This window comes from Mycobacterium sp. 663a-19 (assembly GCF_035616495.1).
GTDB lineage: Bacteria > Actinomycetota > Actinomycetes > Mycobacteriales > Mycobacteriaceae > Mycobacterium.
Genome location: NZ_JAPJAV010000004.1, coordinates 57,672 through 166,517 on the forward strand (window position 1 = coordinate 57,672; position 108,846 = coordinate 166,517).

The 108,846-nt window shown below is 68.5% G+C and carries 124 protein-coding genes (2 of these 124 running past the window's edge); 56 read left to right on the top strand and 68 right to left on the bottom strand.

The window, feature by feature from the left end:
• Positions 1–1,309: the 3' portion of an NAD-dependent epimerase/dehydratase family protein gene (locus tag OQ968_RS08875; RefSeq protein ID WP_324676794.1), read on the top strand. 797 nt of this gene lie to the left of the window's left edge; only the last 1,309 of its 2,106 coding nucleotides appear in the window; its start codon lies beyond the left edge, outside the window; its stop codon occupies positions 1,307–1,309.
• Here the strand turns inward: OQ968_RS08875 and OQ968_RS08880 are convergent.
• The 7 genes from OQ968_RS08880 to OQ968_RS08910 form a co-directional block, all read right to left on the bottom strand.
• Complete coding sequence (locus tag OQ968_RS08880) at positions 1,298–2,530, bottom strand: NAD(P)/FAD-dependent oxidoreductase (protein ID WP_324676796.1); 1,233 nt, start codon at positions 2,528–2,530, stop codon at positions 1,298–1,300. The two genes, OQ968_RS08875 and OQ968_RS08880, sit on opposite strands and share 12 nt — an antisense overlap.
• Before the next feature lie 60 nt (positions 2,531–2,590).
• Positions 2,591–3,316, bottom strand: a complete 726-nt coding sequence (locus OQ968_RS08885) for a DUF72 domain-containing protein (protein ID WP_324676798.1) — start codon at positions 3,314–3,316, stop codon at positions 2,591–2,593.
• Between the two features lie 7 nt (positions 3,317–3,323).
• Complete coding sequence (locus OQ968_RS08890; RefSeq protein ID WP_324676800.1) at positions 3,324–3,953, bottom strand: endonuclease; 630 nt, start codon at positions 3,951–3,953, stop codon at positions 3,324–3,326.
• A 52-nt stretch (positions 3,954–4,005) separates the two neighbouring features.
• Positions 4,006–4,338, bottom strand: a complete 333-nt coding sequence (locus OQ968_RS08895) for a TfoX/Sxy family protein (protein WP_324676802.1) — start codon at positions 4,336–4,338, stop codon at positions 4,006–4,008.
• Positions 4,339–4,346: 8 nt separating this feature from the next.
• Positions 4,347–4,736 (bottom strand): nitroreductase family deazaflavin-dependent oxidoreductase, encoded by a 390-nt coding sequence (locus OQ968_RS08900; protein ID WP_324676804.1) that lies wholly within the window; start codon positions 4,734–4,736, stop codon positions 4,347–4,349.
• 755 nt (positions 4,737–5,491) lie between these two features.
• Complete coding sequence (gene lon, locus OQ968_RS08905; protein ID WP_324676806.1) at positions 5,492–7,822, bottom strand: endopeptidase La; 2,331 nt, start codon at positions 7,820–7,822, stop codon at positions 5,492–5,494.
• An 88-nt stretch (positions 7,823–7,910) separates the two neighbouring features.
• Positions 7,911–9,155, bottom strand: a complete 1,245-nt coding sequence (locus OQ968_RS08910) for an alpha-hydroxy acid oxidase (protein WP_324676808.1) — start codon at positions 9,153–9,155, stop codon at positions 7,911–7,913.
• Positions 9,156–9,173: 18 nt separating this feature from the next.
• On the opposite strand from OQ968_RS08910, the gene OQ968_RS08915 reads away from it, so the two are divergent.
• Positions 9,174–9,608 carry a DUF1810 domain-containing protein gene (locus tag OQ968_RS08915; protein WP_324676810.1) on the top strand — a complete coding sequence of 145 codons (435 nt, stop codon included), beginning with the start codon at positions 9,174–9,176 and terminating at the stop codon, positions 9,606–9,608.
• Here OQ968_RS08915 and OQ968_RS08920 read toward each other — a convergent pair.
• Genes OQ968_RS08920 through OQ968_RS08930 form a run of 3 tightly spaced genes read right to left on the bottom strand, consistent with a single transcriptional unit; the run spans position 9,605 to position 12,065 of the window.
• Positions 9,605–10,888, bottom strand: a complete 1,284-nt coding sequence (locus tag OQ968_RS08920; RefSeq protein ID WP_324676812.1) for an alpha-amylase family glycosyl hydrolase — start codon at positions 10,886–10,888, stop codon at positions 9,605–9,607. The genes OQ968_RS08915 and OQ968_RS08920 overlap by 4 nt on opposite strands.
• Positions 10,889–10,909: 21 nt before the next feature.
• Positions 10,910–11,446, bottom strand: a complete 537-nt coding sequence (locus tag OQ968_RS08925) for an alkyl hydroperoxide reductase (RefSeq protein ID WP_324676814.1) — start codon at positions 11,444–11,446, stop codon at positions 10,910–10,912.
• Between the two features lie 31 nt (positions 11,447–11,477).
• Positions 11,478–12,065, bottom strand: coding sequence for a peroxiredoxin (locus OQ968_RS08930; protein WP_324676816.1), 588 nt, complete (start codon positions 12,063–12,065; stop codon positions 11,478–11,480).
• 102 nt (positions 12,066–12,167) lie between these two features.
• Here OQ968_RS08930 and OQ968_RS08935 point away from each other — a divergent pair, with 102 nt between their 5' ends.
• From OQ968_RS08935 to OQ968_RS08950, 4 genes are all read left to right on the top strand, one after another.
• A complete protein-coding gene (locus tag OQ968_RS08935; protein ID WP_324676818.1) occupies positions 12,168–13,103 on the top strand; it encodes a hydrogen peroxide-inducible genes activator in 936 nt (311 codons plus the stop codon).
• Positions 13,104–13,317: 214 nt separating this feature from the next.
• Positions 13,318–14,031 (top strand): hypothetical protein, encoded by a 714-nt coding sequence (locus OQ968_RS08940; protein WP_324676820.1) that lies wholly within the window; start codon positions 13,318–13,320, stop codon positions 14,029–14,031.
• Positions 14,028–14,471: a PPOX class F420-dependent oxidoreductase gene (locus OQ968_RS08945; RefSeq protein WP_324676822.1), complete on the top strand. Its 444-nt coding sequence runs from the start codon at positions 14,028–14,030 to the stop codon at positions 14,469–14,471. The genes OQ968_RS08940 and OQ968_RS08945 overlap by 4 nt, the downstream gene beginning before the upstream one ends.
• A gap of 20 nt (positions 14,472–14,491) precedes the next feature.
• The gene (locus tag OQ968_RS08950) at positions 14,492–15,244 is read left to right on the top strand and encodes an enoyl-CoA hydratase/isomerase family protein (RefSeq protein WP_324676824.1); all 753 of its coding nucleotides are present in this window, start codon (positions 14,492–14,494) and stop codon (positions 15,242–15,244) included.
• Positions 15,245–15,255: 11 nt separating this feature from the next.
• On the opposite strand, the gene OQ968_RS08955 is transcribed toward OQ968_RS08950, so the two are convergent.
• Complete coding sequence (locus tag OQ968_RS08955) at positions 15,256–15,435, bottom strand: (2Fe-2S)-binding protein (protein ID WP_324676826.1); 180 nt, start codon at positions 15,433–15,435, stop codon at positions 15,256–15,258.
• A 275-nt stretch (positions 15,436–15,710) separates the two neighbouring features.
• Between OQ968_RS08955 and bfr the strand changes: the two genes are divergently transcribed.
• From bfr to OQ968_RS08980, 5 genes are all read left to right on the top strand, one after another.
• Positions 15,711–16,190, top strand: coding sequence for a bacterioferritin (gene bfr, locus OQ968_RS08960; RefSeq protein WP_324676828.1), 480 nt, complete (start codon positions 15,711–15,713; stop codon positions 16,188–16,190).
• A gap of 68 nt (positions 16,191–16,258) precedes the next feature.
• Entirely contained in the window at positions 16,259–18,355 is a 2,097-nt protein-coding gene (locus OQ968_RS08965) for an MDR family MFS transporter (RefSeq protein WP_324676830.1), read from the top strand.
• Positions 18,352–18,846: a carboxymuconolactone decarboxylase family protein gene (locus OQ968_RS08970; protein ID WP_324676832.1), complete on the top strand. Its 495-nt coding sequence runs from the start codon at positions 18,352–18,354 to the stop codon at positions 18,844–18,846. Before OQ968_RS08965 ends, OQ968_RS08970 begins: the two co-directional genes overlap by 4 nt.
• A 22-nt stretch (positions 18,847–18,868) precedes the next feature.
• On the top strand, positions 18,869–20,221 hold the full coding sequence (locus tag OQ968_RS08975; RefSeq protein ID WP_324676834.1) for a glutamine synthetase family protein: 1,353 nt from the start codon (positions 18,869–18,871) through the stop codon (positions 20,219–20,221).
• The gene (locus OQ968_RS08980; RefSeq protein ID WP_324676836.1) at positions 20,218–21,342 is read left to right on the top strand and encodes an amidohydrolase family protein; all 1,125 of its coding nucleotides are present in this window, start codon (positions 20,218–20,220) and stop codon (positions 21,340–21,342) included. The genes OQ968_RS08975 and OQ968_RS08980 overlap by 4 nt, the downstream gene beginning before the upstream one ends.
• A 12-nt stretch (positions 21,343–21,354) precedes the next feature.
• Here the strand turns inward: OQ968_RS08980 and OQ968_RS08985 are convergent, their stop codons facing one another.
• The 9 genes from OQ968_RS08985 to ag85B all read right to left on the bottom strand — a co-directional run bounded on the left by OQ968_RS08985 (position 21,355) and on the right by ag85B (position 27,788).
• Entirely contained in the window at positions 21,355–21,651 is a 297-nt protein-coding gene (locus OQ968_RS08985; protein ID WP_324676838.1) for a DUF732 domain-containing protein, read from the bottom strand.
• Positions 21,652–21,896: 245 nt separating this feature from the next.
• On the bottom strand, positions 21,897–22,346 hold the full coding sequence (locus tag OQ968_RS08990; protein ID WP_324676840.1) for a nuclear transport factor 2 family protein: 450 nt from the start codon (positions 22,344–22,346) through the stop codon (positions 21,897–21,899).
• Between the two features lie 124 nt (positions 22,347–22,470).
• Positions 22,471–23,790, bottom strand: a complete 1,320-nt coding sequence (locus tag OQ968_RS08995) for a cytochrome P450 (protein WP_324676841.1) — start codon at positions 23,788–23,790, stop codon at positions 22,471–22,473.
• A 21-nt stretch (positions 23,791–23,811) separates the two neighbouring features.
• Positions 23,812–24,222: a lipoprotein LpqH gene (locus OQ968_RS09000; protein ID WP_420715875.1), complete on the bottom strand. Its 411-nt coding sequence runs from the start codon at positions 24,220–24,222 to the stop codon at positions 23,812–23,814.
• Positions 24,223–24,238: 16 nt separating this feature from the next.
• Positions 24,239–25,093: an SDR family oxidoreductase gene (locus OQ968_RS09005; RefSeq protein WP_324676844.1), complete on the bottom strand. Its 855-nt coding sequence runs from the start codon at positions 25,091–25,093 to the stop codon at positions 24,239–24,241.
• Positions 25,090–25,581, bottom strand: a complete 492-nt coding sequence (locus OQ968_RS09010) for an SRPBCC family protein (RefSeq protein ID WP_324677382.1) — start codon at positions 25,579–25,581, stop codon at positions 25,090–25,092. The genes OQ968_RS09005 and OQ968_RS09010 overlap by 4 nt, the downstream gene beginning before the upstream one ends.
• A 45-nt stretch (positions 25,582–25,626) precedes the next feature.
• On the bottom strand, positions 25,627–26,040 hold the full coding sequence (rpfC, locus tag OQ968_RS09015; protein ID WP_324676846.1) for a resuscitation-promoting factor RpfC: 414 nt from the start codon (positions 26,038–26,040) through the stop codon (positions 25,627–25,629).
• A gap of 143 nt (positions 26,041–26,183) precedes the next feature.
• On the bottom strand, positions 26,184–26,714 hold the full coding sequence (locus tag OQ968_RS09020) for a chorismate mutase (RefSeq protein WP_420715876.1): 531 nt from the start codon (positions 26,712–26,714) through the stop codon (positions 26,184–26,186).
• An 84-nt stretch (positions 26,715–26,798) separates the two neighbouring features.
• Positions 26,799–27,788, bottom strand: a complete 990-nt coding sequence (gene ag85B, locus OQ968_RS09025) for a diacylglycerol acyltransferase/mycolyltransferase Ag85B (protein ID WP_324676848.1) — start codon at positions 27,786–27,788, stop codon at positions 26,799–26,801.
• Between the two features lie 593 nt (positions 27,789–28,381).
• Here ag85B and OQ968_RS09030 point away from each other — a divergent pair.
• Positions 28,382–29,494 (top strand): DUF7159 family protein, encoded by a 1,113-nt coding sequence (locus tag OQ968_RS09030; protein ID WP_324676850.1) that lies wholly within the window; start codon positions 28,382–28,384, stop codon positions 29,492–29,494.
• A 19-nt stretch (positions 29,495–29,513) separates the two neighbouring features.
• Here OQ968_RS09030 and OQ968_RS09035 read toward each other — a convergent pair whose 3' ends face one another.
• From OQ968_RS09035 to OQ968_RS09045, 3 genes are read right to left on the bottom strand one after another with little or no spacing between them, the layout of a single operon-like run.
• Entirely contained in the window at positions 29,514–30,062 is a 549-nt protein-coding gene (locus OQ968_RS09035; RefSeq protein WP_324676852.1) for a YceI family protein, read from the bottom strand.
• A 12-nt stretch (positions 30,063–30,074) separates the two neighbouring features.
• Entirely contained in the window at positions 30,075–31,088 is a 1,014-nt protein-coding gene (locus OQ968_RS09040; RefSeq protein WP_324676854.1) for an alcohol dehydrogenase catalytic domain-containing protein, read from the bottom strand.
• Between the two features lie 9 nt (positions 31,089–31,097).
• Positions 31,098–32,360: a cytochrome P450 gene (locus tag OQ968_RS09045; protein ID WP_324676856.1), complete on the bottom strand. Its 1,263-nt coding sequence runs from the start codon at positions 32,358–32,360 to the stop codon at positions 31,098–31,100.
• A gap of 242 nt (positions 32,361–32,602) precedes the next feature.
• Between OQ968_RS09045 and OQ968_RS09050 the strand changes: the two genes are divergently transcribed.
• The 3 genes from OQ968_RS09050 to OQ968_RS09060 all read left to right on the top strand — a co-directional run bounded on the left by OQ968_RS09050 (position 32,603) and on the right by OQ968_RS09060 (position 33,650).
• Positions 32,603–33,001, top strand: coding sequence for a hypothetical protein (locus OQ968_RS09050; protein ID WP_324676858.1), 399 nt, complete (start codon positions 32,603–32,605; stop codon positions 32,999–33,001).
• A gap of 65 nt (positions 33,002–33,066) precedes the next feature.
• A complete protein-coding gene (locus OQ968_RS09055; protein ID WP_324676860.1) occupies positions 33,067–33,357 on the top strand; it encodes a hypothetical protein in 291 nt (96 codons plus the stop codon).
• A gap of 65 nt (positions 33,358–33,422) precedes the next feature.
• The gene (locus OQ968_RS09060; protein ID WP_324676861.1) at positions 33,423–33,650 is read left to right on the top strand and encodes a hypothetical protein; all 228 of its coding nucleotides are present in this window, start codon (positions 33,423–33,425) and stop codon (positions 33,648–33,650) included.
• 6 nt (positions 33,651–33,656) lie between these two features.
• Here OQ968_RS09060 and OQ968_RS09065 read toward each other — a convergent pair whose 3' ends face one another.
• Entirely contained in the window at positions 33,657–34,787 is a 1,131-nt protein-coding gene (locus tag OQ968_RS09065) for a nitronate monooxygenase family protein (RefSeq protein ID WP_324676863.1), read from the bottom strand.
• A 120-nt stretch (positions 34,788–34,907) separates the two neighbouring features.
• A complete protein-coding gene (locus tag OQ968_RS09070) occupies positions 34,908–35,372 on the bottom strand; it encodes a hypothetical protein (RefSeq protein ID WP_324676865.1) in 465 nt (154 codons plus the stop codon).
• A 187-nt stretch (positions 35,373–35,559) separates the two neighbouring features.
• Between OQ968_RS09070 and OQ968_RS09075 the strand changes: the two genes are divergently transcribed.
• Together OQ968_RS09075 and OQ968_RS09080 are read left to right on the top strand one after the other, a co-directional pair.
• Positions 35,560–37,491: a flavin-containing monooxygenase gene (locus OQ968_RS09075; protein ID WP_324676867.1), complete on the top strand. Its 1,932-nt coding sequence runs from the start codon at positions 35,560–35,562 to the stop codon at positions 37,489–37,491.
• Positions 37,492–37,501: 10 nt separating this feature from the next.
• Entirely contained in the window at positions 37,502–38,527 is a 1,026-nt protein-coding gene (locus OQ968_RS09080) for an alcohol dehydrogenase family protein (RefSeq protein WP_324676869.1), read from the top strand.
• 1 nt (position 38,528) lies between these two features.
• On the opposite strand, the gene OQ968_RS09085 is transcribed toward OQ968_RS09080, so the two are convergent.
• Positions 38,529–39,437 (bottom strand): class I SAM-dependent methyltransferase, encoded by a 909-nt coding sequence (locus OQ968_RS09085; protein ID WP_324676871.1) that lies wholly within the window; start codon positions 39,435–39,437, stop codon positions 38,529–38,531.
• 30 nt (positions 39,438–39,467) lie between these two features.
• On the bottom strand, positions 39,468–39,899 hold the full coding sequence (gene dtd, locus OQ968_RS09090) for a D-aminoacyl-tRNA deacylase (RefSeq protein ID WP_324676873.1): 432 nt from the start codon (positions 39,897–39,899) through the stop codon (positions 39,468–39,470).
• A 57-nt stretch (positions 39,900–39,956) separates the two neighbouring features.
• Between dtd and OQ968_RS09095 the strand changes: the two genes are divergently transcribed.
• Entirely contained in the window at positions 39,957–40,271 is a 315-nt protein-coding gene (locus OQ968_RS09095) for an MTH1187 family thiamine-binding protein (protein WP_324676875.1), read from the top strand.
• A 4-nt stretch (positions 40,272–40,275) separates the two neighbouring features.
• Here OQ968_RS09095 and OQ968_RS09100 read toward each other — a convergent pair whose 3' ends face one another.
• Positions 40,276–40,770, bottom strand: a complete 495-nt coding sequence (locus OQ968_RS09100) for a macro domain-containing protein (protein ID WP_324676876.1) — start codon at positions 40,768–40,770, stop codon at positions 40,276–40,278.
• A 34-nt stretch (positions 40,771–40,804) separates the two neighbouring features.
• On the opposite strand from OQ968_RS09100, the gene OQ968_RS09105 reads away from it, so the two are divergent.
• Entirely contained in the window at positions 40,805–42,082 is a 1,278-nt protein-coding gene (locus OQ968_RS09105) for a competence/damage-inducible protein A (RefSeq protein WP_324676878.1), read from the top strand.
• 9 nt (positions 42,083–42,091) lie between these two features.
• On the opposite strand, the gene OQ968_RS09110 is transcribed toward OQ968_RS09105, so the two are convergent.
• A complete protein-coding gene (locus OQ968_RS09110) occupies positions 42,092–43,426 on the bottom strand; it encodes a sialate:H+ symport family MFS transporter (protein WP_420715863.1) in 1,335 nt (444 codons plus the stop codon).
• Between OQ968_RS09110 and OQ968_RS09115 the strand changes: the two genes are divergently transcribed.
• A complete protein-coding gene (locus OQ968_RS09115) occupies positions 43,416–44,483 on the top strand; it encodes an amidohydrolase family protein (RefSeq protein WP_324676880.1) in 1,068 nt (355 codons plus the stop codon). The genes OQ968_RS09110 and OQ968_RS09115 overlap by 11 nt on opposite strands.
• A gap of 35 nt (positions 44,484–44,518) precedes the next feature.
• Positions 44,519–44,920 (top strand): phage holin family protein, encoded by a 402-nt coding sequence (locus tag OQ968_RS09120; RefSeq protein ID WP_324676882.1) that lies wholly within the window; start codon positions 44,519–44,521, stop codon positions 44,918–44,920.
• A gap of 3 nt (positions 44,921–44,923) precedes the next feature.
• On the opposite strand, the gene OQ968_RS09125 is transcribed toward OQ968_RS09120, so the two are convergent.
• The 6 genes from OQ968_RS09125 to OQ968_RS09150 form a co-directional block, all read right to left on the bottom strand.
• A complete protein-coding gene (locus tag OQ968_RS09125) occupies positions 44,924–45,706 on the bottom strand; it encodes an enoyl-CoA hydratase/isomerase family protein (RefSeq protein WP_324676884.1) in 783 nt (260 codons plus the stop codon).
• Positions 45,703–46,671, bottom strand: a complete 969-nt coding sequence (locus tag OQ968_RS09130) for an FAD-dependent oxidoreductase (protein WP_324676886.1) — start codon at positions 46,669–46,671, stop codon at positions 45,703–45,705. The genes OQ968_RS09125 and OQ968_RS09130 overlap by 4 nt, the downstream gene beginning before the upstream one ends.
• A gap of 69 nt (positions 46,672–46,740) precedes the next feature.
• Positions 46,741–47,277, bottom strand: a complete 537-nt coding sequence (locus OQ968_RS09135) for a hypothetical protein (protein WP_420715877.1) — start codon at positions 47,275–47,277, stop codon at positions 46,741–46,743.
• A gap of 32 nt (positions 47,278–47,309) precedes the next feature.
• A complete protein-coding gene (locus OQ968_RS09140) occupies positions 47,310–47,804 on the bottom strand; it encodes an SRPBCC family protein (RefSeq protein WP_324676890.1) in 495 nt (164 codons plus the stop codon).
• Positions 47,804–48,433 carry a nitroreductase family protein gene (locus OQ968_RS09145; RefSeq protein WP_324677388.1) on the bottom strand — a complete coding sequence of 210 codons (630 nt, stop codon included), beginning with the start codon at positions 48,431–48,433 and terminating at the stop codon, positions 47,804–47,806. The genes OQ968_RS09140 and OQ968_RS09145 overlap by 1 nt, the downstream gene beginning before the upstream one ends.
• Positions 48,434–48,464: 31 nt before the next feature.
• Positions 48,465–48,947: a carboxymuconolactone decarboxylase family protein gene (locus OQ968_RS09150; RefSeq protein WP_324676892.1), complete on the bottom strand. Its 483-nt coding sequence runs from the start codon at positions 48,945–48,947 to the stop codon at positions 48,465–48,467.
• 135 nt (positions 48,948–49,082) lie between these two features.
• Here OQ968_RS09150 and OQ968_RS09155 point away from each other — a divergent pair, with 135 nt between their 5' ends.
• From OQ968_RS09155 to OQ968_RS09165, 3 genes are read left to right on the top strand one after another with little or no spacing between them, the layout of a single operon-like run.
• Complete coding sequence (locus tag OQ968_RS09155; RefSeq protein WP_324676894.1) at positions 49,083–49,781, top strand: hypothetical protein; 699 nt, start codon at positions 49,083–49,085, stop codon at positions 49,779–49,781.
• A 7-nt stretch (positions 49,782–49,788) separates the two neighbouring features.
• Positions 49,789–51,234: a class I adenylate-forming enzyme family protein gene (locus OQ968_RS09160; protein ID WP_324676896.1), complete on the top strand. Its 1,446-nt coding sequence runs from the start codon at positions 49,789–49,791 to the stop codon at positions 51,232–51,234.
• Positions 51,235–51,249: 15 nt separating this feature from the next.
• On the top strand, positions 51,250–51,963 hold the full coding sequence (locus OQ968_RS09165) for a hypothetical protein (RefSeq protein ID WP_324676898.1): 714 nt from the start codon (positions 51,250–51,252) through the stop codon (positions 51,961–51,963).
• On the opposite strand, the gene OQ968_RS09170 is transcribed toward OQ968_RS09165, so the two are convergent.
• Positions 51,912–52,550 (bottom strand): TetR/AcrR family transcriptional regulator, encoded by a 639-nt coding sequence (locus tag OQ968_RS09170; RefSeq protein WP_324676900.1) that lies wholly within the window; start codon positions 52,548–52,550, stop codon positions 51,912–51,914. The genes OQ968_RS09165 and OQ968_RS09170 overlap by 52 nt on opposite strands.
• Before the next feature lie 97 nt (positions 52,551–52,647).
• Between OQ968_RS09170 and OQ968_RS09175 the strand changes: the two genes are divergently transcribed.
• On the top strand, positions 52,648–54,210 hold the full coding sequence (locus OQ968_RS09175) for an NAD(P)/FAD-dependent oxidoreductase (RefSeq protein ID WP_324676902.1): 1,563 nt from the start codon (positions 52,648–52,650) through the stop codon (positions 54,208–54,210).
• A gap of 1 nt (position 54,211) precedes the next feature.
• On the opposite strand, the gene OQ968_RS09180 is transcribed toward OQ968_RS09175, so the two are convergent.
• The 3 genes from OQ968_RS09180 to OQ968_RS09190 are packed head-to-tail and all read right to left on the bottom strand — an operon-like array spanning position 54,212 to position 56,165.
• On the bottom strand, positions 54,212–55,012 hold the full coding sequence (locus OQ968_RS09180; protein WP_324676904.1) for a lipase family protein: 801 nt from the start codon (positions 55,010–55,012) through the stop codon (positions 54,212–54,214).
• Between the two features lie 56 nt (positions 55,013–55,068).
• Positions 55,069–55,674 carry a YbhB/YbcL family Raf kinase inhibitor-like protein gene (locus OQ968_RS09185; protein ID WP_324676906.1) on the bottom strand — a complete coding sequence of 202 codons (606 nt, stop codon included), beginning with the start codon at positions 55,672–55,674 and terminating at the stop codon, positions 55,069–55,071.
• Positions 55,675–55,718: 44 nt separating this feature from the next.
• Positions 55,719–56,165 (bottom strand): SRPBCC family protein, encoded by a 447-nt coding sequence (locus OQ968_RS09190; RefSeq protein WP_324676908.1) that lies wholly within the window; start codon positions 56,163–56,165, stop codon positions 55,719–55,721.
• A 139-nt stretch (positions 56,166–56,304) separates the two neighbouring features.
• Here OQ968_RS09190 and OQ968_RS09195 point away from each other — a divergent pair, with 139 nt between their 5' ends.
• The 6 genes from OQ968_RS09195 (at position 56,305) to OQ968_RS09220 (ending at position 63,237) form a co-directional block, all read left to right on the top strand.
• A complete protein-coding gene (locus OQ968_RS09195; protein ID WP_324676910.1) occupies positions 56,305–57,501 on the top strand; it encodes a PucR family transcriptional regulator in 1,197 nt (398 codons plus the stop codon).
• 6 nt (positions 57,502–57,507) lie between these two features.
• Positions 57,508–58,230: an MBL fold metallo-hydrolase gene (locus tag OQ968_RS09200; protein ID WP_324676912.1), complete on the top strand. Its 723-nt coding sequence runs from the start codon at positions 57,508–57,510 to the stop codon at positions 58,228–58,230.
• A 10-nt stretch (positions 58,231–58,240) separates the two neighbouring features.
• Positions 58,241–58,852 carry a DUF5134 domain-containing protein gene (locus OQ968_RS09205; RefSeq protein WP_324676914.1) on the top strand — a complete coding sequence of 204 codons (612 nt, stop codon included), beginning with the start codon at positions 58,241–58,243 and terminating at the stop codon, positions 58,850–58,852.
• A gap of 135 nt (positions 58,853–58,987) precedes the next feature.
• The gene (gene aceA / locus OQ968_RS09210) at positions 58,988–61,276 is read left to right on the top strand and encodes an isocitrate lyase ICL2 (protein WP_324676916.1); all 2,289 of its coding nucleotides are present in this window, start codon (positions 58,988–58,990) and stop codon (positions 61,274–61,276) included.
• A gap of 262 nt (positions 61,277–61,538) precedes the next feature.
• The gene (locus OQ968_RS09215; protein ID WP_324676918.1) at positions 61,539–61,967 is read left to right on the top strand and encodes a hypothetical protein; all 429 of its coding nucleotides are present in this window, start codon (positions 61,539–61,541) and stop codon (positions 61,965–61,967) included.
• 106 nt (positions 61,968–62,073) lie between these two features.
• On the top strand, positions 62,074–63,237 hold the full coding sequence (locus tag OQ968_RS09220; protein WP_324676920.1) for an LLM class flavin-dependent oxidoreductase: 1,164 nt from the start codon (positions 62,074–62,076) through the stop codon (positions 63,235–63,237).
• 108 nt (positions 63,238–63,345) lie between these two features.
• Here the strand turns inward: OQ968_RS09220 and OQ968_RS09225 are convergent, their stop codons facing one another.
• Positions 63,346–63,549 carry an excalibur calcium-binding domain-containing protein gene (locus OQ968_RS09225; protein ID WP_420715878.1) on the bottom strand — a complete coding sequence of 68 codons (204 nt, stop codon included), beginning with the start codon at positions 63,547–63,549 and terminating at the stop codon, positions 63,346–63,348.
• A 414-nt stretch (positions 63,550–63,963) separates the two neighbouring features.
• On the opposite strand from OQ968_RS09225, the gene OQ968_RS09230 reads away from it, so the two are divergent.
• Entirely contained in the window at positions 63,964–64,401 is a 438-nt protein-coding gene (locus tag OQ968_RS09230; protein ID WP_324676922.1) for a hypothetical protein, read from the top strand.
• An 80-nt stretch (positions 64,402–64,481) separates the two neighbouring features.
• Here OQ968_RS09230 and OQ968_RS09235 read toward each other — a convergent pair whose 3' ends face one another.
• On the bottom strand, positions 64,482–64,745 hold the full coding sequence (locus tag OQ968_RS09235) for a hypothetical protein (RefSeq protein ID WP_324676924.1): 264 nt from the start codon (positions 64,743–64,745) through the stop codon (positions 64,482–64,484).
• A gap of 1 nt (position 64,746) precedes the next feature.
• On the opposite strand from OQ968_RS09235, the gene OQ968_RS24885 reads away from it, so the two are divergent.
• On the top strand, positions 64,747–65,028 hold the full coding sequence (locus tag OQ968_RS24885; RefSeq protein WP_420715864.1) for a class I SAM-dependent methyltransferase: 282 nt from the start codon (positions 64,747–64,749) through the stop codon (positions 65,026–65,028).
• Entirely contained in the window at positions 65,009–65,212 is a 204-nt protein-coding gene (locus OQ968_RS09240) for a hypothetical protein (RefSeq protein WP_324676926.1), read from the top strand. The genes OQ968_RS24885 and OQ968_RS09240 overlap by 20 nt, the downstream gene beginning before the upstream one ends.
• 16 nt (positions 65,213–65,228) lie before the next feature.
• Here the strand turns inward: OQ968_RS09240 and OQ968_RS09245 are convergent, their stop codons facing one another.
• Positions 65,229–65,696 (bottom strand): SRPBCC family protein, encoded by a 468-nt coding sequence (locus OQ968_RS09245; protein WP_324676928.1) that lies wholly within the window; start codon positions 65,694–65,696, stop codon positions 65,229–65,231.
• Between the two features lie 197 nt (positions 65,697–65,893).
• Between OQ968_RS09245 and OQ968_RS09250 the strand changes: the two genes are divergently transcribed.
• From OQ968_RS09250 to OQ968_RS09265, 4 genes are read left to right on the top strand one after another with little or no spacing between them, the layout of a single operon-like run.
• Positions 65,894–66,973, top strand: coding sequence for a serine hydrolase domain-containing protein (locus OQ968_RS09250; RefSeq protein WP_324676930.1), 1,080 nt, complete (start codon positions 65,894–65,896; stop codon positions 66,971–66,973).
• 52 nt (positions 66,974–67,025) lie between these two features.
• Positions 67,026–68,876, top strand: coding sequence for a fatty acyl-AMP ligase (locus OQ968_RS09255; RefSeq protein ID WP_324676932.1), 1,851 nt, complete (start codon positions 67,026–67,028; stop codon positions 68,874–68,876).
• Between the two features lie 50 nt (positions 68,877–68,926).
• On the top strand, positions 68,927–69,598 hold the full coding sequence (locus OQ968_RS09260) for a hypothetical protein (RefSeq protein WP_324676934.1): 672 nt from the start codon (positions 68,927–68,929) through the stop codon (positions 69,596–69,598).
• Between the two features lie 22 nt (positions 69,599–69,620).
• Positions 69,621–70,373: a YqjF family protein gene (locus tag OQ968_RS09265; RefSeq protein ID WP_324676936.1), complete on the top strand. Its 753-nt coding sequence runs from the start codon at positions 69,621–69,623 to the stop codon at positions 70,371–70,373.
• Here the strand turns inward: OQ968_RS09265 and OQ968_RS09270 are convergent, their stop codons facing one another.
• Positions 70,374–71,144, bottom strand: a complete 771-nt coding sequence (locus tag OQ968_RS09270; protein ID WP_324677391.1) for an SDR family oxidoreductase — start codon at positions 71,142–71,144, stop codon at positions 70,374–70,376.
• 56 nt (positions 71,145–71,200) lie between these two features.
• On the opposite strand from OQ968_RS09270, the gene OQ968_RS09275 reads away from it, so the two are divergent.
• Positions 71,201–71,677, top strand: coding sequence for a nuclear transport factor 2 family protein (locus OQ968_RS09275; protein WP_324676938.1), 477 nt, complete (start codon positions 71,201–71,203; stop codon positions 71,675–71,677).
• Here OQ968_RS09275 and OQ968_RS09280 read toward each other — a convergent pair.
• Both OQ968_RS09280 and OQ968_RS09285 read right to left on the bottom strand, forming a co-directional pair.
• On the bottom strand, positions 71,674–72,420 hold the full coding sequence (locus OQ968_RS09280) for a DJ-1/PfpI family protein (protein ID WP_324676940.1): 747 nt from the start codon (positions 72,418–72,420) through the stop codon (positions 71,674–71,676). The two genes, OQ968_RS09275 and OQ968_RS09280, sit on opposite strands and share 4 nt — an antisense overlap.
• A gap of 34 nt (positions 72,421–72,454) precedes the next feature.
• A complete protein-coding gene (locus OQ968_RS09285) occupies positions 72,455–73,405 on the bottom strand; it encodes a GlxA family transcriptional regulator (protein WP_324676942.1) in 951 nt (316 codons plus the stop codon).
• Between the two features lie 110 nt (positions 73,406–73,515).
• Between OQ968_RS09285 and tpx the strand changes: the two genes are divergently transcribed.
• Complete coding sequence (gene tpx / locus OQ968_RS09290) at positions 73,516–74,010, top strand: thiol peroxidase (RefSeq protein WP_324676944.1); 495 nt, start codon at positions 73,516–73,518, stop codon at positions 74,008–74,010.
• A gap of 80 nt (positions 74,011–74,090) precedes the next feature.
• Here the strand turns inward: tpx and OQ968_RS09295 are convergent, their stop codons facing one another.
• The gene (locus tag OQ968_RS09295) at positions 74,091–74,480 is read right to left on the bottom strand and encodes a nitronate monooxygenase (protein ID WP_324676945.1); all 390 of its coding nucleotides are present in this window, start codon (positions 74,478–74,480) and stop codon (positions 74,091–74,093) included.
• Positions 74,477–74,857: an NYN domain-containing protein gene (locus OQ968_RS09300; protein ID WP_324676947.1), complete on the bottom strand. Its 381-nt coding sequence runs from the start codon at positions 74,855–74,857 to the stop codon at positions 74,477–74,479. The genes OQ968_RS09295 and OQ968_RS09300 overlap by 4 nt, the downstream gene beginning before the upstream one ends.
• 44 nt (positions 74,858–74,901) lie before the next feature.
• On the opposite strand from OQ968_RS09300, the gene OQ968_RS09305 reads away from it, so the two are divergent.
• The gene (locus tag OQ968_RS09305; RefSeq protein WP_324676949.1) at positions 74,902–76,086 is read left to right on the top strand and encodes an acyl-CoA dehydrogenase family protein; all 1,185 of its coding nucleotides are present in this window, start codon (positions 74,902–74,904) and stop codon (positions 76,084–76,086) included.
• Positions 76,087–76,168: 82 nt separating this feature from the next.
• On the opposite strand, the gene OQ968_RS09310 is transcribed toward OQ968_RS09305, so the two are convergent.
• Positions 76,169–76,990 (bottom strand): alpha/beta hydrolase, encoded by an 822-nt coding sequence (locus OQ968_RS09310; RefSeq protein WP_324676951.1) that lies wholly within the window; start codon positions 76,988–76,990, stop codon positions 76,169–76,171.
• A 21-nt stretch (positions 76,991–77,011) separates the two neighbouring features.
• A complete protein-coding gene (locus tag OQ968_RS09315; protein WP_324676953.1) occupies positions 77,012–77,998 on the bottom strand; it encodes a cation diffusion facilitator family transporter in 987 nt (328 codons plus the stop codon).
• 61 nt (positions 77,999–78,059) lie between these two features.
• Here OQ968_RS09315 and OQ968_RS09320 point away from each other — a divergent pair, with 61 nt between their 5' ends.
• The 3 genes from OQ968_RS09320 (at position 78,060) to OQ968_RS09330 (ending at position 81,362) form a co-directional block, all read left to right on the top strand.
• Complete coding sequence (locus OQ968_RS09320; RefSeq protein ID WP_324676955.1) at positions 78,060–78,959, top strand: NAD(P)-dependent oxidoreductase; 900 nt, start codon at positions 78,060–78,062, stop codon at positions 78,957–78,959.
• 101 nt (positions 78,960–79,060) lie between these two features.
• Positions 79,061–80,515, top strand: coding sequence for an aldehyde dehydrogenase family protein (locus OQ968_RS09325; protein WP_324676957.1), 1,455 nt, complete (start codon positions 79,061–79,063; stop codon positions 80,513–80,515).
• Positions 80,516–80,570: 55 nt separating this feature from the next.
• Positions 80,571–81,362: an alpha/beta hydrolase gene (locus tag OQ968_RS09330; RefSeq protein ID WP_324676959.1), complete on the top strand. Its 792-nt coding sequence runs from the start codon at positions 80,571–80,573 to the stop codon at positions 81,360–81,362.
• 57 nt (positions 81,363–81,419) lie between these two features.
• Here the strand turns inward: OQ968_RS09330 and OQ968_RS09335 are convergent, their stop codons facing one another.
• Entirely contained in the window at positions 81,420–81,674 is a 255-nt protein-coding gene (locus OQ968_RS09335) for a hypothetical protein (protein ID WP_324676961.1), read from the bottom strand.
• Between the two features lie 177 nt (positions 81,675–81,851).
• Between OQ968_RS09335 and OQ968_RS09340 the strand changes: the two genes are divergently transcribed.
• Positions 81,852–82,208, top strand: coding sequence for a limonene-1,2-epoxide hydrolase family protein (locus OQ968_RS09340; RefSeq protein ID WP_324676963.1), 357 nt, complete (start codon positions 81,852–81,854; stop codon positions 82,206–82,208).
• 3 nt (positions 82,209–82,211) lie between these two features.
• Here the strand turns inward: OQ968_RS09340 and OQ968_RS09345 are convergent, their stop codons facing one another.
• Both OQ968_RS09345 and OQ968_RS09350 read right to left on the bottom strand, forming a co-directional pair.
• Entirely contained in the window at positions 82,212–83,615 is a 1,404-nt protein-coding gene (locus OQ968_RS09345) for an amino acid permease (RefSeq protein WP_324676965.1), read from the bottom strand.
• A 30-nt stretch (positions 83,616–83,645) separates the two neighbouring features.
• Positions 83,646–84,659 carry an NADP-dependent oxidoreductase gene (locus OQ968_RS09350; protein WP_324676967.1) on the bottom strand — a complete coding sequence of 338 codons (1,014 nt, stop codon included), beginning with the start codon at positions 84,657–84,659 and terminating at the stop codon, positions 83,646–83,648.
• Positions 84,660–84,730: 71 nt separating this feature from the next.
• On the opposite strand from OQ968_RS09350, the gene OQ968_RS09355 reads away from it, so the two are divergent.
• On the top strand, positions 84,731–85,579 hold the full coding sequence (locus tag OQ968_RS09355; RefSeq protein WP_324676969.1) for an SAM-dependent methyltransferase: 849 nt from the start codon (positions 84,731–84,733) through the stop codon (positions 85,577–85,579).
• Between the two features lie 18 nt (positions 85,580–85,597).
• On the opposite strand, the gene OQ968_RS09360 is transcribed toward OQ968_RS09355, so the two are convergent.
• Positions 85,598–86,095 carry an RICIN domain-containing protein gene (locus OQ968_RS09360; protein ID WP_420715865.1) on the bottom strand — a complete coding sequence of 166 codons (498 nt, stop codon included), beginning with the start codon at positions 86,093–86,095 and terminating at the stop codon, positions 85,598–85,600.
• A 52-nt stretch (positions 86,096–86,147) separates the two neighbouring features.
• On the opposite strand from OQ968_RS09360, the gene OQ968_RS09365 reads away from it, so the two are divergent.
• The gene (locus OQ968_RS09365; protein ID WP_420715879.1) at positions 86,148–86,804 is read left to right on the top strand and encodes a hypothetical protein; all 657 of its coding nucleotides are present in this window, start codon (positions 86,148–86,150) and stop codon (positions 86,802–86,804) included.
• A 4-nt stretch (positions 86,805–86,808) separates the two neighbouring features.
• Here OQ968_RS09365 and OQ968_RS09370 read toward each other — a convergent pair whose 3' ends face one another.
• Complete coding sequence (locus OQ968_RS09370) at positions 86,809–87,627, bottom strand: glycoside hydrolase family 16 protein (RefSeq protein ID WP_324676972.1); 819 nt, start codon at positions 87,625–87,627, stop codon at positions 86,809–86,811.
• A gap of 53 nt (positions 87,628–87,680) precedes the next feature.
• Here OQ968_RS09370 and OQ968_RS09375 point away from each other — a divergent pair, with 53 nt between their 5' ends.
• The 3 genes from OQ968_RS09375 (at position 87,681) to OQ968_RS09385 (ending at position 88,969) form a co-directional block, all read left to right on the top strand.
• Positions 87,681–88,082 carry a hypothetical protein gene (locus tag OQ968_RS09375; protein ID WP_324676974.1) on the top strand — a complete coding sequence of 134 codons (402 nt, stop codon included), beginning with the start codon at positions 87,681–87,683 and terminating at the stop codon, positions 88,080–88,082.
• Positions 88,083–88,286: 204 nt separating this feature from the next.
• Entirely contained in the window at positions 88,287–88,724 is a 438-nt protein-coding gene (locus OQ968_RS09380; RefSeq protein WP_324676976.1) for a hypothetical protein, read from the top strand.
• Between the two features lie 5 nt (positions 88,725–88,729).
• Complete coding sequence (locus OQ968_RS09385) at positions 88,730–88,969, top strand: hypothetical protein (protein ID WP_324676978.1); 240 nt, start codon at positions 88,730–88,732, stop codon at positions 88,967–88,969.
• A gap of 3 nt (positions 88,970–88,972) precedes the next feature.
• Here the strand turns inward: OQ968_RS09385 and OQ968_RS09390 are convergent, their stop codons facing one another.
• Entirely contained in the window at positions 88,973–89,638 is a 666-nt protein-coding gene (locus OQ968_RS09390) for a helix-turn-helix domain-containing protein (RefSeq protein ID WP_324676980.1), read from the bottom strand.
• A 124-nt stretch (positions 89,639–89,762) separates the two neighbouring features.
• Here OQ968_RS09390 and OQ968_RS09395 point away from each other — a divergent pair, with 124 nt between their 5' ends.
• Entirely contained in the window at positions 89,763–91,067 is a 1,305-nt protein-coding gene (locus OQ968_RS09395) for a cytochrome P450 (protein ID WP_324676982.1), read from the top strand.
• Here OQ968_RS09395 and OQ968_RS09400 read toward each other — a convergent pair.
• Complete coding sequence (locus OQ968_RS09400; RefSeq protein WP_324677395.1) at positions 91,064–91,687, bottom strand: cutinase family protein; 624 nt, start codon at positions 91,685–91,687, stop codon at positions 91,064–91,066. The two genes, OQ968_RS09395 and OQ968_RS09400, sit on opposite strands and share 4 nt — an antisense overlap.
• Positions 91,688–91,804: 117 nt before the next feature.
• Between OQ968_RS09400 and OQ968_RS09405 the strand changes: the two genes are divergently transcribed.
• Positions 91,805–92,452 carry a class I SAM-dependent methyltransferase gene (locus OQ968_RS09405; RefSeq protein ID WP_324676984.1) on the top strand — a complete coding sequence of 216 codons (648 nt, stop codon included), beginning with the start codon at positions 91,805–91,807 and terminating at the stop codon, positions 92,450–92,452.
• On the opposite strand, the gene OQ968_RS09410 is transcribed toward OQ968_RS09405, so the two are convergent.
• From OQ968_RS09410 to OQ968_RS09420, 3 genes are read right to left on the bottom strand one after another with little or no spacing between them, the layout of a single operon-like run.
• Positions 92,439–93,509, bottom strand: a complete 1,071-nt coding sequence (locus tag OQ968_RS09410) for a prenyltransferase (RefSeq protein ID WP_324676986.1) — start codon at positions 93,507–93,509, stop codon at positions 92,439–92,441. The two genes, OQ968_RS09405 and OQ968_RS09410, sit on opposite strands and share 14 nt — an antisense overlap.
• Complete coding sequence (locus tag OQ968_RS09415; RefSeq protein WP_324676988.1) at positions 93,496–94,254, bottom strand: class I SAM-dependent methyltransferase; 759 nt, start codon at positions 94,252–94,254, stop codon at positions 93,496–93,498. Before OQ968_RS09415 ends, OQ968_RS09410 begins: the two co-directional genes overlap by 14 nt.
• On the bottom strand, positions 94,248–95,477 hold the full coding sequence (locus tag OQ968_RS09420) for a glycosyltransferase family 4 protein (RefSeq protein ID WP_324676990.1): 1,230 nt from the start codon (positions 95,475–95,477) through the stop codon (positions 94,248–94,250). The genes OQ968_RS09415 and OQ968_RS09420 overlap by 7 nt, the downstream gene beginning before the upstream one ends.
• Positions 95,478–95,650: 173 nt before the next feature.
• Between OQ968_RS09420 and OQ968_RS09425 the strand changes: the two genes are divergently transcribed.
• Entirely contained in the window at positions 95,651–96,451 is an 801-nt protein-coding gene (locus tag OQ968_RS09425; protein ID WP_324676992.1) for a DUF1906 domain-containing protein, read from the top strand.
• A 134-nt stretch (positions 96,452–96,585) separates the two neighbouring features.
• Here OQ968_RS09425 and katG read toward each other — a convergent pair whose 3' ends face one another.
• The 3 genes from katG to OQ968_RS09440 form a co-directional block, all read right to left on the bottom strand.
• Complete coding sequence (katG, locus tag OQ968_RS09430; RefSeq protein WP_324676994.1) at positions 96,586–98,829, bottom strand: catalase/peroxidase HPI; 2,244 nt, start codon at positions 98,827–98,829, stop codon at positions 96,586–96,588.
• A 49-nt stretch (positions 98,830–98,878) separates the two neighbouring features.
• Positions 98,879–99,319, bottom strand: a complete 441-nt coding sequence (locus tag OQ968_RS09435; protein WP_324676996.1) for a Fur family transcriptional regulator — start codon at positions 99,317–99,319, stop codon at positions 98,879–98,881.
• Positions 99,320–99,386: 67 nt separating this feature from the next.
• Positions 99,387–100,640, bottom strand: a complete 1,254-nt coding sequence (locus tag OQ968_RS09440) for a L,D-transpeptidase (protein ID WP_324676998.1) — start codon at positions 100,638–100,640, stop codon at positions 99,387–99,389.
• 116 nt (positions 100,641–100,756) lie between these two features.
• Here OQ968_RS09440 and OQ968_RS09445 point away from each other — a divergent pair, with 116 nt between their 5' ends.
• On the top strand, positions 100,757–102,268 hold the full coding sequence (locus OQ968_RS09445) for an FAD-dependent oxidoreductase (protein ID WP_324677000.1): 1,512 nt from the start codon (positions 100,757–100,759) through the stop codon (positions 102,266–102,268).
• Positions 102,269–102,288: 20 nt separating this feature from the next.
• Here the strand turns inward: OQ968_RS09445 and OQ968_RS09450 are convergent, their stop codons facing one another.
• Together OQ968_RS09450 and OQ968_RS09455 are read right to left on the bottom strand one after the other, a co-directional pair.
• The gene (locus OQ968_RS09450; protein WP_420715866.1) at positions 102,289–103,332 is read right to left on the bottom strand and encodes a class I SAM-dependent methyltransferase; all 1,044 of its coding nucleotides are present in this window, start codon (positions 103,330–103,332) and stop codon (positions 102,289–102,291) included.
• 66 nt (positions 103,333–103,398) lie between these two features.
• The gene (locus OQ968_RS09455; RefSeq protein WP_324677002.1) at positions 103,399–104,583 is read right to left on the bottom strand and encodes a glycosyltransferase; all 1,185 of its coding nucleotides are present in this window, start codon (positions 104,581–104,583) and stop codon (positions 103,399–103,401) included.
• Between the two features lie 128 nt (positions 104,584–104,711).
• Here OQ968_RS09455 and OQ968_RS09460 point away from each other — a divergent pair, with 128 nt between their 5' ends.
• Both OQ968_RS09460 and OQ968_RS09465 read left to right on the top strand, forming a co-directional pair.
• Positions 104,712–105,527, top strand: coding sequence for an MOSC domain-containing protein (locus tag OQ968_RS09460; protein ID WP_324677004.1), 816 nt, complete (start codon positions 104,712–104,714; stop codon positions 105,525–105,527).
• A 135-nt stretch (positions 105,528–105,662) separates the two neighbouring features.
• Positions 105,663–105,944 (top strand): DUF732 domain-containing protein, encoded by a 282-nt coding sequence (locus OQ968_RS09465; RefSeq protein ID WP_420715867.1) that lies wholly within the window; start codon positions 105,663–105,665, stop codon positions 105,942–105,944.
• A gap of 19 nt (positions 105,945–105,963) precedes the next feature.
• Here the strand turns inward: OQ968_RS09465 and OQ968_RS09470 are convergent, their stop codons facing one another.
• The 4 genes in view from OQ968_RS09470 to OQ968_RS09485 are tightly spaced (at most 35 nt apart) and all read right to left on the bottom strand, a layout consistent with a single transcriptional unit that may run on beyond the window.
• Positions 105,964–106,989 (bottom strand): D-2-hydroxyacid dehydrogenase family protein, encoded by a 1,026-nt coding sequence (locus OQ968_RS09470; RefSeq protein ID WP_324677007.1) that lies wholly within the window; start codon positions 106,987–106,989, stop codon positions 105,964–105,966.
• On the bottom strand, positions 106,980–107,528 hold the full coding sequence (locus tag OQ968_RS09475) for a thioredoxin family protein (RefSeq protein WP_324677008.1): 549 nt from the start codon (positions 107,526–107,528) through the stop codon (positions 106,980–106,982). Before OQ968_RS09475 ends, OQ968_RS09470 begins: the two co-directional genes overlap by 10 nt.
• A 35-nt stretch (positions 107,529–107,563) precedes the next feature.
• On the bottom strand, positions 107,564–108,223 hold the full coding sequence (locus OQ968_RS09480; protein ID WP_324677010.1) for a DUF1345 domain-containing protein: 660 nt from the start codon (positions 108,221–108,223) through the stop codon (positions 107,564–107,566).
• A 12-nt stretch (positions 108,224–108,235) separates the two neighbouring features.
• On the bottom strand, positions 108,236–108,846 hold the 3' portion of the coding sequence (locus OQ968_RS09485; RefSeq protein WP_324677012.1) for a cutinase family protein. The gene runs 49 nt beyond the window's last position; the window shows 611 of its 660 coding nt (coding positions 50–660); its start codon lies beyond the right edge, outside the window — the gene reads right to left on this strand; it ends in the stop codon at positions 108,236–108,238.

Consider the following 108,846-nt stretch of genomic DNA (forward strand, 5'->3'; position numbering starts at 1 on the left):
GGCACTGCCGGTGGAGGTGCTGCCGCGGCACGTGCCGCCCGGCGAGCTGCGCAACGCCGCGCCGGAGGGCGTGGAGGGCGAGTTCGACGACCTGATCGATCCGCGGTTCCCGGTTTTCAGCGCGACCGGCCTCGCCGAGGCGCTGCCCGGGCCGCTCACCCCGATCACGCTGGACGTCCAGCTGAGCGGGCTGCGCACCGCCGGCCGGGTGCTGGGTCGGGTGCTCGCGCTCGGTGGCGTGGTGGCCGACGAATGGGGCAGCAGGGCCATCGCGGTTTTCGGTCACCGCCCCTACCTCGGGGTGTCCTCCAACGTCGTGGCCGCCGCCCAGCTGCCCGGCTGGGACTCCGACGCCGTCGTCCGGCGCGCCCTGGTCGGCCAGCCGCAGGTCGGTGACCTGCTGCCGCTCGGTCCGCCCCTGCTGGCCGGCGGCGCGGTCGGGTCGGTCGCCAAAGCGGTCGCCACGGCACGCTCGCTGGCCGTGCTGCGCCACCTCAGGACCAACACCCGGGCCTACGCCGCGGCCGCCGCCGCGGAACACCTCGATCCCGGGCAGCTGAGCCTGCTGCCCGACGCGGGCCTCGGGGTGCGGGCGCGGCTGCTGCGGGACCGGATTCACCAGGGCTGGATCCTGACGGCGCTGTCGTTGATCGACACCGGCCTCACCGCGGCCGCGCTGGAGCCCACCGGGGCGGGAACCAGGGTGCCGGGGCTGGACATGATCATGGAAGGCAGCGCCATTTCGACCGAGATCGCCGACCTGGCAACGGTTTTGCGCGACGACCCCCCGCTGCGCGCCATGGCCCGGGAGGGCAACCTGGACAGCATCCGTGCGCTGTCGCCCCGCACCGCCGCCGCGCTCGACGCCGCCATCGCCCGGATCGGGCACCGCGGGCCGGGGGAGGCGGAGCTGGCCGGCACGGTGTTCGCCGACGATCCGGCGATGCTGCTGGCGGCGGCCGCCGAAGCCGCCGCCGCACCCGCCGAGCCGGCCCCGCCCGCGACGCTGCCCCGGCGGCTGGCATCCGGCGCCCGCGTCTCGCGCGAGCTGGCCCACGACACCGCCATCCGGTTCACGCATGAGCTGCGAATGACGTTGCGCGAATTGGGGTCTCGGCGGGCCGCCGCGGAGCTGATCGACGTGGCGGCCGACGTGTACTACCTGACGTGTGACGAGCTGGTCACCATGCCGGCCGACGCCCGGCTGCGGATCAAGCGGCGGCGCGCCGAGCGGGAGCGCCTGCAGGCGCAACGCCCGCCCGACGTCATCGACGGGGCGTGGACGCCCGTCGAGGCGTCAGCTCGATAGCTCGGCAAGCGGCGAACCTGCATCGGCCAGCCGGTCGGGGTCGACGGAAGCGCCGGACCGGATCAGGGCCTTGACGTCGTCGAGCACGTCCCAGATGTTGACGTTCATCCCGGCCAGCACCCGGTTGTCGCCGTCGAGCCAGAACGCGACGAATTCGCGTCCGGCGACGTCGCCGCGGAACACCACCCGCTGGAAGCTGGGGGCGTGCCCGGCGTATTCCATTCCGAGGTCGTACTGGTCGGTGAAGAAGTAGGGCAGCTCGGCATATTCTCCTGGCTTGCCCAGCATCCCGGCCGCGGCCACGGCGGGTTGCTTGAGCGCGTTGGCCCAGTGCTCGGTGCGGATCCGGCAGCCGAACAGCGGGTGTTGCGCGGCGGCGATGTCGCCGACGGCGTAGATGTCGGGGTCGCTGGTGCGCAGCGACGCGTCGACCAGCACGCCGCCGTCACCCATCGACAGCCCGGCCGTTTCGGCGAGCTCGACGTTCGGCTTGGCGCCGACGGCCACCAGCACCGCGTCGGCGGCAACGGTCGACCCGTCGCGCATTTTCAGCCCGGTGGCCCTGCCGTCGGCCGTGGTGATCTCGTCGACCTGCGCCTCGAGTCGCAGGTCGACCCCGTGATCGCGATGCAGCCGGGCGAACACCTCGCCCACGGTTTCGCCGAGCGCGGCCGCCAGCGGTTGCTTGGCGGTCTCGACGACGGTCACGTCGACGCCGCGTTGCCGCGCGCCGGCGGCCACCTCCAGGCCGATCCAGCCGGCGCCCACGACGGCCAGCGAAGACCCTTCGGTGAGGACGGAATTCAGCGCCACGGCATCGTCGTAGGTGCGCAGATAGTGGACGCCCTCGGCGTCGGATCCGGGGATCGGCGGGCGCCGGGACGCCGATCCCGTCGCCAGCAGCAGCTTCGCGTACCGCACCGTGGTGCCGTCGGGCAGGGCGACGCTGTGTTCGCCCGCGTTGAGGGCGGACACCCGCGAACCGAGCCGCAGATCGACGTCGTGCTCGCGGTACCAGTCGGAGTTCTGCACCGTGAAGTCGGTCAGCGACTTCTTGCCGGCCAGGAACTCCTTGGACAGCGGCGGTCGCTCGTAGGGCAGGTGTTCCTCTTCCGCGAACAAGACGATCTGGCCGTCAAAGCCGTTGTCGCGCAACGCTTCTGCCGCCTTGGCTCCGGCGAGGCCGCCCCCGACGATGACGAATACGGTCGAGCTGGCCATGATTGCTGCTCCATTCTTTCGTCATTCTTTTGTCGCTGTTCCCAGCCTACTCGCGCCGGCTCACCGCAAATGTTCTTGCAGCGTCACGGCATTGCGCACCGCGTGCCCACCCAGGTCGTTGTTGAAATACACCCACACGTCCCTGTTGTCGCGGTCCCACCCGGCGATCCTGTCGGCCCAGCGCCGCAGCTCGTCGTCGGAATAGCTGCCGGCGTAGATCGCGTCCCGATCCGGGCCGTGCAGCCGGACGTACACGAAATCGGTGGTGGCGCGCGGAACGCACGCCAATCCGGCGCCGCTCATCACGACGTAGGCCGCGCGGCGGCGTTCCAGCAGTTGGTACACGGCCGGATCGTTCCACGACGGATGCCGCAACTCCATGGCCACCCGGATCGACGCCGGCACCTGCCGCAGGAACGAGTCGAGCCGCTCGTCGTCACGCTGCTGCTCGGGGTGCAGCTGGACAAGCAGCACGCCGTGCCGCTCGCCCAGCAGGTCCCAGCAGCGGATGAACCGTTCGATCCAGGGCTCGGGGGAGGCCAGCCGGCGGTAGTGGGTCAGCCCGCGATGGGCCTTGACCGACATGGTGAAGCCGGCCGGCAGCTGCTCGCGCCACGCCGCGAACGTCGAATCCCTGGGCCAGCGGTAGAAGCTGCCGTTGAGCTCGACGGTGTCGAACACCTCGGCGTAGCGGGCCAGCCGCTTGGCGGGCGCCAGCCCCTTCGGGTAGAGGACGTTGGTCCAGTGCTGATAGGACCAGCCCGACGTGCCGATCCGCACCGTCACCGGCCGCTCAACCGGTCACCCGCCGGCGCAGGTCGTCGTCCAGGCCCACCCGCACCAGCGCGGCGGCCAGGCGCGCGTTGGCGCGCGGCGCCAGCGCTGCCAGCTTCGCGGCGTCGGCCGGCAAGCCCAGTTGCTTCGCCGCGGCGGTGGCGCGGTCGTCGAAGTACGGGCGCACCCAGGTCCAGGCGTCCTGCACCTCGCGCAGGTAGATGTCGGCGCCGGTGTCGCCGATTCCCTTGAACTTCTTGAGCATGCGCTTCGCCTCGCCGGCGTCGTGCCCGCTGCGGGCGGCGAGTTCGCGCAGATCCCCGCCGTACTCGTCGCGCACCCGCTCGGCCATGCCGGTGAGCCGGGTGGCCGAGCTCTCGTCGTAGCGCACGTAGTGGGCGCGGCCGAACGCGCTGATCATGGTGCGCCGGTCGGAGGCCAGGACGGCCTTCGGGGTCCGCGGGCCGGCCTTGAAAAGCTCGCGGGCCGCGCGCATGGCGGTGGTGGCGTCGATCGGCTTGCTGGCCAGCATGCACAGCACCAGCAACTGGAACAGCGGCATCGGTTTGTCGTTGACCCGGATGCCGGCCTCGGCGGCGTACGTCGTCCCGGCGACGTCGAGAAGCCGCCGCGCCAGCCGCTTGTCCATACCGGCCCGCGTACCCGCGCCGTTCCCGGGCAAACCGGGCTGCCCGCCGCGGCTATTTGGGGGGCAGGCCGCGCGCGTAGCCGACTCCGCGGGCCACCCAACCCTGAAGCTGGCGCTTGGTTTTCACGCCTTCGCTGTCGACGCGCAACCAGCCGCGGGCCGGTCGGCCCGCCATCACCATCGGGCTGACGTGGGCGCGGTCGGCCAGCTTGTCGCCGTCGTCCGGCGGCACCCGCACCAGCAGGCCGCCCTGCCCGCTGGCGGCCACCGACATGTTGCCGTTGATCAGGAAGGCGAGGCCGCCGAACATGCGTTTTTCCTCGACGCCGCGCTCGGAGCCGAGCAGTTCGCGAATCCGGTTGGCCAGATCCTCGTCGTAGGCCATGATCCGCGTCAGTCCAGGTCGACGCGGATGGTGAGCAGGTCGGTGCCCATCGTCCGCACCCCGACGCCGTTGAGCCGCGGCAGGCTGCGCAGCCGCTGCCGTGGGTCGTCGTCGGGCAGCAGGTGCGCGGTTCCGGTTCGCCACTGGCCGTCGATGCGCACCCGCACCGCGGGGTTGGCCTTGATGTTGTAGACGTAGTCCGAATGCTCGCCGTGCTCGGAGACCATCCAGAACTGGTTGTCCACCACGCTTCCGCCGACCGCGGTGCGCCGTGGTTGTCCGGACTTGCGGCCGGTGGTCTCGAGCATGGTGACCGGCAATTGCCGGCCGATCGGATTGACCACCAGCCGCTGCATGCGATGCACTATCTGCCGTTTCAGATCCCGAATGTCAGCCATACCTGCCGATTCTGCCGCAGACGAGAACGGCCACCCCCATGGCTTGGGGGTGGCCGTCAACGTCAGCCTTTAGCTGCCCGGTCCTGCTCCGGTACCTGTTCCGGCCCCTGCCCCGGTTCCGAACCCGGCCCCGGCTCCCTCGGGGCCCGTGTACACGTGGAATTGACCGTCGGTCGTGAAGACACCCCACGCGTTTACCGCGGGGTTGTACACGACCGGAAGGTTGTTCTCACCGTTGTACGTCCAGGTCGCCGGAAGCCCGTAGCCGACCGGGTCGTTGTAGTGCCCCGGCGGTGGCGCGCCGCGCTGACCCGGCGGAAGGGGAGTGCCCGGATTGTTGCAGTTCACGCCCGGTCCACCGTTACAAATCGGCTGCCCCGGGAAATTCGGCCCCGGCACATTCGGGCCCTGGCCCGGCACATTCGGGCCGGGCACGTTCGGGCCCGGCACCGGCCCCGGCACATTCGGCCCATTCGGGCCGGCCTGCGCCAGCCCGGCACCGATTCCGAGCGCCGCAGATCCCAGAGACCCTGCAATAGCGGCACTAGCAGCAATTCTGTTCAACCTCATGAATGAACTCCTTATCGAGCCGTTCGGCCGCCGTCCGGCGGCCTCACGGCGCTGATTTGTTGTTCGTCACCCGCGTCTTTGCTGACACGGGCAGAGGTGAAACCCCCCGGCCGGTCCTCCCTCTGCACCGGGGCGTACCCGGGCCCGGGGGAAGCTGAAACATGTTCGCTGTGAGCCGGGCGGCGTCAGGCCGCGACGGTCGCCGCCTCGGCCGCGGGCTCCAGCGCCTGCGCGACGATCTCACCGACGTCGGTCATCGGCTTCACGGTCAGCGCCTCGAGCACCTCGGCGGGCACGTCATCCAGGTCGGGCTCGTTGCGCGCCGGGATGAAAACCGTTGACAGGCCGGCCCTTTGGGCGGCCAGCAGCTTCTGCTTCACCCCGCCGATCGGCAGCACCCGGCCGTTCAGCGTGACCTCCCCGGTCATGCCGACGTCGGAGCGGACGTGGCGCCCGGTGGCCATCGACACCAGCGCGGTGACCATGGTCACACCGGCCGACGGGCCGTCCTTGGGCACCGCTCCGGCCGGCACGTGCACGTGGATGCGCCGGTCCAGCGCCTTGGGGTCGACGCCCAGCTCAGACGCGTGCGAGCGCACGTAGGACAGCGCGATCTGCGCCGACTCCTTCATCACGTCACCCAGCTGACCGGTGAGCTGGAGGCCCGGCTCACCGTCGGTCGCGCCCGCTTCGATGTAGAGCACGTCGCCGCCCAGGCCGGTGACGGCCAGGCCGGTGGCCACGCCGGGCACCGCGGTGCGTTCGGCCGACTCGGGCGTGAACCGCGGCCGGCCCAGGTAGCCGACGAGGTCGGCCTCGTCGACGACGATGCGGGCCCTCGGCTCGCCGTCCTCGGCGAGCTTGGTCGCCACCTTGCGCAGCGCCTTGGCCAGCAGCCGCTCGAACTGCCGGACCCCGGGCTCGCGGGTGTAGTCGGCGGCGATCCTGCGCAGCGCGGCGTCGGTGACCGTGACCTCGTCGTCGCTCAGCGCGGCCCGCTCGCGCTGCCGGGGCAGCAGGTAGTCGCGGGCGATGGCGACCTTGTCGTCCTCGGTGTAGCCGTCCAGCTCCACCAGCTCCATCCGGTCCAGCAGCGCCGACGGGATGTTCTCGATGACGTTGGCGGTGGCCAGGAACACCACATCGGACAGGTCGAGGTCCAGATCCAGGTAGTGGTCGCGGAACGTGTGGTTTTGCGCCGGGTCGAGCACCTCTAGCAGCGCCGCGCTCGGGTCGCCGCGGTAGTCGGAGCCGACCTTATCGATTTCGTCAAGCAGCACAACGGGATTCATCGATCCCGCCTCGCCGATCGCGCGCACGATCCGGCCGGGCAGCGCCCCGACGTAGGTGCGCCGGTGCCCGCGGATCTCGGCCTCGTCGCGCACGCCGCCCAGCGCGACGCGCACGAACTTGCGACCCAGCGCCCGGGCCACGCTCTCGCCCAGCGACGTCTTGCCGACGCCGGGGGGACCGGCCAGCACCATCACCGCGCCGGAGCCGCGGCCCCCGACGACCTGCAGCCCGCGCTGCGCGCGGCGGGTCCGCACGGCCAGGTATTCGACGATGCGGTCCTTGACGTCGTCCAGGCCGTGGTGGTCGGCGTCCAGGATGTCCCGCGCCGCCCTCAGGTCGGTCGAGTCCTCGGTCCTGACGTTCCAGGGCAGGTCCAGCACGGTGTCCAGCCAGGTGCGGATCCAGCCGCTTTCCGGGCTCTGGTCGCTGGCGCGTTCCAGCTTGCCGACCTCGCGCAGCGCGGCCTCGCGCACCTTCTCGGGCAGGTCGGCGGCCTCGACGCGGGCCCGGTAGTCGTCGGACCCGTCCGGCTCGCCCTCACCGAGCTCCTTGCGGATCGCGGCCAGCTGCTGGCGCAGCAGGAACTCCTTCTGCGTCTTCTCCATGCCCTCGCGGACGTCCTCGGCGATCTTGTCGTTGACCTCGACCTCGGCCAGGTGGTCGCCGGTCCAGTCGATCAGCACGCGCAGCCGCTCGGCGACATCCACCGTCTCCAGCAGTTGCCGCTTCTGCACCTCGGTCAAATACGACGCGTAGCCGGACGTGTCCGCCAGCGCCGACGGGTCGGTCAGGCTGTTGACGTAGTCGACGATCTGCCAGGCCTCGCGGCGTTGCAGCATGGCCAGCAGCAGCTTCTTGTACTCGGCGGCCAGCGCCCTGACCTCGTCGGTCGGCTCGCCCTCGGTGACCTCGGTCACCTCGACCCACAGCGCCGGGCCCGGTCCGCTTGCCCCGGCCCCGATCTGGGCCCTGCGCTCACCCCGCACCACCGCGGCGGTGCCGCCACCGGCGATGCGTCCCACCTGCAGGATCTTGGCGATCACGCCGTGCGACGGGTACCGGTCCTCGAGCCGGGGGGCGATCAGCAGCTGCCCCGACTCGCTGGCCCGGGCGGCGTCGATGGCAGCCCGCGCGGCGTCGTCCAGGGCGATCGGCACGACCATGCCGGGTAAAACGATGGTGTCGGTGACGAACAGCACCGGCACCGATTTGGCTTGGGACACTCATCCTCCAAAGATTTAGTCTGTTGCGCTCAACCTTTGGGGGACGTGGTTTGTTCCCGCCGGGGACTGCGGGCCGGCTTTCCCGGCGTCAGTCCGGCAGCTCGACGGGGCCCAGCCGCCGCAGCTGCGTGACGTGCGCGGGCGAAAGCTCTTCCAGGCAGGTGACGCCCAGCAGCTGCATCGTCCGGATCAGCCCGGTCTGCAGGATTTCGATGGCGCGGGCCACGCCCGCCTCGCCGCCGGCCATCAGCCCGTACAGGTAGGCCCGCCCGACCAGCGTGCAGCGCGCCCCCAGCGCGATCGCCGCGACGATGTCGGCGCCCGACATGATGCCGGTGTCCAGCAGGATCTCGGTGTCCTTGCGGAGCTCGCGCGCGACCGTGGGCAGCAGGTGGAACGGCACCGGGGCCCGATCCAGTTGGCGGCCACCGTGATTGGACAACACGATGCCGTCGACGCCACGCTCGACGACGGCGCGGGCGTCGTCGAGGGTCTGGATGCCCTTCACGACGAGCTTTCCGGGCCACCGGGCCTTGATCCAGTCCAGGTCGTCGAAGGTGAGGCTGGGGTCGAACATCGTGCTCAGATACTCGCCGACGGTGCCGGACCAGCGATCCAGCGACGCGAACGCCAGCGGCTCGGTGGTCAGCAGGTCAAACCACCACTTCGGGTGCGGCACCGCGTCGAGCACGGTTCGCAGGGTCAGCGTCGGCGGGATCGTCATCCCGTTGCGGTTGTCGCGCAACCGCGCCCCGGAGACCGGCACGTCGACGGTGACCAGCAGGGTGTCGAAGCCCGCGTCGGCCGCGCGCCGCACCAGCGCCATCGAGCGCTCGCGGTCGCGCCACATGTACAGCTGAAACCATTTCCGCCCCTGGGGAACCGCGGTCACCAGGTCCTCGATCGCGCAGGTGCCCAGCGTGGACAGGGAGAACGGGATCCCGGCCCGGGCCGCCGCCCGCGCCCCGGCGATCTCGCCCTCGGTGTGCATCAGGCGGGTGAATCCGGTCGGCGCGATCCCGAACGGCAGGACAACGGGCTGGCCCAGCACGTTCCAGCCGGCGGTCACGTTGCTGACGTCGCGCAGGATCGTCGGGTGAAACTCGATGTCGCGGAACGCTTGTCGGGCACGCCGCAGCGACAGCTCGTCCTCGGCGGCGCCGTCGGCGTAGTCGAACGCCGCCTTGGGGGTGCGCCGCTTGGCGATCCGTCGCAGGTCCTCGACGGTGAACGCGGCGTCGAGGCGGCGCTCGGTCGAATCGAGCCGAGGTCGCTTGAATTTGAGCAACGGTGCCAGATCGCGCACTTTGGGCACTCGCCGCTTGACCGCCATCTGTGCAACCGTAGTGGAATGACGTCGGCGGCCGACCCCTTCGACCTGAAGCGTTTCGTCGACGCGCAGGCCCCGGTCTACCGCGGCGTCGTCGACGAGTTGCGCGACGGCCGCAAGCGCGCTCATTGGATGTGGTTCGTGTTCCCGCAACTGCGCGGGCTGGGCAGCAGCCCGATGGCGGCTCACTACGGCATCGGCTCCCTCGAGGAGGCCCGCGCCTACCTGCGCCACGAGGTGCTCGGGCCGCGACTGCACGAGTGCACCCAACTGGTCAACGGGGTGCGGGGCCGTTCGATCGGGGAGATCTTCGGCTCGCCCGACGACCTCAAGCTGCGTTCGTCGATGACGCTGTTCGTCCGCGCCACCGACGACAACGGGGACTTTGTCGCGCTGCTCGAGAAGTACTACGACGGCGAGCAGGATCCGCTGACCGTGGCGCGGCTGACCCGTTAGGCGGGGCGCAGGATGCGCCAGCCGTTGGGCTCGACGACCACCGTCTCGACGACGTCCTGGGGCGGGGCCGCCGAGCCGGCGACCACCTCGGCCGGCGCCGGGCCCAGCTCGGACAGGGTCAGCCGCAGCGGGTCGTCGTCGATGTTGAGCGCGACCAGCAGCGCGTCGTCGCCGCTGCGGGTCGCGTAGACGTAGCGCCGGTTTTCCAGCCGCAGCGCGGTGGTCGTCGCCGAATGCAGCCACGGGTGCCGGCGCCGCAGCCCGACGAGGTAGCGGTGCAGCTCCCACACTTCGGCCCCGAATGCGTCCAATGGCGCTGGGGGAGAGCCGAACTCGGGGCGCACCGCGTCGTCCCCGCCGTATCGCTCTTCCTTGACACCGCGAAAGCCGAACTCGTCGCCGGCGTAGATGCTCGGCACGCCGCCGACCGTCAGCAGCAGCACCAGCGCGTGGGCCAGGTGGGCGGGGTTTTCCAGCCGGCTGGCGATGCGGGTGACGTCGTGATTGCCGATGAAGGTCAGCGGGGCGAAGCCGGCGAGAAAGGTGTTGTGCCGCTGCAACGCCCAGTCCAGCTCGAAGAAGTTGGCGTCGTTGAGGCTGCTCCAGATCGCCTTCCACAGCTCGTACTGGGTGGCCGAATCGAACCCGGCCGCGTCGACCACCGCCGCGTAGTCGCCATGGATGAGCTCGCCGACGAACCAGGCGTCCGGATGCTGTTCGCGGACCCTCGGCAATACCGCGGCCCAAAATTCCTGCGGCACAATGTAAGCGGCGTCCAGTCGCCAGCCGTCGGCGCCGCGGCGCAGCCAGTGCGCCATGACGTCCGCGGTGTAGGCGACGACCTCGGGGTTGGCGTGGTTGAGGGTGACGAGCTCGGAGTGGCCCTCGAAGGTATCCCCGCTGAACCAACCGGGTGTGGCCTCTCGGTAGCGGGGGAAGTCCACGCCGACGTGGTTGAACACGCCGTCGAGCAGGATCCGCAACCCGCGGCGGCGCGCCTCGGTGACGAGATGGTCGAAGTCGGAATCGTCGCCGAGGCGCGGGTCGATGCGGTAGTGATCGGTGGTGTCGTAACCGTGTGTGCGCGAGGCGAAGATGGGGCCCAGCGCGATCCCCGATGCCCCCAGCGCGATGGCGTGGTCGAACCAATCGACGAGACGGCGCAGCCGGTGCTCGCCGGGACCCGGCGGCCCCGATCCCTCAGGCGCCGGGAACGCGCCGACGAAACCCAGGGGATAGACCTGCCACCAGATCGCGTGTGCGACCCAAGCCGGGGTCATGAACGAGTCACGTCGCGGCGATCAGCCGACCGCGGCCAGCGTCTGCGACGCGGTAATCGCTTGTGCCACACCGGCGACGATCGCCGCGGCCTTCAACGCCTCCAGGATGGTCTCCCGGCTCACCCCGGCCTCCCGCAGCGTGTGCTCGTGGGCGACCACGCAGTGCGAGCACCCGTTGATCGATGACACCGCGAAGCACCAGAGTTCGAAATTAGCCTTGTCCACACCCGGATTGGCGACGACGTTCATCCGCAGCCCGGCGCGCAGGTCGTCGTAGGCGCCGTCGAGGAAGCCGCGACCGCGGTAGAAGACGTTGTTCATGCCCATGATCGACGCGGCCGCCAGCGCCGCCTGGTACGCCTCGGCGGACAGGTTCTCGGCGGCGTCGGCGCCAATCTCGGTCAGCACCTGGGTGTTTCGCGTCGCCGCCGCGCTGGCCAGCAGGGTGCCCCAGAGCTGCTCGGCGTCCAGGACGGTGCTGCGGGTGATCGAGGAGAGGTTGAGCCTGAGATCCTTCGCGTACTCCGGCAGCGCGGCCTTGAGAGTCTCTATAGTCATCTCGCTTCTTTCAGTCGGGTCGCGACCGGGCCTAAGCAGAAGCCTTGAGCAGCTCGCCGGCGTCCAGCGTCGGGTCGCCCTTGCGCCAGTTGCAGGCGCACAGCTCGTCGGACTGCAGGGCGTCCAGCACCCGCAGCACCTCGTCCACGTTACGCCCCACGGATCCCGCGGTCGCCGATACGAATTGGATCTCGTTGTTCGGGTCGACGAGGAAGGTCACCCGGTCCGCGACGCCCTCGTCGTTGAGCACACCCGTGGCCTGGACCAGTTCCCGCTTGATGTCGGAGAGCATCGGGAAGGGCAACCGCTTGAGGTCCTCGTGCTGCGCGCGCCACTGGAAGTGCACGAACTCGCTGTCGATCGAGACGCCCAGGATTTGCGCGTCGCGATCCTCGAACTCGTCGTTCAGCTTGCCGAACGCCGCGATCTCGGTGGGGCACACGAAGGTGAAGTCCTTGGGCCAGAAGAAGACCACGCGCCACTTGCCGGGGTGGTCGTCGCTGGTGATCGTGGTGAAGTAGTCGCCCGGTTGCTTGGCGTCCACCTTCGACAGGTCGCCGCCGATCAGCGCGGTGAGCCGGTACGCGGGGAATTGGTCGCCGATTGTCAGCAGTGCCATGTCCATTCCTTATCTGGATCTACTCAAGATTAGCCTTCTGCACCCATGATGCCGGGAATCCAGTCAGAAGTAAAAGTGATATTTCGCACTATACTTATTGGCATGCCCAATAAGAGTTATCAGCCCACCATCGCCGGGCTGCGCGCCTTCGTCGCGGTCGCCGAGAAGCAGCACTTCGGCAGCGCCGCAACGACTCTCGGCGTGAGCCAGTCGACGCTGTCGCAGGCGTTGGCGGCGCTGGAGGCCGGCGTCGGCACCCGCCTCATCGAGCGATCGACGCGGCGGGTCCGCGTCACGACCGAGGGCATGCAACTCCTGCCGTTCGCCCAAGCCGTCGCCGAGGCGGTGGAGGCCTTCGCCGGCGCCGCGGCGGGGGCAGCGGACCCGCTGCACGGCACCATGCGACTGGGGATGATCCCCACCGTGGCGCCCTACGTGCTGCCGGCGGTGCTGGCCGGCCTGGCGCGTCGCCTGCCCGCGCTCACGCTGCGCGTGGTGGAGGACCAGACCGAACGACTGCTGGCGGCGCTGCGCGACGGGGCACTGGACGCGGCGCTGATCGCGCTGCCCGCCGATGCCCCCGGGGTCACCGAGATACCGATCTACGAAGAGGATTTCCTGCTCGCGGTCCCGCCGGGGCATCCGCTTTCCGGCCGGCACCGGGTGCCGGCCGCGGCGTTGGCGCGGCTGCCGTTGCTCCTGCTGGACGAGGGGCACTGCCTGCGCGATCAGGCCCTCGACGTCTGCAAGAAGGCGGGCGTGCGCGCCGAGCTCGCCGACACCCGGGCCGCATCGCTGGCGACCGCCGTGCAGTGCGTGACCGGCGGGCTGGGCGTGACCCTGATCCCGCAGAGCGCGGTGGCGGTGGAGGCCGCGCGCGGCGGGCTCGGGCTCGCGCGGTTCGCGACTCCCCGCCCCGGCCGGCGGATCGGCCTGGTGTTCCGCTCCTCGAGCGGGCGCGACGAACCCTATCGGCGGCTCGCCGGCATCATCGGCGAGTCGGTCGGCGGCGAGCACAAGGTCCGCCTGGTCACGTAGGGGTTGATCACCTAGCGGCGCTGTGCAGGTTGGGTGTGAATCGTTGGCTTTGGGTGTGAATCGTTGGCTTTGGGTGTGAGCTGAGGGCGTCGAAATCGCGAAATCCCCGCTGTGGGCTCACTCTCAAAGCCGTAGCTTCACGCCGAAAGCCCTAACGTCACACTCAATTAGTAGGCGGCGGCCTGATCGCCCAGCGGCCCTGTAGGTTCAGCCCATGGAGAAGGTCATCGCGGTACTCATGCGCGCCGACGCCGACGACGAGTGGTGCGCCCGGCAACGGGGCCCGGTCGCCGATGCGCTGCTGGGGCTGGGCGTGCCGGGGCTGGCCGTCAACGTCCGTGACGGCGCGGTGCGGCACTCGTTGATGACGCTGACGACGCTGGACCCGCCGGTCGCCGCGGTCGTCAGCCTGTGGACCCAGCAGTGCTACGGCGAGCAGACGGCGGCGGCGCTGGACCTGCTCGCCAGGGAATGTGAGCTGCTGGGCGCCTACCTGGTGACGGAGTCGGTCCCGCTGCCCGGACCGGCCGTCCAATCCGGCGCTCGCACACCGGGTTTGGCCAACATTGCGCTGCTGCGCCGGCCGGCCACCCTCGACCAGGAGACCTGGCTGACCCGCTGGCAGCGCGACCACACGTCGGTGGCCATCGAGACCCAGTCGACGTTCGGCTACACCCAGAACTGGGTGGTACGCACGCTCACCGAAGGCGCGCCGGGAATCGCCGGCATCGTCGAGGAGTTGTTCCCCGCGGAGGCAATCACCGACCTGAAGGCGTTCTTCGGCGCCGCGGACGACGCCGACCTGCAGGACCGCCTGAGCCGGATGGTCGCCAGCACAACCGCATTTGGCGCCAACGAGAACATCGACACCGTGCCGACCAGCCGGTACGTGTTCCGGTCGCCCTTCACAGGACAGGACAGCGCATGACGACACTCGACGACGCGGTGGCGCTGGCGGCGGCCGAAAGCGGCCTGGCGGTGGTGTCCACCGTTCGTGCCGACGGCACCGTGCAGGCTTCGTTGGTCAACGTCGGCCTGTTGCCGCACCCGGCCACCGGCCGGCCGTCGCTCGGCTTCACCACGTACGGCAAGGTCAAACTCGCCAACCTCCGGGCCCGGCCGCAGCTGGCGGTCACGTTTCGCAACGGTTGGCAGTGGGCCACCGTCGAGGGCCGCGCCGAGTTGGCCGGGCAAGACGACGCGCAGCCCTGGCTGACGGACGCCGACCGGTTGCGGTTGCTGCTGCGCGAGGTCTTCACCGCGGCGGGCGGCACGCACGACAACTGGGACGAGTACGACCGGGTGATGGCCGACGAGCGGCGCGCCGTGGTGCTGATCGAACCGACCCGCGTCTACAGCAACGGGTAATCCACCAATAGGCTGCAGCCGTGATTCTGCGGATCGACGACGACAAACGGGTGCGCACCCTGACCCTGAACCGGCCCGAGGCGCTCAACGCGTTCAACGAAGCCCTCTACGACACCACGGCCGACGCCCTGTTGGCCGCCGCCGACGATCCCGACGTCGCCGTCGTGTTGTTGACCGGTGCCGGGCGCGGCTTCAGCGCCGGCACCGACCTCGCCGAGATGCAGGCGCGGATCACCGACCCCGGTTTCACCCCGGGAAAGCACGGCTTCACCGGGTTGATCGACGCGCTCAGCGCGTTTCCGAAGCCACTGATCTGCGCGGTGAACGGCGTCGGGGTGGGGATCGGCGCCACGATCCTCGGCTACGCCGACCTGGCGTTCATGTCCTCCACCGCGCGGCTGAAATGCCCGTTCACCAGCCTGGGCGTCGCCCCCGAGGCGGCTTCGTCATACCTGCTGCCGCAGCTGGTGGGCCGGCAGAACGCCGCCTGGCTGCTGATGTCGTCGGAATGGGTCGACGCCGACGAGGCGTTGCGGATGGGCCTGGTCTGGCGGGTGTGCGAGCCGGACGACCTGCTGCCCGAGGCCCGTCGGCACGCCGAAATCCTTGCCGCCAAGCCGATTTCGAGCCTGATGGCCGTCAAGCACACGATGGTCGAACCCGTCCGCCCGGACATCGCGGCGGCCAGCGCGCGGGAAAACGCTCACTTTGCCGAGCTGATGGGCGCGCAAGCCAACGCGGCGGCGCTGGCCGATTTCAACAAAAGAGGCTGAGCGGCAACTCGCTACGGCGCGGGCTCCAATTGGCGCGCCGCGGCGATGATCGCGCGCAGCGTCTGCCTGCAGCGCCCGCAGTCGGCGCCGGCCCCGCACGCGGCGGCGACCTCCTTCGACGTGCACGCGCCCCGCGCTACCGCGTCGGACACCATGTGATTGGTGGCCCCGACACAGAGGCATACGTACATCAGCGCACCCTCCCCACGCGGGCGAAAGCCGAACGAACAAGCCTCATATTAGTGGAGTCTAACCTAAGAAGATTAGTGGAGTCTAACCTAACCATGGGTGACCTAAGTCATGCCCGGCACCGACCCAGCGACCCACTGAGCGCAGCCAAACCTTGCTGGAAGATTCGAAATCGGCGTGGCAAAGTGCTGCTGGTAACCCCCGGCAGGATGTGCCTCGGCCCGGCCCACCTCCCGGCGGCCCGACGTGACAGCCCCCTTCGACCGTAGGAGCGATCATGCAAGGCGACCCGGATGTTTTGCGCCTGCTCAACGAGCAGCTGACCAGCGAGCTCACCGCCATCAACCAGTACTTCCTGCATTCCAAGATGCAGGACAACTGGGGCTTCACCGAGCTCGCCGAGCACACCCGCGCCGAGTCCTTCGACGAGATGCGCCACGCAGAGGAGATCACCGATCGCATCCTGTTGCTCGACGGGCTGCCGAACTATCAGCGCCTCTTCTCGCTGCGCATCGGCCAGACGCTGCGCGAGCAGTTCGAGGCCGACCTGGCCATCGAATACGAGGTGATGGACCGGCTCAAGCCGGGCATCATCATGTGCCGGGAGAAGCAGGACAGCACCAGCGCCATCCTGCTGGAGAAGATCGTGGCCGACGAGGAAAAGCACATCGACTACCTGGAGACGCAGCTGGAGTTGATGGAGAAGCTGGGCGAGGAGCTGTACTCGGCCCAATGCGTCTCGCGCCCGCCTAGCTGATCGTCGGCGGATTGCCGCCGCCTGGCCGTGGGCACCCGTAAGCATCGGACGCCGACGGGAGGGCAGGCATGACGAGCGCGACACCGGCAGCGATCCCGGCCAGCCCGGCCGCCGAGTCCGCTCCCGAGAACGTCGCGGTAGAGCCGCAGCGACGGAATTTCATCTTCGTGGCGGTGTTGCTCGGCATGCTGATGGCCGCGCTGGACCAGACGATCGTGGCGACCGCGCTGCCGACCATCGTCGCCGACCTCGGCGGGGCCGGCCATCAGTCGTGGGTGGTCACCAGCTACCTGCTGGCGTCGACCGTCATCACCGCCCTGGTTGGCAAGTTCGGTGACCTCTTCGGCCGCAAGAGGGTGTTCCAGGCCGCCGTCGTGTTCTTCGTCGCCGGGTCGGTGCTATGCGGGCTTTCGCAGTCGATGGGCATGCTGGTGGCGTCGCGCGCGCTGCAGGGCATCGGCGGCGGCGGGCTCATGGTGACCGCCATGGCGCTGATCGGCGAGGTGATCCCGCTGCGGGATCGCGGCCGCTACCAGGGCGCGATGGGCGCGGTGTTCGGCGTCACCACGGTGATCGGGCCGCTGCTCGGCGGGTACTTCACCGATCATCTGACGTGGCGCTGGGCGTTCTGGATCAACGTGCCGGTGTCGGTCGTGGTCTTCTTCGTGGCCGCGGCTGCCATCCCGGCGCTCAGCCAACGGACCAGGCCGGTCATCGACTACGTCGGGATCCTGTTGGTCGGCCTGGGCGCCACGGGGCTGACACTGGCCACCAGCTGGGGCGGGACCACCTATCCGTGGGGCTCGACGACCATCGTCGGGCTGTTCGCCGGTTCCGCGGTGGCCCTCGGGATCTTCGTCTGGGTGGAAAGCCGTGTCGCCGAGCCGATCCTGCCGACCCGGCTGTTCGGCAGCCCGGTGTTCACGGTGTGTTGCGTGCTGTCGTTCGTGGTCGGGTTCGCGATGCTGGGCGCGCTGACGTTCCTGCCCACCTACATGCAGTTCGTCGACGGCGTCTCGGCGACCACGTCGGGCCTGCGCACCCTTCCGATGGTGGTGGGGATGCTGACCACCTCGATGGGTAGCGGCGCGCTGGTCGGCCGCACGGGCAGATACAAGGTCTTTCCGGTCGCGGGCACCGCGGTGATGGCGGTGGCGTTCCTGCTGATGTCGCGAATGGACGCGTCCACATCGGCGCTGCTGCAGTCGCTGTTCCTGGTGATCCTGGGCGCGGGGATCGGGATGTGCATGCAGACGCTGATCCTCATCGTCCAGAACACCTCGAGCTTCGACGACCTCGGCGTCGCCACCTCGGGGGTCACCTTCTTCCGCACCATCGGCGGTTCGTTCGGCGCGGCGATATTCGGTTCGCTGTTCACCAACTTCCTGCACAGCCGGATCGGCCCGGCCCTGGCGGCCGGCCACGCGCCCGCCGCCGCGGCGGCGTCACCCGGGGCGTTGCACCGGCTGCCGCACGCGGAGGCGGCCCCGATCGTGGCGGCCTACGCCACGTCGCTCACCCAGGTCTTCCTCTGCGCGGTGCCGGTCGCGGTGGTCGGGTTCGTGTTGGCGCTGTTCCTGCGCGAGGTCCCGCTGCGCGACATCCACGACAGCACAGTCGATCTCGGCGACGCGTTCGGGATGCCGACCAGCGAGACGCCCGACCAGATGCTGGAGAACGCCATCGCGCGGATGCTGCGCGGCGAACCGGGCATGCGGCTGCGCAGCATCGCGATGCGACCCGATTCGCGGCTCGACGTCGCCGGGTTGTGGGGCCTGCTGCGGATCAACCGCTACCGCCAGGTGTACGGGGCGGCCCGGCTCACCGACATGGCCGACTACCTGCGCGTCCCGTTCGAGGTGCTGGAGCCCACCTTCGCCCGCCTGGTCGCCTCCGGCTACGCGCGGCGCGACGGCGACGACATGTGGCTGACCCCGGCCGGGGCCCAGCAGGTCGCCTACGTGCACTCGCTGCTGGTGGCGTGGCTCACCGACAAGCTGGCCCGCTCGCCCGGCTACGCGGGTCGGCCGGATCACCGGCAGGTGCAGGCCGCGCTCGAACGCGTCGCGCATCGCGTTGTCGCCCAACGCGATTGGCACGAGGAACGCCCGACGGCGGCCGTCCAGACGGTAGGCCCGGGGGATGGGCGTACCATCACGCCATGAGCCGAATCGGAACGTTCGCCGACGACGACATCTACGGCTGGGCCTCGAAATCCCCGGACCTCGGCGGCGCGATCGCCAACTTCAGCCAGGCGGTCTACACCAAGAACCGGTTGCCGATGCGCACCCGCGAGCTGGCCCGTGCGGTCATCGCCCACGACAACGAATGCACGGTGTGCATGAACACCCGCGACGCGGACGGCCCGGCCGCGGGCGTCGACGAGGAGCTCTACGAGCACGCGCTCGAGTGGCGCACCTGGCCGGGCTACAGCGAGCAGGAGCGCCTGGCGGCCGAGTTCGCCCACCGCTTCGGCACCGAGCACACCAAGTTGCGCGACGACGAAGACTTCTGGAGCCGGTGCAAGGAGCACTTCTCCGAGGAGCTGCTCGCCGACCTGGCCATGTCCTGCGCGCTGTGGGTCGGCATGGGACGCATGCTGCGAACCCTGGACATCGGCCAGGCCTGCAAGCTGACCCTGCCCAGCCGCGCCTAGCCACGCGACCCGTCGGGCTGCCATGACGGCCACACCGCTTGCCGCCGCGGCGATCGCCCAGCTGGAGTCCGAGGGCGTCGACACCGTCATCGGCACCGTGGTGAACCCGGCCGGGCTCACCCAGGCCAAGACGGTGCCGATCCGCCGGAGCAACACGTTCGCCGATCCCGGGCTGGGTGCCAGCCCGTCGTGGCACGTGTTCGCCATCGACCAGACCGGCATCGCCTTCACCGACGACGTCGGCGTGGTCGGCGATCAGCGCCTGCGCATCGACCTGTCCGCGCTGCGCATCATCGGCGACGGGCTGGCGTGGGCGCCGGCCGCGTTCTTCGAGCAGGACGGCACGCCCGTCGCCGCGTGTGCCCGCGGCACGCTGGGGCGGGTCGAGGCCGCGCTCGCCGACGCCGGCATCGAGGCGACGGTCGGCCACGAGATCGAATTCCTGCTGGTCGACCCGGACGGCGCGGCGCTGCCGTCGGTGCTGTGGGCGCAATACGGCCTGGCCGGCGTGCTCGAACACGAGGCCTTCATCCGGGACGTCCTCGCGACGGCCACCACCGCCGGCGTCGGAATCGAGCAATTTCATCCCGAGTACGGCCCCAACCAGTTCGAGATCTCGTTGTCGCCGCTGCCGCCGGTGGCCGCGGCCGACCAGCTGGTGCTGACCCGGATCATCGTCGGCCGGGCCGCCCGCCGTCACGGGTTGCGCATCAGCCTGTCGCCGGCGCCGTTCGCCGGCAGCGTCGGATCCGGTGCACACCAGCACTTCTCGCTGGTCGCGCCCGAGGGTCCGCTGTTCTCCGGCGGGACCGGGGCCGCGGGCATGACACCGGCGGGGGAGAGCGCGGTGGCGGGGGTGATTCGCGGGCTGCCCGAGGCGCAGGGCGTGCTGTGCGGATCGATCGTGTCCGGCCTGCGGCTGCGGCCCGGCAACTGGGCCGGCGCCTATGCGTGCTGGGGCACCGAGAACCGCGAGGCCGCAGTGCGATTCGTAAAGGGCGGCCCGGGCAGCGCCCACGGCGGCAACGTCGAGGTGAAGATCGTCGACCCCTCGGCGAATCCGTACCTGGCCTCGGCGGCGATCCTCGGGCTGGCGCTCGACGGGATCCGGGGGCACGCGACGCTGCCGCCGGAGACGACGATCGACCCGGCGAAGCTCTCGGGTTCCGAGCGCGAGCGCAACGGTGTGCTGCAACTTCCGGAGGCGCAGGCGGAAGCGATTGCCGCGCTGGATAATTCGGAGTTGCTGCGCAGAATCCTGGGGGATCCCGTGGTCGACACGGTCGTCGCGGTCCGCCGCCTGGAGCACGACCGCTACGGCGCCCTGGACCCCGAGCGGCTCGCGGACAAGTTCCGGATGGCCTGGAGCCTGTGACGGTCCCCGACGGCGATCTGGCGCGGCACATCGGCGAAGTGCCGCTGATCGATCAGCACGTGCACGGCTGCTGGCTGGCGCCGGGGGACCGGCGCCGGTTCGAGAACGCGCTCAACGAGGCCAACACCGAACCGGTGGCATACCCGGGTTTCGACTCACAGCTCGGCTTCGCGGTGCGTGCCCATTGCGCCCCTCTGCTGGGGTTGCCCAAACACGTTGACCCGCAGTCCTATTGGGAGCGGCGCAGCGAATTCACCGAGGATGGGCTGGCCCGCCTGTTTCTGCCGGCCGCCGGGGTCAGCGACTGGCTGGTGGACACCGGGATCGGCGGCGGCGTCGCCGATCCCGGTCAGCTGAGCGAGCTGTCCGGCGGCCGCGCCCACGAGGTCGTCCGGCTCGAGCAGGTCGCCGAGCAGGCCGCGCGGGCGCCCGGCGACTACGCCTCGGCGTTCGAGGAGATCCTGCACCGGCGGATGGCCACGGCCGTCGGCGCCAAGTCGATCCTGGCATACCGGGGCGGGTTCGACGGCGACCTGACCGAGCCGTCCCCGCCGCAGGTCGCCGAGGCCGCCGCGCGGTGGCGCGACCGCGGCGGGACCCGGCTGCAGGATCGCGTCCTGCTGCGTTTCGGCCTGCATCAGGCGCTGCGGCTGGCCAAGCCGCTGCAATTCCACGTCGGCCTCGGCGACCGGGACTGCGACCTGCACAAGGCCAACCCGCTATACCTGCTCGACTTCCTGCGGCGGTCCGGCGACACCCCGATCGTGCTGCTGCACTGCTACCCCTACGAGCGCGAGGCCGGCTACCTGGCCCAGGCCTTCAACAACGTCTACCTCGACGGCGGGCTGAGCGTGAACCAGCTCGGTTCCCGCGCGCCCGCGTTCATCGCCCGGCTGCTGGAATTGGCGCCCTTCCCCAGGATCGTGTACTCGTCGGACGGGTTCGGGCCCGCCGAATTGCACTTCCTCGGTGCCAGGTTGTGGCGCAACGGCATTCACCGCGTGCTGCGCCGATTCGTCGACGACGGCGACTGGTGCGAAAGCGACGCGAAGCGGGTGGTCGACCTTATCGCCTACGAAAACTCCTCCCGCGTCTACGACCTCGACGCGGGGAGCCGCTGAGAGCGCGTGCCGTCAGCTGCTGCCGTCCTTGGGCATGTACTGCGGGCAGTACTCCTTGATGCTCACGCCGACGAAGTAGCCCGCGTGGTAGGCGGGCATGTTGCTGCTGTTGATCACGTCGGCCGCCACCTGGCTGGGCGTCATGCCCTGGTCGAGTTTCGAACAAACCGTGTGACCGGCCTCGATCGCGTGACCGGTGGACACGTGGTCGGTGATGCCCTCGGACTTCAACGCTTTCAGGAACTTATCGTCGTTGGTCTCGGCGTGAGCGACCGAGACCGCTCCCCATGGGCCAAGCAACACGACCATGACAGCTACTAGCAGGCGGATAGCCATTTCGGATTCACCCTTCCATCGAATCGATGTGCACTTGATCCGGCGGGCGGTGCCGGCGCCGCCGGCAGTAGCCGTAGCCCAACGACTTTCCGGAGAATCGCTCGCCAGGACGGCTGGTAGCCCCTGATGCCGCCGCCCACACCGGCGATCGAAAGAATTCACGCACCGGCCATCAGCCGGTCAGATGCCCGTTGCCGGGTGGTAAAGAAGCCGAACCGTCAGACCAGACCGGTCGCGTCGAACACCCAGCTGGTGTCCCCGGTGGCCAGGCCTTCGAAATGATTGGGCGGCGCGAAGCTGACGAGGCTGTTCATGTCCCAATAGTCTTTCCAGACAGCGATTTTGCCGTCGACCACCTTGTGCACCGTGACGAATCTCAGGACGCCCCGCTCGCCCGTCGCGAAAGTCCAAGTCTCGGAATGCTCGTAGATGGCGTCGGGGCCGTTGCACACCAACAGGCCCTCGTGGTTCTCGTAGCCCGCCAGCGGCTCCAGCCCCATCTTGAGCCGCTTCACGATGTTCTCGGGTCCCCGCGCCGACAACGCGGGGACCGGCATGTCGGCATAGAGGCAGTCGTCCGCCAGGAACGTCTTGACCTCGTCCCAATCCCGTCGCGAAAGCGCATCCCACAGCCCGGTCACGGCCGCTGTCGTAGAAACCTCAGTCATAGCGGCCAAATAAACCCGGTTGCCGCACGGGTGTCAACCAGCGTGGGGCCTATGGACGAATCCGAGGCGGTTCCCGTACCCAGGGCCCACACTCGGCGCGCCCACCCCGCGCCGGCAATCGGCCTTAGACGTCGACCGGCGCCAGTGATCGTGCCGCGCCCAGGTCCACCGGCAGGCTCGACCAACCCCGCAGCACCCGGGTGTCGCGCCGGCTCCCGGCCCCCGCCGCCCGCACGTCGGGGAAGCGCTCGAAGAACGTGCGCAGCCCGACTTCGCCCTCGACGCGGGCGAGAGCGGCCCCCAGGCAGAAGTGCCTGCCCCCGGAGAACGCGAGATGCTTTCCCGCATTGGGGCGTTCGATGTCGAAGCGGTGCGGATCGGGAAACACCGACGGGTCCCGGTTGGCGGCGGCCAGATACACCACCACCACGCCGTGCCGGATCCGGGTGCCCGCAAGCTCGGCGTCGTTGATGGCGATGCGCGCGGTGAGCTGCACCGGCGATTCCAGCCGCAGGATCTCTTCGACGGCGTTGGGCCACAACTCGGGGCGCCGGCGCAGCGTCTCCAGGTGCTCGGGCGCGTCGAGCAGCATGCGAATCCCGTTGCCCAACAGGTTCACGGTGGTTTCGAACCCGGCGGCCAGCACCAGCCCCGCGATCGCCTGGAGTTCGGTTTCGTCGAGATACGTTTCGGCAGAGCCGCTTTCGGCCGCCTGGATCAACTGGCTCATCAGATTGTCGCTCGGGGCGCGCCGCAGTTGCCGCAGGTGGTCGGCGAGCCAGAAGTTGAATCCGGCGATCCCCTGCTGCACGCTGCGGTACTGCCGCCACGGCAAGCCGAAGTCCAGGCTCGGCGCGCCCAGCTCGCCGAACTCCAGGATGCGCGGGCGGTCCTGCTCGGGCACCCCGAGGATGTCGCTGATGATCGCGACCGGAAGCTGCGAGCAGTACCGCGCGACGATGTCGACGACGCCGGACTCGTCGGCGAGCCGATCCAGCAGATCGGTGGCCGTCCGCTCGACCCGCTCGCGCAGCGCGGCGACGGCCCGGGAGGTGAACACCGCCGACACCGTCTTGCGGTAGCGGGTGTGGTCGGGCGGCTCGACGGCCAGCAGCGAGGGCGCGCGCAGCGGATGCAGGAGGTCGTCGCGGGCCTTGCGCTCCAGCCACCGCAGCGGCGCCGGCAGGTTCGCGCCGATCTCGAGCACCCGGAAGTCGTCGGACCGCAGCAGCTCATGGCAGAGCGCGTGGTCGACGGCGAGGTAGCTGACGCGGCTCTTCACCAGCGGGCCCAGCGCGCGCACCTCGTCGTAGAACGGCACCGGGTCGGCGGCCACCTTCGGGTCGGCGACCAGCCTGGCCTGCATGTCGCCCCGCCGGACTCCGATTCGCGCGACGCCCCGGATGAAGCCGTGCATCGCAAGCCAGTGCAATCTGTCCTTCACGGGTCCAAGCCTAGGCGGGCGTCAGCACTCGGCGCTGATCTTGAAGTCCGTCGTGACGACCTTGTTGGGGTTGCTGCTGTTGATGCCGTAGGCGCTGCCGGTGATGGTGTACGCGCGGTTGGTGAGCTCGACGTGGGCGCTTCCGACCCCGCCCTCCCAGAAGCTGCCGGTGAACCCGTCGATGTTGCGGATCTTCACCCACTGCGGGATGGCCCGATCGCCGCTGAACAGCACCACGGCCTCCACCTGCCCGTCGCGGTCGCGGATGTCGATGGTCCGGTACGACTGCATCTGGCTGCAGGCGGGGGGACGCGCGGAGTGGGTGGCCCCGTCGATGGTCAAACGGGCCGCCCGAAGCGGCGTGGTCTGCGCCTGCCCGCACCCGGCGACGACGGCGACGCAGGCGACGATGACGAAAGCGGTCGCGATCATCCGTTTCTGCACGGGGTCACTCCTTCACTGCGGATTCACTGGCCGATTTCGGCATCAGCCCGGGTAGGGATTTGACGATGCGGCCCCGCACGAACTCCGGGCTCAGACCCTTGAGCAGATCGATCACTCGAATGCCCTTGGGCACGTACCAGTGCAACCGCCTCGGGTGGTGGTAGGCCTGCCACGCCGCCTCGGCCACGCTGGCCGCGGGCATCAGCCGGAACAAGCCCTTCCTGGGCGCGGTGGCGCGGAGCTCCTCGGCGGACATCGTCGCCGCGGCATCGTCGGAGTGGTTGGTCGTGGTGGTCAGGATGGCGGTGTCGATCAGGCCGGGAAGCACGTCGGCCACGCGCACGCCGTGTCGCTGCCATTCGACGCTCAGCGCCTCGGTCAGCCCCTTGACCGCGTGCTTGGTCGCCGAATACACCGCAATGCGCGGCATCCCGTAGGTGCCCGACGACGACGACGTCGAGAACATCAGGCTGCCGGGGGTCTTCTTCAGGTAGGGCAGCGCGGCGTAGGCGCCGGTCAGCACCGCCTTGAAGTTCACCTCGACCACGCGCATGGCGGCCTCGTGTGGCACGTCCTCGAACCAGCCGGATTCGCCGATCCCGGCGTTGTTCCACATCATGTCGAGCCCACCGCCGGTGTTTCCGGCGCAGAAGTCGGCCAGCGCGCCGTCCAGGGCGGCCTTGTCCGTCACGTCGACGACACGGGTCCACAGCCGCTCGGCCCCGAGCTCGCGGCCGAGCGACGCCAGCCCGTCGCCGTTGCGGTCCACCGCGCCGACCCGCCAGCCGTTGGCATGGAAGAGCTTGGCGCCCTCGCGGCCCATGCCGCTGCCGGCCCCGGTGATGAAGATCGATTTCATCTCGAGCCCGTCGAGCCCGCCTCGACCACATCTTTGATGCGATTGAGCGTGATGGTCATGTCGCGGATGTTGTTGCGCTGACGCAGCCAGCCGCCGAACACCCAGTAGTACACCGTGGCGAATAGCGAAGGGGGGAGTCGAAATGACTCAGTGACGTCGGTGCCGTCGCCGGCAGGCGCCAGGCGGTAGTGCCAAGTGTTCGCCGGGCGGTCGCCGAGCATGGCCGCGAACCCGAACTCACGGCCGGGTTCGCACGCGGTCACCTTGCACGTCGTCCAGTACACGGGGCCGATACCGTTTCGCTTGACATGACCGCGGAAGCGGGCACCGAGCGCCGGTCCGGTCGCACCGTCGAGCCATTCCGCCTCAAAGGTTTCCGGGGAGAACCGTCCGGTGTTGCGGATGTCCGCGATCAGCTCCCAGATCTTGTCCGCGGGCGCCTTCATATGAACCGTCGCCGAACCTTCCATGGCCTGATCCAAACACAGCTTGGTGCTCGGTCATAGACCGGAGACGGCCACCGCGGGTCGTCATCAATGGGGGATGCTCGCCTGAATGATCCCGTTGATGATTTGCTTGATGCCCTGTGCGGGATGCGAATACAGCCCGATCGGCAGGCCCGAGGCGGTGCCGCACTTCGGCCACGGCTCCACGCCCTCTTCGGCGAAGACCCGGTTGGCCACCGCGATCTGCTCCTCCCGCGACGCGGCCGCCGGGTTGCCGACGCCGCCGTAGCGCGCCCAGGTGCTCGGCTTGAACTGCAGCCCGCCGTATTCACCGTTTCCGGTGTTGGCGTGCCAGTTGCCGCCGGACTCGCATTGGGCGACCGCGTCCCAGTTGGGGGCGACGGGCGCGGCGCCGGCCACGGCGGCGGGGAAAGACAGCGACGCTGCAACGAACCCGCCGACCATGATGGACTTGACGAGAGGCTTGCAGAGTTTACTCATGTCCAACAATTCGGCGGCTGTGTCCGAAGCGTTACCAATTCGAAAATTGGGTGAGATTGGCTCAGACAGGCCGTCTATCAGCCGAAATCGGGTTACCGGCAGCCGAAAGGCAAAGCTTTAGAGATCACTGAGAAATCAGTAAATCAGCCCTGGCAATATGACCGCGTCGCCGATGTCAGCGCCTGTTGATAAAGGGCGTCGAGCCCGCGGGCCCGGACGACACCGCTGCTGGCGGCCTGGAGCTGCGGGGCACACGCCGGCGCGTGCAGCAGGTCCCAGTTGGCCACGATCTGGGTCAGCATCGTCTCGTTGAGGGCGTCGATCGCCGAGCGCGACGCCGACAGGTCCGGCGAACCGGCGGTCGCGCTGGCCGGGTCGAGCTTCCAGTCCGCGAAGCGGCGGTACTCGATGGCCTCGGTCGCGTCGATCTGGTCGCCGAAGACCCGGGTGACGTAGTCGGGGTCAACGTGCCGGGCGGTGGCCTCGGCCGCGATCTCGGCGAGCTCTTGCTGCACGCGGCCGGGGTCCTCGACGGCGCCGTGCGTCCTCCATTTCGCCGCGGCGACGGGCTCGGCGGCCTGCAACCGCTGCGCGGCGGCGTCGACCAATTCGGTCAGGGGACTGGTGTCGTCGGCTCGTGCCGGCGTCGCAAGCACCGCGGCCAGCACCGCCAGCGTCGCGACCGCAACGACCCCGAACGCGCTACTGCGCCTGACGGTGCCGTCAAGCGCAGTAGCGATGTTCGGACCGGGCGGGGTTTATCCGCCGCCGCCCGGGGTGGCGCCCAGGCTGCTCTGCAGGTCGCCCTTCATGGCGTTGAGCTGCGCGCCCCAGTACTCCCAGCTGTGCGTGCCGTAGGCCGGGAAGTTGAACACGGCGTTGTGGCCGCCCGCGGCGTTGTAGGCGTCTTGGAACTTCTTGTTGACCCCGATCATGAAGTTGCTCTCCAGGAACGTGGCCGGCAGGTTGGCGCCGCCCAGTTCGTTCGGGGTCCCGTTACCGCAGTACACCCAGAGCCGGGTGTTGTGTTCGACGAGCAGGTTGACGTTGACCAAGGGGTCGTTGCGTTGCCACGCGGGGTCGTTGTCCGGCCCCCACATGTCTTCCTTCTTGTAGCCGCCCGCATCGCCCATCGCCAGGCCTATCCAGCCCTGCCCGGTGGACGGGCTGAGGTAGCCGGACAGCGAACCGGCGTAGACGAACTGGCCCGGGTGGTAGTTCGCCAGATTCATCGCCGATGCACCCGCCATCGAGATACCCACCGCGGCGCTGCCGTTCGGCTTGACGCTCCGCTGCGACGACAGGTAGCCCGGCAGCTCGCTGGTCAGGAATGTCTCCCACTTGTAGGTCGAGCAGCCGGCCTTACCGCACGCGGGGCGGTACCAGTCGGTGTAGAAGCTGGACTGGCCACCGACCGGCATGACGATCGACAGGCCCGATTTGTAGTACCACTCGAACGCGGGGGTGTTGATGTCCCAGCCGTTGTAGTCGTCCTGGGCACGCAGGCCGTCGAGCAGGTACACGGCCGGTGAGCCGTTTCCGCCGCTTTGGAACTGGACCTTGATGTCACGGCCCATCGAAGCGGACGGAACTTGCAGGTACTCGACGGGCAGACCCGGGCGCGAGAACGCCCCCGCAGTCGCCGAACCCCCCACAAGACCGATCAGGCCCGGCATGGTGGCAGCCGCCGCCGCACCGACCAATAGCCGGCGCCCCCAGGCCCGGATCTTCTCGCTCACGTCTGTCATACCTGCTCCCTTGTCCTATGTCGTGGGGTGCCCTCGGCAGAATTTACCGTGGCAATAGGCCAAATGTCGATTAAGACGCGAAGCAATCTCGGTTTGGTATCGGTTAGCGGCCACCGAAAATGCGCCGGCGACGCGCGGGCCCTGCCCGGCGCGCGCGGCCGGAAGCGCCAGGCAGCGTGGCCGGTGCCGGGTACCCCGGGCCGGGGCGGCGAACAGCACAACGCGCATACATACGCATACATAAAGGTCGTCTGATCAAAATGCTCGACCCGATTTCGCCGGGTTCTCCCGCGCCCCGGCACTCCGTCGAACGTTTGCCCGTATTGGCGGCCGGGATGCCGGAACGCCCCGGCCACTGGATCGATTCAAGTTTTCGTCCCGCGCCGTGGTTGTCATCTGCGGCTTTGGTTCGGGCTCCGCACCGGCGCGGCCCGGCCCGGATCGACCGCGTAGGCTCTCCCGAAGCAAGCCGACGGAGACCAACGCAATCCTGGTCCGTTCCGGCCCTCACGAATCACCGCACCGGCGGACTTCATGGTGCGCGTCGGTTTGACCGAGGGCGTCGGAGGTCCGGGAACGATCGAGGTGCAAATTTGGACGCGGTACTAGGGCTATCAGTCACGCCGGCCACCGTCGGGTGGGTTCTCGCCGAAGGGCACGGTGCCGACGGCACCATCGTGGACCATCGGGAGCTGGCGCTGCATGCCGGCCGCGGAGTGCGCGCCGTGGGCACCGCGGAGCAGGTGACCCACGAGGTGTTGCGGGTGGACGCGCGGGCGGCCGCGAGCGATCACCACCTGCGGGTCATCGGGGTCACCTGGAACGACGACGCGGCCGCCCAGGCCGCGCTGCTGCAGGAGGCGCTGACCGACGCGGGTTTCGACAACGTCGTGCCGGTTCGGAGGCTCGATGCCGTCGAGACCCTGGCGCGGGCCATCGCGCCCGTGATCGGTTACGACCAGACGGCGGTCTGCATCCTCGAGCACGAGTGGGCGACGGTCGTCATGGTCGACACCCACGACGGCGAGACCCAAACCGCCGTCAAGCATGTGCGCGACGGCTTCGACGGGCTGACCCACTGGCTGACCGGGATGTTCGAACGCGACGGATGGCGCCCGGGCGGGGTCGTTGTCGTCGGCGCGGACGACGACATCGACGAGCTTTCCTGGCAACTCGAAAAGGCCTTGCCCGTACCGGTTTTCGCGCAAACCATGGCACAGGTGACGGTGGCCCGGGGCGCGGCGCTCGCGGCGGCGTTCAGCACGGAGTTCACCGACGAGCAACTTATCGCCCCCATCAGCGAACCCGACGCCGCGACCGCGCGGCCCCGGCAGTTGTCCTATGCGGGGGCCGTGACCGCGTTGGCCGCCGGCGCGGTCACCTTCGTCGCGTCCGTATCGCTCGCGGTGGGTATCCAGCTGGCGCCGGCCGCCCAGCCCGGTGCCCCGAGGCACGCGGTGCACCCGCCGACACCCCAAGTCGCCGAAGCCGTCGCGCCCGCCGTCGCACCACCCCGGGAGACCGAGCAGGCGGCCCCGCACCCCAAGGCGCCCGTCGGCGAGCCGGAAGTGCAGCCGGCCGCGCCCGAGGAGCAGCATGCCGCCCCCGCCGAACCGCAACCGGACCCGAACGGCCGGCAACCGTACCTGACCCGGGTGCTCGAGCACATACCCGGCGACGCCGGCGATTCCGGCACTACGCCCTGAGTCGCGGCAGCGCCCCGGGTCAATCGTCCTTGGGGTGCACCGCGGTGAACGACACCGTCACCTCGTCGGCGACCTTCACCGAACCCATCAGCAGCGAAAACGGTTTGACACCGTAATCGGACTGGCGAACCTCGGATTCGGCCGACATTCGCCACGAGTCACCGAGATCCTCTGTGCGCAAGTCGACTACGTGCCTTCGCGACTTCCCCTTGATGTGCAGTTTTCCGGCGAGGCGGTACCCGTCGTCGGTCTTGTCGATCGCGTCGGCGGCGAAGCGGATCTCCGGGTGACGGCCGGCGTCCAACGACTTCAACGCGTTCGAGCGCACCAGGGTTTTCTCGGGACCGGACAATCCTTTGACGCCGCCCTCGCCGTGCAGCACCTCGAGCGAATCGACCTCGACGGTCAGCTCCGCGCTGGCCGGTTCGGTGTCGGCCCAGGCCACCGTCGCCTCCCAGCGCGTCATCGCGATGGTGAGCCGATGGCCCATCCGCGCGGCCCTGCCCTCGACGCCGGTGCGAATCAACAGCTCGCCGTCGGATGCGGAGATCGTCCATAGGTCGGCCACAGACCGACTGTGTCACACGGTCAAAACGGTGCGGTAGTGCGACCGGCCCTGCTCCATCGCCGCATAGCCGTCGGCGGCCTGCGACAACGGTAGCTCCTCGATCCATGCGCGCACGCCGGACAGCACCGCGAAATGCATTGTGTCCTCGACGTCTTTGGCCGTGCCGGAGGGGTGGCCGGTAATGCTGAGCCCCGGGTTGATCAGCTGTAGCGGACTCACGGGCAGCGGGTCGGCGGTCACGCCGATGGTGATCAATTCGCCCTGCGGCTGCAGCCCGCCGACGGTGTCGGCCATGGCCTGGGAGTTGCCGGCGGTGCCCAGGACGACCGCGGCGCCGCCCAGAGCTTGCAATGCCTCGGCGACGTCGCCGCCGGTGGAGTCAATGTAGTGGTGGGCACCCAGCTTCCGAGCGTCCTCGGCCTTGCCGGTGCCGCGGGCGATCGCGATGGTCTCGAACCCCATCGCGCGGGCGAACTGAACGCCGAGGTGGCCGAGCCCGCCGATGCCGAGGATCGCGACCCGGTCGCCGGGCAGCGCCCTCGTGTGCCGCAGCGCGTTATAGGTGGTGACTCCGGCGCAGCCCATCGGGGCGGCCTCCACATCCGAGAGCCCGGACGGGATCCGGGCCAAAGCGCTCGCCGGCACGGTGACCGATTCCGCGTAACCGCCGGGGTAGTGCCAGCTCGGGACCTTCCCGTTGGCGCAGTGGATGAAGACGCCCTTGCGGCACGGGTCGCAGTGGTAGCAGCACCCGCCGAACCAGCCGACGGCGACGCGGTCGCCCGGCGCGAAACCTACGACGCCCTGGCCGACGTCGGCTATGGTCCCGGCGATTTCGTGTCCCGGGGTCAGCGGCCACGTCATGTTCGGAAAGCCGCCGTGGACAAAGTGAGCGTCGGTGCCGCAGACGCCGCACGCGGTGACCGCTATCCGTACCTCGTCGCGACCCGGTGGTCGAGTCTCGACCTCGGCCAGCTCTAAGGGGCCGCCTGCGGATTGAACCCGGACGGCTTGATGCGTGGGCATCGGCTTAGCTTAGTGCGCGACAGGGGATTTCGTCGCGCCGTTGGTGTGGTAGTCCACCTGCCAGTGCTTGATCCCGTTGAGCCAACCCGACCGCAGCCGCTCGGGTTTGCCGATCGATTCCAGGTCCGGGATGCCGTCGGCGATCGCGTTGAACATCAGGTCGATCGTCATCCGCGCCAGGTTTGCGCCGATGCAGTAGTGCGCGCCGGTGCCACCGAACCCGACGTGCGGGTTGGGATCACGCAGGATGTTGAAGGTGAACGGGTCGTCGAAGACCTCCTCGTCGAAATTGGCTGAACGATAGACCATTACGACCCGCTGGCCTTTCTTGATCTGCACGCCGGACAGTTCGTAGTCCTCCAGCGCGGTGCGCTGAAACGACGTGACCGGGGTGGCCCACCGGACGATCTCGTCGGCCGCGGTCGCGGGGCGCTCCCTCTTGAACAGCTCCCACTGGTCGGGAAAGTCGGTGAAGGCCATCATGCCCTGGGTGATGGAGTTGCGGGTGGTCTCGTTGCCGGCCACCGCCAGCAGGATCACGAAGAAGCCGAATTCGTCGTCGGAGAGCTTGTGGCCGTCGATGTCGGCCTGGACCAGCTTGGTGACGAGGTCTTCCCCCGGGTTCTTCGTGCGCTCGGCGGCCATCTGCATGCCGTACATGATCAGCTCGACCGAGGCGGTGATGGCGTCGTTGCCGGCGAATTCGGGGTCCTGGTCGCCGACCATCTCGTTGGACCAGTGGAAGAGTTTCTTGCGATCCTCCTGCGGCACCCCCATCAGCCCGGCGATGGCCTGCAGCGGCAGCTCGCACGACACCTGTTCGACGAAGTCACCCCGGCCCTGGGCGGCGGCTTCCTCGACGATGCGGCGGGCGCGCTCGGCGAGGTCTCCGCGCAGGCGCTCGATGGCTCGGGGAGTGAAGGCCCGCGAGATGATCTTGCGCAGCCGGGTGTGCTGCGGCGCGTCCATGTTGAGCAGGACGAACTTGCCACGCTCGATCTGCTCGCCGACCGTGCCGTCCTTGTAGCGCGGCAGCGCGGTCTTCTCCAGGCTGGAGAAGACGTCGCTGCGCAGCGAGACCTCTTTGACGTCCTTGTGCTTGGTCACCACCCAGAAGCCGCCGTCGTCGAACCCGCCGGCGCCGTAGGGCTGCTCGTTCCACCAGATCGGCGCGGTTCGACGCAACTCGGCCAGTTCTTCGACCGGCAACCGCTCGGCGTGGATGTCCGGGTCGGTGAAATCGAACCCGGGAGGGAGATTGGGGGTCGGCATGAACCACTCCTCGATACGACGTGTTCTAGTGCCAATAAACCATTGCCACACCCCGGTTGGGAAGCACTGACGCAAGATCGGCGCCCCGAATTGCAACGTGTTCAGTGGGCCCGGCCGTTGGGACCGGGGCGGGGTTTCAGTCAGCTCGCGCAACGAACCTTGTGGCCCGCGGCGCAATGGATATGCTTTGGTCCAGGTCACCGGCGCAGGCCGGGCGAGGGTATCGGGAAGGGTGGGCGCGCATGATCCGCGAAATACTTGCCGTCGCTGCGATGACGGGGGGTGCCATCAGCGTGGCGCCCTGCGCGGCCGCCGGTTACGACGGCGACGTGCCGGGCATGAACTATGAGGCTTCGCTGGGGGCGCCGTGCGACAACTACGAGCGCTTCATCTTCGGGCGCGGCCCCAGCGGCCAGGCCGAGGCCTGTCATTTCCCGCCGCCGAATCAGTTCCCCGCGGCCACCACCGGCTACTGGGTCATCTCCTATCCGCTGTACGGGGTGCAGCAGGCCGGCGCGAAGTGCCCGGGTCCGCAAGCGGCGGCACAGTCACCGGCGGGCCTGCCCATGCTGTGCCTGGGCGATCAGGGCTGGCAAGAGGGATGGTTCACCGGGGCAGGGTTCTTCCCGCCCGCCGGGTGACCGGCTGACACTTCTCCTCCGGGCGACGCCATCTGGGGTATCAAGGAGGGAAGAGGTGAGCGGTGATGCGTCAGGATCAGCCCGTCCGGGCACCCATCCCACGATGGCTGCGCTTTGTCCTGGCGTCCGATCGCGCCGGCTCGGCCTGGTACATCGGCACCGGGTTCTTCTTCGCGCCGGTGCTCGCCGTGCTGTCGCCGTGGCCCGTGGTCACCGCCGTGCTGTGGGCGATCATCGGGCTGGCGGGGTTGTGGCTGGGCCTGCTCGGGGTGGCGATGGCCGTCGGGCTGGCGCGAGTGTTGCGGTCCGGCGCCGAGATCCCGGAAGACTATTGGCGCAGCCTGGTGAACTACTGACCGCGAGGCCACCAGGCGCCGCGTTTAGAGTCGTACCGAAGGTCCTGCAACCGAAGGAGACTCCGATGGCTATCACTCCGAAAGATGTGGTCGACGCCGCCAAGGACATCGCGACCAACGCCGTCGAGAAGAGTTCCGACATCGTCGAACACGCCAGCGACATCATCCGCGGCGACATCGCCGGCGGTGCCAGCGGCATCGTTCAGAACTCGATCGAGATCGGCACGTATGCGGTGGACCGGGCGAAGGAGGTCTTCACCGGCAAGGGCGAAGTCGACGTCGACGACGAGTAGGCGCCGTCAGACGCTGGCGGCGGCGTTGAGCTCGTCCAGCCTGTTCGTCGCCTCCAGGTACTCCTGCACCCAGCGCTCGATGACCGTCGAGGTCTTTTCCACCTTGTTGAACTGGCCGACGACCTGACCGACGGGATTGAACGCGACGTCGACGGTCTCGTTCGGGTATTTGTTCGTGGCCCGCACCGCCATGCCGGAAACCATGTACTGCAGCGGCATGCCGAGGGGCTTCGGGTTGTCGGGCTGCTCCCACGCCTCGGTCCAATCGTTGCGCAGCATCCGGGCCGGCTTGCCGGTGAACGACCGGCTGCGCACGGTGTCGCGGCTGGTGGCCTTGGCGTATGCCGCCTGCTGAACCGGGGTGTTCGACGCCTCCTCGACCATCAGCCACTGCGAACCGGTCCACGCGCCCTGGGCGCCCAGCGCCAGCGCCGCCGCGATCTGCTGGCCGCTGCCGATGCCCCCGGCCGCCAGCACCGGCACCGGGGCGACCTCCTTGATCACCTGCGGCCACAACACAATCGAGCCCACCTCGCCGCAGTGTCCACCGGCCTCACCACCCTGGGCGATGATGATGTCGACGCCCGCGTCGGCGTGCTTGCGGGCCTGCGACGGTGAGCCGCACAGCGCGGCCACCTTGAGGCCCGCGTCGTGGATGTGCTTGATCATGTCGGCCGGGGGAGTGCCGAGCGCGTTGGCGATCATCTTCACCTTCGGGTGCTTGAGCGCCACCTCGACCTGCGGGGTGGCGGTCGCCTCCGTCCAGCCCAGCAACTGCAGGGTGTCCTCGTCGGCGTTCTCCACCGGGACACCGTGGTCGGCGAGGATCTTCTTGGCGAAGTCGAGGTGCTCCTGGGGCACCATCTTGCGCAGCGTTTCGGCCAGCTCTTCCGCGGACAGGTGCGAGTCCATGCCCTCGTACTTGTTCGGGATGACGATGTCGACGCCGTAGGGGTGGTCGCCGATGTTCTCGTCGATCCACTTCAGCTCGATCTCGAGCTGCTCGGGCGTGAAGCCGACGGCGCCCAGCACGCCGAACCCCCCGGCCTTGCTGACGGCCACCACCACGTCGCGGCAGTGGGTGAAGGCGAAGATCGGGAACTCGATGCCGAGTTCGTCGCAAATAGGGGTGTGCATACCAACTCCTGGTGGACGCTCGCCGAATTGAAACGTGTTCTAGTTTAGTACGCACCCCGTTGACGAGGCCAGCCGGGCCTGACCGGCGCCCGCGAACTACGACGTGTCGCAGTTTCCGCGTCAGACCGCCAGGGCGTGGGCCACCCACAGCACCAGGAATGCGAGCATGCAGCCGACGCAGACGAGGTGGTCGCGGCAGATGGAGCGGGCCAGGCGGGTCTGCTCGGGCGGGCCGTCGGTGCGCCGCCCGAGGCGAACGGCGTCGGGAACGGTTTGCGTCAACGCCAGCATGATGGGCAGGCCCGCGAGCAACGCCGACATCACCAGCAGCCAGGCGGGCTCAGGCCCCCGGGTGGCCTGAAACCCCAACGCGCCCAACATGATCAGCATCACCACGACGATCAGCCGGCCCATCGGTCGCGACGTGGTCGTCGCGCGGTGGTAATACCCGGCGATGGAGGCGAGCACCGACTCGGGCAGTTCGTCACCGGCGCCTCGGTGGCCGAGCACCTGGGTGTCGAAGATCAGATCCATCCACAGGACGGCCAACAGGAATCCACTGCAGGCCGTGAGTAACGGGGCCACTTGTCATCCACCTCCCGCATGACGGGTCGTCTCGATTGTTTCCCACCGCGCCGGATCGGCACAGGGCTGCGGCCGGGTTCGCATCGCCCTTGATCCGCCGCGGCGCAAAAGGGTAGCGTGGTGCTGCCAATTACGAAACGATGCGTAGCGTAATTGGCGCTCCCCGTCCACCGGAAGGATCGGCTTGATGCGCAGCCGCTACGCGGGCGATCCGTTCACCACGCCCACGGCCGAGATCGCGGCCGCGCTGGAGGACGTCAGCATTCCGACGCTGCTGCTGTCGCTCGTCCACATCACCGGCGACCCGCGATTCATCCGCGAGTTCAAGCAGATGGGTGTCTTCCTCAACGAGGTCCAGGGGTTCATGTCGGAGGAGGACAAGGCGCGGGCGCGCGCGGCGGCGCTGCAGGTGATCACGGAGTATCGAGACCGCGGCTGCCCCGAACCGAAGCCGCTGCCCCCCGAGCTGATCAGGGAAATGATGGACTGGGCGGCTTGCGAGCACGTTCCCGACGACTACCTTGCCCTGGTCTCCGAGGAGCTGGACCTCGACGGGGCCGACCCCCGCCGCCCTTCGCCCCTGCCGGCCGAGCGCGCGACCGAGATTCCGGTGGTCGTCGTCGGCTGCGGCGAATCCGGCATCCTGGCCGGAGTGCGCCTCAAACAGGCCGGCATCCCCTTCACCATCGTGGAGAAGAACCCCGGCCCCGGCGGAACATGGTGGGAGAACAGCTATCCCGGCGCCCGCGTCGACGTGGCGAACCATTTCTATTGCTACAGCTTCGAACCCAACAACGACTGGACGCATTTCTTCGCCGAGCAGTACGAGCTGCAGGACTATTTCACCAAGGTGATGGACAAGCACGCGCTGACCGGGCACGTGCAATGGAACACCGAGGTCCTCGCGGCCGAGTGGCGCGACGACGACGGCGTTTGGAACGTCAGGCTGCGCGCCGCCGACGGGCGGACCAGCACGCTGAGCGCGCGGGCCCTCATCACCGCCGTCGGTCAGCTGAATCGCCCGTATATCCCCGAATTCGACGGCGCCGACACCTTCGAGGGGCCGTCGTTTCACTCCGCGGCCTGGGATCACTCGGTCGACCTGACCGGTAAGCGGGTCGCGCTCATCGGGGCCGGCGCCAGCGGATTCCAGATCGCGCCGGCGATCGCCGGGGACGTGGAGCGTCTCACAGTCTTCCAGCGCACCGCGCAGTGGATGTTCCCGAATCCGATGTACCACGACGAGGTCGGCGACGGTGTGCGCTGGGCGATGCGGCACCTGCCGTTCTACGGCAGGTGGTACCGGTTTCTCGTGCTGTGGCCCGGCTCCGACAAGGGCCTCGACGCCGCGGAGGGCGACCCGAACTACGCCGATCAGGACTACGCCGTCAGCGACATCAACGCCGCCGCCCGGATGATGTTCAGCCAGTGGATCACCAGCCAGGTCGGCGAAAACGACGACCTGCTGGCCAAGGTCATGCCCGACTATCCCGCCACCGGCAAGCGGACGTTGCAGGACAACGGCAGCTGGCTGCGAACGCTGCAGCGGGACAACGTCGATTTGGTGCGCACCCCGATCCGCCGGATCGTCCCGCGCGGCGTCGTCACCGAGGACGGCGTCACCCACGACGCCGACGTCATCGTCTACGCCACCGGGTTCCGGCACACCGACGTGCTGTGGCCGTTGAAGATCACCGGCCGCGACGGGATCGACCTGCACGACATGTGGGGGAGCCGGCCGTACGCATACCTGGGCATCACCGTTCCGGGTTTCCCCAACCTCTTCATCGTCTACGGTCCCGGAACACATCTCGCCCACGGCGGCAGCCTGATCTTTCAGTCCGAGCTGCAGATGCGCTACATCGACCAGTGCCTGCAGCGGCTGGCGGAGCCGGACGTGCATTCCATGGAACCGCGCGCCGAGGCGGCCACCGATTGGCATCGGCGCACGCAGACCCAGATCAAGAAGATGGTGTGGTCGCATCCGGCCGTCAAACACTCCTACTTCAAGAACGCCGACGGGGAGATCCACACCGTCAGCCCGTGGCGCCTCAACGAGTACTGGGCCGCGGTCCGCGAGCCCGACTGGCCACAATTCGTTGTGCGACAAAGAAAGTGAGCACGCCAAAATGCGCACCGTAGTCGTCGATGGGCCCCGCAGCATCCGGGTCGAGACCCGTCCCGACCCGACGCTGTCCGGACCCGACGGAGCGATCGTCGAGGTCACCGCCGCGGGCATCTGCGGATCCGACCTGCACTTCTACGAGGCCGATTTTCCGCTCGCCGAGCCGATTACGCTGGGCCACGAGGCGGTGGGCACCGTCGTCGAAACCGGGCCCGACGTGCGCACCGTCAAGGTTGGCGATCGGGTCATGGTGTCGTCGGTGACGGGCTGCGGCGCGTGCCCCGGCTGCGCGACTCGCGACCCGGTCATGTGCCACAACGGGTTTCAGATCTTCGGCGGGGGCGTGCTCGCCGGCGCGCAGGCGGACCTTCTCGCCGTGCCCGCCGCCGACTTCCAGCTGCTCAAGATTCCCGAGGCGATCAGCAACGAACAGGCGTTGCTGCTCACCGACAACCTCGCCACCGGCTGGGCGGCGGCGCGGCGTGCCGACATTCCCTACGGCGGCACCGTGGCGGTCATCGGGCTGGGGGCGGTCGGCCTGTGCTCGCTGCGCAGCGCGCTCTTCCAGGGCGCGGCAACGGTTTTCGCCGTCGATCGGGTCGAGGGCCGCCTGGAACGCGCCGCGCGGTGGGGAGCGACGCCGATCGGGGCGCCGGCCGTCGAGGCCATCCTCGCCGCGACCGGAGGCCGCGGGGCCGACGCGGTGATCGACGCCGTCGCCACCGACGCGTCCCTGACCGACGCGCTCAACGCGGTGCGGCCGGGAGGCACCGTCTCGGTCGTCGGCGTGCACGACATGAATCCGTTTCCGCTCAACGCCCTGGGCTGCCTGATTCGCAGCATCACGCTGCGGATGACCACCGCGCCGGTGCAGCAAACCTGGCCCGAGTTGATCCCGCTGCTGCGGTCCGGCCGGCTCGACGTCGACGGCATCTTCACCACGACACTGCCTTTGGACGAGGCGGCCAAGGGCTACGCGACCGCGGAGTCGCGGACGGGCGAGGACGTGAAGATCCTGCTCACCCCGTAACTCACCGGGTTGCCGTGACGTACTGCGAGCGCATGAAGCCGTCGATCTTGACGTCCACGTCCGGCGGGGTCATGCCGTAACCTGCCTGCAGCTCGAGGTTGTTGCGCACCGGTTCGACGGCCCAACCGTGCGCGGCCAGCCATTCCGCGGGGTCCGTCCTGGTCTCGTAGGTGAGCGCGGTGAAGTCCACGTCGCCCGACATGTTGACCCCGGGGTGGGTCGACTCGAGAGCCTGCAGCTGCGCGCGGTCCAACCGTGATCCCAACGCGCCGATGGCGATTCGGCTGCCCGGTGCACACAGCGCGGTGATCCGGGTGAAGAGGGCGTGCTGCGCGTCGTCGGTCAGGTAGGGCAACACTCCCTCCACCGACCAGGCGCCGGGGCGTCGCGGGTCGAACCCGGCCGCCTGCAACGGCGCCGGCCAGTCCGTGCGCAGATCGGCCCCGACCGCGGTCCTGCGGGCCCGGGCCACGGCACCGTGCTCGTCCAGCACGCGCGCCTTGAATTCCAGGACCTTCGGCAGATCGACCTCGAAAACCGTTGTGCCCTCGGGCCACTCCAGGCGGTAGGCCCGCGAGTCCAAACCGGCGGCGACGATCACCGCCTGGCGTATGCCGGCATCGCCGGCGGCGGTGAAGAAGTCGTCGAAGAACCGGGTCTGCACGCCGTAGAGGCGGGGAAAGGCGGTCTCGTCCTCGGTGGTGCCCGGGTTGGCGAGCACGCCGGCGAGATACGGATCGCGCGACGCGGCGATGAAAAGCTTCGCGTAATGGTCGCGGGCCAACGGTTGCGGGCTAACCGCGTGCAGCGCGCGCCAGCCCGCCACCAGCAGCGCGGTGTAGCCGACGCCGCTGACGATGTCCCACTGGTCGTCCTCGGAACGGAGCGACCCGAATTCAGGCGTGGTCATGCCGCCCCAACCTACCCGCACCGACACAGCTCACAGTTCGAGCATCACCGTCACCGGGCCGTCGTTGACCAATTCGACCTGCATGTTCGCGCCGAAGACGCCCATCTCCACTTCGGCTCCCAACCCTCGCAGCGCGTCGGCGAACGCCGTCACGAGCGGCTCGGCGGCCCGCCCGGGGGCGGCGGCGTTCCACGACGGGCGGCGCCCCTTGGCGGTGTCGGCGTAGAGGGTGAATTGGCTGATCACCAGGATCGGCGCGCCGACGTCGGCCGCGGACCGCTCGTCGGCGAGAATGCGTAAGTTCCATAGCTTCTCGGCGAGCCGCCGCGCCGTGTCCCCGTCGTCGCTGTGGGTGACACCGACGAACGCGAGCAGCCCCTGACCGTCCGGCCGAATGGCCCCGACGACTCGGCCGTCCACCGACACGGCCGCCGATGAGACCCTTTGCACCAGAACCCGCACGGGCCTCGATGCTGCCAGGCCGGGCTTCGGCCCGGAAATGTTGGGTACGCTCGTCGGGTGTCGGTGCTCGTCGCGTTTTCGGTCACCCCGCTCGGGGTGGGCGAGGGCGTCGGCGAGATCGTCGCCGAGGCGGTGCGGGTGGTCCGCGAGTCCGGCCTGCCCAACGAGACAGGCTCGATGTTCACCGTGATCGAGGGCGAGACCTGGGAAGAAGTGATGCTCGTCGTGCAGCGCGCGGTGGAGGCCGTCGCCGCCCGCGCCCCGCGGGTCAGCACGGTCATCAAGGCGGACTGGCGAAAGGGCGCCACCGACGCGATGACCCAGAAGGTCGCGACCGTCGAGCGTCACCTGTCGCGGCCGCACAACCCGTAGCGCGTTAGCTTTGCACTGCGTCCCGGAACGCCCGCTCGGCCGGCTCGCCGTGGACCGCGAACACGATGCGCTCCAGCGAGGTCGGCCGGTGTTGCCGCACGGCGTCGACCATCAGCCGTGCGGCGTCCTCGAGCGGGAAGCCACCCACACCCGTGCCGAAGGCCACCAGCGCCAGCGACCGGCAGCCCAGCTCGTCGGCCTTGCGCAACGTCGAACTGGTGGCCCGCGCGATGATGTCGGCCGAGGTCGGACCGCCCAGCTCCATCGTCGCCGCGTGGATCACGTAACGGGCCGGCATGTCGCCGGCGGTGGTCTCGACCGCGTCCCCGAGGCCGATCGGCGCCTTCTCGCGCGATTCGCGTTGCACCTCGGGCCCACCGGCACGGGCGATCGCCCCCGCGACGCCGCCGCCGTGCCGCAGCTCCGTGTTGGCTGCATTGGTGATCGCGTCGAGTTCCAGCTTGGTCACGTCGGCCTGCAGTACCTCTAACTCGATCATCGATCCATTGTCCCGCAGGCACGCCAGTAGGCTCATGCCGGTGAGCGCACGCGCGGGCATCGTCGTCACCGGAACCGAGGTCCTCACCGGGCGCGTCCAGGACGCCAACGGGCCGTGGATCGCCGATCGCCTGCTGGAGCTGGGCGTCGAGCTGGCGCACATCACGATCTGCGGCGACCGCCCGGCCGACATCGAGGCGCAGCTGCGCTTCATGGTGGAGCAGGGCGTGGACCTGATCGTCACCAGCGGCGGCCTGGGACCGACGGCCGACGACATGACCGTGGAGGTGGTGGCGCGCTTCTGCGGCCGCGAGCTGGTGCTCGACGACGAGGTCGAGAACAAGATCGCCGACATCCTTCGGCGGCTGATGCAGCGCAACACGGCCTACGACCCCGGCACCTTCGAGTCGATCAGGGCCGCCAACCGCAAGCAGGCGATGATCCCGGCCGGTGCGCAGGTGCTCGACCCGGTGGGCACCGCCCCGGGCGTCGTCGTGCCGGGCAAGCCGGCGGTGATCGTGCTTCCCGGGCCGCCGCGCGAGCTGCAGCCGATGTGGCAGAAGGCGATCGAGACACCCGCGGCGCGGGAGGCGATCGCCGGACGAACCGTCTACCGGCAGGAAACCATCAGGATGTTCGGGCTGCCCGAGTCCGGGCTGGCCGAAACCCTGCGCGGTGCAGAGCAATCCATTCCCGGGTTCGACGCGCTCGAGATCACCACCTGCCTGCGGCGCGGCGAGATCGAGATGGTCACCCGCTACGAACCGGACGCCGCCGCCACCTACGCGAAGCTGACGCAACTGCTGCGCGACCGGCACGGGCATCAGCTTTTCTCCGAAGACGGCTCGACGGTGGACGATCTGGTCGCCCGGTTGCTGGCCGGTCGCCGGATTGCGACGGCGGAATCCTGCACCGCCGGGTTGGTGGCGGCGCGCCTGACCGACCGGCCCGGATCGTCGGACTACGTGGCCGGCGGGGTGGTGGCTTACTCCAACGAGGCGAAAGCGGAGCTGCTCGGCGTCGACCCGACGCTGATCGAGGCGCACGGCGCGGTGTCCGAGCCGGTGGCCGAGGCGATGGCCGCCGGCGCGCTGCGCCGTTTCGGCGCCGACACCGCCGTCGCGATCACCGGGATCGCCGGCCCCGGCGGGGGTACACCGGAAAAGCCCGTCGGCACAGTCTGTTTCACCGTCACGCTCGCCGACGGCCGCACCGACACCCGAACGCTGCGGCTGCCGGGCAACCGCTCGGACATCCGGGAGCGCTCCACGACCGTGGCCATGCACCTGCTGCGGCGCCTGCTCACCGACTGAAGACCTGGGTCACACTTCGGTTGGCAGGAAAGCGCTTTCGGGGGTGCCGAAGCGAATACCGGTGGCATCCTTGCCGATCAGCGTCAGCAACGTCACGGCGATCAGCACCGGCACGATCGTCGCCGCCAGCGCGAAGGGATAGCCGTGCGACTCGGCCAGGCGTTCCTGAATGGGCAGGTTGAACGCGGCCAGCAGGTTTCCCAGCTGGTAGGTCACGCCGGGGTAGAGGCCTCGGATGGCGTCGGGTGACAGCTCGGTCAAATGAGCGGGGATCACGCCCCATGCGCCCTGCACGCACACCTGCATCAGGAACGAGCCGAGGCACAACATCGCCGCGGTGCGCGAGTAGGCGAACAGCGGCACGATCGGCAGGCCCAACACCGCGCAGAACACGACGGTGTAGCGGCGGCTGAACCGCTGTGACAGCGTGCCGAAGACCAGGCCGCCGATGATGGCGCCGACGTTGTAGACCACCACGATCCACTTCACCGTCGCGCTGGGCAGGCCGGCACCCTGGTTGGCGGTCGCCCCCAGGAAGGTCGGGTAGACATCCTGGGTGCCGTGGCTCATCCAGTTGAACGCGGTCATCAGCAGCACCAGGTACACGAATCGGCGGACGATCGCGGCGTCGCGCAGCACGTCGCGAATCCTGGTGCTGGTCAGCCGCATCCGGTCCTGCGCGGCCTCCCACACCTCGGACTCCTCCACCCGGTACCGGATGATCAGGCTGATCAGCGCCGGGACGATGCTCAGCGCGAACAGCCAGCGCCACGACAGCCCCAGCCAATCCATCACCACCAGCGAGGCGACGCTCGCCAGCAGATAGCCGAACGCGTAACCCTCCTGCAGCAGCCCGGAGAAGAACCCGCGCCGCTCGACGGGAACCTTTTCCATGGCGAGCGCGGCCCCCAGCCCCCACTCGCCGCCCATGCCGATCCCGTACAGCAGCCGCAGGATCACCAGCACGGTGAAGTTGGGGGCGAACGCGCACAGGAACCCCACGACGGAGTAGAACATCACGTCGACCATCAGGGGCAGCCGCCGCCCGACGTGGTCCGCCCACAGCCCGAACAGCAGCGCGCCGACGGGCCGCATGATCAGGGTGGCCGTGGTGACGAACGCGACCTCGGCCTTGCTGTGATGGAACGTCTTCGCGATGTCGGCATACACGAGCACCACGATGAAGTAGTCGAAGGCGTCCATCGTCCAGCCCAGCAGCGCCGCGACGAAGGAGTTTCGCTGATCGGCCGTCAGCCTCTTTCGCGGACTCTGTGTCGTCACTTGAGCATCGTGCAGTACCGGGCGGCGATGCGCGAGGGTAAGTTCCGGATACATGCGAATCATCGACGCCGATGGGCACGTCGCCGAGAACTCCTCGCTGGCGATCGAAGCGATCAAGCGCTGGCCCAACCACGTCAAGGCCAGCACCGACGGGCGGCTGCGGTTGACCCTGGAGGGCCGCAACTACCCGGAGGACACCGGACCCGGGGCAGGTTGTCCGCCCGAGCACGGCATCAGCAAGGCGCCCGACATCAATTGCCGCTCACCGGAGGGCGTGCTGGGCGACGCCGACCGCGATCACATCGACACGATGGTGCTGTATCCGAGCATGGGGCTGTGCGCGCCCAGCCTGGAGGATCCCGAGTTCGCCGCCGGCTTCTCGCGGCTGTACAACCAGTGGATCGCGGACTACTGCGCCTCGTCGGGCGGCCGGTTGCGCGGCGTCGCGGTGACCCCGATCGAGCACGGCCGGGCGGCCATCGACGTCATGACCGAGGCCAAGGAGCTCGGGCTGGTGGCGACGCTGGTCCCGCCGGCGCTCAAGACCCGCAACCTCGACCACCCCGACCTGGACCCGTTCTACGCCGCCGCCGTGGATCTCGAGATGCCGCTGGGCATTCACGGCGCGCCCGGTATCCACCTGCCCAAGATCGGCGTGGACCGCTTCACCAATTACATTCAGGTGCACTGCATCAGCTTCCCGTTCGATCAGATGACGGCGATGACCGCGATGGTCTCCGGCGGCGTGTTCGAGCGGCACCCGAAGTTGCGGGTCGCATTCCTCGAGGCCGGCGCGGGCTGGGTCCCGTTCTTCATCGACCGCCTGCACGAGCATTACGAGAAGCGGGGGGACTGGGTCGAGCGCGGCTGGCGCCGCGATCCGCACGAATACCTCAAGGCGGGCAACATCTTCGTGACCTGTGAGCCCGAGGAGCCGATACTGCCCGGCGTGATCGACGTGCTCGGCGACGACTTCATCATGTTCGCCAGCGACTACCCGCACTGGGACGGCGAATGGCCGGAGAGCACCAAGCATCTGCGGACCCGCGCCGACATCAGCGAGCAGGCGCGCGAAAAGATCGGCGGCCGCAACGCGCAGCGCTTCTACAACCTCAACTAGCTTCTACAACCTGAATTAGTGGCAGGATCTCCCGCATGGGCCATTTACTGCTGCGCGCCGCGCTGACCGGACTTGCGCTGTGGATCGTCACCCTCTTCGTGCACGGCATGAGCTTCGTGGGCGGCGATACGCGGCTGCAGCGTGCCGGCATCATCTTCGTCGTCGCCTTGGTCTTCGGTCTGGTCAACGCGTTCATCAAGCCCGTCGTCCAGATTTTGGCGATCCCGCTCTATGTCCTGACCCTCGGACTGATTCACGTCGTCATCAACGCGTCGATGCTGTGGATCACCGCGTGGATCACCGAACACACCACTCACTGGGGGCTGCGCTTCGACCACTTCTGGTGGACGGCGATCTGGGCCGCCATCGTGCTGTCGATCGTGAGCTGGGTGCTGTCGCTGGCGATTCAGGATGTCGGGCGCCGCACGAGCGCCTGACGGTTACCGGCCCCGCCACCGCGGCGGTCGCTTCTCTGCGAACGCGCGGGGGCCCTCCTTGGCGTCCTCGGTCTCGAAAACGCGGTCGCTGTGCCGGGTTTCGTTGTCGTAGGCCGACGCGAGGTCGAGCGCCAGACCCTCGACGGCCGACTGCTTCGTCGCGGACACGGCGAGCGGCGCGTTGGCCGCGATGCGCCCGGCGTAGTCGTACGCGGTGTCCATCAGCCGCTCCGCGGGGACCACGCGGTTGATCAGCCCCATGGCCAGCGCCTGCCCCGCGTCCACCATGTCGGCGGTCAGCAGCAGCTCCATCGCCAACGGGTAGGGCATCTGGCGGGGCAGCCGGACCGTGGTTCCACCGCCGGCGAAGAGACCCCGCTTCGGCTCGATCACCGCGAAGCGGGCCTCGGGCACGGCGACTCGGATGTCGGTGGAGGTCAGCATCTCGAAACCGCCCGCCACGCAGGTGCCGTTCACGGCCGCGACGATCGGCTTGTACACCGGGAACCGGTGCAGGACGGCGTGGATGGCGTCGTCCTTGTTCCAGCCCTCGGGCCTGGGCAGGTCGCCGGTGAGCTCGGGGATGAATTTCTTCAGGTCGGCCCCGGTGCAGAAGTCCCGGCCGACGCCGGTGACCACCGCGACCCACGCGCCCGCGTCATCGCGAAACGCCGACCACGCCCGGGCCAGGTCGCGGAAATGCTCCATGTCCAGCGAGTTGCGGGTCTCGGGACGGTTGATCGTGATGGTGGCGATGTGGTCGTTCAGCGCGTAGTCGATGCTCACCGCGCGACCCCCTCGACCAGGCGGACCACGTCGCGCGCACAGCCCCACGACAGGGTCACGCCGTTGCTGCCGTGGCCGTAGTTGTGGATGCACCGGGCCGCGCCCAGCGGCTCGGCCTCCAGCCGCACCGACGGACGGTCGGGGCGCAGGCCGGTGATGGTCTCGATGACGTCGGCGTCGGCGAGCCGCGGCTCGATCCGACGGCAGCGCTGCAGGATCCGTTCGCTGACCTCGGGGTCGGGGGTGGTGTCCCATCGGCCTGCAATGCTGACGCCGCCGCACACCACGCGTTGGGGGTGGGGGAAGTAGCAGGTCCATTCGGGGTCGGCGTTGATCTCCAGAAACAGTTGCCGCAGACCAGGATTCGCGAGCACGACATGCTGGCCGAACAGCGGGCGCATCGTTTCGTCGCCCGTCAGCGCCGCGGCGCCCAGACCCGCGCAGTTGACCACGATCGGTGCGGCGTCGGCGGTCTCGGCCAGCGACCGCACCGCGCGTGTCTCGATGTCGGTGCCGGCCGCGGCGAGCCGGCCGGTCAGGTAGTCGAGGTATCGCGGCATGTCGATCATCGGCAGGGTGGCGCGAAACCCGGTGTCGAAGCCCTCGGGAAGCTCGTCCGGATCGGCCGGGCGCAGGTCTGGGATCAGCTCGGCGGCCGACGACATCGCCTCGGCCTCGGTCAATTCGCCGACGGCCATCGCCGGCGCCATGCGCACCCCGGTGCCGGGGTCGCCGGCCAGTTCCCGGAATACCCCGAGGGAGTGCTGGGACCAGGCCAGGGACTTGCTGGCTCGTTCGGCCGGGCGCGGCGGGGCCCATACCGCGCCGGCCACGATCGAGGTCGTCCGCCGCGGCGGCTCCGCCGCCCACACCCGCACCGGGAATCCCGCTTCGCCAAGACATATCGCCGACGTCAGCCCGCTGACACCGGCACCGATCACGACGATCTGCTGCGAACTGGCCACGGCGCCACGGTAGCCAAGAGTGATCGGCCGTGGGACCGCGGCCGGGCGGCCGTCAGTCGATTGAACGAATCAGGGGTGCGGGGCTTGCTGGCCGTTCCCGCCGAGCAGCCCGTTGAGGATGCCGAGGGTGCCCTGCAGTTGGGCTCCCGCGGCCGGCCCGGAGGCGTCGGGCGGCGGGGCGGCGTCGGTCTGCTGCCAGGGCTGGCAGCCGTCGGTCTTGAACGCCTTGTCCGTCGGCTCGATGCGGACTACCTGCGGCTTTTTGCTCATCGAGTTGTCGATGAGGTTCCCGTCGGGGTTGCCCATCCGCTTCCAGTAGCAGGTGCCGTTCGGCAGGGGTCCCGCCGTGCTGTAGGTGCCCGGCGCGATATCGGTCCCCACCGCGAACGTGCCGTCGTGGTCGATGCTCGTCTTCGGACCCGGTGCGGGCGACGGTCCGGGCGACGCCGCCGGTGCCGGTCCGGCCGGCGCTTCCGAGGACGGCGCGGGCTGCGGCGTCGGCTCGGGATCGCCGTAGGCGACGGCCGCGGACGCCGCCCAACCCCCGATGACCAGCGTCGCGGCGGCGCACCGTGCCACTACCGATGCTGACGCGTTGAACCCCACGTTGAGCCCCATAGCACAACAGCCTACCGGGGTTACGTCAGCCGGCGCACCTTGCCGGCGTGGCCGAGCGCGTGCTCGTAGGTCTCGAGGTTGTCGCGGGAGATCCTCGCGTGCACGGGGCGTTCGAGGAAGAAGCGCAGCACCGGGTTGTAGGCGTGATAGGTCTCGTGGAAGGTCAGCACTGTGGTGCCGTCGGGCTGCTCCTCGAGTTGGTGATAGCCCTCGGCGCGCGACCACAGCGGCGCACCGACCGCGACGTATCGCGACAGCTTGTTGATCTCGGCCTCGGTCACGGTCTCCCACGACCGCCCCTTGCCGCCGGACAACAGGTATTTGGGCACCGGGAAAACGCAGGTGCGGACCAGGCCCTCACCGGCTTCGTTGCCTTCGTTCAATATCTCCATGCTGCCGGTCGGCCAGGTGAGGACCCGCGGCCGTGGCGCGTCGGGCGGCGCGGGCGGGTGCAGCACCCGCCAGACCTTCCGCGGCGGCGCATCGACGTGGAATCGCACGGTGTAGGACTGCATCAGCCTGCTCCCCAGCTGTCCCAATAGGTGACGCTCTCCGCGGGCGGGCGCGCGGCCGGCCGAAAGTCGGTGCCGATCGTGTACGCCACCGGGAACAGCGCGGCCTGCGTCACCGTCGGCGGAATCCCCAGCACCTCGGCCACCTCCTGCTCCTTGGCCAGGTGCATCGTCGTCCACACCGAACCCAGGCCCCGCGAGCGCAGGGCGAGCAGGAAGCTCCAGCCCGCCGGGATGATCGACGCCCAGGCCGTCGCGGCGATCAGCAGGGGCGCGCCGTCGAAGCGGCGGTCCAGGCAGGGGATTACGTGCACCGGCACCCGGGCCAGCGTCTCGGTCAGGCTCATCGCGCTGGCGTACACGCGCCGGGTCTGCGGGTCGGCCGTGTTCTTCGCGGCGTGCGCCAGGTATTCGGCGCCGACGCTGCGGTAGATGTCGGCGATGGCGGCGCGTTTGGCGGCGTCGGTGACCACCAGCCAGCGCCAATCCTGCGCGTTGCTGCCGGTGGGCGCCTGCATCGCCAGCCGGATGCACTCGAGGATCACCTCGCGACCGACCGGGCGGGTCAGGTCGAGTCGCCTGCGCACCGAACGCGTGGTGCTCAGCAACTCGTCGACCGTGGCGATGTCCATGCGTTCCTTCCCGTCGCTCACTCAGAGGCACTCAAAGGTCGATCGCGCACGACTGATCCACGCCGAGCACGGTCAACGAACGTCCCAGCCCGAGGAACACCGCGACGCACAGCGTGAGATCGAGGATCTCCTCGTCGGAGAACACTTCCCGCAGCCGCCCGAAGAAGGCGTCGTCCATCGACGCGTGCTCGTTGGCGAAGCGCTCGGCGTATTCGATGGCGAGCCGCTGGCGCGGGGTGTAGCCGGGGTAGCTGGCGTAGGCGGCGACGTTGTCGTAGAGCTCCGGGGCGACACCGGCGTCCAGCACCGACTGCGCGCGGAAATCCGAGCAGGCGACGCAATCGTTGATCTGCGCGATTCGCATTCGGGCCAGCTCGCGCTCGGCGGCCGGCAGGATGCTCTGCTGGTATGCCCCGCGGATCATCCGCTCGACCATGTCACCGAGCTGCGGCCGCAGCGTCCAGATCATCGCGGCCTCGCCGCCGGGGCCACCCGGCACGTTGAGTCGGGCCATGCGCAAACTCCTGCCCGGTAAGGACGGTACCGAGTTGAGCAAACCAGATTCTCAGCTGAACTGTCCAGGTCGCTCGCGTCGTGCAATTATGCAGATGTCGAATCCGGGGGCCAGCCGCGAATGGGAGGTCTGTGCATGCTTTTCATGCACGAATTGCACAAGGTGCGCGGCCGCGCCGAGGACGATTTCGAGGCGGCATTCCGCGACGGCTGGATGCGCATACTCGCCGCCGGCGACGATGCCCGGTTGCTGTGGTACGCCAACCAGGCGCACGGCAGCGGACCCGCCTACACCGTCGTCACCGTGACCGCCGTTCGCGACGGCGCGGCGTGGGAGCGGCTGACCCTGCGGGTCCAGAAGGGCGACCTGCAGGGGTGGATGCGCAATCTCGACGAGCTCCGCCACGAGGTCGACGCGAAGCTGCTGGTGCCGGTCCCGTGGTCGCCGCTGCGGGAGGTCGATTTCGACGCGGTGCCCGCCGACGGCCGCGAGCACGAGATGAGCCTCTACATGGAAGACACCATGTGGCCCTACGAAGACAAGTTCGAGGAATACATCGCCCGCTGCGGTGAGGTGTACGCCCGAAGCCTCGAGCAGCCCGAGTCGATGCTGAAGATGCATGCCGCATTTCAGCCCGCCCTCGGCAGCCACGTGCGCCGCGAGGTGATCCTGATGCAGCGCATCAGCCGGCCCGATGCGCTCCTCGACCTGCTCCGCAGCCACATCCCCGCCGAGTACCGCGCCCCGGGAACCTGGATGTACGACGCGCTGGACCTGCGCGACCAGTGGACCAGCCGGCTGTTGCGCACCTCCGAATGGTCACCCCTGTATTGAGCCGGGCATGAACATCGGGACGATCCTCGACGCCGCCGCCGAAGGCGATCCCGCCCGGGCCGCGCTCATCATCGACGGCCGCACCATCGGCTACGGCGAGCTGGCGACGGCGGTGCGGCAGTACGTGGCGGGTCTGGCCGCCCGCGGCGTGGTGGCGGGGCAGCGGGTGGCCGTCGTCGACGGCGGAAGCCTGCTGTCCATCGCGACGTTGCTGGCGGCGCCGCGCCTCGGGGCGGCGGCCGCGCTGATGAACCCGGCGCTGACGCCGCCGGAGCTGCGGGGGCTGCTGAACAACGCCGGCTGCGCCGATGTGGCGGTCGCGGGGGAGCAGTACGTCGACCGGGTCCGCGAGGCGGGCGCGCCCACGGTGTTGACGTACGCCGACCTCGTCGGACGGCCGTCGTCCGCCGATCAGACCGTCGACGTCGACGACCTCGACGACCGGGAAGCGTTGGTCCTGTTCACCAGCGGGACGACGGGACTGCCCAAGGCCGTCGGCATCACCAGCGGACAGCTCACCCGGCGCATCACGGGGATCGCCGCACCGTTCCGCGCGGACGCCGAACCGGCGGTGGGGATGGTATGCGTCCCCTTCTTTCACGTCGGCGGCGCGCTCGGCACGCTCGGCAGCTTGTATTCGGGCAACACCTCCGTGGTGCAACGGCGCTTCGACGCCGGCGAGTGGCTTCGCCTGGTGTCGCGACACCGGGTCGCCGCCACGTTCATGGTGCCGACCATGCTGCAGCGGATCCTCGACCATCCGGACTTCGCGACCACCGATCTGACGTCCCTGGTCGCCATCGCCTACGGGGCCGCCGCCGCGCCAATCAGCTTGGTGCGCAGGGCAATGGCCGCGCTGCCCCATGTGGCGTTTGCCAACGTGTTCGGCCAGACCGAGACCCTGGGCGCGTACACGACCCTGCTGCCCGACGACCACCGCGACCCGGCCCGCGCGGGATCGGTCGGCCGCCCGCTGCCCGGGGTCGAAGTGCGAGTGGTGGACCCGGACACTGGCAGCGACGTCGAGGCGGGAGCGGTCGGCGAGTTGTGGGTGAACACCACCCAGAACGTCACCGAAGGCTGGTTGCGCACCGGCGATCTCGCCCGCCTGGACGCCGACGGCTACATCTTCCCAAGCGGGCGGCTCAGCGACACCATCAACCGCGGGGGAGAGAAATTCGGGCCGGTCGAAGTCGAAGAGGCGTTGCGATCCCATCCCGCGGTAAGCGACGTCGCGGTCGCCGGGATCAGCGACGACGAGCTCGGCCAGCGGGTGGGTGCCGCGGTGGTCGCTTGTGCCGCAGTGACACTCGAGGAACTGCGATCGCACTGCCGCGAGCGGATCGCCTACTTCAAGCTGCCCGAGCGACTGGCGATCGTCGACCAAATTCCCTACAACTCGACCGGCAAGGTCAACCGCCGCCAGCTCGCCGCGCTCATCGCGGATGGCTGAAACCAGGGGGCCCAGATGTTGTTCATGCACGAAACCCACAAAGTGGTCGGCGCACGAGAGCAGGAATTCGAGGCCGCCTACCGCGAGGGCTGGATGCCGACACTGGCCGAAGAAGACGACGCCCGGCTGCTCTGGTACACCAACCACGCACACGGAACCGGCTTGTCCTACAACGTGATCACGATCACGGGCATCACCGACGGCGCCGCGTGGGAGCGCCTTGCGCGGCGCGCCCAGGCCGGGGACCTTCGGCCCTGGATGCGCGAGCTGGACAACCTGCGCCACGAGGTGACGGGCAAGCTGCTGCTCCCGGTCGCCTGGTCACCGCTGCAGACGGTGGACCTGGCGACCGTGCCCACCGACGGCGCGACCCACCCGTTGAGCCTGTTCATGGAGGACACCGGCTGGCCCTATGCGCCCCTGGACGACTACATCCGCTCCTGGGACGAGATCTACTACCGGGTGCTTTCCAAAGCCCCGCGCGGCATGCGGATCCTGGACATCCAGGCGTGCTTTCAGGTCGCGCATGGCAGCTATCGGCGCCGGGAAGCGATGCTGTGGCAGAAGATCGAAGACGCCAACAACTATGCGGCGCTCGTGCACCTGCTGACCACCGAGACGCCGCCCGAACACCGGGCGCCCGGCAGCTACATGCACGAGGCCCTGAAGTATCGGGATCAATGGGAGAGCCGGCTGCTGCGGACGTCGGCCTGGTCGCCGCTGTACTGAGCCAGGCCGGACCTGACCAGGTCGAGGCTCGCGGCCACCAGCTCACCCAGATCGCCCACACAGCCGTTGCGGCCCCAATTCTCAACCGCCACAACAAGAGCCGCGGCCAACACGGAGCCCGCGACCTCGGCGTAGAGATCGATGCCGGCCACCCCCGGGTTGCGGTTCCTGACGAACTCGGTCAACACGCGGGCGAACGACGACTGCACCACCCGCAGGTGGCCCTCGATGCGCTCCGCGCCGATCAGCTCCGTGCGGGCGGTCGCGGCCTGGCGCACCACCTCGATATCGTGCGGGAAGGCGGCCACGCTCGCCAGGACGGCGTCGAACAGCGACTCGGATCGCGGGCGCCGGGCCAGCGCCTCGGCGAGCCATTCCACCTGTGTCTCGTAGTCCTGGAACAGCACCGCTTCCTTGGTCGGGAAATGCCGGAAGAAGGTGCGCTCGGTCACGCCGGCCTCCCGCGCCAGCTCCGTCACCGTGACGTTCGCAAATCCCTTGCGCGCGAAGCACTTAAGGGCGGCCTGACGAAGCGCCTCATGCGTCGACCGGCGGCGCAGCTCGTGACGGTTGGTCGGCGCGGTCATGGTGGACCGATGGTAGCCCAGCCCGCGCGAATCAGTACTGACATCTTCCAATTATGTCAGTACTGACATATTCTTGTCACGACCCAGGGAGGAAGCGATGACGGACTATGACGCGATCGTGGTGGGCGCGGGCCACAACGGGCTGACGGCCGCGGCGATCCTGCAGCGGGCGGGCCTGCGCACGGTGTGCCTGGAGGCCAATACCTACGCCGGGGGCATGGCGGCGACGGTCGAGTTGATCGACGGGTTCCGCTATGAGATAGCGGGTTCGGTGCAATTCCCGACGGCCAGCCAAATCAGCAAGGACCTGGGGCTGGACAGCCTGCCCACCGTGGAGCCCGAGGTGATGTCGACCAACATCGGCGACCACGGCGAGGAGCCGATGATCTTCTACCGCGACCCGATGAAGCTGATGACGCACCTGAGCGAGAAGCACGGGCTCGAGGCCGTCACCGGCATGGCCGAGCTGATCGGCTGGAGCCAGGGTCCCGCAAAGGCCCTGGGCCGCTTCGACGTTCGCACACCCCCCAAGACGCTCGACGAGATGTATGCCTGCGCGGCCAACGAGGCCGAACGCCGGGCGATCCACGAGATGCTGTTCGGCTCGGCGATGGACGTCATCGACCGATACCTGCCCGACAGGGAGAGGCACGCGGTCATGCGCGGGATGCTCGCCTTCCTGGCCGTCAATTCGACCTACCGCGGCCCGTACACGCCGGGCAGCGCCACCTGCCTGGCGTTCGCACTGGCCGTGCCCGACGAGGGCGCCGCGATGATGACCAAGCTCAAGGGCGGGATCGGCGCGCTCACCGAGCACCTGCGCGAGCTCTTCATCGCCCACGGCGGCGAGATCCGGTTCCGCACCAAGGCGGAACAGATTCTCGTCGACCGCGGCGCGGTGACGGGTGTGCGGCTGCGTGACGGGTCGACGCTGTCGGCTCCGATCGTCGTGTCGAACCTGTCGCCGGATGTCACCCTCACCGAGCTCGTCGGGCCCGAACATGTTCCGGCGGAGCTCGTTTCGCGCCTGTCCGGCCGCGATCACCGCGCCTCCTTCGTGCAGATCCACTTCGCGCTGGACGGGCTGCCCCAATTCGCCCCGCCCTACGATTTCTTGAACGAGGCGGGCATGCAGCAGTCTGTCGGCATCTTCGGCGCCCCGGAAGAGCAACAGCTGCACTGGGAAAACTGCCGGCGGGGCATTGTGCCCGACAACCCGTCGATGGGAATGCAGATCCCCTCGGTGCACGATCCCGGCATGGCGCCGCCCGGCAAGCACGCCGCCAGCGCGTTCGCCTACGCCTTCCCCGTCGAAGTCGACCGAGAGCGGCACGGGCACCTCAAAAACGAGATGGCACAACGCGTTATCGACAAGATCACCCGGCTGGCCCCGAACTTCAAGGACATCGTGATCCGCCACATCACGTTCGCGCCGTACCACATGAACACCATGTTCGGCGCGCCCGCCGGCGACTTCTGCCACGGCCTGCTGCACCCCGACCTGATGGGACCCAATCGCCCCGGGCCCAGGGGGTTCCTCGACTTCCCGATCCCGATCGACGGCCTCTACCTCGGCGGCGCGGGATGCCATGGCGGCCCGGGCATTACCTTCACACCGGGCTACAACGCCGGCTATCAGGTCCTCGACGACGCGTCTTGAATCAGGGCTTGCAGGCGGGCTCGAGGGGCAGGACCGGGCCGCCGGATTGCAGGGACAACAGATACAGGTACGTCGCGAGTGAATGCTCGCACGCCACGTTGGACTTGACCAAGACCTTCGGCGGCAGCGGTGTCAGCCGGATCGGAATCAGCTCAACGGGATTGAGCACGTGCTCGTAGTCGATCGGCGGGGGCAGGCCGGTCACGATGTCCAGGCGACTGGCGATCCGATACGAGTTGGTCACCACCTGGTCGAAGGTTTTGGCGAACAGCGAATCCCCGGTGCGCGGGCTGCCATAGGAGTAGACGGCCGGCTGGCTGAAGGCCGTGTTCGCCGCGACGTCGAGGGCAAGCAGCGTGGCGAGAGCTCCGCCCAGGCTGTGCCCGCAGATCGTCACCGAGCTGATCGGGTTGGGAAACGCGAGTTTCGCGAGCGCGGCGACCACGGTCGGCGAATCCGGCTGCACCCCGGTCCGCAGGGACTCGTACATGGCGGTGAAGCCGTCTTCGGTGTGGCCGGCTCCGGCCAGGAACGGGCAAGACACCAGGTCGAACGCGGCGTCGTGGATCCACTCCAAGATTCCCTCGGTGCCCCGAATCGCGATCACCACGTCGCCGGCCTTGTTCACCTGACAGATCAGCCCGATGGAGACCTCGACGTCTGCTGCGCCGGGGTCCATGTCGGTTGCCAAATCGTTGGCGTAGATCGTCGTGACCACGACGTAGTCGATCCCGCCGGCACTCAGCGATTGACCGGCGGCATTCGTCAGGTCACCGGGCGGCGTCGAGTAGGTCGCGTTCACCAGCTGGCCGAATTGTATTGCCCTCGTTAGATCTAACGCCGGCGGCGTCGGCATGGTCAGGCCCCGAACGTCCCGGTGAGCACGGTCCGTGCGGTCGCGGCCTGCGCTATCGCCTGTGCCGCCTGCACGCCGGCCAGCCCCGGCGCGAGCTGGAACGTGGCCGGAAGCTGGTAGAGGCTGAACCGGTAGTGGTGTGTCCCGGTGCCCGCCGGCGGGCACGGTCCCATGTAGGCGGGCTGGCCGCCCGAGTTGGGCACAGCGCTTGCGCCGGCGGGGGTTTGACCATCGGCGGTGCTGCCCGAGCCGGATGGGATGCCGGTCACGATCCAGTGCACGTAGGGTCCGTGCGGCGCGTCGGGATCGTCGACGACCAGGGCGCCCCCCGACGGCGCCGACCACGCCAACGGCGGCGCCGTGTCGGCGCCCTTGCATGTGTATTGCACCGGGATCGGCGCGCCGTCGGCGAACGCGGGACTCGTGATCGTCAGCGCGCCGGCGGGCGGCGCCTGGGGCACGGACCGGCCCACCGTCGTCGGGTGCGGCGCCTGCGGCGTCGTCGTCGGAGTGTCACCGTGCCCGCCGCAGCCGACCAGCATCACCAGAAGTGCCAGGCCCGGGATGGCCAATGCGATTCGGCGCAGGGTGCGAGCCGTCGATTCCATACCAGACAGTGTCGCTAACCGCGGCCCGAGAAGATAGCCACCGGTTACGCGCCGCGCTTCTTGACCTCGAGCACTCGCTTCCGCAGGCCCTCGGTGGCGGTTTCCATCAAGCCCTTCGCCCCCCTCTTGATCAAGAACCCGGGAAGCGGCACGGTCGGGTCGACCGTCAGGTCGAAGCGGAGCCGGGTGGAGTCGCCCTCGGGCGTCAACGTGTAGCGGCCCTCCTGCGCGCGTTGCTGTTTCGCGCTGACCAGCGTCCAGCTCACCCCGTCGTCGTGAACCGTGTAGGCCAGCACCTGCTCGTCGCTGACCCCCACCACCTTGACGACCTGGCGCGATTTGGTCGGCCGGCCCTGGTCGTCCCGCTCGAGGACCTCGACCTTTTGATGGGTCGAGGACCACTCGGGCAACGATTCGAGGTCGAACAAGACGTCCATGATCTCGTCGGGTGTCGCCTTGATGACGACTTCGCGGGAGTCGGAGACAGCCATGCCAAGCAGATAGCCGCGGCCACGCCTGCCGAAACCTACAGATGACGTCCGGGCCGAACCGGCGGTATCGCTACTCGGCGGGCGCGCCGGCATTACCGTCATGGGGTGACCCAAGCGCACCCCGACGGCAAGGCTGGACGTGGATAGCCAAATCGCCGCAGTCGCCACCCGACTCAGCGAGCGGGCCCCCGACATCGCCGCCGCCATATGCGCCGCGCTCGAAGACAACATCGCCGAGCTTCCCTCCGACGACCCCATGGTCCGGTTGCTGCACGGCGCGGTCCAGGATCACATCCGGACGGTCATGGGTGCGCTGCTGCACGACACACCCGCGGAGCAGATCACCGCGCCGGCCGCGTCGATCGACTACGCACTACGCCTCGCCCGGCACAACGTTCCGATCAACGAGTTGCTGCGGGCTCACCGGCTGGGACAACGCCGGATGACGGAACTGGTGGTCGCCGAGCTGCAGGCGTTCGGGCTGGAGCGAACGGCCAGGGTCGCGGCCATCGAGGCGATCACCACGGCGTTGCTGCGGTACGTCGACGCGGTGGAGCTGCAGGCCCTTGCGGCCTACCAGGGCGAGCGCAAGCTGGTGCGGGAGACCCGAAGCGCGGCCCGTGAGATGCACGTCCGGGACCTGCTGGACGATGACACTTCGGTCGATGTCGACGCGGCCTCCACGGCGATCGGCTATCCACTGGGCTGGCAGCACCTGGCGCTCGTGGTGTGGTATCCCGACGGCCAGTCGGCCGGCGACCAGGACGCCCGCCTGCAGCGGTTCGTCGGCGACCTGGCGAAGACTGTCGAGGCTTCGGCGAGCGCACTGTTGACCGCTGCCGAAGCCGGCGCGTGGGCCTGGTTGCCGTACCGCGCACCGCCGGGCGACGTCGTCAACAAGATCCGCGACTATGTCGGCCCGCAACCGGACGCGCCCAACATCGCGATCGGCGCTATGGGCCGCGGCGTCAACGGATTCCGGCGATCCCATCGCCAGGCGCTACGCGCGCGGACGGCCGGGCTTGCCCGCAGCGGCCGCGAGAGGGTGCTGGTCGCCGCGACCGATCCCGGCATCCTCGCGGCGGCGCTGCTGGCCGCGGGTGTCGAGGAGATCCGCGGGTGGGTGGCCGACACCCTGGGCCCGTTGGCGTCCGACACCGACGACGACGCTCGCCTGCGGCACACGCTGCGGGGATTCCTGCGTTCCGGTGTCGTGACGCCCGCCGTCGAGCGGGCGGTCGCCAGGCGCGGGCGACCGATGGACGACCGGGTCGATGTCGAACTCGCGCTGCTTGCCTGCCGGTGGTACGGCGCGGACGTGCTGCAGCCGGGCTGAGCGTCCGTGCATTTCGCCTGGGAACAGCCGGCCGACAACGCCTACCGCTGCCGGCTCCCGTTCTGCGATGTCACGGTCGGGCTGGTGTGTGGCCGTTCGGGGGCGCTGCTGGTCGACACCGGCAGCACGCTCACCGAAGCCGCCGCCATCGACGCCGACGTTCGGCGGCTCGCCGGACGCCCGGTCACGCATATTGTGTTGACCCACAAGCACTTCGATCACGTCTTGGGTTCCTCGATGTTCGCCGGGGCCGAGATCTTCTGCGCGCCAGAGGTTGTCGAACACCTGTCATCGGCCACCGACGAGATTCGCGCCGACGCCCTGCGCCACGGTGCGGACGCGGCCGAAATCGACCGCGCGATCGCGGCGTTGCGAACTCCAGGCCACGGGGTCCACGACGCCGTCATCGACCTCGGGGACTGCCGTGTGACGATCGCCCACCCGGGCCGCGGCCACACGACGTCGGACTTGGTGGTGATCGCGCCCGCAGGTGTCTGCGGCGGGGCCGTAGTGTTCACCGGTGACCTCGTGGAGGAGTCCGCCGATCCCGCGATCGACGCCGATTCCGATGTGGCGGCGTGGCCGGCAACCCTCGACCGGCTGCTCGCGCTCGGCGGACCCGATGCGATCTACGTCCCCGGTCACGGGAAGACCGTCGGCGCGGAGTTCATTCGTCGCCAGCGGGATTGGCTGAAAGATAAGGGAGAGCGGGCTCGGGACCACCCATGATCGACGACCCATGATCGACGATCTGGTTCTTCGCTGGATCGTCACCGGCCTGTCCGCGCTGAGCGCCGCAGCATGGGGGTTCGTGGTCGTCGTCCGGCATCGATCGGTCGACGAGGTGGTCCGATGCGGGTTGCATCTCGTCATGGCGGTCGCGATGGCGGTGATGGCCTGGCCGTGGGGCGCACAGCTGCCGGCGACGGGACCCTCGGTGTTCTTCGCGCTGGCGGCGCTGTGGTTCGTGGCGTCGGCCCTGGTGTCGGCCGAAACGGCCCCACTACGGACGGTGTATGGCTATCACGCCCTGATGATGTTGGCGATGGCCTGGATGTATGCGTTCGTCCATGGGCTGCTGTTGCCGAGCCACTCGTCGGCGCACCCGCACGTGGAGATGGACATGGCTGAGCCGGTCGTGCCGACGGGCGCGGGGTCACCGGGCTGGGTCGCGGCGGTCAACGGGTTCTGGTTCGTCGGGTTCGTGGCATCCGCCGTCTTCTGGACGTCCCGTTTCCGGGCGGAACGGCCGACGGCGGATGGTCGGTGGCGTTCACTCACTGCGCCGGCTCAAGCGACGATGGCCGCCGCGATGTCGATCATGTTCGGCGCCACGCTGTTTCAGGCCTGAGCCGGGTGTCACATCGACATTGCACGAATACCCGTGGGCCCGCCCATAGAGCGCGATGTCAACCGGTGATTGAACCCCGTCGTCCCGGGATAGACTCACGTGCAGCGGAATCGTGCTGAAGAGGAGCGTGACTTCATGGCCATCATCGACGCGGACACCGAGGTTCCCGCACCGTTCGAACAAGAGGTCGCCGCGACCCAGCGATACTTCGACGACCCGCGCTTCGCCGGGATCATCCGCCTCTACACGGCACGCCAGGTGGCGGAGCAGCGCGGCACGATACCCACCGACTACACCGTGGCGCGCGAGGCGGCGGCGGCCTTCTACAAGCGCCTTCGCGAGCTGTTCGCCGCCAAGAAGAGCATCACGACGTTCGGGCCCTACTCGCCCGGGCAGGCGGTGAGCATGAAGCGGATGGGCATCGAGGGGATCTACCTCGGTGGCTGGGCAACCTCCGCCAAGGGTTCGACCACCGAGGACCCGGGTCCGGATCTTGCCAGCTACCCCCTGAGCCAGGTTCCCGACGACGCCGCGGTCCTGGTGCGCGCGCTTCTGACCGCCGACCGCAACCAGCAGTACCAACGCCTGCAGATGAACGACCAGCAGCGCGCCGCGGCCAAGGAATACGACTTCCGGCCGTTCATCATCGCCGACGCCGACACCGGACACGGCGGCGACCCGCACGTGCGCAACCTGATCCGCCGCTTCGTCGAGGTCGGTGTGCCGGGGTACCACATCGAGGACCAGCGGCCGGGCACCAAGAAGTGCGGCCACCAGGGCGGCAAGGTGCTGGTTCCGTCGGACGAACAGATCAAGCGGCTCAACGCCGCCCGTTTCCAGCTCGACGTCATGCGGGTGCCGGGGATCATCGTCGCCCGCACCGACGCGGAGGCGGCCAACCTGATCGACAGCCGCGCCGACGAGCGCGACCAGCCGTTCCTGCTCGGTGCCACCAACCTCAACATCCCGTCGTACAAGTCCTGCTTCCTGGCGCTGATGCGGCGCTTCTACGAGCTGGGCGTCAAGGAACTCAACGGTCACCTGCTCTACGCGATGTCCGACTCCGAGTACGCGGGCGCCACGGCCTGGCTCGAGCGCCAGGGCATCCAGGGGCTGATCTCCGACGCCATCAACGCCTGGCGGGAGGACGGGCAACACTCGATCGACGATCTCTTCGACCAGGTCGAGTCGCGGTTCGTGGCCGCCTGGGAGGACGACGCCGGGCTGATGACCTACGGCGAGGCCGTGGCCGAGGTGCTCGAGTTCGGCGAGAGCGAGGACGAGCCGGCCGGCATGAGCCCCGACGAGTGGCGCCGGTTCGCCCAGCGCGCCTCGCTCTACGAGGCCAAGGAGAAGGCGAAGGAGCTGGGCGTCGACTCGCCCTGGGACTGCGAGCTGGCCAAGACGCCCGAGGGTTACTACCAGATCCGCGGGGGCATACCGTACGCGATCGCCAAGTCGCTGGCCGCGGCGCCGTTCGCCGACATCCTCTGGATGGAGACCAAGACCGCGGATCTCGCCGACGCCAAGCAATTCGCCGACGCCATCCACGCCGAATTCCCCGACCAGATGCTGGCCTACAACCTCTCGCCGTCGTTCAACTGGGACACCACCGGCATGACCGACGAGGAGATGAAGCGCTTCCCCGAAGAGCTCGGCAAGATGGGCTTCGTCTTCAACTTCATCACCTACGGCGGGCACCAGATCGACGGCGTCGCCGCCGAGGAGTTCGCCACCGCGCTGCGGCAGGACGGCATGCTGGCGCTGGCTCGTCTGCAGCGCAAGATGCGTCTGGTCGAGTCTCCCTACCGCACGCCGCAGACCCTGGTCGGTGGTCCGCGCAGCGACGCCGCGCTGGCCGCGTCCTCGGGCCGCACGGCGACCACCAAGGCCATGGGCAAGGGGTCGACCCAGCACCAGCATCTGGTGCAGACCGAGGTGCCGAAGAAGCTGCTGGAGGAGTGGCTGGCGCTGTGGAGCGACCACTACCAGCTCGGCGAGAAGCTGCGCGTGCAGTTGCGACCCCGGCGCGCCGGCTCGGATGTACTAGTGCTCGGGATCTACGGCGAGGGGGACGAGCAGCTCGCCAACGTCGTGTTCGATCCCATCAAGGACCGCCACGGCCGCAGCATCCTGACCGTGCGCGACCAGAACACCTTCGCCGAGAAGCTGCGCAAGAAGCGGCTGATGACTTTGATCCACCTGTGGCTGGTCCACCGCTTCAAGGCCGACGCGGTGTACTACGTCACGCCCACCGAGGACAACCAGTATCAGACCTCGAAGATGAAGTCCCACGGCATCTTCAGCGAGGTCAACCAGGAGGTCGGCGAGATCATCGTCGCCGAGGTCAACCGCCCACGCATCGAGGAGCTGCTCACCCCCGACCGCGTCGCGCTGCGGAAGCTGATCACCAAGGAAGGCTAGGCGGGCCTCGCGCGCCGGCGCCCATCGACTTCCGGGCTGTTCACCGGCTGCATGTGCGCCGCGACCTGATCCTGGGGGTCGAGATCGACGCTAGCGTGCATGTCACTCGCACTTTTCCGCGCCAGCGTCGATCTCGACGAAAACTCACCGGTGCCCGCCCAGCCCCCTCGGTCCTCCAATCCTGTTTGCGCCTGTTTGCACTCCGGCATCCGGGGTACTGAGAGGTGGATACATGTGGCGCGAGCGGAGAGTGGGGAATCTGATGAGATCCGAGGCCAGGACTGCTGTCGCGCTCTTCGGCGGCGCCGCCGCGCTCGTCCTCGCGGTCGGCTGCGGGGGTGGCGGTAACAAGGGTCCGAGCAGTAGCACGACGCCGACGACGACCCCGTCGTCCAGCGCGGCGCCCACCCCATCCACCACACCGGGCACCGGCGGTCCCGGCGGCGGAGGCGGCACCGTTCCCGGTGGCCCCACCGGTAGTGGCGGCCCCGGCGGCGGAGGCGGCAACATCCCGGGCGGCCCCACCGGTGGCGGTGGGCCGGGTGGCGGAGGCGGCAACATCCCGGGCGGCCCCACGGGTGGCGGCGGGCCCGGCGGTGGCGGCGGCACCATTCCCGGCGTCGGCGGTGGCGGCGGCGGACCCGGCGGTGGCGGCGGTTGCGTCGGCAACGTCTGCGGCGGATATCCGTGATCGGCTGCCGCTTTTGAGCGCGCGGTCACGCACCGGCAGCGGTGGCCTAGGGACGATCGCGGCATTCGGGTTATTGTTCGAGCAACTCGAATGCAAAGGGATTTCGATGGCCAAGCTCAGGTTCGGTTATTTCATCGCCCCATTCCATCGTGCGGGCACAAACCCGACGCTCGCGTTGCAGCGTGACCTCGAGTTCATCGAGCATCTCGACGCCCTCGGCTTCGACGAGGTGTGGTTGGGCGAGCACCATTCGGCCGGCAGCGAGATCATCAGCTCACCGGAGATCTTCATCGCCGCCGCCGCCGAGCGCGCCAAGCGGATTCGCTTTGGCACCGGGGTCATTTCGCTCGCGTACCACAACCCGCTTTGGGTCGCCGACCGCCTGATGCTGCTCGATCACCTCACCCACGGCCGCGTGATCGGCGGGGTGGGACCGGGCTCGCTGCCCACCGACTCCGCGATGATCGGGCTGAACCCCACCGACACCCGCGAGCTTCTCGAAACCAACCTCGACATCGTCGTCCGGTTGCTGGCGGGCGAGACGGTGAGCGCCAAAACCGCCACCCACCAGCTTTTCGACGCCAAGTTGCAGCTGGCGCCGTACTCCGACGGCGGGATCCCGCTGGCGGTGGCGGCGGTCGCGTCACCGACGGGGGCGAGGCTGGCCGGCAAGCACGGCATCGGGCTGCTCTCCATCGGGGCGACGCTGACAATCGAGGGCTTCAACGCGCTTTCGTATCACTGGGGCATCGTCGAGGAGCGCGCCGCGGCCTTCGGCACGCAGGTCGACCGCAGGAACTGGAGCCTGGTCGGGCCGATGCACATCGCCGAGACCGACGAACAGGCCCGCGCCGACGTGAAATTCGGCATCGAGTCGTGGTTCAACTACTTCCAGAAGGTCGCCGCCTTCCCGCAGATGACGATGCCGGGGGAGCAGCTCGACGAGATGATCGACATCATCAACGACAACGGCGCGGGCGTCATCGGCACGCCCGAGCGGGCGCGGGAGCAGGTGCAGCGGCTGTGGGACCAGTCCGGCGGCTTCGGCTGCATGCTGCAGATGGGCCACGAGTGGGCCAACCCGGCGGCAACCAAACGCTCCGCCGAATTGTTCGCCGCCGAGGTCATGCCGCACTTCCAGGGTCTAGCGCAGCCGACGCTGGATGCCGCGGCGCGCGCCGGCCAGGTGCGCGAGGGCCTCGCGCAGTCGCAGCTGCAGGCCGTCGAGCACATGGCGAAGAAGTACCAGGACGAGGTCAATTCGAAGTAGCGGCGGCGAATAAAGCTCACTCCGTGGCGTCGGTCTCTGCTGCCGCATAGCTACTTCAATGTTGCGGATTTCAGCCTGGGATGAGAAGGCCGCCCAAATTAACGGGGTTTAGCCCTCGCAGGCGAGGCCGTCATTGTCACGGTCCAGCCCGGGCCGGTAGTCGGGATCACCCTTCGGGATGTTGTATCGGCCATCGCGGTGCGCCTCCGTGCAGTTCCGGTACGGCCCGCTAGCGGTTGCCATGGGAGCGTTAACCGTGGCCCCAGTGATAATCCCTGCTGCAGCGGTGGTTATGACTAGTGCGCGAATCACGATGCTATTCAACCCTTCTCATGATGATCTCGCTGTGAGGTCGCTGAAAGGTATCGCGCCCTCGCTTCGCTTGCGGTCGTTTGTTGTGCGGTTCATAGACGACTCATCTATCGGCTTGACGCGCTTCTTTTTGGTCGCACATGATCCACCGGACCTACGCCCGGCAGTTCGAGTCATTCGGTAGCCGTAGCCCACCGGTTCCTGCCGTCCTTCGCCAGGCCGCAGAGCATCGGCTCGTCGGCTAGACGAGACCGCTGTCGCGCCGGGAGCACCGCAGAATTGGCCTTAACGCGGAGCGCGGCGCGAATCCGCGTCGGCACCGGTCCGGGCGGCGAGAGTAAACACGCGTGATTTCATATGCGGGCGATAGGCGATTCCCAGCTGATAGCTAGCGACATAGCGCAAACCTGAAGCATGAACAACACCGCTGGCCACCAGCCCCATGGAACCCACGCAGCCGGCGCGCGACGCCGGCAATTACGAATGATGCAACTGTTTTTCGCCGGGGCCGCGGCGATCGCGATGCTCGCGGTGTTCGATGCCGCCCGACCCGATGCAACCAACACCATGCTCGGATCAGTCCGCTTGACGGAGATGGCCGTTGGCTTACCGGCGCCGGCCAGCGGTCCGGCTGGCCTGCAATTCCAGCAGACGCCACCGAACGTGTCCGGCGGGGGAGGCTTCGCCGCCGACGACACCGACGACCAGGCCCAACAGCAGGAGCAACTGGCCCTGCAGCAGATGCAGCAGGCCGAACAGGAGGCCGAGCAGCAAAACGAACAGGCCGAGCAGCAGTTTGAGCAAGGCATGCAGCAGGCTCAACTGGACGAGCAGCAGGCTAACAACCCGTAAGCCGGTGTCCAGCGCTTGATTCGGCCATCGCGCGCCGTTGGGGCAACCAGCAGTAGCAGAATCAAGGCATGCACGGGCGATCAGATGATGCCGCCGATCCATTCATCGATCTGCTGGCCGATCAGCGTTCGTTCTACCGGGCATGGGCTCCGCAATACGATGAGTGGTGGCAACGCCGTGGCCGCTACGATCACGGCCCGGACGATACCGCGGAGTGGGACCGGCAGATCCAACAGGTGACGCACGCGGTTGACACGTTTGGTCCGGTCGGGGACGTCCTTGAGCTGGCGGGCGGTACCGGGTGGTGGAGTCAGCACCTTGCCCGAAACTGCCAGCACGCTCACCGTGCTCGACTCGTCAAGCGAGGCCCTGCGTCTCAATCGGCAGCGGGTTGGCCGGTCCGATGTGACCTATGTGGTTGCCGACGTCTTCGAGTGGCGTCCGGACCGCGGCTACGACATGGTGTTCTTCTCATTCTGGCTATCGCACGTGCCTCGGCGTCTGTTCGAGGAGTTCTGGAAGCTCGTGGGCTCGTGCTTGCGGCCCGGTGGACGGGCGTTTCTGATCGACAACCGTCGAAACCCCACCCGCACAACGCAAGACCTATGTGATCGACGAGGTCGATGATGTCCAGAAACGCGGGCTGAATGATGGATCCGAGCATCGAGTCGTCAAGGTGTTCTATGAACCCGCCGAACTCGCCGGGCAGCTACAAAGATTGGGTTGGGTCGCAAATTTGGCTGGGACCTCACGATTGATCTACGGATCCGCCTCACCGCTGCGCTGCATCCACCAGAGCGAAACGCCCTGAGCGGCAACGACAAACGCTACCGCCCGCCGCTCGACTCGCGCTCGGCCGCCTTCACCAGGCGACCCGCAAAAAACCGGACCGCCCCGCCCATCGCGGCGCGCATCAACGGACCCGTCCCGCGAACTCCCTCGACAAACGAGCCCGTCCAGCGAATGTCGGTGCCGCCGAACGCCGTCGGCGTGAACACCACCTCGCCGAAGTAGTCCTTGGCCGGGGAGGGAGGTCCGACCAATTTGTACGCGTGCCGGCGATCCTGCTCGTACTCGACCGTCTCTTCCTGTACCAGCATCGGCCACATCCCGACCTTGCGGATGGCTCCGACACCGCCGGGCGGGGGATCGCCTTGGCGCGCCCAGCTCGAATGCAGCACGATCGGCTTGGCCCAGCTCGACCAATTGGCCCCATCCGCCACGAGCCGGAACAGCGTCGCCGGCGGCGCGCTACTGGTCTTGTTGACCTCGAAGGAAAACTTCCGACCCGCCATGCCCGACTCCCCGGTGATAAAGCTGAATGACCTTGAATGGATTGGGCGTACCTTACCGTTCGAGCCGCGCAGCGACGAGGCCAGGCGCATACTCACCCTGTGAGCCAGCCGATGCCGTTTCGGCCCCACCCGCACCCGCCAAGGCCGGCCCGGTCGCGGCGCCGCCTCCGCATGAGCGAAACACCTCGTAAGTCAACATGATAACGCGACCAGCGGTGCTACTTGTCGCGGCGGTGCTGTCGCTGAGCGGTTGCGGCGGTGGCCGAAACGCCGCTCCCGCCGGCCCGACAAACCACGACGCGGCCGCGGCCCGCAGCCGGCACGCGCTCGACGACGCCATCGACGTCGGCGCGCCGGGGTGCTCGGCCGCGGTCGGCGTCGAGGGGAAGGTCGTCTGGACGGGAGTTCGCGGGGTCGCGGACATCTCAACCGGCGACGCGATCACCCCGCAAACCGTGTTCGACATCGCCTCGGTATCCAAGCAATTCACCGCCACCGCGCTGCTGCTGCTGGTTGATGCGGGCGAGGTGGCGCTCGACGACCCGTTGTCTCGATACGTTCCCGAACTACCGTGGTCCGGCGCGGTCACCGTCGGGCAGCTGATGCACCAGACCAGCGGAGTCCCCGAGTACGTCGGGCTGCTCGAGGCGCAGGGCTTCCAGCTGGGCGACCGTACCACCGAGGACCAGGCCCTGCGGGCCCTGGCCGGCGTGCCGAAGCTGGAGTTCGCGCCCGGGTCCCGGTTCGACTACTCGAACTCCAATTACCTGCTGCTGGGCGAGATCGTCCACCGGATCTCGCGGAAACCGCTGGCGCAGTACCTAACCGAGAAGATCTTCGATCCGCTGGGTCTGGCCATGGTCGTGGATCCGATCGGGCAGGTTCCCGGCAAGGCCGTCGCCTACGAGAAGGGCAGCGACGGGTACCGCGCCACCCGGTCGGGCTGGGAACAGGTCGGCGACGGCGGCATCCAGACCACGCCCAGCCAGCTGGTCCGTTGGGCCGACAACTACCGAACCGGCCGGCTGGGCGGACCCAAACTCAGGGCGGCGCAACTGGCGGGGGCGGTACCCACCGAGCCGGGGGGCGGGGACCGGTACGGCGCCGGAATTTACGCCCTGGCCAACGGCACGCTCGATCACGACGGCGCCTGGGGCGGGTTCGTCACGGCGTTTCGCGTCAGCAAGGACCGAGCAACGTCGCTGGCCGTCAGCTGCAACACCGACAAGCAAGACCCCGAGGCACTCGCCGACGCGCTCGGCAAAGCCTGGATGTAGCCGACTCAAGCTGGCGCACAACGACTCTTCGGCCGCCACCTAGACTGCGCTTATGGATTACGGTTCCCGACATACCGTGGCTCCAAAAGGCCTGCTGCGGATCGAGGACTGCCTGGACGCCGACGGCGGCGTCGCGTTGCCACCGGGCACCACCCTGATATCGCTCATCGAGCGCAACGTCGCGAATGTCGGCGACTACGTCGCGTACCGCTACCTCGACTACGCCCGGTCCGACGGGCACGCAGTCGAAATGACGTGGGCCGAATTCGGTGTGCGGCTACAAGCCATCGGTGCGCACGTACAACGGTTCGCGGGCCAGGGTGACCGGGTCGCGATCCTCGCACCGCAGGGCATCGACTACGTCGCGGGCTTCTACGCCGCGATCAAGGCGGGGACCATTGCCGTGCCGCTGTTCGCCCCCGAACTGCCGGGCCACGCCGAACGGCTGGAAACCGCCCTTCGTGATTCGGAACCCGCCGTCGTGCTGACGACGGCGGCGGCCAAGGACGCGGTCGAGGGCTTCCTGTCCAAGCTCCCGCGGCTGCGAAGGCCGCAACTGCTCGTCATCGATCGGATACCGGATTCCGCCGGGGAACGGTTCACGCCCGTCGAGCTTGACATCGACCGGGTTTCCCACCTGCAGTACACCTCCGGTGCGACGCGACCACCGGTCGGCGTGGAGATCACCCATCGGGCCGTCGGCACGAACCTGGTGCAGATGATCCTGTCGATCGACCTGCTGAACCGAAACACCCACGGCGTCAGCTGGTTACCGCTCTACCACGACATGGGGCTGTCGATGATCGGCTTCCCCGCGGTGTACGGCGGACACTCCACGCTGATGTCGCCGACGGCATTCGTGCGCCGGCCGCAGCGGTGGATCCAGGCGCTGGCCGCCGGGTCGCGGCAGGGCAACGTGGTCACCGCCGCACCCAACTTCGCCTACGAGTGGGCCGCACAGCGCGGCCTGCCCGCAGCGGGCGACGACATCGACCTGAGCAACGTCGTGCTGATCATCGGATCCGAACCGGTCAGCATCGACGCGATCACCACGTTCAACAAGGCGTTCGCGCCCTACGGGCTGCCGCGCACCGCGTTCAAGCCGTCGTACGGCATCGCCGAGGCGACGCTGATGGTCGCAACCATCGACCACGACGCCGAGGCGAGCGCCGCTTACCTCGACCGCGAGCAACTGGGGACCGGGCGGGCGGTGCGCGTCGCCGCCGACGCACCCAACGCGGTGGCACACGTGTCGTGCGGGCGCATCGCGCGCAGCCTGTGGGCCGTGATCGTCGACCCCGACACCGGAGCCGAGCTGCCCGACGGCGCGATCGGCGAAGTCTGGCTGCAGGGCAACAACGTTGGCCGGGGTTACTGGAGACGTCCGGAAGAAACCGACCTGACGTTCCACGCCCGGTTGCGGTCGCCGCTCGAGCGGGGCAGCCGCGCCGAGGGCTCAGCGGCCGGGCGGTCGTGGCTGCGGACCGGGGACCTGGGCGTCTTTCTGGACGGCGAGCTCTACATCACCGGCCGGATAGCGGACCTGGTGATTGTCGACGCCCGCGCCCATTACCCACAGGACATCGAGGCCACGGCGGCGGAGGCCTCGCCGATGGTGCGGCGCGGTTACGTGACGGCGTTTGCGGTGCCGCACGACGAGGCGGGCCGGGAGCCGGCGAGCCGACACCTGGTGATCGTCGCCGAACGCGCGGCGGGCACCAGCCGCGACGATCCGCAGCCTGCGATCGAGGCGATTCAAGCGGCGGTGTCGCATCGACACGGTGTGGCGGTGGCCGACGTGCGTTTCCTGCCGGCCGGTGCCATCCCACGCACCACCAGCGGGAAGCTGGCCCGCCGAGCGTGCCGCGCCCAATACTTGGGCGGCACCCTGCGCGTGCACTAGGCGGTTCCGCCGCTGACTGCATAGCCCGGCCCGGGTGGCATCCTGGCCATGTGGGTCTGCTAATCCGGTTGGCGGAGCTGTTGATAGTGATCCTGCCGCTGGCGACCATCGTCGTCGGCGCGCTGAAAGCCTTTCGCGCCAACAAGGCGCGGGCCGCGGAGTCGGCCGAGGGACCACCAAGGCAGGAAATGTCCGAACCGGTCGCACGCACCGGCGGCAATCAAGTCGCACAGTGGCAGTCGCTCAAGCGGGTTTTGGAAGAGCACAGCCGCATCGACAAGCGCTGGCTCGACTATGAGCTCGACTTCGCCAAGCTGCTCGACTTTCCGCTGATGACCGACATGCGCAACCCGCTCACGATCGCCTTCCACAAGGCCAAGCTCCGGGCGGACTTCCTGCGGCCCGTCAAGGCCGAGGACCTCCTCGACGACCGGGAGGCCGCCGCACAGTATCTGTCGGCCGTCGAGGAGTACGTGACCGCGTTCAACGTCGCCGAGGCCGAGGCGATACGCACACGTCGCAGCGACTTCTCACCGGACGACCAGCACCGGATCGCCCGCGCTCAGAGCCTGTTGCGGGTGGCCTCCGACCCCGCCGCGGCACCAAGGGAACGCCAGAACGCCTACGACCGCGCGGTCAAAGAACTCGACGGCCTCGTCGTCCTGCCGGCCACGACGCAGGCCAGCATCGAGCGCGGGATCTCCGGTGAGATAGAGGGCTGAATCGGCGTGTCAGGATGAGCGAATGGCCACCGATCCCAGCGAGAGTTCAGCGCTCGCCGGCTACCCGGTCACACCGCCGCCCCTGCCCGGCCCGGTCACCTTCGACCAACGCTGGAGTGAGCTGACCTTCGTCCATTGGCCGGTGGAACCCGAGAGCGTCGAGCACATGTACCCGCCCGGCACCCGTCCCGACGTGTTCGCCGACGGCATGACCTACGTCGGGTTGGTCCCGTTTGTCATGAGCGCCACCAAAGTTGGCTCCGCACTGCCGCTTCCGTATTTCGGCAGCTTTCTGGAGACCAACGTCCGGCTCTACTCGGTCGATGACGCCGGACGGCACGGCGTCGTGTTCCGGTCGCTGGAAACGGCTCGCCTGGCCGTCGTGCCCGTCACCCGGATCGGCCTCGGCGTCCCGTACACCTGGGCGCGGATGCGGATGTCGCGCCGCGGCGACCAGATCACCTATCAGAGCGTGCGCCGCTGGCCGCGGCGCGGGCTGCGCAGCATGCTGACGATCGCCGTCGGTGAGGCGGTCGAACCGACGGCGCTGGAGGTCTGGCTCACCGCCCGATGGGGTGCGCACACCCGCAAGGCCGGGCGGACGTGGTGGGTGCCGAACGAGCACGGACCGTGGCCGTTGCGCGCCGCGGAGGTCGTCGAGCTGAGCGACGAGTTGGTGGCTGCCGCAGGGGTACGACCCGCCAGCGGTCGGTTGCGAGCGCTGTATTCGCCTGGCGTGCGGGCCCGCTTCTTCCGCCGCTGCGTCGTCGCGTGATCAGGGACAGGAGTATCCGCCGTCGATCACGATGTCGGAACCGGTCATGTAGCTCGACGCCTCGCTGGCCAGGTACAGGTACAGGCCGGTGAGTTCCTCCGGCCGGCCCAGGCGGCCCATCGGTATCTTCGGTTCCCACAGCGGGTGAAGGTCGGCCATGGGCTCGACGAGCTCGGTGCGGATGTAGCCCGGGCTGACGCTGTTGACCCGAATGTTGTGCGGCGCGAATTCGACCGCCATGGCCTTGGTCAGGTGAATGACCGCCGCCTTGGACGCGCAGTAGTGGCCGACCTGCTGCGGGACGTTGATGATGTGGCCGGACATCGACGCGGTGTTGATGATGACTCCGCCGTGCCCTTGGCGGACCATCGCCGCGGCCGCGGCCCGGGCGGTGAGAAAAACGCCGGTCACGTTGGTGTCCTGGATGCGCTGGAATTCCTCGAGCGGCATGTCCAGCATCGGGGTGACGCTGATGATCCCGGCGTTGCAGACCGCGATATCGATGCCGCCCAGCTCCGTGGTGATCCGGTCCAGCATTGCGCTCACCTGGTCGGGCTGGGTCACGTCGCACGCAATGGGCACGACCTTGCCGCGACCGGCGGCCGCGATCTCCCGCGCGACCTTGTCTAGCGCGTCGACGTGTCGCGCCGCAACGGCGACGCGGGCCCCGGCCTGCAGGTAGGCCTCGGCCACCCTTCTGCCGATCCCGCTGGACGCACCGGTCACCAGGACCCGCTTGCCGTCCAGGTTGAACAACTCCAGCACGTTCATTCGATCCCCATCCATTCGAGCCACCCAAAACCGGAACACGTTCTAGTGTGTCCGTCATGGGCAAATTCACCAGGGCCGAAATCGAGCGGGCCCTCGCGAACTACACGGCCGTGGTCGAGGGATGCAGCGCCTCGGGCGACTGGCGACCCTTTGCCGACCTATTCACCGAGGACGTCGTCTACACCGAGCACCACTACGGCGTCTTTCACGGGCGCGAGGCGGTCCGGGACTGGATCGTCGCGGTCATGGCGCCGTTCCCGCACATGCGCTTTCCCAGCGACTGGGTCGCCTACGACGACGACAACGACGCCGTCGTGCTCCTGATCAAGAACCTGCTCGACCACCCCACCGACCCCGACGCCGAGCCGTTCTGGTTCCCGAACTGGACCCGGCTGGTCTATGCCGGCGACGGCCTGTTTTCCAGCGAGGAGGACATCTACAACCCGAACCGCGACGCGCCCCGCGCGGTCGCCGCCTGGATGCAGGCCGGCGGTCGGCTCGAATCCGACGAGATCCTGCAGCCCAACGCCTAACCGACGGACGAGCGATGCGGCTGGCGGCCTCGCCGTCGCGACCGCACCGCCGCCAGCGCCTGATCCCACGCCAGCAGGGTCGCGGCCCTCATGTTGGCCGGCTTGACGGCATCGCGGGACAGCAGCGCGGTGGCGGCGGCTTTCGTGGTGGCCGACGCCTTGGAGATGTGGCCGGACTCGAACGGCGGCTGCGGGTCGTATTCGATGGCGAGCTGGATGGCCTTGGCGCGGCCCTCGCCGCCGATCTGGCCGACCAGCCACAGCGCCAGGTCCAGCCCGGCGGACACGCCGGCACAGGTGACGATGTTGCCCTCCCGCACGATGCGCTCGTCGGCGACGGGGGTGGCGCCGAATGCCTTCAGCGTGGGAACGGTCAGCCAGTGCGATGTCGCGCGCCGGCCCTCGAGCAAGCCCGCGGCCGCCAGGATCACCGAGCCCGAACAAACCGACGTCGTCCAGCTCGCGGTCTCGTGGGTGCGGCGCAGCCAATCCAGCAGCGCCTCGTCACGCGCGTGCACCGGCGTCGACGGGCCGCCGGGCACGAGAATCACGTCGGGTGAAGGCGTTTCGGCCAGCGAATGCGTTGCGCCGATGACCAGGACGCCGGAGTCGGCGGTGATCGGTCCGGACTCGTGCCAAACGAATCGCACCTCGGCGCCCGGCAGGTTGCGCAGCACCTCGTAGGGTCCGATCATGTCCAGCGCGGTGAACCCGGGGTAGGCCACGAATGCGATTTGGGTCATGGCTGTCGTCCTCTCTCGATGGCGGCCCCGACGATCACGCGAAGGCCTTGCGGTACTGATCCGGTGAGACACCGACACGGCGAATGAAGTTGCGCCGCATGGTTTCCGCGGTTCCGAAGCCGCAGCGCGCGGCGATCGCGACGACGGTGTCGTCGGTCTCTTCCAATTGCCGGCGCGCGGCTTCGGTGCGGATGCGTTCGACGTACTGGCCGGGCGCCTCGCCGACCTCGTCGGTGAAGACGCGGGTGAAGTGGCGGGGGCTCATCGTCGCCCGGCGGGCCAGTTCGCCGATGCTGTGCGAACCGCCGGGCTCGGCCTCGATCGTCTCCTGGACCTCGCGGATCGACGGCCGTTTGGCCCGCGGCATCCACACCGGCGCCGCGAACTGCGTCTGACCGCCCGGGCGCCGCAGGTACAGCACCAGGTAGCGGGCGACCGTCTGCGCGAGTTCGGTGCCGTGGTCGTCCTCGACCAGCGAGAGCGCCATGTCGATCCCCGCGGTCACACCCGCGGCCGTCCACACCGTGCCCGAGCTGCGGACGAAGATCGGGTCCGGGTCGACGTCGACGGCCGGGAACTCGCGGGCCAACCGCCCGGCGAACGCCCAGTGCGTGGTCACCCGGCAGCCGTCGAGCAAACCCGCCTCGGCGGCGAGGAACGCGCCGGTGCAGACCGTCACTATCCGCCGGGCCGTTCCGGCGACGGCCTTGATCCAGGTCACGAGCTCGCTGTTGGCCCGTGCGTCGTCGACGCCACCGCCGCCGGGCAGCACGACGGTGTCCACCGCGGCGCCGGGATCGGGCAGCGGCGCCGCCACGAAGCCCAGCCCGGTCGCGGTGCTGACCTGTCGACCCTCGACCGACGCCACGACGACGTCATATCCGCCACCGGTCAGCAGCGATGCGGTGGTGAAGACGTCGTGCGGCCCCACCACGTCGAGTGCCTGAACGCCGGGAAAGCCGGCGATAACCACCTTGCGAGCCATGCAATCAGTGTTCGCCAGGCACGGGCATGTCGTCTACGCCATGTAGCCCACTGATTAGGACATGCGGACCTGGCCCCGGCCGCCGGTTGCGGGCTTGGCAGACTGTGGCCATGGCACAGATAACCTTGCACGGAAACCCGATCCACACCGTCGGCGATCTACCGGCCGTCGGATCTCAAGCGCCGGGCTTCACCTTGACCGGAACGGATCTGGGCGTCGTCAGCAACGACCAGTTCAGCGGTAAGCCCGTGGTGCTGAACATCTTTCCGTCCATCGACACACCGGTGTGCGCGAACAGCGTGCGCGCCTTCAACGAGCGGGCGGCCGCCGGCGGTGCGTCGGTGCTGTGCGTGTCCAAAGATCTGCCGTTCGCGCAGGCGCGATTCTGCGGCGCGGAGGGCATCGAGAACGTCAAGACGGGATCGGCGTTTCGCGGCAGCTTCGGCGACGATTACGGCGTCGGCATCGTCGACGGCCCGATGGCCGGGCTGCTCGCGCGGGCGGTGGTCGTGGTCGGCGCCGACGGCAAGGTCACGTACACCGAACTGGTGCCCGAGATCGCCCAGGAGCCGAACTACGACGCGGCGCTGGCCGCGGTGGGCTGAACCCCCTCAGCGGCGAGCGTGCGCGTCGGTACGACGACACCCCGTCGCAAGCGTGCATATGCGCACCTCGAGCCGGTCGGTTACGGCCCCAGTCGATCCGCTGTGGCGGCCAGCACCTCGCGGCACTCGGCCCACATCTGCTTGATGATCTCGGTGGCGGGCGGGAGGTCGTCGATCCGGCCGGCGACCTGACCGGTGTTCGCGACGCTGGCGTTCATGTCGCCGTCGAAGTAGAGCCGCTCAACCCGTTGCAACGCGGCGCCGCCTTGTTCGAAAGACGCTGCCCGGTCAAGCTTTTCGGCGGCTTCGGTCCGGATCACGGGCATCATGGTCTCGACGATCCCCAGCGCACCGGCGTTGGATACCGCCGCGGCGAGCTGCGCGCCGGCGATGTAGGTCACCGGCGCCTGGATGATCGGGATGTCGATCCGTGCGAGTTCGCAGACCCGGTTGGGTGCGGGGCCGCTCATGGCCCGCGCGGGTCGACGAGCTCGCGGAATCGCTCCGCGGGGTAGACGGACGCACCCAACGCTCGGACCCGGTCGTTCAGCGCCCGGTCCGATGTCACCACGCGAATGTCGCGCGGGCGGTCGTCGGCCGAAACCAGCCGGACGATCTCGTCGTCGGCGGAATTCGCGGCCGCTCTGGGGGCATGCGCAATTTCGACCACCGCTGAGGCGATGGCGGTCGACGGTGGCCGCTCGAAGACCACCGTCACCGTCTCGCCCCGATCCGACGCCCAGCGGTCCACCCGCTCCACCAGCGTGGCCATCGCACGGCCGCGGTCCTTCCACCAGCCGTCGGGGCGGCTCCCGATCACGTTCATGCCGTCGACGATCCATCGCACCAACACACCGTAGGCCAATCCTCGTGGTTGGTACGGTCACCGGTATGACGTCGATAGCCGACACGGGCGACCGGGTCGTTTCACTGGCCCGCGGTATGCGCGATCTCGTGCGGGCCGAAGCCGCCGAATCCGAGCGGGCGCGCACGCTGACCCCCGCGATCGTCGACGAGATGTGGGCCAGCGGGCTGATGTCCGCGTTCAACCCCGTTGCGGCCGGCGGCGTCGAGCCGCCGTTTGCCGAGATGATCGAGACGTGGATCGAAATGGCTTGGCAGGACGGCTCATTCGGCTGGATCGGCATCGCCAACCTGCCGTCCTCGTTCGCCGCCGCGGCGTATCTGCCCGACGACGGCTTCGCCGAGGTCTTCACCGCGCACGACAACCGCGTCACCCTGGGGGGCCAATTCTTTCCGAATGGGCAGGGAGCCGCGACCGACGGCGGCTACCTGCTGAACGGGTCGTGGAACTTCGGCTCGGGCATAGGTCACTCCCAATACATCGCGGCCGGATTCTTTCCGATGGACGACGGCGAGATGCGCTGGATCAGCGAGGGCTTCCCGGAGATGCGCGTCGCAGTCGTTCCGCGGGACCAGATCAGCTTCAACGACGGCTGGTTCGTGCAGGGGCTCAAGGGAACCGGCTCCTACGACTACAGCGCCGAGGGCGTGTTCGTGCCCGCCAGCCGCACCTTCGAACTCTTCGTGCGGCGGCCCTACCGCGGCACCTCACCGGCGACCCGCATGGGCCTGATGCCGGTCACCGCCGCCGGCCACGCATCGTGGGCGCTCGGCGTCTCGAAGAGCATGCTCGACGACGTCCAGGAACTGGCCGCGACGAAGTTCCGGATGAGCGACATGGCTTCGTTGGCCAGTCGCCCGACGTTCCAGAAGGGGCTGGCGCACCATCGGGCGGCCTGGCGCGCCGCGCGTCTCTTGGTGCTCGACGCGTTCACGACGGCCGAGGCCGCGGTTGCGGCGGGCGAGGAGCTGACGCCCGCCCTGCGCGCGGACATGCGCGTGGCCGCCGTCTACGCCACCGACACGGCCCGCGGTTGCGCCGAGTGGGCCCACCTGGTCGCCGGCACCAGCTCGATCCGCGAGGGCAGCCGCCTGGAGCGGGCCTTCCGCGACATGTACACCGGAACCCAGCACGCCTTCATCAGCGAGAAAGTCGCCATCGACGCCGCACAGATTTGGCTGGGCATCGTCGACGACCAGCCGGGTCTGTGAGTGTCCTTTCTTGAGCTCGAGATCGACGCTAGCGTGCAGCTCACTCGTACTTGTTCGCGCCAGTGTCGATCTCGACGCGGATTTATAAGTGAGGCAACAGTCGCTCGGCGAACGCCTCGGGATGTTCCCGGTGCATGAAATGACCGCCCGGGACTTCCTCGACGACATAGTCGTTTTCGAACATCCGGGCGGCGGCGCGATAGTCGGACGGCGCGACGACGGGATCGTCTAGCCCCGCGAAGACGACCGTCGGCACCGTGATCCGCATCCGCAGCGATGCGCTGGGGATGGGGGAGAGCTTCCGGTAGTAGCCGAACGCCGCGTTCAGGCTCGCCCGGTTGGCGAAGCTCGCGCGCACGGCGTCGAACTCCTCGGGGCCCGGGTTCCACGTCGGGGACCAACGCCGGTAGATGGCGGGCAGCGCGACAAAGTCGTTGCGCGCGAAGCGCCCCGGCGCACCCGGCAGCTTGTAGGCCGCAAAGTGGCGAGCGCCCCAGAGCTTCCTCGGCGACGGCTTGAGCGTCGCCGGATGCGGAATGCCAACGACGACAAGCTTTCTCACCCGGTTCGGCGCCAGGGCCGCCGCGCCGTATGCGGCCGAGGCGCCCCAGTCGTGCCCGATGACGACGGCGTCGGGCACGCCGAGCGCTTCGATCAGCGCAAGTGGGTCGCGCGCCAGCGTCTCTTGGTCGGTGTCGCGGTCGGGAATCGCGCTGGGGTGGTACCCGCGCAGGAACGGGCTTACCGCGCGGTATCCGTTGGCCGCGACGCGCGGCCGAAGATGATCCCAGGTGTGCGCCGTGTCCGGAAACCCGTGCAGCATCAGCACCAACGGCCCGGAGCCCTCTTCCAGGTAGGCGAACTTCAGCCCGTTCGCCTCGACGAAATGGATCGCATCGGCCATGGCCTCCGGACACTACGCCAGTCAGTGCTCGCCGGGATAGGCGTGGATCAACGCCTTGGCGAGTTTCGGGACGGCATGCGTCAGTTCGTGTTCGGCGTCGTGGGCGATGCGGTGCGCCTGCGCCAGGCTGAGGGCGGGGTCGACGTCGAGTTCGGCGTCGGCGTGCAGGCGGTGCCCGATCCAGCGCATCCGCACGCTGCGCACCGCCCGCACCCCGGGCCGGGCCGCCAAGGCGTGTTCGGCGGCCTCGACCATCGCGGGGTCCACGCCGTCGAGCAGTCGGCGGAACACGTCGCGCGCCGCCGTGCCCAGCACGGCCAGGATCGCCACGGTGATCACCAGGCCGACGATCGGGTCGGCCAGCGGAAATCCCAGCGCGACACCGCCGGCCGAGAACAGCACCGCCAACGAGGTCAACCCGTCGGTGCGCGCGTGCAGGCCGTCGGCGACCAGCGCGGCCGAGCCGACCCGCCGTCCGGCCCTGATTCGATACAGGGCCACCCATTCGTTCCCGACGAATCCGATCAACCCGGCCAGCGCGACCCAGCCCACGTGCGCAACCGGTTCGGGATGGGTGAGCCGCACGACCGCCTGGTAGCCGGCGACGATCGCCGACGCCGTTATCGTCGCGACCACGAACAGCCCGGCCAGGTCCTCGGCGCGACCGAAGCCGTAGGTGTAGCGGCGCGTCGCGGCCTTGGCGCCCAACGCGAACGCGATCCACAAGGGCACGGCGGTCAGGGCGTCGGAGAAGTTGTGGACCGTATCGGCGCCCAGCGCAACGGATCCCGAAACCAGCGCGACGACGAGCTGGGCGGTGGCCGTCAGCCCGAGCACCACGAGGCTGATCTTGACCGCGCGGATTCCCGCGGCGCCGGATTCCAGGGTGTCGTCGATATCGCCGCCGTGGGAATGCGGGGCGAAGATCCCCTTGATCGCCCCGCGCAGACCATGCCGGTGGTCATGGTCATGGGGTTGCGCGTCGGCAATACAGGTATCTGCATGCATACGCAAATAATAGGCATTCGGTCCTGCCGCTGGCCAGCCGGCCGTCGCCTACCATCAGCGCATGCGCGGCTACAAGATCTTGATCACCGGCCCCACCGGGCAGGTCGCCACTCCCGTCGCCCGGGCCCTGGCGATCGAAAACGAGGTCTGGGGCATCGCCCGGTTCACCGACGCCGCGGCCCGCGCGGCACTCGAGCGGGCGGGGGTGCGGTGCGAGACCGTCAACCTGGCCGCCGGGGACTTCGCCGCGGTCCCGTCCGACTTCGACTACGTCGTCAATCTGGCCGTGGCCAAGAGCGGCAACTGGGACAAGGATCTGGCCGCCAACGCGGAGTCCGTCGGCCTCCTCATGGCCCACTGCCGCAACGCGAAAGCGTTCCTGCACTGTTCGTCGGCGGCCGTCTACGACCCGCCCGACGATGAGCCCCGGACCGAGCGCACGGCCCTGGGCGACAACCACAAGCCCCTGTTCCCGACCTATTCCATTTCCAAGATCGCCGGGGAGGTCGTCGCGCGGACGATGGCACGCGCCCTCGGCGTGCCCACCACCGTCGCCCGGCTCAACGTCCCGTACGGTGACAACGGCGGGTGGCCGTACTACCACATGGAGATGATCCTGGCCGGCGTGCCGATCCCGGTGCCGCCCGGCGGTCCCGCCCGCTACAACCCCATCCACGAGGACGACATCATCGCCACCATCCCGAAGCTGCTCGAGGTGGCGTCGGTGCCGGCGACCACAGTCAACTGGTGCGGCGACCAGGTCGTCAGCATCCAGGAGTGGTGCGGTTACCTCGGCTCGCTGGTCGGCAAGGAGCCGGTGTTCGACGAGAGCGCGCAGGCGTTGCGCGGCAATCCCACCGACGCGACGCGGATGCACGAGCTCATCGGGGGCACGACGGTCGACTGGCGCGACGGGATGCGCCGGATGGCGGCCAAGTTCCACCCGGAACTCGTGGCATAGTCGCGCCGAGCGCCGGCGGCTCCGGATGCCGCCACCCTTGACCACGCCGCGCCGACAATGCTAAGCAAGTGCTCAGCATTCGACGGCAGGGAGGGTTCACGGTGACGGTGCAGACGGTTTTGGAGGACATCCGCAAGCGCCCCGGCTCGGGCGACGTCATCCCGATCATCAATCCGGCAACCGAAGAACAGATCACCGAATTCACCGACTGCGGCAACGACGCGGTCGACGACGCCGTCGCGCGGGCAAGGGCGTCGTTCGAGTCGGGCGTCTGGTCACAGCTGCCGGGGCGCCAGCGGGCCAAGGTCATGTGGCGCATCGCCGATTTGATCGACGAACATGCCGAGGAGTTCGCCCAGCTCGACTCGCTCAACACCGGAATGCCGTTGCTGCAGGCGCAGTTACAGATGTCCACCTGCTCGGAGTTCTTTCGCTACTACGCCGGCTGGTGTTCGAAGCTCAACGGCGTCGCATACGACGTGAAGACCGACGGCATCGCGACGGACGCGTTCGTCAACATGCACGCCTACACGCTGAAAGAACCGTATGGCGTGGTGGGGCTGATCTTCCCGTGGAACGGCCCGATCTTCAATGCCAGCGCAAAGCTGGCGCCCGCGCTCGCGGCCGGGTGCAGCATGCTCGTCAAGCCCGCCGAGGAGACCCCGCTGTCGGCGCTGCTGCTCGACCGGCTGATCCACCAGGCGGGCGTGCCCGAGGGCGTCGTCAACCTGCTGACCGGCTACGGCCACACCGCGGGCGCGGCGATCACCGCGCATCCCGACGTCGAGAAGGTCGCCTTCACCGGGTCGACCGAGGTCGGCAAGGAGATCGTGCGGGCCTCGGCCGGCAATCTGAAGAAGGTCATGCTCGAGCTCGGCGGGAAGTCGCCGGTGCTGATCTTCGACGACGCCGACATGGACAAGGCCATCCTGATGGCGTCGCTGGGCATCTTCGTGCATTCCGGCCAGGGATGTGTTTGCGGCTCACGGATTTTCGCGCAGCGCGGCGTGTACGACCGGGTGGTGGAAGGCGTCGCGGGGATGGCGAATACGTTCAAGCTGGGCGCGCCCGGCGAGGAGGGCTGCGTCAGCGGCCCGCTGATCAGCCAGAAGCAGCTGACCCGCGTCATGGGCTTCATCGAGGAGGGCAAGGGCGACGGCGTCGACGTGGTCACCGGCGGCTACCGCCTGGACCGCAAGGGCTACTTCGTCCACCCGACGGTGCTCACCAACGTCCACCGCGGCATGCGGCTGTACCAGCAGGAGATCTTCGGGCCGGTGGTCACCATCCTGCCGTTCGACGACGAGGACGAGGCCGTCGCGATGGCCAACGACACCACGTACGGCCTGGCGGCCACCGCCTGGACGGAAAACCTGGGCCGCGCCCACCGGATCGTCAAGCGGCTGCAAGCCGGAAGCGTCCAGGTGAACTGCCAGTTGGTCTTCGACCACGATGTGCCGTTCGGCGGTTACAAGCAGTCCGGCTGGGGCCACGAGTTCGGCCGCGAGGGCATCGACGCCTACCTGAAAACCAAGTCGGTGTGGGCCCAGCTGTAGCCGCAATTGCCGTAAGGTTGCGGGCATTCCTGAGGTCAAGCTGTCGGATGGCGTAGTGCACTACCGGGATACCGGTTCCGGCCCGTGCATCCTGCTGATCCACGGCTTGTTCGTCGACAACCGTGTGTTCGATCGGCTGGTCCGGCTACTGGCCCCGTCGGCACGCTGCGTCATGCCGGACCTCCCGCTGGGCGCGCACCGAACACCGATGAACGGCAACGCGGACCTGTCGCCGCCCGGACTGGCGCGACTCATCGCCGAGCTGATCCAGGAGTTGCGGCTGCGGGAGGTCACGGTGCTCGGCAACGACACCGGCGGCGCCCTGTGTCAGATCCTCTGCGCTAACCATCACGAACTCGTCGACCGGCTGGTGCTGACCAATTGCGATGCGTTCGAACGCTTCCCGCCGGCCGCCTTCCAGGCGTTGTATCGCGCCGGCTCGCGCATCCCCGGTTCCATCGCGGCTGTCGACCTTATCCTGCGGGTGCGCATGCTGCGGCGCGCTGCACTGGCGGCCGTACCAGTGACGATGCGGCCGCTGCCGGATACATTGCTGGCCAGTTGGTTTGAACCGTTGCATGACCCACGCATTCGCGCCGACGTGCGCGCGGTGCTACAGGGAGTTTCGCCGGAACACACACTGTCCGCCGCCGAACGATTGAAGACATTTGACCGTCCGGTGCTGATCGTCTGGGGAACCCGCGACCGGTTTTTCCCGGTGAGCGACGCCCGCCGACTCGTCGGCACGCTGCCTCATGCGCGATTGGAAACGGTTGACGACGCGCGCACATACGTTCAAATCGATCAACCGGAGCGTCTCGCCGAACTCATCAAAAGCTGGCCCTAAACGGAAAAGTTCCGAACCTGCTTGAGGTCCGGAACTTTTCTGTTGCCTCGAACGGGTTCAAGATCCCTTGCTGTAACGGGTCAGGAACCCGGTGGCCGCGACCGCCGCGACGGTACCGATGACGCCCCACAGCACCAAGGGGAAAACCATCGACCCGAGGAACCAACCGAAGGTCATCCCGATGTAGAGCGTCCAGATCAATCGGTAGACGCTCCAGAGTGCGACCAACGCGGCGCTGATCCCGATGTACAGGCTCCGCTGGCGATCGACACGATTGATCTGCTCTTCGATGCTGGCCGGCACGATTTTCATTTGCTGACTTCCTTTCGTCACGCGCCGCCTCGGTGGCGGCGTCATTGCGGTAAGTTCAGCCGGTGGAACTGGCTACCGATCCCAACAATCTCGCGGGCCCGAAACCGGTATGGGTGCTTTCGTCGTGCAGTAGTGTCACGCGCTGACAGATCCCGGTTGCCGAAACGTGGAGGAGCCGTGAGCCCAGAAGAAGTCGTCCGCGCGGAACTGGACGCGTGGAGTCGTCTCAATGTCGACGAGATCGTCAGCTACTTCGCCGCCGACGCCATCTGGGACAACGTTCCCCTCGGTGCCGTGTCGGGCCATGACAAAATCCGTAAAGCGGTGCAGGGATACGTCGACCGCACGACGCATGGGGACATTGAAATCTTGAATCTCGCCGTTGCGGGCAATGTGGTCCTGACCGAACGCGTCGATCACTTTGTCTACGACGGCAAGACGATCCACGCTCGTGTCATGGGAGCCTTCGAAGTGACTGACGACAAGATCACGGCTTGGCGCGATTACTTCGACGTGCCCAATGATCCCTCCTAGTTCTCAGCCGACCGCTCGCTCCATCTCGGCCCTGAACTGGCGATACCTCGCGGCGCGCCCGGGCCGGCGCCGGACCACAGCCCAACCGGTCGCGAGCACCAGGAACCAGAGCGGGAACCAGGCCAGGGCGATCGCGGTTTCCCGCGCGGTGCACAGCGTCGCGACCACGAACGCGAAAAAGGCGAGGACGGCCCAGCACATCGGCTCGCCGGCGGGCATCTTGTAGGGCGAGTCGGCATGTCGCTGCGGGTGTCGGCGCCGGTACACCAGGTAGCTGACGACGATCATCGCCCAGACGAACATGAACAACAGGGACGCGATGGCCGTCACGATCGTGAAGGCGCCCATCACCGAACCGCCCACATAGAGTAGCGGGATGGAGGTGAGCAGTAACGCGGCCGTGAGAACCAGCGCCCGCGCCGGCACGCCGCCGCGGTTCAGCCGCCCGAAGGCCGCCGGAGCGCTTCCCTCGTCCGCGAGGCCGAAAAGCATACGGCCGGTGGAGAATACCCCGGAGTTCGCGGCGGAGGCCGCGGCGGTGATCACGACGAAGTTGACGATCGACGCCGCGGCGCCGAGCCCCGCCAAGGAGAACATCATTACGAACGGCGACTCGCCGCTGGCGAACTGCCGCCACGGGACGACGATGAGAATCGCCAGCAGCGCACCGATGTAGAAGATCGCCACCCGCAGCGGAACGGCGTTGATCGCCCGGGGGAGAGTGCGGCGGGGATTCACCGTCTCCGCGGCCGCGGTGCCGACGAGTTCCACCCCGACGAACGCGAATAGCGCGATCTGGAACCCACTGACCGCGCCCATGAACCCGGTGGCGAAGAATCCGCCGTCGTTCCACAGATTGGCGATGGTGGCGTGATGGCCTTGTGGCGAAACGAAATTCGTCGCCAGCAGTATCACGCCCACCCCGATGAAGCTCACGATCGCGACGACCTTGATCAGGGCGAACCAAAACTCGGCCTCGCCGAAGTTGCGGACGCTGAACAAGTTCAGCGCGAGGATCAGGGCGCTCGTTACCAGCGCCGGCAGCCACGCGGGCAGGCCGGGCCACCAGAACCTTGTGTAGCCGGCGATCGCGACGACTTCCGCGACGCCGGTGGCGACCCAGGCGAACCAGTACGACCACCCCACGAAGAAACCCGCCGCGGGGCCCAAAAGGTCGGCCGAGAAGTCAACGAACGACTTGTAATTCAGGTTGGACAACAGCAGTTCGCCCATCGCGCGAAGCACGAAGAACACGAAGAGCCCGATGATCGCGTACACCAGCACCACCGCCGGGCCGGCGAGCGAGATCGTCCGGCCGGACCCCATGAACAGCCCGGTGCCGATCGCCCCTCCGATCGCGATCAGCTGAATGTGACGGTTGGACAGACCCCGATGCAGTTGCGGCACAGCGGTATTGGGCCAGCCGACGTCGCGCGCCTAGCCCGACGTCTTGACGACGAGCTTGCCGACGTTCTTGCCGTCGAACAGCATGTTGATCGCCGTCGGCAGCTGCTCGAAGCCCTCGATGACGGTCTCGAGCGGCGTGAGCTTGCCCTGGGTCATCAGGCCCGCGATCTCCTGAATCGCCTCGGGCGCGCGGCCGAAGTGGTCGAGCACGATGAAGCCCTGCACCGTCGCCCGCTGGATCAGCAGGTTGCCGAACGCACGCGGGCCGGGCGGCGGATCAGCGGAGTTGTAGCCGGAGATCAGGCCGCACAGCGCGACCCGCGCGCCGATGTTGAGGCGCGCGAAGATCGCGTCCATGATGTCGCCGCCGACGTTTTCGAAGTCGACGTCGATGCCGTCGGGCGTCGCCGCGGCGAGCTGGACGGCCCAATCGTCGGCGCGGTGGTCCACCGCCGCGTCGAAGCCGAGCTGCTCGGTCAGCAGCGCGCACTTCTCCGGCCCCCCGGCGATCCCCACGACGCGGGCGCCGTCGGCCTTGGCGAGCTGGCCGGCGACCGAACCGACCGCGCCGGCCGCCGCCGAGACGACCACCGTCTGGCCCGGTTGCGGCTTGCCGATGTCGCGGATGCCGACCCACGCGGTGAGCCCGGTCATCCCGAGCGCGCCCATGTAGGCGCTCGGCGAGATGCCCGCGGCGACGTCGACCGGGAACAGGGGCATCGCATCCGAGGCGACCGCGTACTCCTGCCAGCCCACCAGGCCCTGCACGGTCTGGCCGGCCTGGTAGTTCGGGTTCTTCGACGCGACCACCTCACCCAGCCCGGCACCGCGCATCACCTCGCCGATGCCGACCGGCGGCAGATACGTGGGCGTGTCGTTGATCCACATGCGGTTCGTCGGGTCCAGGGAGATCCAGTCGACGCGCACCAGCGCCTCGCCGTCCCCGATCTCGGGGATCGCCTCCTCGGTGAGCTCGAAGGTGTTCGGGCCGATGCGGCCGGAGGGGCGCTCGCGGAGCAGGAAGCGACGGTTGCGATCGGCCATGAGCGCACGGTACCGGACTCGGCACGGGTAGCGACACGTCCGAGCGAAGTCGCGAGTGCTATAACGCACGTATGTCAGGCACCGGGCACACGATCACCCACGTTTCCGATACGGCCCGGTGGACGGCGTTGCACCGGGCCACCGAATCTGCGCGCCCCGATGCGCTGTTCAGCGACCCGCTCGCCGAACAGCTCGCCGGCGAACACGGCCGCGCCATCGTCGCCGGGACCCCGCGGAGGAGCCGCAGCGGGTGGTGGCTGGTCGCGCGCACCAAGGTCATCGACGACGCCATTGCCCGTGCGATAGAAGACGGCTGTGACCGGGTGTTGAATCTGGCCGCCGGTCTCGACACGCGGCCCTACCGGTTGGACCTTCCCGCCGATCTGACCTGGGTGGAAGCGGACCTGCCGGCGCTGCTCGCCGAAAAGACACAGCTGCTCGCCGACCAGACGCCACGATGCCGGTTGACCCGCTCCGCCGTCGACCTGGCCGACCCACCCGCCCGCGACGCCTTCTTCGACGCCGCGCTGGACGGCGCCACCAAGGCGCTGGTGCTGACCGAGGGCCTGTTGATGTATCTCGAAGACCGTGACGTCACCGCGCTTTCGGATGCGATCAAGCGGCCCGAGGTCGCCTGGTGGATGCTCGAATTCGCGTTTCCGGGCCTGAAGAAGATGATGAACAAGAAGATGGCCGACCTGTCGCAGAACGCGCCCTTCAGGTTCGCACCCGAGAATGGGCTCGCCTACTTCGAAGAGCAGGGCTGGCGCACCGTCGAGGCGCAGTCACTGTTCGAGGCCGCCCACCGGCTGCATCGCTTACCGATGTCGATGCGGCCGCTCGCCCGCTTGCTGCCCCCGACGGATCTGCGCCGCCCCGGACGCAGGACCTCGGCCGCGGTCGCCCTGCTCACCCATTGAGCGGCCGACGAACGCCATCTACGAAACGCTGTCCCACTGCTCGTCGGTCACGTCGGGGATGCAGTGGTAGGCGATCACCGCGGTCCCGGGGTTCGCCACGCCGCCGTTGATGTTGAGGCAGGGGCCGAGGGCGCTCGTGACCTGGCCGTTGGGTTGGGTGTTCCACCGCTGGTTGTTTGAGTCGGCCTGACAGGTCGAGAGGATTACCGGGGTGGTGTCCGCCGCGCTGGCGATGCTCAGGCAGTTCCCGGGGAAGGCCGCGCTCTCGATCTGACTGGCGGAGTTGAGGTTCCAGAGCTGGGACTTCGACCCGTTGCAGGCGTTGATCACCGTCGCGGCGTTGTTCCCAGTCGGGTTGTCGAGACACCAATTGCCCATCCGGCTCTTCAGCTGGACCGGGCCGGCGGCGCTCGCCACACCCGCGCCCAGCAGCGCCACACCGAGCGCCGCGCCGGCTACGACGAGGGACCGGCGCACACCCCCGATCAACCGGGATCCACACATTTTCAGCACCATCCTCTCGTGCCCTTCTTGTGCCGCAGGCGTCGCGGTGCTGGACGATTACCCGGTGGACGCATTACGAATCGCCATGGTGTCGATCACTTCGACGGCCACGGCCGTCCTGTGGACGGCCGGACCGGCGGGCGCCGACCCCCCGCCCACCCAGGTGATCACCACCGTGGCCGTCGGATCCGGTGGTCAACCCATCAACGGATACCGGGAGGCGCCCACGCGGGGCAACGTCTTCGAGGTCGACGACTGCACGACACCGTCACCGTCGGCCGTCGCAAACAATATCTACTACTGCTCGCCCAGTGCGGCCGGCGCGGGCACCTGCTGGCCGGCGACGGCCGGATCGCTGCTGTGCGTGGACAACCCGTGGGACAGGAGCCTGCATCGGGTGGCCTATCGCGGTTCGCTCCCGCCGGTTCAGGCCACCGACACACCTGATCCCTTCGCGCTGGCCCTCGACGACGGCACGCATTGCCTGCTTCGCAACGGCGGCGCGTGGGGCGGCCGCGACGACGGATACGTCGGCGCGTACTGGTGCGGGGACCCCGGGTCGAACCTGTATGTCCTGGAGCCTCCGGGCCGGGGGACTGGGAGCATCGACCGCTCGGGACCGGCCTGGACGGTCCGAGTGGGTCAGCTGGGCACCCCGACAGCCCACTTCCCGCCGCCGCGGACCCGCGCGGTGACCAGCGCCTGGTTCGCCGGAAACTGAGCGTCTACCAGACGCGGATCCAGTCGATCAGCATGTCCGCGGGATAGGTCCCGGATCCGGGGTCGCCGCCGCCGGAACCGGCAACCGCGAGGTTGAACACCGGAAAAGCGGTGTAGCCCGGGTTGTTGAACGGCCAGTCGGGCAGCGAGCTCGCCGGTACGTCGAAGTACGGTTGCGCGCCCTCGGTGTAGTCCTTCCAGAAGCGGATGCCCGCCGCATCCCACTGGCATCGCCAGGTGTGCCACCCGCTGTCGACGGCGATGTTGTGGGTCTTCCATTCGCCGCCGTTCGCCTTCGCATGGACGGTGGTGGCCGAGGGCCAGTTGCCGTTGCCGTACCACTCGACGACGTCGATTTCGCCCTGATCCTCATTGCCCAGCCAGTACGCGGGCCAGGCGCCGGGCGTCAGGCAGTCGAGCTTGATGCGGGCCTCCCAGGTATGGCCGACCCCGCCGCGCCAGTTGCTCTGGACCTTGCCGCTGAAATAGGTGGGGCCATCTTTCGCGGCCCGCAGGACCAGGTTGGACTTGCCGTCGACGAACACATTGCGGCGATCGTCGCGGTACTGTCCGATGTTCTCGGGCCGCTCCCAATACGTCGGGTCCTTGATCTGCTCGCGGGCCCGCGCGACCGTCCACTTCGAGGCATCGGGCGCCGACCCGGCCGGCCCGTCGAACTCGTCCTGGAAAACGTAGGTTCCGGTCTGACCGCTCGGTGCATCCGGTCGCGACGGGAAGGCGCGGGCCTCAGGGATGGGGAGCGCGGCCGCCAGCACGCCGATCCCTGCCGTCAGCATCATGCGGCGGCGATCCATCTCGGGCATAAGCAAGCGACGATAGCAGCCCGCCGGTGTGGGCTCGAAACAGGAATTTGTCGGTGGCCGTCGCTACCCTTTGGATCGCCGTCGACCCAAAAGGGACGACGGCACAGTGGTGGCCCGGGATTTACCACGAATTCACGGCCAATTCTCAAGATCGCTGTTGGTTTGGTCTCAGGATTGGCTGGGCATTCTTGGATCACGACCCGATAACCACCGGCTTTTGCAGCGAGTTGCTCTGGGAGGAGTTGACAATCGTGGCGAATGCATCAGGAGCGACGGTTATTTTCCTGCACTCACATCCGGCTTGGGTCGCGGCCCAGCGGCGCGCCCGACAGCGCAGCGAATCGATGCGCCGCCACCCGTCATCCCTGGCCCGGCGCCGCGCCGCCGCGGGGGAGCACGTCGCCCCTGTCGTCCGCAACTTCAAGGTCTACTCGGGCACTGACACGCCGGCCTGAAAACGCTTGCGCGCTGCGCGGCCGGCGAATCGACCCAGCGAATTGGGCTGTGCCGCAGCGCAATAACCGCAATAGCTGAGCCAATTTTCACCACCGTTATTCGTGAAATTCCGCGTCGCGCTATTCGCCCGGCCGGACGGGTCCGTTTACATCCGCCCGATGATCTACTACCCTCTGTAGTAGTCGATGGTGGGGAGGACAAAGATGTCCAACGACTCGGATTCACCAACAGCCCGCCGTCCGCTGGCCGAGGCGGTGCTCGTGTTCACCGCGGCTTTCGCGCTCCACGGGATAGACCACCTTCGGCGGGGGATGGCGGCATCTCCGCCCGCAATCATGGCCGGCGGGATGATCCAGGGAGTTTTCGTGGTTGTCGCTGTCGTGCTGATCCTGCGGCACCACCGATGGGCTTCCGAGGCGGCGATCGCCGTCGGTTTCGGCAGCGCGGCTCTGTTTGCGTACGCGCATCTGCTGCCCACGTTTCTCCCGGGCTTGCAGGACAGCTTCACCTCCGGGCCGCGCATCAACGTCACATGGTTCTCGTGGCTCACGGCCGTCGCCGAGATCGGGACGGGGCTGGTGCTGGGCTACGCGGGCTTGCGGGCGCGGCGACGCAACGAAACACCTTGCACGACAGGGTAATAGCCATGCTGCACATCAGCGAATACGTCGGCATCATCGTCTCTGTGCCGCGAACGCACCGAACGAGGGCGCTTGCCAACCCGGCGCAGCCGCGTGGCGCGCTCCTGCGTGAGCTGGAGCGCTACATCGAGGCGCACAATCCCGGCGTGACGGGCGTCAGCGTCGTCGGCGCGACGGACACCGGCCAGCCGGACAGGAGCCGGAGACCGATTCGCCACTGGTACCACGTCGAGTACGAAGCGTGAGGATCAGCGGGGTCCGGTGATCATCGGCAGCAGGTAGTGGCGCACGAACGCGCGCGTGTCGTCGATCGTCGCGAGATTGATGCCGGTGTGCTGGGTGACGATGAAGGACAGCGTCAAGCGGGTGTGCAGCTCGGCGACCGCACGTAAGTGTCGCTCCTGCTCGGGCGTGGTGGCGGCGCCGCCGTAGATCTCGGCCCTCAGCTCGGCCGCCGACTGCTCGGTGGCGAAGTCGAGGATGGGACCGGCGTCGGTGGTCAGGCTCGGCAGGATGGTCTCCGGCTCGGCGCGCAGCAACCTCTTGAGCAGGCCGTGCTCCCGCAGGAACGTCACGGTGAACACGGTCCCGTAGACCAGTCGGTCTTCCAGCGTGGTGGCATGCGAGCAGGCCCGCGCGTGACCGTCGAAGTAGCGGCGGGCCTCGGCGAGGACGACGGCGTCGATGAGGGCACCCTTGGTGGGGAAGCGGCGGTAGAGGGTCGCGCGGCCGACCCCGCTGCGGCGAGCGACGTCCTCCATCGTCATGCGCCGCATTCCGACGAGTTCGGCCTGCTCGAGCGTGGCGGCCAGGATGCGGGTGGTGATGTCGTCGGGGTCGCGCAGTTGGGCGAGCACGGCGGGCTCGGGCGCGGCGAGGCGCCGCACGAATTCCGCCGTTCGGCTCGCGGTCACGTGATTGCTCCTTGCTGGCTCATCCGGGTCGCCGTATCGTAGCGATTGATACGTGCGAGACATTTTACGTCTGCTTGTCTCGCAACCGCTAGCGTAGCGAGGTTGCTGCTGGTAGGGGGTCGCAATGGGCGTTCGTATGTGGGTTCGGTGGGCGGCCATGCACGGCGTGGCCCGGGCGTTCATGAAGGTTCAGGCGCTGCGCGGCGACCCGTTGGCCCGCTTGATCGCCGGCCACGGTCGCGCCGTCGATCCCTATCCGCTGATGGAGCAGATCCGGGCGCGCGGACCGCTGACGCGGACTCCGTTCACCTGGATCAGCGTGGACCACGGCGTCTGCCGGGACGTGTTGCGCGACAAGCGTTTCGGCGTGACGGCGCCGTCCACCATGGACCTGCCGCGCCCGCTGCGGACTCTCATCGCCCGCACCGACGACAAGGGGGTGGCCAATCCGGTCGAACCGCCCGCCATGGTCGTCGTCGACCCTCCCGAGCACACCCGCTATCGGCAGCTGGTGGCGCAGAGCTTCACACCGCGGGCGATCGACCGGCTCAGCGCCCGCGTCGTGGAGGTGACAGACCGGCTGATCGGTCGCCTTGCGCACACACCCCATCCGGACCTGATCGCCGACTTCGCGTCCCAACTGCCGGTGGCCATCATCGCCGAGATCCTCGACCTGGCCCCCGACACCCACCCGTGGATGCTGCAGTGGGGACACAGCGGAGCGCCGCTGCTGGACATCGGGATCGGCTGGCGCACCTACCGGCAGGCCATCGACAGCCTGCGCGGCGCCGATCACGAGCTGCGTGAGCGCTTCCACGAACTGCGCTCCGGCGAGCCGGGGGACAACCCGTTCAGCCGGCTGGCGGCCCATGGCGCGCTGAACGACCACGAATTCACCGCCAACGCCGCCCTTCTCATCGGCGCGGGCTTCGAGACGACCGTCAACCTGATCGGCAACGGCGTCGTGCTGCTGTTGCAACACCCCGACCAATTGGCCCGGCTGCGCGACGACCCCGAGCTGTGGCCGAGCGCCGTGGAGGAGATCCTCCGGCTCGACAGCCCGGTCCAGATGACCGCGCGCACCGCGCTCTGCGACCTCGACCTGGTGGGCCGGCGCATCGCGGCCGGGGACATGGTCAGCCTGCTGCTCGGCGGCGCCAATCGCGACCCGGCCGTCTTCCCCGATCCGGACCGTTTCGACGTCGCTCGGCCGAATGCCCGAGACCATCTGGCGTTCGCGTCGGGGATCCACGCCTGCCTGGGCGCCGCCCTGGCTCGCGTCGAGGCGACCACCGCGCTGCGCGCGCTGTTCCAGACGTATCCCAACCTGCAGCTGAGCGGCCCACCGCAACGGCGCGGGCTGGTCAACCTCCGCGGGTTCGCCCGCCTGCCCGTCACGCTCGGCTCCGGGACGGTCGTCTCCGTTTAGAGCTTGCCCACGACGAAGTCGGCGGCCTGGTTGGCCATGCCCGCGTCGATGTAGGCACCCGCGAGATGTGCGGGCCAGTTCTGCTTCCAGGTGTTGGGGTCGGCCGGGTTGCACACGGGATCGGCGCCGTGGCACAGCTCGATGGTCCGGTCGTTGTAGATCGGGTTGAAGTTGGTGATCGGGCCCACCCACTGGCTTCCGTTGCCGAACAAGGCGATCGCCGCGATGTGCTGGTCGGTCCCCGGCGGCAGGGGGCTGTTGAAACCGAACGCGGAGATCGGCGCGGCGAGGACCACATCGGTGACCGCCGCGCCCAGCGAGTAGCCGCCCAGCACCAGCCGGGTGTTCGGGCAGCTATTGACCATGTCCTGGATGTGGCGGCTCATGTCGTTGGCACCGACGTCGACCTCGGTGTCGGCGGGGTACCGCACGGCGTAGGTGCCGATGGTTTTGTTGCCGGCCTTGGATTGGACCGCGTTGATGAACGCGCTGCCGAGCGCGCCGGGTCCCGGCGACTCGTTTCGGCCGCGGGCAAAGACGATTTGCACCTGGGGACAGTTCGCCGCGGCGGCCGGCCCGGCGGCCAACGGCAACGCGGTGGCGATCGTGGCGGTGACCAGGCCGGCACCAACGAATTTACGGACAAGCGAGGCGAGCACAGCATGATATTAAAGCGATCTCGGCCCGGCCGCTGGGTAGTCGAAAACGGCCGAAACGAACAACGATAGGTTCGGTGCATGAGTGACGTAGCCGCCGACGCGCCCGAGCGTCTATTCGCGCTGGCCGAGCAGGTGCCGGGTTTCATGCCCGCCGACGAGGGGCGCGCGCTGTACCAGGCCGCGCTGCGCTACCTCGACGGCGGCGTCGGCGTCGAGATCGGTACCTACTGCGGCAAATCCACCCTGATGCTCGGCGCGGCGGCGCAGCAAACCGCCAGCGTGCTCTGCACGATCGATCATCACCACGGCTCCGAGGAGCACCAGCCCGGCTGGGAATTCCACGACGCCTCGATGGTCGACGACGTCACCGGACTGTTCGACACGTTGCCGACGTTTCGTCGCACCCTCGACGCCGCGGGGCTGGACGACCACGTGGTGGCCATCGTCGGCAGGTCACCGGTCGTGGCGCGGGCGTGGAGCACGCCGCTGCAGTTCCTTTTCATCGACGGCGGCCACTCCGAGGCCGCCGCAACGCAGGACTTCGAAGGCTGGGCGAGGTGGGTGACGGTGGGCGGCGCGCTGGTCATCCATGACGTGTTCCCCGACCCAAAGGACGGCGGGCGGCCGCCATACTACATCTATTGCCGCGCAATCGATTCCGGGCAGTTCCGCGAGGTGTCGGCCACCGGCTCGCTGCGGGTGCTCGAACGCATCAGCGGCCCGTAGCCACGCATTCGCAGTCGAAGTCGGTCTGCAGGCCCATCGGCAGCTCGTCGCCGCGGAAGATGCCCGCGCCCGGCGTGGTGTTGGACAGCGCGTCGGCCGCCAGGATCATCGCCGCACCGGTCCAGGTGGTGCGCTCCTCGGGCCAGCGTTTGCCGTCCGCGAACACCAAACCGGTCCAGTACGATCCGTCGTCCTCGCGCAGGTGATGCATCGCGGCGAATTGCTGGTGCGCGGACGACCGGTGGCCGATGGCGTCGAGGGCCATCACCAGTTCGCACGTCTCCGCGCCGGTGACCCAGGGCCGGTCGTCCACGCACCGAATGCCGAGGCCGCGGACCACAAAGTCGTCCCACCGCTGCCTGATTCGCGCGGCCGCCGCCGGGCCCCGCAGCGCGCCGCCGAGGATGGGGTAGTACCAGTCCATCGAATAGCGGTCCTTTTCGGTGAACGCCTCGGGATGCGCGACGAGCGCGTGGCCCAGCCGGCCGAGCGCCAGCTCCCACTCGGGCTGCGGGTCCCCGACCAGTGCGGCGAGCGCCAGGGCGCATCGGATGCTGTGGAACACGCTGGCGCAGCCGGTCATCAGCGCTTCCGGAAGGGGTCCGGATTCGCTTCGCGCCCAGCAAATCTCGCCGTAGCCGACCTGCAGGTCGATGACGAAATCGATCGCCTTTCGCACCGTGGGCCACATCGCCGCACCGAATGACTCGTCGCCGGTCACCAGCACGTGATGCCAGACGCCGGTGGCGATGTAGGCGCAGAAGTTGCTGTCGCTGTTGGCGTCTTCGACGGCCCCCGAGCGGAATTGGATGGGCCACGAGCCATCCGGACGCTGGGTGCGACGGCTCCATTCGAACGCGGCCCGCGCCGGCTCCAGCTGACCGGCCGCGGTGAGCGCCATCGCGCATTCCACGTGATCCCACGGGTCCGTGTGGCCACCGTCGAACCACGGGATGGCGCCCGACGACTCCTGCGCCGCGGCGATGGAAAGCGCGGTCTGCCGGCATTGCCCGGGGGACAGAACGCCCGGAATCGCCGGCGGCTCAAACCGATGCAACTGAATACCTCGGGGTATTACGGCTTTCGGCCGCCTGCTCCTTGGTGAAATACATCGCGACGCTCTTGCCGACGACCGGATTGAGCAGCGACTCCGCCAGCTGCGTGATCTTCGGCCGGTGCATCAGGTCCCACACCAGCAGTTTGTGGTAGGCGGCGACCGCGGCATGGTCGGTATTCGACACGCCCACAGCGCATTTCAGCCACCAGAATGGCGAGTGCAGCGCGTGGGCATGATGCGCGTGCGTCAAACGCATGCCGCCACCGGCGATCTTGTCCCGCAATCGGCTGGCCCGGTAGATGCGCACGTGGCCGCCGTCGTTGCTGTGGTATTCCTCGGAAAGGAGCCAGCAGACCCGCTCGGGCAGCCATCTCGGGACGCTGACCACCAAGGTGCCGCCGACCTTGAGCACCCTGATCAATTCGGCGATGGCCGCGTCGTCTTCCGGTATGTGTTCCAGGATTTCGGACGCGATCACGCAGTCGAACATCTCGTCCGCGTACGGCAGGCTCAGCGCGTCACCGGCGACCACGCTCGCCGACGCGGTAGCGGGAGCCTCGCCGGCCTCGGCCATCGCACGCAGGATCGTGTCCACCGAACGCAGCTCGGACTCGTCGCGGTCGAAGGCGACGACGTCGGCACCGCGCCGATACGCCTCGAACGCATGCCGGCCCGCGCCGCAGCCGACGTCGATGACCTTGGTCGACGGCCCGATGCCCAGCCGGTCGAAATCGACCGTCAGCATCGCGCGATCGCCTGCTCATAGACCCGCACCGTCTGGGCGGCCACGGCCTCCCAACTGAACACGTTGACGGCGCGCGCCCTGCCCGCCTTCCCCAGGCTGCGCCGCTTGTCCGGGGAGTCGAGCAGCTCGCCGAGCGCGCGCGTCAGCGCATCGACATCGGCCGGCGGCACCAACTCGGCGCAGGCGCCGTCGTCGCCCACGACCTCGGGCAGCGCGCCCACCCGGCTCGCGACGATCGGGGTGCCACTCGCCATGGCCTCCACCGCCGGCAGCGAAAAGCCTTCGTAGAGCGAGGGAATGCAGGCGACCTCGGCCGACGCGAACAATGCGGCCAGCTCGCCGTCGGACAGGCCGCTGGTGATGTGGACGATGTCGGAGATGCCCAGTTCGGCGATGAGTTTGTGGGTGGGGCCGTTGGGTTCCACCTTGGCGACCAGCCGCAGCTCCAGGTCCCGGCGGGTGCGCAGCCGGGCGACCGCGTGCAACAGTGTCCGCACGCCCTTGAGTGGGGTGTCGGCGCTGGCGATGGCGATGACCCGGCCGGGTGTCCGCGGCAGCGGCCCCGGCCTGAAGAGGTCGGTGTTCACGCCCAGGGGCACCACGTGCAGTTGGTCGGGCGAGACACCGAAGTCGGCGACGATGTCGGCCGCCGACGACGACGACACCGTCAACAGGTCCGGGATCCGGCGCGCCACCTGTTCCTGCATCGTGGAAAACCCATACCATCTGTGCACCAACGGTTTTCGCCACCACCGCGCGGCGGCGAGATCGAGCACCCGATCACGGGTGATGGGGTGGTGCACCGTTGCCACCACCGGCAACCCGGCGTCCGCGATGGTGAGCAGCCCGGTTCCCAGGCTCTGGTTGTCGTGGACGACGTCGAAGTCGGCCGCGCGCCGAGCCAGCAGCCGCGCGACGCGAAGCGTGAACGTGCGTGGTTCGGGAAAGCCCGCGGTCCACACGGTGAGGAGCTCCAACAGGTCGATCGAGTCGCGAATCTCGCTCGGGCGCGGCACCCGGAACGGGTCCGGCTCGCGGTACAGGTCGAGGCTTGGCACCTTGGTCAATCGCACGCGCGGGTCGAGCAGCTCCGGATAGGGCTGGCCGGAAAACACCTCGACGTCGTGACCGAGCTCCACCAGACCGTGGCTGAGGTGGCGCACGTAGACTCCCTGTCCGCCGCAATGGGTCTTACTGCGGTAGGACAGCAGGGCAATTCGCATACTCAACTCTTATCCGCTGGCCGAAGATCGCCGACGGGCACCCCCCGATCCACCGCCATCAACGCGCTCGCAAACACCGCGACGGCAAACTGGACATGTGTCCAGACTATAGTTCGATCAGCTAATTGATGCAACGTGGGACCGCCCCGACCTGGCTTTGTTACCATCGCGCGGTGCACGATTCGGCTGCGCCCGGCGGACGCGGCGCGCCCCGATCCGTTTCACGACGCCAAGCCCTCAGATTCGCGTCGGCGCTGCTCGGGCTCGGCGCAGTGGCCGGAAGTCCCGGCGCACAGCAGGCGGCCGCCGCCAACCTCACCCTGATCGATTTCGCGGAGCGCCGGATCGCGCCCGCCGAGATCAAAGCGGCGGGCTACGACGGGGTGGTCAACTATGTCTCCGAGGAGCGGCCGGGGGCGCACTTCGAGGCGAAACCCATCACCCGCGAATACGCGGACGCGCTGCGGGCCGCGGGCCTGCACATCGTCAGCAACTACCAGTACGGCAAGCCCGGCTGGCCCACGCCGTCGGACTACACCCGCGGGTACGACGGCGGGGTGGCGGACGCCCAGACGGCCTCGCGGCTGCACGGTGCGGCTGGGGGCCCGAATTCGGCGCCGATCTTCTTCAGCGTCGACGAAGACATCGATCCCAACACCTGGAATGGCGTTGCCGTCCAATGGTTTCGGGGAATCAACTCGGTTCTGGGCGTGGGCCGCACCGGCATCTACGGGCACGCCCGGGCGTGTGGCTGGGCGATCCGCGACGGCGTGATAGGGAACTCGAGCACGCCGGGGTTCAAGTGGGCATGGCAGACGAGGTCATGGTCGAACGGCGCGCGAGAGCCCGCGGCGGTGCTCTATCAGGCCGTGGTCAACAGCCCGTCGAGCCCGGGCCCGCTGCTGGGCGGCATCAACGTCGACGTCGACGACGTCCTCGCGACCGACTACGGGCAGTGGGACCTGGACCGCTGAACGAGACTTAAACCTGTGCGACGGCCCGCGGCGTGTCGTCGCAACTGCTTAAGTGTCGCGGAACGGCGCGCCGTCAGGTCGAACGGACGACGCCCCCGAACCGGTGGCCCGGGGGCGTCGCGGGGTATCCGCTCTTACTTGAGGTCGAACCGGTCGTTGTTCATGACCTTGACCCACGCCGCGACGAAGTCCTCCACGAACTTCCCCTGGGCGTCGTCCTGCGCGTAGACCTCGGACAGCGCGCGCAGCACCGAATTGGAGCCGAACACCAGATCGTTGGCGGTGGCCGTCCACTTGAGCTGACCCGTGGAGCGGTCGCGCACCTCGTAGACGTTCTCGGCCGTCTCCGACGCCTTCCACTCGTTACCCATGTCGACCAGGTTGGCGAAGAAGTCGTTGGTCAACGCGCCGGGCCGGTCGGTGAACACGCCGTGCTTGCTGCCGCCGTGATTGGCGCCCAGCGCGCGCAGGCCACCGACGAGCACCGTCAGCTCCGGGGCCGTCACGCCCAGCAGGTACGCCCGCTCGACCAGCAGCTGTTCCAGCGGCGCCTTCTCGCCCGGACGGATGTAGTTGCGGAACCCGTCGGCCCGCGGCTCGAGCACCGCGAACGACTCCACATCCGTGTTCTCCTGCGACGCATCGGTGCGACCCGGCGCGAAGTGCACCGAGATCTCGTAGCCGGCGTCCTTGGCCGCCTTCTCGACCGCCGCGGAACCGGCCAGCACGATCAGGTCGGCCAGCGAGATCTTCTTGCCGCCGGATGCCGACGCGTTGAAGTCCCGCTGGATGCCCTCCAGCACCGGCAGCACCTTGTCCAGCTCGGAGGGCTCGTTGCACTCCCAGCTGCGCTGCGGCTCGAGGCGCAGCCGCCCGCCGTTGGCACCGCCGCGCTTGTCGGTGCGGCGGAAGCTGGACGCCGCCGACCATGCCGTCTTGACCAGCTGCTGAACCGTCAGGCCGGACTCCAGCACCTTCTTCTTCAGCGCCGCGACGTCCTTGTCGTCGACGAGCTCGTGGTCGACGTCCGGAACCGGGTCCTGCCACAGCTGGGGCTCGGCGACCCACGGCCCGAGGTAGCGGGTGATGGGCCCCATGTCGCGATGCAGCAGCTTGTACCAGGCCTTGGCGAACGCCTCAGCCAGCTCCTCGGGATGGTCCAGCCAGCGCCGGGTGATGTCGCGGTAGATCGGCGACTCGCGCATCGAGATGTCGGTCACCAGCATCGTCGGGGCGCGACCCGGTCCGCCGAACGGGTCGGGGATGGTGCCCGCGCCGGCGCCGTCCTTGGCCGTGAACTGCCAGGCATCGCCGGGGCTCTTGGTCAGCTCCCACTCGTAGCCGTACAGGGTCTCCAGGAAGGAGTTGTCCCACTTAGTCGGCGTGGGCGTCCAGACCACCTCCAGGCCGCTGGTGATGGCATCCTTGCCCACTCCGGTGCCGTAGGAGCTCTTCCAGCCCAGCCCCTGCTGTTCGATCGGGGCGGCCTCCGGCTCGGGGCCGACCAGGTCGCCGCTGCCGGCGCCGTGCGTCTTGCCGAAGGTGTGACCACCGACGATCAGGGCGGCGGTCTCCTCGTCGTTCATCGCCATCCGGCCGAACGTCTCGCGGATGTCGATCGCCGCGGCGATTGGGTCCGGCTTGCCCTCGGGTCCCTCCGGGTTCACATAGATCAGGCCCATGGTGGTCGCGCCGTAGGGCTGGGCGAGATTCCGTTCACCGCCGCCGGAGTAGCGCTTGTCGGTGCCCAGCCATTCGTCCTCTTCGCCCCAGAGCATCTCTTCGGGCCCCCAGACGTCCTCGCGGCCGAAGCCGAAGCCAAAGGTTTTGAACCCCATCGACTCCAGCGCGCAGTTGCCGGCGAAGATGATCAGGTCGGCCCAGGAGATCTTGTTGCCGTACTTCTTCTTGACCGGCCACAGCAGCCGGCGGGCCTTGTCCAGGCTCACGTTGTCCGGCCAGCTGTTGATCGGGGCGAAGCGCTGCATGCCCTGGCCGCCGCCGCCGCGGCCGTCGTGGATGCGGTAGGTGCCCGCGGCATGCCAGCTCATCCGAATGAACAGGCCGCCGTAGTTGCCGTAGTCAGCGGGCCACCAGTCTTGCGAGGTGGTCATCACCGAGATCACGTCCGCCTTGAGCGCGTCGACGTCCAGCTTGGCGAACTCGGCGGCGTAGTCGAAGTCCTCGCCGAGCGGATTCTCCGCCGGCGGGTGCGGGTGCAGCAACGACACGTCGATCTGGTCGGGCCACCAGTCCCGGTTGGTCAGCGGGGCATGCGCTTTCGGCTTTGGCGAGGGGATTGCCGGGCTTTCGCTCTCGCTGGTGCTGGCCGTCTTGACCTGTGGCTGGGGTGGACGGCTATCGGATGTGGATGACACAGCATTCCTTTCGGGGGTGGGTGAATCGGGCTGCGATCACGGCTGTGATCTATGGACTTGCACTCGAGCAGTCGGGGCACAGGCCCCAATAGATGACTTCCGCCTCGTCGAGAACGAAGCCATCAAGGATGTTGTCGGCATCCGACGGGGTCAGGCACGGCGCCTCGCCGACCGCGCAGTCGATGTCGGCGATGACGCCGCAGGATCGGCACACGACGTGGTGGTGGTTGTCGCCGACGCGGGATTCGTAGCGGGCGACCAACCCCAACGGCTGGATGCGCCGGACCAGACCCGCGGAGGTCAGGGCGTTGAGAACGTCGTAAACGGCTTGTCGGGAAACTTCCGGCAGCCCCAGCCGCACCGCCGAGAAGATCGTCTCGGTGTCGGCGTGCGGGTGGGCGTGCACCGCCTCGAGCACGGCGACCCGGGGCCGTGTCACACGCAGATCGGCCATCCGCAGCTGTTCCGCGTAGTCCGCCGATGAGGACACTCTGCCAATATGGCCCCTTATCTGGAATCAGTCAAGACTTTCCCGGTGGGCCGGCGAAACGGGTGGCTCAGGACGGCGGCGCGAGGGCGCTGCCGTGGCGCCATTGGTCCCAGCTGAGCGTCCAGTCGCCGTTTTGCGTCAGCTTCAATGGCGGTCCGCCGCTGTTGCGGACCTCGACCACGTCGCCGGGCACCGAGAAGTCGTAGAACCATTTTGCGTTGTCGCCGTTGAGGTTCAAGCATCCGTGCGAGGTGTCGGTGTGACCCTGGGCCCACACCGTCGCGTCGAGCTGGTGCAGATAAATGCCGTCGGTGCTGATCTTGGTGGCGTAGTTGATGGTCTCCCGGTATCCGAGGCGGGAATTCTGGGGCAACCCGAAGGTGGCGGAGTCCATCACGACGGGATTGCCCTTGTCGAGCACGGTGTAGATGCCCGGGGGAGTCCATAACGAAATTGTCTGCGAACCAATGGTTTCCGTGCCGCCCATTCCCATCGACGTCGGCATCGTACGGACCAGGGCCCCGTTGTCGAAGACGCTGACCATCTTGGTGGCGTCGTCGGCAATAGACACGTGCGCGTCGCCGATGCGGAATGACACCCGGCTGTCTTCTTGCCCGAATAGCCCGTTGCCCAGTGAGATTCCGTAGATCTTGGCTTCCGCGGTCACGGTGGTGCCCGGCGCGTAGTAATGCTCGGGTCGCCAGTGCGCGTTTTGGCTGTCGACCCACAGCCATGAGCCCTGCACCGGTGGGTTGGTGGTCACCTTGAGCTGTCGCTCGGCGGCGGCCCGGTCGGCGATCTGCTCGTCGAAGTGGGCGACCACCACCGTCCCGACGCCGTAGGCGCCGCCGTCGCGCAGGGGGGCCTCCGACGTCGTGGTCAGCGACACCTTGGTCTGGTTGGAGGGCTGCAGCGTTGAGAATGTCGACTCTTGGGTGGCCGCAACGCCGTTCGGCCCGCGGCTGGCAAGCGTCAGCGTGTAGGTGCGCCCGTAGCCGAGCGGAACGCTGGGCTTCCAGACGGTGTTGTCCGGCGTCATGATCCCCTCGACCGGTTTGCCGACGTCATTGACCATGCGCACCTCGGTCAGCTTCCCGACGTCGGCTTTGACCATGACGGGCGCCAGCGGGTCGACGTCGCGCGCGTTGGGACCGGGCGTGATGGTCACCCGGGCCGCCTCCGACGAACCCCCCGGACGGGCGCAGCCGCCGCCCGCGCACCGCGGCACCGACGCGAGCCGCACCGCGCCGACCACGCCGACGACGACGAACACGGCCAGCAGCAATCGGCGGGCGAGCGAAGCGGTGTTCGTGGACGGCATGAAAGTTGGTGGGCCCTCGCGTTACGTCGAAATGTTGCTCATCAAGTACCCCGGGGGCGTGCGCCCTGAAACCAATCCGCCGTTTCCCGACGCCGCCGCGGGGTACCAGCCCAGCCATGACTTCTTTGTGGTTCGCCGAACGAACCGAACAACCTTGGTCAGCAAGCCGGCTTGCCGATGGCCCGCGATCCGCCGACGTCGTCGTGGTGGGCGCGGGGATCACCGGGCTGATGACCGCGGTCCTGCTGACCCGCGCGGGCAAGGACGTACTGGTCGTGGAGGCGCACACCGTCGGCTCCTGCGCCACCGGGAACACCACAGCGAAAATCAGCCTGCTGCAGGGCACCCACCTGTCGAAGGTGCTGCCCAGGCACGGCAAGGGTGTTGCGCGTGCCTATGTCGACGGCAACCGGGAAGGCCAGGACTGGGTGCTCGAATACTGCGAGTCACACGGTGTGGCCGTGCAACGCGAAGACGCGTACACCTATGCCCAATCCGCCAGGGGCGTGCCGTCGGCGCGCCTGGAGCTGAAGGCCTGCCGGGCCGTCGGCCTGCCCGCGGTGTGGGACGACGAGGCCGACGTGCCGTTTCCCTACCACGGTGGAGTGCGGCTGCCCGACCAGGCGCAGTTCGACCCGATGCCGTTCCTGGACTCGTTGGCCACGGAGCTGCTCCACCGCGGGGGACGACTGGTCGAGCACGCCCGCGTGCGGCGGGTGTCCAGCCGCGGCAACCGGGTGCGCGTGCACGTCGACGACGCCGCGCAGCAGGACGTCGAACTCGAGGCGGGGCAGCTGGTGCTTGCCACCGGGATCCCGATCCTGGACCGGGGCGGCTATTTCGCGCGGGTGAAGCCGAGCCGCTCCTACTGCCTGGCCTTCAAGGTCCCGGGAAACATCACCCGGCCGATGATGATCTCCAGCGACTCGCCGACGCGCTCGGTGCGCTACGCGCCGGTCTCCGACGGGAATCGATTGATCGTGGGCGGCGCCGGCCATACCGTCGGCCGCGAAAAGAGCCCGTCGGAGTCGCTGGCGGAACTGTCGTCGTGGGCGCGCAAGCATTACCCCGGTGCGGTGCAGACCCATTTCTGGTCGGCGCAGGACTACACGCCCGTCGACCACCTGCCGTACGTGGGCCCCATCCTGCCCAACAACGAAAGCATCTTCGTCGCAACGGGTTTCAACAAATGGGGCATGACGAACGGCCCCGCCGCGGCGTTGGCGTTGTCCAGCCGAATCCTGGGCGGCCGGATGGACTGGGCCGGCGCGTTCGCCAGCTGGAGCCCCCACGAGCTGTCGGGCCTGCTGACCGCCATGCAGGCCAACCTCGAGGTCGGCTTCAACTTGACCAAGGGCTGGATCACCCCGGCGATACGCACCGGCCGGCGCAACCCGATCAACGGCGAGGGCGGCGTGGTGAGCGGGCTCCCGTGGAATCTCCAGGCCAGATGCCGGGTCGACGGCACCGAGCACCGCGTCTCCCCCGTGTGCCCGCACCTCGGCGGGATCGTGAACTGGAACGACGCGGACCAGGCGTGGGAATGCCCGCTGCACGGGTCGCGGTTCGCGCCGGACGGCACGCTGCTGGAAGGGCCGGCCACCCGCGACCTGACCGCCTCGCGCTGAGCGATCCCGCGGCGCGTGGCTCAGCCCCGCTTCTGGTAGACGAGCCAGCGCAACTCGATGGGTGACTCGTCGCGCTCCACGTCGAACACATCCAGGCCATGGGCCCAGCCCTCGAACCAGGCGGTGGGCGGCCAGGCGCCCGCGGGCAGATGGGTCTTCTCGTACTCGTAGGCGAAGTCGTCGGCAACGGGCACGAGGGGAAGCTCGGCCGCCGCCCCCGCGAGCTCGTCGCGGGTGAAGATGGTGCTGTTGCACTGCTGCGCGAATTCCCGCGCGGCGTCATCGGGCGTGTAGCCCTCGCGCGCCAGGAACGCGTTGAACACCAGGCGCCCTCCGGGCGCCAGGCAGTCGGCGGCGAGCTCGAACATGCCGCGCAGCTCCCGCGTCGTCCGGAAGTCGGGCACCAACTCCGAGGCCACGATGAGCTGATACTCGTCGCGGACGCCCTCGACGGCGGTGAAGACGTCGCTCTCGACCACGCGCACCGGAAGCGAATCCCGTTCTGCCTCCGAACGAATGATCTCGGCGAACTTCGCGGCCATCTCGATCGCGTCCACCGGGTGGCCGCGGCGGGCCAGCGCCAGGGCGTTGCGACCGGTCCCGGCGCCGATGTCGAGCACCCGGCTGGCACCGGGATCCGTGGCCTCACCGGCCAGCGCCAACACCCGCGCATCGGCTTCCGTGCCAAACAGCGGACCTTCGCGGCTGGTCACCCAGTGGTCGTATTCGACTGCGATCGTTGACACTTCGGCCTTGACGCGGTACTTCAACCCCGTCCCGAAGGGCGTCTCGAATGAGATGACGATGTTCGAACGCGACGACGCCTTGAACGCCTTTTCCAACTCGTGCTGAAGCACCGCCCTGAGCCGGGCGGATTGCTCGGCCGTATACGGTATGCCCAAGCTCGCAAAGAGGTTCTGGCACATCGTCAGGTACTCGTCGAGCAATCCCGGAACGGCCGGCAGCCTGATCTGCCCCTCGGCCTCGGCGCGGCGATACAAGCGCCGGGCCATCGCTTCGCGCAGCACCGACGGATCGAAAGACCTTGGGGCGCGATCCTCCACCAGACCCTTCTACACGACCCGACCCGCTTTGCACCAGCGATGGATCGGCCGGGCTCGGCGGATCGGCTAGGCGCCCGAGCGGGCGGCGTCTTCGAGCAGATCGACAGCCCTGGTTATGCTTTCGGCGGCCGTCGTCATTCGGGAGGCGACCTCGCGGGCCCGAGCGGCGCATTCGGGAACCAGGATCGAACGCAGGTCCGCGACCAGTGATTCCTTGGTGGTGGTCGAAAACTGGTGGCCCGAGCCGACTTTCAGGTGTTCGACGGCGGCCGCCCAGAACGGCTGATCGAGCCACACCCAGAGGATCAAGGCGGGGACTCCGGCCCGCAGGCCCGCGGCCGTGGTGCCGGCACCCCCATGGTGGACGACCGCCCGGCAGACCGGAAAGACGGCCGCGTGGTTGACCGCGTCCACCACCTTGACGTGGTCGAGATGCGCGATACCGGTGAGGTCATTCGCCCCGCCACAAATCAACGCCCGCTCGCCCAACTGCGTGCAGGCCTCGCCGATCATGGCGACGGTGTCGGCCGGAGATGCGACGGGGGTGCCGCCGAAGCCGAAGTAGATGGGCGGCGTTCCGGCCGCGATCCACGCCGAGACCTCGTCGTCTGCAGCCGCCGGCAATTCCAGCGTCAGCGCGCCGACGAAGGGCCGTCGCGTCCCCTTTTCCGGCCAGCCGGCCGCCACCGAGGGCAAGCAGAGCTCGTCGTAGGCCTGGATCTCCAGCGATCCGCCGTCCGCGCGCGTTGCGGACACGGTCACCTCGGGCAGGCCGAGCGCACGGCGTTGGGCATCTGCAGCCTCTGTTGTGACGCCCGAGGACAGCCACCCGGATGGCAAAAGCCCCACCGGGAAGAAGTGCAGTGCGGCCAGCGGAATGCCGTGATACTCCGCGACGTTGGTGGCCAGCTCTTGTTCGTTCATTCCCGCCACTACCAGGTCAACCCCATCTGCCAGAGACGTCAGCACCGCGCTCTTGTCCGCCCAGACCCGGCTGACTCGCTCGACGAGTTGGGGCAACGCCGTGATCAGATTGCCAACGCCGCCAATGAAATCCATGGCCTCGTTCATCTGCTCCCGTGTGTCCGGCCCGTAGGCGACAGCAGCGAGCCCCGCAGACTTCGCGAAGTCAAGCATGTTGGGCGGGACGGCCATGCGTACCTCGTGGCCCCGGCGCGCCAGCTCCCTGCCGATGGTGACGCAGGGCTCGACATCACCCCGACTTCCATAGGCGGCCAGTGCGAATTTCATCGGCGGAACGGTACCGCTCGGCACCCGCGCCGCGTTGGCCGGCCGGGTTCTGGGACAGCCGCGGCGGCCGCATACTGGTCTTTGACAGTGTGCGGTGTCGCCGAGCGGGGATGTGCGTGGAAGACCAGATGCGGGTCGCGAGCTTGCGCCGCTACCCGGTGAAATCGATGCTCGGCGAGGTGGTGGGCAGCCTGTTCGTCGACGAGCGAGGCGCGGAAGGGGACCGGCGGCTGGCGCTTGTCGACGCGGTCACCGGGTACGTGGCCAGCGCCAAGAACGCCCGGCTCTGGCGCGGCCTGCTGAAGTGCACCGCGAACGGAAGCGCCGGGCGGGTGAACATCGGGCTGCCCGACGGGACGAGCGTCGCGGCCGATGACCCCGGCGTGGACGAGCTGCTGTCGCGGCTGCTGGGTCGGGCGGTCCGGCTGATCGGTCAACGACCGGACGGCGCAACGCTGGAACGCCCGGACCCGGAGAAGCTGCTCGAGCTCGGACTGGACGCCGACGTCGCCGGCCGCTTCGTCGAGATCGGCCAGGCGACCCCGGGCGACTCGTTCACCGACGATGCCCCGCTGCACGCGATCACCACGGCCACGCTCGAGCACATCGGCGTGGAGGCGCTGCGCTACCGGCCCAACCTGGTGATCGCGACCCCGCCGGGTCACCCGCCATACGCCGAACACGACTGGCTCGGGCGGGAATTGACCGTCGGCGAGGCGCGGCTGCGCGTCCTTGCGTCCACGTCTCGCTGCGTGGTGCCCACGCTCGAGCACGGGCCGCTCGCGCGAGCTCCGCAGGCGCTTCGCAGGCCCGCGGCCGAAAACCGTTTGCAGGCAGGCGGTTCCGGGGCGCAGCCCTGCGCGGGGGTCTACCTCGCGGTGGTCGGGGAGGGGGTCATCCGCGTCGGCGACCCGGTCACGCTGGATTTACACACATTGCCCTAGAAAATAACAGCTTTCCCCATTTTTCACATTTGCGCCTCTTTGAACGCTCATACTTGAGCATCCTCAACGCCCCGAAGAAAGGAAGCGGGTCAAATGCCCTCACCTCGCTGGCTGGCCAGGCTGTCCATTCCCGTGATGGTTGGTGCCGCCCTTCTTACGAGCACCGCGATTGCCGCCGCGGATGGCACCGATGACGCATTCCTCGCCAAAATGCACACCCTCGGCTTCACCTGGCCGGCGGGGGACGACTCCGACATCGTCGCGATGGGTCACCAAATCTGCGCCGACCGGATGGCGGGCAAGACGCCGGACGCGATCGCCTCGGACATCCATTCCACTTTGGGCGCGAAGGGCATCTCGTTCGCGGATGTCACGTCCATGGTGAGCGCCGCGGAATCGACTTATTGCCCGGGTTGATCCGACGGGCCGAATTCCCTCAATTCGAGATTTGCCGCCGCAACGCTTCTGGGTTGGCGATCCTGATCGGTGTCCCGTTCAACCATGCCGCCACGGCTTCGACGGTGTCGGGGTAGAAGGCGCTCAGCATTTCGCGGGTGACATAGCCCAGGTGCGGAGACAGTGTCACGTTCGGCAGCCGTCTCAATGGATGATCCGGGGGGAGCGGTTCGATGTCGTAGACGTCGAGGCCGGCTCCGGCGATGCGCCCGGCCCTGAGCGCGTCGACCAGGGCCACCTCGTCCACAATCGGGCCCCTGGACGTGTTGATCAAGTACGCGTGGGGCCGCATCCGCGCCAACTCGGGCGCGGCCACCAGGCCCCGCGTGCGCTGCGAGAGCACCAGGTGGATGGACACCACGTCGGACCGTTCGAACAGTGCCGCCTTGTCGACCCGGCGCGCGCCGACGGCCGCGGCAGCCTCACCGGTGAGGTTTTGGCTCCACGCGATGACTTGCATGCCAAAGGCTTTCGCGTATTCGGCCATGCGCGTGCCGACCCTGCCCAGGCCGAGGAGCCCAAGCGTCTTGCCGGACAGCGTCATACCGGTGGTGGTCTGCCACGCGCCCTCCCGCATGCGCCGATGCTCTTCGGCCAGGTTGCGCACCGTCGCGATCAGCAACCCCCACGCCAGTTCCGGCGTCGCATCGCGGACGGACCTGAATCGCGGGTGGGCGAAATCCGTGTGGGCGACCAGGATCCCGCGTTCGGTGGCCGCGGCCATGTCCAAGTTCGGCAGGGTCTTGCCGACGATGGTGATCAGCTTCAGGTTCGGCAGCCGCTCGATGAGCTTGCGCGGGAACGCCATCCGCTCGCGCAGGGTGCAAACCACATCGAATGGCCGCAATGCGTCCGCGGCCTCCGTTTCGGAAAGGTGCCGCTCGAAGACGCTGACCTCGCATTGCTTCTGCACCTGTGACCAGTCGGCGAGTTCGAGGGCCACGCCCGCGTAGTCGTCCAGTATCGCCACCCGGTGGCCGCCGACGCGCGCCGGGTTCAGCGCCACTTGATGCCGCACCCGATCGACGGGCGCTGGTCCGGGTCGACCGGTCGCCCGGCGAGCACGGCGTCGACCGCCGCCCGGACGTCGGCAGCCGTCACCGACAGGTCGTTCCCCGGCCGCGAGTCGTCGAGCTGGCCGCGGTAGACCAGCCGGCGCTCGCCGTCGAAGACGAAGGTGTCCGGCGTGCACGCGGCGGAGAAGGCGCGGGCCACGTCCTGGGTCTCGTCGTAGAGGTACGGAAACGTCCAGCCGTGGCGGCGGGCCTCGGCGACCATCCGATCCGGCCCGTCCTGTGGGTAGCTGACGACGTCATTGCTGGAGATGCCGATCATCGCGACGCCCCGCTCGGCGAGGTCGCGCCCGAGCGCGGCGAGCCCGGCCGCGACGTGCTGGACGTACGGGCAGTGGTTGCAGATGAAGGTCACGACCAGCGCGGGGCCCGTGAGGTCGTCGAGGCTGACCGTGGCGCCGGTGGCCGGGTCGGGCAGCGTGAATCGTGGCGCGGGGGTTCCGAGGGCGAGCATGGTGGACTCGATTGCCATTCCGCCAGGCTAACCGCCACGACGCACCGGACCGATCAGAGCTTGGAGCCCAGCCCCGCGATCAAGTTGATCGTGACCGCCAGGATCACTGCGCCGAGCAGGTAGGACAGCAGCGCGTGGCGCAACACCGTCGCCCTGATGGAGGTCAGCCCGATCTCGGTGTCCGACACCTGGAAGGTCATGCCGATGGTGAAGGCCACATACGCGAAGTCCCGAAAGCGGGGCGGCTCGGGGTCGTGGAAGTTGATCCCGCCGGGTTGGTCTGTGTAGTAGAGCCGCGCGTAGTGCACGGTGAACAGGGTGTGGACGGCGAACCAGGACGCCGCGACCGTCAGGACGCCCAGAACGGCGGCCGTGATGGCTCGAGCGCCGGTGTGCGTCCCGGCGGCCACCACATAGCCGACCCCGGCGACGCTCGCGACGCTGGCCGACAGGATGACCGCGTCGGCGACCCAGCGGGTGGGATCCTCCCGCGTCGCCCAGGTGCGGGTTTGCTCCGCATCCATCCCGAACAGGATGAGCTGCGTCCACGCCACGTACACCCCGGCCGTCACGACCCAGCCGACAAGCGCGAACCGCCAGCCGGCCGTGTTTCCGACCACGACGGCGACGGCGACGCCGAGCGCCACGGCCACCGACATCCGAACCGCGACGGTGTCGCGGAACAACTTGACCAGGGGCACTGCCGCAGCCACAGTGAGCAGTCGCTACGTGCGCGGACCCTGGTTGAGGTGATTGGCCGCGAATGTCGCGGCCTGGTTGGTCATCCCGGCGTCGATGTAGGACACGTGCGCCATGATGTTGCCGCCCCCGGAGCAGATGGGGTCGTCGGGCGCGCACAAGCTGATGGTCTTGCCGCCGTAGAGCGGGTTGATCGTCGGCAGCGGCTGACCGCCCCACAACATGGTGGAAAAGCCACTGGACGGCTCGCCAAAAAGCGCGACCGCGGCGACGTGATCGGCGACCGACGCGGGCATCGCGTTGGTGGCCAGATCGATCACCGTCGAACCCTGGGAGTACCCGCCGAGCACGATTCTGCTGTTCGGGCAGGTGGCGACGGTGTCCTGGATGTGGGCGGCGGCGTCGTTGGCGCCGGCGTTCGCGCTGTTGTGGTAGTCGTCGTTCGCCGGGTAGTTGACCGCGTACGTCCCCACGGACCGCCCGCCGACCTGCGAGGTGAGCGAGTCGACGAAGGCCTGTCCGATGTTGCCGAGACCGGGCTCCTGATGGGTGCCGCGCGCGAACACGACGGCGACGTCGGAGCATGGATCGGCGGAAGCGGCGGGGCCGCCGAGGGGCGCAGCGAGCAGTGCCCACA

Excerpts from the sequence above, each read along its gene's own strand:
- OQ968_RS08880 (WP_324676796.1), bottom strand. The coding sequence starts at position 2,530 with ATGGCCAGCTCGACCGTATTCGTCATCGTCGGGGGCGGCCTCGCCGGA.
- OQ968_RS08890 (WP_324676800.1), bottom strand. The coding sequence starts at position 3,953 with ATGGACAAGCGGCTGGCGCGGCGGCTTCTCGACGTCGCCGGGACGACG.
- OQ968_RS08895 (WP_324676802.1), bottom strand. The coding sequence starts at position 4,338 with ATGGCCTACGACGAGGATCTGGCCAACCGGATTCGCGAACTGCTCGGC.
- OQ968_RS08900 (WP_324676804.1), bottom strand. The coding sequence starts at position 4,736 with ATGGCTGACATTCGGGATCTGAAACGGCAGATAGTGCATCGCATGCAG.
- OQ968_RS08910 (WP_324676808.1), bottom strand. The coding sequence starts at position 9,155 with ATGGCGGTCAAGCGGCGAGTGCCCAAAGTGCGCGATCTGGCACCGTTG.
- OQ968_RS08915 (WP_324676810.1), top strand. The coding sequence starts at position 9,174 with ATGACGTCGGCGGCCGACCCCTTCGACCTGAAGCGTTTCGTCGACGCG.
- OQ968_RS08920 (WP_324676812.1), bottom strand. The coding sequence starts at position 10,888 with ATGACCCCGGCTTGGGTCGCACACGCGATCTGGTGGCAGGTCTATCCC.
- OQ968_RS08925 (WP_324676814.1), bottom strand. The coding sequence starts at position 11,446 with ATGACTATAGAGACTCTCAAGGCCGCGCTGCCGGAGTACGCGAAGGAT.
- OQ968_RS08930 (WP_324676816.1), bottom strand. The coding sequence starts at position 12,065 with ATGGCACTGCTGACAATCGGCGACCAATTCCCCGCGTACCGGCTCACC.
- OQ968_RS08935 (WP_324676818.1), top strand. The coding sequence starts at position 12,168 with ATGCCCAATAAGAGTTATCAGCCCACCATCGCCGGGCTGCGCGCCTTC.
- OQ968_RS08940 (WP_324676820.1), top strand. The coding sequence starts at position 13,318 with ATGGAGAAGGTCATCGCGGTACTCATGCGCGCCGACGCCGACGACGAG.
- OQ968_RS08945 (WP_324676822.1), top strand. The coding sequence starts at position 14,028 with ATGACGACACTCGACGACGCGGTGGCGCTGGCGGCGGCCGAAAGCGGC.
- OQ968_RS08955 (WP_324676826.1), bottom strand. The coding sequence starts at position 15,435 with ATGTACGTATGCCTCTGTGTCGGGGCCACCAATCACATGGTGTCCGAC.
- bfr (WP_324676828.1), top strand. The coding sequence starts at position 15,711 with ATGCAAGGCGACCCGGATGTTTTGCGCCTGCTCAACGAGCAGCTGACC.
- OQ968_RS08965 (WP_324676830.1), top strand. The coding sequence starts at position 16,259 with ATGACGAGCGCGACACCGGCAGCGATCCCGGCCAGCCCGGCCGCCGAG.
- OQ968_RS08970 (WP_324676832.1), top strand. The coding sequence starts at position 18,352 with ATGAGCCGAATCGGAACGTTCGCCGACGACGACATCTACGGCTGGGCC.
- OQ968_RS08975 (WP_324676834.1), top strand. The coding sequence starts at position 18,869 with ATGACGGCCACACCGCTTGCCGCCGCGGCGATCGCCCAGCTGGAGTCC.
- OQ968_RS08985 (WP_324676838.1), bottom strand. The coding sequence starts at position 21,651 with ATGGTCGTGTTGCTTGGCCCATGGGGAGCGGTCTCGGTCGCTCACGCC.
- OQ968_RS08990 (WP_324676840.1), bottom strand. The coding sequence starts at position 22,346 with ATGACTGAGGTTTCTACGACAGCGGCCGTGACCGGGCTGTGGGATGCG.
- OQ968_RS09000 (WP_420715875.1), bottom strand. The coding sequence starts at position 24,222 with ATGATCGCGACCGCTTTCGTCATCGTCGCCTGCGTCGCCGTCGTCGCC.
- OQ968_RS09005 (WP_324676844.1), bottom strand. The coding sequence starts at position 25,093 with ATGAAATCGATCTTCATCACCGGGGCCGGCAGCGGCATGGGCCGCGAG.
- rpfC (WP_324676846.1), bottom strand. The coding sequence starts at position 26,040 with ATGAGTAAACTCTGCAAGCCTCTCGTCAAGTCCATCATGGTCGGCGGG.
- ag85B (WP_324676848.1), bottom strand. The coding sequence starts at position 27,788 with ATGACAGACGTGAGCGAGAAGATCCGGGCCTGGGGGCGCCGGCTATTG.
- OQ968_RS09040 (WP_324676854.1), bottom strand. The coding sequence starts at position 31,088 with ATGCCCACGCATCAAGCCGTCCGGGTTCAATCCGCAGGCGGCCCCTTA.
- OQ968_RS09045 (WP_324676856.1), bottom strand. The coding sequence starts at position 32,360 with ATGCCGACCCCCAATCTCCCTCCCGGGTTCGATTTCACCGACCCGGAC.
- OQ968_RS09050 (WP_324676858.1), top strand. The coding sequence starts at position 32,603 with ATGATCCGCGAAATACTTGCCGTCGCTGCGATGACGGGGGGTGCCATC.
- OQ968_RS09055 (WP_324676860.1), top strand. The coding sequence starts at position 33,067 with ATGCGTCAGGATCAGCCCGTCCGGGCACCCATCCCACGATGGCTGCGC.
- OQ968_RS09060 (WP_324676861.1), top strand. The coding sequence starts at position 33,423 with ATGGCTATCACTCCGAAAGATGTGGTCGACGCCGCCAAGGACATCGCG.
- OQ968_RS09065 (WP_324676863.1), bottom strand. The coding sequence starts at position 34,787 with ATGCACACCCCTATTTGCGACGAACTCGGCATCGAGTTCCCGATCTTC.
- OQ968_RS09075 (WP_324676867.1), top strand. The coding sequence starts at position 35,560 with ATGCGCAGCCGCTACGCGGGCGATCCGTTCACCACGCCCACGGCCGAG.
- OQ968_RS09080 (WP_324676869.1), top strand. The coding sequence starts at position 37,502 with ATGCGCACCGTAGTCGTCGATGGGCCCCGCAGCATCCGGGTCGAGACC.
- OQ968_RS09085 (WP_324676871.1), bottom strand. The coding sequence starts at position 39,437 with ATGACCACGCCTGAATTCGGGTCGCTCCGTTCCGAGGACGACCAGTGG.
- OQ968_RS09100 (WP_324676876.1), bottom strand. The coding sequence starts at position 40,770 with ATGATCGAGTTAGAGGTACTGCAGGCCGACGTGACCAAGCTGGAACTC.
- OQ968_RS09105 (WP_324676878.1), top strand. The coding sequence starts at position 40,805 with ATGCCGGTGAGCGCACGCGCGGGCATCGTCGTCACCGGAACCGAGGTC.
- OQ968_RS09115 (WP_324676880.1), top strand. The coding sequence starts at position 43,416 with ATGCGAATCATCGACGCCGATGGGCACGTCGCCGAGAACTCCTCGCTG.
- OQ968_RS09110 (WP_420715863.1), bottom strand. The coding sequence starts at position 43,426 with ATGATTCGCATGTATCCGGAACTTACCCTCGCGCATCGCCGCCCGGTA.
- OQ968_RS09120 (WP_324676882.1), top strand. The coding sequence starts at position 44,519 with ATGGGCCATTTACTGCTGCGCGCCGCGCTGACCGGACTTGCGCTGTGG.
- OQ968_RS09140 (WP_324676890.1), bottom strand. The coding sequence starts at position 47,804 with ATGCAGTCCTACACCGTGCGATTCCACGTCGATGCGCCGCCGCGGAAG.
- OQ968_RS09145 (WP_324677388.1), bottom strand. The coding sequence starts at position 48,433 with ATGGACATCGCCACGGTCGACGAGTTGCTGAGCACCACGCGTTCGGTG.
- OQ968_RS09150 (WP_324676892.1), bottom strand. The coding sequence starts at position 48,947 with ATGGCCCGACTCAACGTGCCGGGTGGCCCCGGCGGCGAGGCCGCGATG.
- OQ968_RS09155 (WP_324676894.1), top strand. The coding sequence starts at position 49,083 with ATGCTTTTCATGCACGAATTGCACAAGGTGCGCGGCCGCGCCGAGGAC.
- OQ968_RS09160 (WP_324676896.1), top strand. The coding sequence starts at position 49,789 with ATGAACATCGGGACGATCCTCGACGCCGCCGCCGAAGGCGATCCCGCC.
- OQ968_RS09165 (WP_324676898.1), top strand. The coding sequence starts at position 51,250 with ATGTTGTTCATGCACGAAACCCACAAAGTGGTCGGCGCACGAGAGCAG.
- OQ968_RS09170 (WP_324676900.1), bottom strand. The coding sequence starts at position 52,550 with ATGACCGCGCCGACCAACCGTCACGAGCTGCGCCGCCGGTCGACGCAT.
- OQ968_RS09175 (WP_324676902.1), top strand. The coding sequence starts at position 52,648 with ATGACGGACTATGACGCGATCGTGGTGGGCGCGGGCCACAACGGGCTG.
- OQ968_RS09185 (WP_324676906.1), bottom strand. The coding sequence starts at position 55,674 with ATGGAATCGACGGCTCGCACCCTGCGCCGAATCGCATTGGCCATCCCG.
- OQ968_RS09190 (WP_324676908.1), bottom strand. The coding sequence starts at position 56,165 with ATGGCTGTCTCCGACTCCCGCGAAGTCGTCATCAAGGCGACACCCGAC.
- OQ968_RS09205 (WP_324676914.1), top strand. The coding sequence starts at position 58,241 with ATGATCGACGATCTGGTTCTTCGCTGGATCGTCACCGGCCTGTCCGCG.
- aceA (WP_324676916.1), top strand. The coding sequence starts at position 58,988 with ATGGCCATCATCGACGCGGACACCGAGGTTCCCGCACCGTTCGAACAA.
- OQ968_RS09215 (WP_324676918.1), top strand. The coding sequence starts at position 61,539 with ATGAGATCCGAGGCCAGGACTGCTGTCGCGCTCTTCGGCGGCGCCGCC.
- OQ968_RS09220 (WP_324676920.1), top strand. The coding sequence starts at position 62,074 with ATGGCCAAGCTCAGGTTCGGTTATTTCATCGCCCCATTCCATCGTGCG.
- OQ968_RS09230 (WP_324676922.1), top strand. The coding sequence starts at position 63,964 with ATGAACAACACCGCTGGCCACCAGCCCCATGGAACCCACGCAGCCGGC.
- OQ968_RS09245 (WP_324676928.1), bottom strand. The coding sequence starts at position 65,696 with ATGGCGGGTCGGAAGTTTTCCTTCGAGGTCAACAAGACCAGTAGCGCG.
- OQ968_RS09250 (WP_324676930.1), top strand. The coding sequence starts at position 65,894 with ATGATAACGCGACCAGCGGTGCTACTTGTCGCGGCGGTGCTGTCGCTG.
- OQ968_RS09255 (WP_324676932.1), top strand. The coding sequence starts at position 67,026 with ATGGATTACGGTTCCCGACATACCGTGGCTCCAAAAGGCCTGCTGCGG.
- OQ968_RS09265 (WP_324676936.1), top strand. The coding sequence starts at position 69,621 with ATGGCCACCGATCCCAGCGAGAGTTCAGCGCTCGCCGGCTACCCGGTC.
- OQ968_RS09270 (WP_324677391.1), bottom strand. The coding sequence starts at position 71,144 with ATGAACGTGCTGGAGTTGTTCAACCTGGACGGCAAGCGGGTCCTGGTG.
- OQ968_RS09275 (WP_324676938.1), top strand. The coding sequence starts at position 71,201 with ATGGGCAAATTCACCAGGGCCGAAATCGAGCGGGCCCTCGCGAACTAC.
- OQ968_RS09280 (WP_324676940.1), bottom strand. The coding sequence starts at position 72,420 with ATGACCCAAATCGCATTCGTGGCCTACCCCGGGTTCACCGCGCTGGAC.
- OQ968_RS09285 (WP_324676942.1), bottom strand. The coding sequence starts at position 73,405 with ATGGCTCGCAAGGTGGTTATCGCCGGCTTTCCCGGCGTTCAGGCACTC.
- tpx (WP_324676944.1), top strand. The coding sequence starts at position 73,516 with ATGGCACAGATAACCTTGCACGGAAACCCGATCCACACCGTCGGCGAT.
- OQ968_RS09295 (WP_324676945.1), bottom strand. The coding sequence starts at position 74,480 with ATGAGCGGCCCCGCACCCAACCGGGTCTGCGAACTCGCACGGATCGAC.
- OQ968_RS09305 (WP_324676949.1), top strand. The coding sequence starts at position 74,902 with ATGACGTCGATAGCCGACACGGGCGACCGGGTCGTTTCACTGGCCCGC.
- OQ968_RS09310 (WP_324676951.1), bottom strand. The coding sequence starts at position 76,990 with ATGGCCGATGCGATCCATTTCGTCGAGGCGAACGGGCTGAAGTTCGCC.
- OQ968_RS09315 (WP_324676953.1), bottom strand. The coding sequence starts at position 77,998 with ATGCATGCAGATACCTGTATTGCCGACGCGCAACCCCATGACCATGAC.
- OQ968_RS09320 (WP_324676955.1), top strand. The coding sequence starts at position 78,060 with ATGCGCGGCTACAAGATCTTGATCACCGGCCCCACCGGGCAGGTCGCC.
- OQ968_RS09335 (WP_324676961.1), bottom strand. The coding sequence starts at position 81,674 with ATGAAAATCGTGCCGGCCAGCATCGAAGAGCAGATCAATCGTGTCGAT.
- OQ968_RS09350 (WP_324676967.1), bottom strand. The coding sequence starts at position 84,659 with ATGGCCGATCGCAACCGTCGCTTCCTGCTCCGCGAGCGCCCCTCCGGC.
- OQ968_RS09355 (WP_324676969.1), top strand. The coding sequence starts at position 84,731 with ATGTCAGGCACCGGGCACACGATCACCCACGTTTCCGATACGGCCCGG.
- OQ968_RS09360 (WP_420715865.1), bottom strand. The coding sequence starts at position 86,095 with ATGGTGCTGAAAATGTGTGGATCCCGGTTGATCGGGGGTGTGCGCCGG.
- OQ968_RS09370 (WP_324676972.1), bottom strand. The coding sequence starts at position 87,627 with ATGCCCGAGATGGATCGCCGCCGCATGATGCTGACGGCAGGGATCGGC.
- OQ968_RS09380 (WP_324676976.1), top strand. The coding sequence starts at position 88,287 with ATGTCCAACGACTCGGATTCACCAACAGCCCGCCGTCCGCTGGCCGAG.
- OQ968_RS09385 (WP_324676978.1), top strand. The coding sequence starts at position 88,730 with ATGCTGCACATCAGCGAATACGTCGGCATCATCGTCTCTGTGCCGCGA.
- OQ968_RS09395 (WP_324676982.1), top strand. The coding sequence starts at position 89,763 with ATGGGCGTTCGTATGTGGGTTCGGTGGGCGGCCATGCACGGCGTGGCC.
- OQ968_RS09405 (WP_324676984.1), top strand. The coding sequence starts at position 91,805 with ATGAGTGACGTAGCCGCCGACGCGCCCGAGCGTCTATTCGCGCTGGCC.
- OQ968_RS09415 (WP_324676988.1), bottom strand. The coding sequence starts at position 94,254 with ATGCTGACGGTCGATTTCGACCGGCTGGGCATCGGGCCGTCGACCAAG.
- OQ968_RS09420 (WP_324676990.1), bottom strand. The coding sequence starts at position 95,477 with ATGCGAATTGCCCTGCTGTCCTACCGCAGTAAGACCCATTGCGGCGGA.
- OQ968_RS09440 (WP_324676998.1), bottom strand. The coding sequence starts at position 100,640 with ATGCCGTCCACGAACACCGCTTCGCTCGCCCGCCGATTGCTGCTGGCC.
- OQ968_RS09445 (WP_324677000.1), top strand. The coding sequence starts at position 100,757 with ATGACTTCTTTGTGGTTCGCCGAACGAACCGAACAACCTTGGTCAGCA.
- OQ968_RS09455 (WP_324677002.1), bottom strand. The coding sequence starts at position 104,583 with ATGAAATTCGCACTGGCCGCCTATGGAAGTCGGGGTGATGTCGAGCCC.
- OQ968_RS09460 (WP_324677004.1), top strand. The coding sequence starts at position 104,712 with ATGCGGGTCGCGAGCTTGCGCCGCTACCCGGTGAAATCGATGCTCGGC.
- OQ968_RS09465 (WP_420715867.1), top strand. The coding sequence starts at position 105,663 with ATGGTTGGTGCCGCCCTTCTTACGAGCACCGCGATTGCCGCCGCGGAT.
- OQ968_RS09475 (WP_324677008.1), bottom strand. The coding sequence starts at position 107,528 with ATGGCAATCGAGTCCACCATGCTCGCCCTCGGAACCCCCGCGCCACGA.